90 protein-coding genes (2 of these 90 running past the window's edge) are annotated in these 115,343 nt (G+C 46.3%); 40 read left to right on the top strand and 50 right to left on the bottom strand.

Annotated features, from left to right (window positions below; genetic code table 11):
• The 5 genes from ACQ4M5_RS16560 to ACQ4M5_RS16540 form a co-directional block, all read right to left on the bottom strand.
• On the bottom strand, positions 1–1,338 hold the start of the coding sequence (locus ACQ4M5_RS16560) for an efflux RND transporter permease subunit (protein WP_430676748.1). It extends 1,809 nt beyond the left edge of the window; 1,338 of the gene's 3,147 nt are visible here — the first part of the coding sequence; it begins with the start codon at positions 1,336–1,338; its stop codon lies off the left edge, out of view.
• A 30-nt stretch (positions 1,339–1,368) separates the two neighbouring features.
• Positions 1,369–2,589 carry an efflux RND transporter periplasmic adaptor subunit gene (locus ACQ4M5_RS16555; RefSeq protein ID WP_430676747.1) on the bottom strand — a complete coding sequence of 407 codons (1,221 nt, stop codon included), beginning with the start codon at positions 2,587–2,589 and terminating at the stop codon, positions 1,369–1,371.
• 58 nt (positions 2,590–2,647) lie between these two features.
• The gene (locus ACQ4M5_RS16550; RefSeq protein WP_430676746.1) at positions 2,648–4,012 is read right to left on the bottom strand and encodes an MATE family efflux transporter; all 1,365 of its coding nucleotides are present in this window, start codon (positions 4,010–4,012) and stop codon (positions 2,648–2,650) included.
• A gap of 270 nt (positions 4,013–4,282) precedes the next feature.
• A complete protein-coding gene (locus tag ACQ4M5_RS16545) occupies positions 4,283–4,846 on the bottom strand; it encodes a TetR/AcrR family transcriptional regulator (protein ID WP_430676745.1) in 564 nt (187 codons plus the stop codon).
• A gap of 48 nt (positions 4,847–4,894) precedes the next feature.
• Positions 4,895–5,110, bottom strand: a complete 216-nt coding sequence (locus ACQ4M5_RS16540) for a hypothetical protein (protein WP_430676744.1) — start codon at positions 5,108–5,110, stop codon at positions 4,895–4,897.
• 580 nt (positions 5,111–5,690) lie between these two features.
• Between ACQ4M5_RS16540 and ACQ4M5_RS16535 the strand changes: the two genes are divergently transcribed.
• Genes ACQ4M5_RS16535 through ACQ4M5_RS16525 form a run of 3 tightly spaced genes read left to right on the top strand, consistent with a single transcriptional unit; the run spans position 5,691 to position 6,797 of the window.
• Positions 5,691–6,131, top strand: coding sequence for a hypothetical protein (locus ACQ4M5_RS16535; protein WP_430676753.1), 441 nt, complete (start codon positions 5,691–5,693; stop codon positions 6,129–6,131).
• A complete protein-coding gene (locus ACQ4M5_RS16530; RefSeq protein ID WP_430676743.1) occupies positions 6,055–6,384 on the top strand; it encodes a helix-turn-helix domain-containing protein in 330 nt (109 codons plus the stop codon). The genes ACQ4M5_RS16535 and ACQ4M5_RS16530 overlap by 77 nt, the downstream gene beginning before the upstream one ends.
• Positions 6,385–6,410: 26 nt before the next feature.
• Positions 6,411–6,797: an SDR family NAD(P)-dependent oxidoreductase gene (locus tag ACQ4M5_RS16525; protein WP_430676742.1), complete on the top strand. Its 387-nt coding sequence runs from the start codon at positions 6,411–6,413 to the stop codon at positions 6,795–6,797.
• 122 nt (positions 6,798–6,919) lie between these two features.
• On the opposite strand, the gene ACQ4M5_RS16520 is transcribed toward ACQ4M5_RS16525, so the two are convergent.
• Both ACQ4M5_RS16520 and ACQ4M5_RS16515 read right to left on the bottom strand, forming a co-directional pair.
• Positions 6,920–7,144, bottom strand: a complete 225-nt coding sequence (locus ACQ4M5_RS16520) for a hypothetical protein (RefSeq protein WP_430676741.1) — start codon at positions 7,142–7,144, stop codon at positions 6,920–6,922.
• Positions 7,145–7,180: 36 nt separating this feature from the next.
• Positions 7,181–7,330 (bottom strand): hypothetical protein, encoded by a 150-nt coding sequence (locus ACQ4M5_RS16515; protein WP_430676740.1) that lies wholly within the window; start codon positions 7,328–7,330, stop codon positions 7,181–7,183.
• Between the two features lie 475 nt (positions 7,331–7,805).
• Here ACQ4M5_RS16515 and ACQ4M5_RS16510 point away from each other — a divergent pair, with 475 nt between their 5' ends.
• Positions 7,806–9,095, top strand: coding sequence for a S1C family serine protease (locus ACQ4M5_RS16510; protein WP_430676739.1), 1,290 nt, complete (start codon positions 7,806–7,808; stop codon positions 9,093–9,095).
• Positions 9,096–9,424: 329 nt separating this feature from the next.
• On the opposite strand, the gene ACQ4M5_RS16505 is transcribed toward ACQ4M5_RS16510, so the two are convergent.
• From ACQ4M5_RS16505 to folK, 3 genes are read right to left on the bottom strand one after another with little or no spacing between them, the layout of a single operon-like run.
• A complete protein-coding gene (locus ACQ4M5_RS16505) occupies positions 9,425–10,858 on the bottom strand; it encodes an FAD-binding domain-containing protein (RefSeq protein WP_430676738.1) in 1,434 nt (477 codons plus the stop codon).
• Positions 10,859–10,861: 3 nt separating this feature from the next.
• Positions 10,862–11,416 (bottom strand): NUDIX hydrolase, encoded by a 555-nt coding sequence (locus ACQ4M5_RS16500; protein ID WP_430676737.1) that lies wholly within the window; start codon positions 11,414–11,416, stop codon positions 10,862–10,864.
• A gap of 32 nt (positions 11,417–11,448) precedes the next feature.
• Positions 11,449–11,919, bottom strand: a complete 471-nt coding sequence (gene folK, locus ACQ4M5_RS16495; protein WP_430676736.1) for a 2-amino-4-hydroxy-6-hydroxymethyldihydropteridine diphosphokinase — start codon at positions 11,917–11,919, stop codon at positions 11,449–11,451.
• 62 nt (positions 11,920–11,981) lie between these two features.
• Here folK and ACQ4M5_RS16490 point away from each other — a divergent pair, with 62 nt between their 5' ends.
• Entirely contained in the window at positions 11,982–12,542 is a 561-nt protein-coding gene (locus ACQ4M5_RS16490) for a Uma2 family endonuclease (RefSeq protein ID WP_430676735.1), read from the top strand.
• Here the strand turns inward: ACQ4M5_RS16490 and ACQ4M5_RS16485 are convergent.
• From ACQ4M5_RS16485 to ppk2, 3 genes are read right to left on the bottom strand one after another with little or no spacing between them, the layout of a single operon-like run.
• On the bottom strand, positions 12,519–13,142 hold the full coding sequence (locus tag ACQ4M5_RS16485) for a Uma2 family endonuclease (RefSeq protein ID WP_430676734.1): 624 nt from the start codon (positions 13,140–13,142) through the stop codon (positions 12,519–12,521). The two genes, ACQ4M5_RS16490 and ACQ4M5_RS16485, sit on opposite strands and share 24 nt — an antisense overlap.
• Before the next feature lie 58 nt (positions 13,143–13,200).
• Positions 13,201–15,372 (bottom strand): glutamine synthetase III, encoded by a 2,172-nt coding sequence (locus ACQ4M5_RS16480; RefSeq protein WP_430676733.1) that lies wholly within the window; start codon positions 15,370–15,372, stop codon positions 13,201–13,203.
• Between the two features lie 17 nt (positions 15,373–15,389).
• On the bottom strand, positions 15,390–16,322 hold the full coding sequence (gene ppk2, locus ACQ4M5_RS16475; protein WP_430676732.1) for a polyphosphate kinase 2: 933 nt from the start codon (positions 16,320–16,322) through the stop codon (positions 15,390–15,392).
• A 1,142-nt stretch (positions 16,323–17,464) separates the two neighbouring features.
• On the opposite strand from ppk2, the gene ACQ4M5_RS16470 reads away from it, so the two are divergent.
• A complete protein-coding gene (locus tag ACQ4M5_RS16470; protein WP_430676731.1) occupies positions 17,465–20,914 on the top strand; it encodes an AAA-like domain-containing protein in 3,450 nt (1,149 codons plus the stop codon).
• Here the strand turns inward: ACQ4M5_RS16470 and ACQ4M5_RS16465 are convergent.
• The 3 genes from ACQ4M5_RS16465 to ACQ4M5_RS16455 are packed head-to-tail and all read right to left on the bottom strand — an operon-like array spanning position 20,911 to position 24,304.
• Positions 20,911–21,081 carry a PCP reductase family protein gene (locus tag ACQ4M5_RS16465; RefSeq protein ID WP_430676730.1) on the bottom strand — a complete coding sequence of 57 codons (171 nt, stop codon included), beginning with the start codon at positions 21,079–21,081 and terminating at the stop codon, positions 20,911–20,913. The genes ACQ4M5_RS16470 and ACQ4M5_RS16465 overlap by 4 nt on opposite strands.
• A gap of 18 nt (positions 21,082–21,099) precedes the next feature.
• The gene (locus ACQ4M5_RS16460) at positions 21,100–22,758 is read right to left on the bottom strand and encodes a glycosyltransferase family 39 protein (RefSeq protein ID WP_430676729.1); all 1,659 of its coding nucleotides are present in this window, start codon (positions 22,756–22,758) and stop codon (positions 21,100–21,102) included.
• Positions 22,742–24,304, bottom strand: a complete 1,563-nt coding sequence (locus tag ACQ4M5_RS16455) for a glycosyltransferase (protein WP_430676728.1) — start codon at positions 24,302–24,304, stop codon at positions 22,742–22,744. The genes ACQ4M5_RS16460 and ACQ4M5_RS16455 overlap by 17 nt, the downstream gene beginning before the upstream one ends.
• Positions 24,305–24,648: 344 nt before the next feature.
• Between ACQ4M5_RS16455 and eno the strand changes: the two genes are divergently transcribed.
• The gene (gene eno, locus ACQ4M5_RS16450) at positions 24,649–25,944 is read left to right on the top strand and encodes a phosphopyruvate hydratase (RefSeq protein WP_430676727.1); all 1,296 of its coding nucleotides are present in this window, start codon (positions 24,649–24,651) and stop codon (positions 25,942–25,944) included.
• Positions 25,945–25,960: 16 nt separating this feature from the next.
• Here the strand turns inward: eno and ACQ4M5_RS16445 are convergent, their stop codons facing one another.
• The 4 genes from ACQ4M5_RS16445 to ACQ4M5_RS16430 form a co-directional block, all read right to left on the bottom strand.
• On the bottom strand, positions 25,961–26,281 hold the full coding sequence (locus tag ACQ4M5_RS16445) for a hypothetical protein (RefSeq protein ID WP_430676726.1): 321 nt from the start codon (positions 26,279–26,281) through the stop codon (positions 25,961–25,963).
• Positions 26,221–26,640, bottom strand: coding sequence for a Uma2 family endonuclease (locus ACQ4M5_RS16440; protein ID WP_430676725.1), 420 nt, complete (start codon positions 26,638–26,640; stop codon positions 26,221–26,223). The genes ACQ4M5_RS16445 and ACQ4M5_RS16440 overlap by 61 nt, the downstream gene beginning before the upstream one ends.
• A gap of 439 nt (positions 26,641–27,079) precedes the next feature.
• Positions 27,080–28,594, bottom strand: a complete 1,515-nt coding sequence (locus ACQ4M5_RS16435; RefSeq protein ID WP_430676724.1) for an LCP family protein — start codon at positions 28,592–28,594, stop codon at positions 27,080–27,082.
• A gap of 271 nt (positions 28,595–28,865) precedes the next feature.
• On the bottom strand, positions 28,866–31,025 hold the full coding sequence (locus ACQ4M5_RS16430) for a pentapeptide repeat-containing protein (protein ID WP_430676723.1): 2,160 nt from the start codon (positions 31,023–31,025) through the stop codon (positions 28,866–28,868).
• A 467-nt stretch (positions 31,026–31,492) separates the two neighbouring features.
• On the opposite strand from ACQ4M5_RS16430, the gene ACQ4M5_RS16425 reads away from it, so the two are divergent.
• From ACQ4M5_RS16425 to ACQ4M5_RS16415, 3 genes are all read left to right on the top strand, one after another.
• On the top strand, positions 31,493–32,719 hold the full coding sequence (locus tag ACQ4M5_RS16425; RefSeq protein ID WP_430676722.1) for a S8 family peptidase: 1,227 nt from the start codon (positions 31,493–31,495) through the stop codon (positions 32,717–32,719).
• A gap of 124 nt (positions 32,720–32,843) precedes the next feature.
• Positions 32,844–33,272: an aspartyl protease gene (locus tag ACQ4M5_RS16420; RefSeq protein ID WP_430676721.1), complete on the top strand. Its 429-nt coding sequence runs from the start codon at positions 32,844–32,846 to the stop codon at positions 33,270–33,272.
• Positions 33,273–33,354: 82 nt separating this feature from the next.
• On the top strand, positions 33,355–34,326 hold the full coding sequence (locus ACQ4M5_RS16415) for a hypothetical protein (RefSeq protein WP_430676720.1): 972 nt from the start codon (positions 33,355–33,357) through the stop codon (positions 34,324–34,326).
• Here ACQ4M5_RS16415 and ACQ4M5_RS16410 read toward each other — a convergent pair.
• Entirely contained in the window at positions 34,213–38,175 is a 3,963-nt protein-coding gene (locus ACQ4M5_RS16410) for an AAA-like domain-containing protein (RefSeq protein WP_430676719.1), read from the bottom strand. The genes ACQ4M5_RS16415 and ACQ4M5_RS16410 overlap by 114 nt on opposite strands.
• 331 nt (positions 38,176–38,506) lie before the next feature.
• On the opposite strand from ACQ4M5_RS16410, the gene ACQ4M5_RS16405 reads away from it, so the two are divergent.
• Together ACQ4M5_RS16405 and ACQ4M5_RS16400 are read left to right on the top strand one after the other, a co-directional pair.
• Positions 38,507–38,854, top strand: a complete 348-nt coding sequence (locus ACQ4M5_RS16405) for a hypothetical protein (RefSeq protein ID WP_430676718.1) — start codon at positions 38,507–38,509, stop codon at positions 38,852–38,854.
• Positions 38,855–38,861: 7 nt separating this feature from the next.
• Positions 38,862–40,295, top strand: a complete 1,434-nt coding sequence (locus ACQ4M5_RS16400; protein WP_430676717.1) for an AAA-like domain-containing protein — start codon at positions 38,862–38,864, stop codon at positions 40,293–40,295.
• Between the two features lie 193 nt (positions 40,296–40,488).
• Here the strand turns inward: ACQ4M5_RS16400 and ACQ4M5_RS16395 are convergent, their stop codons facing one another.
• Positions 40,489–42,543 carry a recombinase family protein gene (locus ACQ4M5_RS16395; RefSeq protein ID WP_430676716.1) on the bottom strand — a complete coding sequence of 685 codons (2,055 nt, stop codon included), beginning with the start codon at positions 42,541–42,543 and terminating at the stop codon, positions 40,489–40,491.
• Positions 42,544–42,721: 178 nt separating this feature from the next.
• On the opposite strand from ACQ4M5_RS16395, the gene ACQ4M5_RS16390 reads away from it, so the two are divergent.
• Positions 42,722–44,167 carry a proton extrusion protein PcxA gene (locus ACQ4M5_RS16390; RefSeq protein ID WP_430676715.1) on the top strand — a complete coding sequence of 482 codons (1,446 nt, stop codon included), beginning with the start codon at positions 42,722–42,724 and terminating at the stop codon, positions 44,165–44,167.
• Here the strand turns inward: ACQ4M5_RS16390 and ACQ4M5_RS16385 are convergent.
• The 3 genes from ACQ4M5_RS16385 to carB all read right to left on the bottom strand — a co-directional run bounded on the left by ACQ4M5_RS16385 (position 44,146) and on the right by carB (position 50,044).
• Positions 44,146–44,931: an alpha/beta fold hydrolase gene (locus tag ACQ4M5_RS16385; protein WP_430676714.1), complete on the bottom strand. Its 786-nt coding sequence runs from the start codon at positions 44,929–44,931 to the stop codon at positions 44,146–44,148. The two genes, ACQ4M5_RS16390 and ACQ4M5_RS16385, sit on opposite strands and share 22 nt — an antisense overlap.
• Positions 44,932–45,012: 81 nt before the next feature.
• A complete protein-coding gene (locus tag ACQ4M5_RS16380; protein ID WP_430676713.1) occupies positions 45,013–45,969 on the bottom strand; it encodes an RNA polymerase sigma factor, RpoD/SigA family in 957 nt (318 codons plus the stop codon).
• An 838-nt stretch (positions 45,970–46,807) separates the two neighbouring features.
• Entirely contained in the window at positions 46,808–50,044 is a 3,237-nt protein-coding gene (gene carB / locus ACQ4M5_RS16375) for a carbamoyl-phosphate synthase large subunit (RefSeq protein WP_430676712.1), read from the bottom strand.
• 499 nt (positions 50,045–50,543) lie between these two features.
• On the opposite strand from carB, the gene ACQ4M5_RS16370 reads away from it, so the two are divergent.
• From ACQ4M5_RS16370 to ACQ4M5_RS16335, 8 genes are all read left to right on the top strand, one after another.
• A complete protein-coding gene (locus tag ACQ4M5_RS16370; RefSeq protein ID WP_430676711.1) occupies positions 50,544–51,038 on the top strand; it encodes a hypothetical protein in 495 nt (164 codons plus the stop codon).
• A 160-nt stretch (positions 51,039–51,198) separates the two neighbouring features.
• Entirely contained in the window at positions 51,199–52,686 is a 1,488-nt protein-coding gene (locus tag ACQ4M5_RS16365; protein ID WP_430676710.1) for a response regulator, read from the top strand.
• Positions 52,687–52,945: 259 nt separating this feature from the next.
• The gene (locus tag ACQ4M5_RS16360) at positions 52,946–54,433 is read left to right on the top strand and encodes an ATP-binding protein (protein ID WP_430676709.1); all 1,488 of its coding nucleotides are present in this window, start codon (positions 52,946–52,948) and stop codon (positions 54,431–54,433) included.
• A gap of 5 nt (positions 54,434–54,438) precedes the next feature.
• Positions 54,439–54,810: a response regulator gene (locus ACQ4M5_RS16355; RefSeq protein WP_430676708.1), complete on the top strand. Its 372-nt coding sequence runs from the start codon at positions 54,439–54,441 to the stop codon at positions 54,808–54,810.
• A 183-nt stretch (positions 54,811–54,993) separates the two neighbouring features.
• On the top strand, positions 54,994–55,839 hold the full coding sequence (locus ACQ4M5_RS16350; RefSeq protein WP_430676707.1) for a FecR family protein: 846 nt from the start codon (positions 54,994–54,996) through the stop codon (positions 55,837–55,839).
• Positions 55,820–58,123 carry a CHASE2 domain-containing protein gene (locus tag ACQ4M5_RS16345; protein WP_430676706.1) on the top strand — a complete coding sequence of 768 codons (2,304 nt, stop codon included), beginning with the start codon at positions 55,820–55,822 and terminating at the stop codon, positions 58,121–58,123. The genes ACQ4M5_RS16350 and ACQ4M5_RS16345 overlap by 20 nt, the downstream gene beginning before the upstream one ends.
• A 19-nt stretch (positions 58,124–58,142) precedes the next feature.
• Positions 58,143–58,805: a restriction endonuclease gene (locus ACQ4M5_RS16340; RefSeq protein ID WP_430676705.1), complete on the top strand. Its 663-nt coding sequence runs from the start codon at positions 58,143–58,145 to the stop codon at positions 58,803–58,805.
• Entirely contained in the window at positions 58,802–60,244 is a 1,443-nt protein-coding gene (locus ACQ4M5_RS16335) for an SAM-dependent methyltransferase (protein ID WP_430676704.1), read from the top strand. The genes ACQ4M5_RS16340 and ACQ4M5_RS16335 overlap by 4 nt, the downstream gene beginning before the upstream one ends.
• On the opposite strand, the gene ACQ4M5_RS16330 is transcribed toward ACQ4M5_RS16335, so the two are convergent.
• The 5 genes from ACQ4M5_RS16330 to ACQ4M5_RS16310 all read right to left on the bottom strand — a co-directional run bounded on the left by ACQ4M5_RS16330 (position 60,237) and on the right by ACQ4M5_RS16310 (position 66,517).
• The gene (locus ACQ4M5_RS16330; RefSeq protein ID WP_430676703.1) at positions 60,237–60,509 is read right to left on the bottom strand and encodes a hypothetical protein; all 273 of its coding nucleotides are present in this window, start codon (positions 60,507–60,509) and stop codon (positions 60,237–60,239) included. The genes ACQ4M5_RS16335 and ACQ4M5_RS16330 overlap by 8 nt on opposite strands.
• A gap of 95 nt (positions 60,510–60,604) precedes the next feature.
• Positions 60,605–62,965 carry a response regulator gene (locus ACQ4M5_RS16325; RefSeq protein ID WP_430676702.1) on the bottom strand — a complete coding sequence of 787 codons (2,361 nt, stop codon included), beginning with the start codon at positions 62,963–62,965 and terminating at the stop codon, positions 60,605–60,607.
• 92 nt (positions 62,966–63,057) lie between these two features.
• Entirely contained in the window at positions 63,058–64,005 is a 948-nt protein-coding gene (locus tag ACQ4M5_RS16320; protein ID WP_430676701.1) for a M23 family metallopeptidase, read from the bottom strand.
• A 491-nt stretch (positions 64,006–64,496) separates the two neighbouring features.
• A complete protein-coding gene (locus tag ACQ4M5_RS16315; RefSeq protein WP_430676700.1) occupies positions 64,497–65,723 on the bottom strand; it encodes a DNA adenine methylase in 1,227 nt (408 codons plus the stop codon).
• Complete coding sequence (locus tag ACQ4M5_RS16310) at positions 65,723–66,517, bottom strand: hypothetical protein (RefSeq protein WP_430676699.1); 795 nt, start codon at positions 66,515–66,517, stop codon at positions 65,723–65,725. Before ACQ4M5_RS16310 ends, ACQ4M5_RS16315 begins: the two co-directional genes overlap by 1 nt.
• A 759-nt stretch (positions 66,518–67,276) precedes the next feature.
• On the opposite strand from ACQ4M5_RS16310, the gene ACQ4M5_RS16305 reads away from it, so the two are divergent.
• From ACQ4M5_RS16305 to ACQ4M5_RS16295, 3 genes are all read left to right on the top strand, one after another.
• Positions 67,277–67,741, top strand: coding sequence for a hypothetical protein (locus ACQ4M5_RS16305; RefSeq protein ID WP_430676698.1), 465 nt, complete (start codon positions 67,277–67,279; stop codon positions 67,739–67,741).
• 183 nt (positions 67,742–67,924) lie between these two features.
• Complete coding sequence (locus ACQ4M5_RS16300; protein ID WP_430676697.1) at positions 67,925–68,398, top strand: universal stress protein; 474 nt, start codon at positions 67,925–67,927, stop codon at positions 68,396–68,398.
• A 253-nt stretch (positions 68,399–68,651) separates the two neighbouring features.
• A complete protein-coding gene (locus tag ACQ4M5_RS16295) occupies positions 68,652–69,359 on the top strand; it encodes a GerMN domain-containing protein (protein WP_430676696.1) in 708 nt (235 codons plus the stop codon).
• 165 nt (positions 69,360–69,524) lie between these two features.
• Here ACQ4M5_RS16295 and ACQ4M5_RS16290 read toward each other — a convergent pair whose 3' ends face one another.
• Together ACQ4M5_RS16290 and ACQ4M5_RS16285 are read right to left on the bottom strand one after the other, a co-directional pair.
• Positions 69,525–69,905 carry a response regulator gene (locus ACQ4M5_RS16290; protein WP_430676695.1) on the bottom strand — a complete coding sequence of 127 codons (381 nt, stop codon included), beginning with the start codon at positions 69,903–69,905 and terminating at the stop codon, positions 69,525–69,527.
• A 94-nt stretch (positions 69,906–69,999) separates the two neighbouring features.
• Positions 70,000–71,997 carry an ATP-binding protein gene (locus tag ACQ4M5_RS16285; protein WP_430676694.1) on the bottom strand — a complete coding sequence of 666 codons (1,998 nt, stop codon included), beginning with the start codon at positions 71,995–71,997 and terminating at the stop codon, positions 70,000–70,002.
• 454 nt (positions 71,998–72,451) lie between these two features.
• Here ACQ4M5_RS16285 and ACQ4M5_RS16280 point away from each other — a divergent pair, with 454 nt between their 5' ends.
• Genes ACQ4M5_RS16280 through ACQ4M5_RS16270 form a run of 3 tightly spaced genes read left to right on the top strand, consistent with a single transcriptional unit; the run spans position 72,452 to position 75,365 of the window.
• Positions 72,452–72,829, top strand: coding sequence for a hypothetical protein (locus ACQ4M5_RS16280; protein ID WP_430676693.1), 378 nt, complete (start codon positions 72,452–72,454; stop codon positions 72,827–72,829).
• Between the two features lie 23 nt (positions 72,830–72,852).
• Complete coding sequence (locus ACQ4M5_RS16275; RefSeq protein ID WP_430676692.1) at positions 72,853–74,910, top strand: ATP-binding protein; 2,058 nt, start codon at positions 72,853–72,855, stop codon at positions 74,908–74,910.
• Entirely contained in the window at positions 74,880–75,365 is a 486-nt protein-coding gene (locus ACQ4M5_RS16270; protein WP_430676691.1) for a response regulator, read from the top strand. The genes ACQ4M5_RS16275 and ACQ4M5_RS16270 overlap by 31 nt, the downstream gene beginning before the upstream one ends.
• Before the next feature lie 287 nt (positions 75,366–75,652).
• Here ACQ4M5_RS16270 and ACQ4M5_RS16265 read toward each other — a convergent pair whose 3' ends face one another.
• On the bottom strand, positions 75,653–76,003 hold the full coding sequence (locus ACQ4M5_RS16265; protein WP_430676690.1) for a hypothetical protein: 351 nt from the start codon (positions 76,001–76,003) through the stop codon (positions 75,653–75,655).
• A gap of 589 nt (positions 76,004–76,592) precedes the next feature.
• On the opposite strand from ACQ4M5_RS16265, the gene ACQ4M5_RS16260 reads away from it, so the two are divergent.
• The 7 genes from ACQ4M5_RS16260 (at position 76,593) to ACQ4M5_RS16230 (ending at position 83,767) form a co-directional block, all read left to right on the top strand.
• Positions 76,593–76,799 carry a DUF2949 domain-containing protein gene (locus ACQ4M5_RS16260; protein WP_430676689.1) on the top strand — a complete coding sequence of 69 codons (207 nt, stop codon included), beginning with the start codon at positions 76,593–76,595 and terminating at the stop codon, positions 76,797–76,799.
• A 345-nt stretch (positions 76,800–77,144) separates the two neighbouring features.
• The gene (locus ACQ4M5_RS16255) at positions 77,145–79,025 is read left to right on the top strand and encodes a response regulator (protein WP_430676688.1); all 1,881 of its coding nucleotides are present in this window, start codon (positions 77,145–77,147) and stop codon (positions 79,023–79,025) included.
• Positions 79,019–81,811: a response regulator gene (locus ACQ4M5_RS16250; RefSeq protein WP_430676687.1), complete on the top strand. Its 2,793-nt coding sequence runs from the start codon at positions 79,019–79,021 to the stop codon at positions 81,809–81,811. Before ACQ4M5_RS16255 ends, ACQ4M5_RS16250 begins: the two co-directional genes overlap by 7 nt.
• The gene (locus ACQ4M5_RS16245) at positions 81,808–82,185 is read left to right on the top strand and encodes a response regulator (protein WP_430676686.1); all 378 of its coding nucleotides are present in this window, start codon (positions 81,808–81,810) and stop codon (positions 82,183–82,185) included. The genes ACQ4M5_RS16250 and ACQ4M5_RS16245 overlap by 4 nt, the downstream gene beginning before the upstream one ends.
• Before the next feature lie 161 nt (positions 82,186–82,346).
• Complete coding sequence (locus ACQ4M5_RS16240) at positions 82,347–82,610, top strand: Mo-dependent nitrogenase C-terminal domain-containing protein (protein ID WP_430676685.1); 264 nt, start codon at positions 82,347–82,349, stop codon at positions 82,608–82,610.
• A gap of 167 nt (positions 82,611–82,777) precedes the next feature.
• Positions 82,778–83,365: an NYN domain-containing protein gene (locus ACQ4M5_RS16235; protein ID WP_430676684.1), complete on the top strand. Its 588-nt coding sequence runs from the start codon at positions 82,778–82,780 to the stop codon at positions 83,363–83,365.
• 63 nt (positions 83,366–83,428) lie between these two features.
• Positions 83,429–83,767 carry an HNH endonuclease gene (locus ACQ4M5_RS16230; protein WP_430676683.1) on the top strand — a complete coding sequence of 113 codons (339 nt, stop codon included), beginning with the start codon at positions 83,429–83,431 and terminating at the stop codon, positions 83,765–83,767.
• Here the strand turns inward: ACQ4M5_RS16230 and ACQ4M5_RS16225 are convergent.
• Together ACQ4M5_RS16225 and ACQ4M5_RS16220 are read right to left on the bottom strand one after the other, a co-directional pair.
• Positions 83,724–85,331 (bottom strand): NAD(P)/FAD-dependent oxidoreductase, encoded by a 1,608-nt coding sequence (locus ACQ4M5_RS16225; protein WP_430676682.1) that lies wholly within the window; start codon positions 85,329–85,331, stop codon positions 83,724–83,726. The two genes, ACQ4M5_RS16230 and ACQ4M5_RS16225, sit on opposite strands and share 44 nt — an antisense overlap.
• A gap of 447 nt (positions 85,332–85,778) precedes the next feature.
• Positions 85,779–87,758 carry an ABC1 kinase family protein gene (locus ACQ4M5_RS16220; protein WP_430676681.1) on the bottom strand — a complete coding sequence of 660 codons (1,980 nt, stop codon included), beginning with the start codon at positions 87,756–87,758 and terminating at the stop codon, positions 85,779–85,781.
• 374 nt (positions 87,759–88,132) lie between these two features.
• Between ACQ4M5_RS16220 and recN the strand changes: the two genes are divergently transcribed.
• Complete coding sequence (gene recN / locus ACQ4M5_RS16215) at positions 88,133–89,965, top strand: DNA repair protein RecN (RefSeq protein WP_430676680.1); 1,833 nt, start codon at positions 88,133–88,135, stop codon at positions 89,963–89,965.
• 137 nt (positions 89,966–90,102) lie between these two features.
• Here recN and ACQ4M5_RS16210 read toward each other — a convergent pair whose 3' ends face one another.
• Together ACQ4M5_RS16210 and ACQ4M5_RS16205 are read right to left on the bottom strand one after the other, a co-directional pair.
• Complete coding sequence (locus ACQ4M5_RS16210; protein ID WP_430676679.1) at positions 90,103–90,837, bottom strand: anti-sigma factor; 735 nt, start codon at positions 90,835–90,837, stop codon at positions 90,103–90,105.
• 5 nt (positions 90,838–90,842) lie between these two features.
• Positions 90,843–91,406 carry a sigma-70 family RNA polymerase sigma factor gene (locus ACQ4M5_RS16205; protein ID WP_430676678.1) on the bottom strand — a complete coding sequence of 188 codons (564 nt, stop codon included), beginning with the start codon at positions 91,404–91,406 and terminating at the stop codon, positions 90,843–90,845.
• Positions 91,407–91,613: 207 nt separating this feature from the next.
• Between ACQ4M5_RS16205 and ACQ4M5_RS16200 the strand changes: the two genes are divergently transcribed.
• Positions 91,614–92,153 carry a thioredoxin family protein gene (locus ACQ4M5_RS16200; RefSeq protein ID WP_430676677.1) on the top strand — a complete coding sequence of 180 codons (540 nt, stop codon included), beginning with the start codon at positions 91,614–91,616 and terminating at the stop codon, positions 92,151–92,153.
• 295 nt (positions 92,154–92,448) lie between these two features.
• On the opposite strand, the gene ACQ4M5_RS16195 is transcribed toward ACQ4M5_RS16200, so the two are convergent.
• Complete coding sequence (locus ACQ4M5_RS16195; protein ID WP_430676676.1) at positions 92,449–93,009, bottom strand: thioredoxin family protein; 561 nt, start codon at positions 93,007–93,009, stop codon at positions 92,449–92,451.
• A 23-nt stretch (positions 93,010–93,032) separates the two neighbouring features.
• Complete coding sequence (locus tag ACQ4M5_RS16190; protein ID WP_430676675.1) at positions 93,033–93,770, bottom strand: HAD family hydrolase; 738 nt, start codon at positions 93,768–93,770, stop codon at positions 93,033–93,035.
• An 86-nt stretch (positions 93,771–93,856) separates the two neighbouring features.
• On the opposite strand from ACQ4M5_RS16190, the gene ACQ4M5_RS16185 reads away from it, so the two are divergent.
• Positions 93,857–94,627, top strand: coding sequence for a hypothetical protein (locus ACQ4M5_RS16185; RefSeq protein WP_430676674.1), 771 nt, complete (start codon positions 93,857–93,859; stop codon positions 94,625–94,627).
• 208 nt (positions 94,628–94,835) lie between these two features.
• Here the strand turns inward: ACQ4M5_RS16185 and ACQ4M5_RS16180 are convergent, their stop codons facing one another.
• Positions 94,836–95,870, bottom strand: coding sequence for a molybdopterin-dependent oxidoreductase (locus tag ACQ4M5_RS16180; protein WP_430676673.1), 1,035 nt, complete (start codon positions 95,868–95,870; stop codon positions 94,836–94,838).
• An 87-nt stretch (positions 95,871–95,957) separates the two neighbouring features.
• Here ACQ4M5_RS16180 and ACQ4M5_RS16175 point away from each other — a divergent pair, with 87 nt between their 5' ends.
• Complete coding sequence (locus ACQ4M5_RS16175) at positions 95,958–97,463, top strand: protein kinase domain-containing protein (protein WP_430676672.1); 1,506 nt, start codon at positions 95,958–95,960, stop codon at positions 97,461–97,463.
• A 204-nt stretch (positions 97,464–97,667) separates the two neighbouring features.
• Here the strand turns inward: ACQ4M5_RS16175 and ACQ4M5_RS16170 are convergent, their stop codons facing one another.
• The 3 genes from ACQ4M5_RS16170 to ACQ4M5_RS16160 form a co-directional block, all read right to left on the bottom strand.
• Positions 97,668–100,013 (bottom strand): HD family phosphohydrolase, encoded by a 2,346-nt coding sequence (locus ACQ4M5_RS16170; RefSeq protein ID WP_430676671.1) that lies wholly within the window; start codon positions 100,011–100,013, stop codon positions 97,668–97,670.
• A 94-nt stretch (positions 100,014–100,107) separates the two neighbouring features.
• Positions 100,108–100,914: an inositol monophosphatase family protein gene (locus tag ACQ4M5_RS16165; protein WP_430676670.1), complete on the bottom strand. Its 807-nt coding sequence runs from the start codon at positions 100,912–100,914 to the stop codon at positions 100,108–100,110.
• A gap of 52 nt (positions 100,915–100,966) precedes the next feature.
• Entirely contained in the window at positions 100,967–101,233 is a 267-nt protein-coding gene (locus ACQ4M5_RS16160; protein WP_430676669.1) for a type II toxin-antitoxin system Phd/YefM family antitoxin, read from the bottom strand.
• Positions 101,234–101,465: 232 nt separating this feature from the next.
• Between ACQ4M5_RS16160 and recQ the strand changes: the two genes are divergently transcribed.
• Positions 101,466–103,718, top strand: a complete 2,253-nt coding sequence (gene recQ, locus ACQ4M5_RS16155; protein ID WP_430676668.1) for a DNA helicase RecQ — start codon at positions 101,466–101,468, stop codon at positions 103,716–103,718.
• A gap of 196 nt (positions 103,719–103,914) precedes the next feature.
• Here recQ and ACQ4M5_RS16150 read toward each other — a convergent pair whose 3' ends face one another.
• The 4 genes from ACQ4M5_RS16150 to glpX all read right to left on the bottom strand — a co-directional run bounded on the left by ACQ4M5_RS16150 (position 103,915) and on the right by glpX (position 109,354).
• Entirely contained in the window at positions 103,915–104,457 is a 543-nt protein-coding gene (locus tag ACQ4M5_RS16150; protein ID WP_430676667.1) for a TM2 domain-containing protein, read from the bottom strand.
• The gene (gene ligA, locus ACQ4M5_RS16145; protein ID WP_430676666.1) at positions 104,454–106,487 is read right to left on the bottom strand and encodes an NAD-dependent DNA ligase LigA; all 2,034 of its coding nucleotides are present in this window, start codon (positions 106,485–106,487) and stop codon (positions 104,454–104,456) included. Before ligA ends, ACQ4M5_RS16150 begins: the two co-directional genes overlap by 4 nt.
• Positions 106,488–106,892: 405 nt before the next feature.
• Positions 106,893–108,179, bottom strand: a complete 1,287-nt coding sequence (locus ACQ4M5_RS16140; protein ID WP_430676665.1) for a glutamyl-tRNA reductase — start codon at positions 108,177–108,179, stop codon at positions 106,893–106,895.
• Between the two features lie 137 nt (positions 108,180–108,316).
• Positions 108,317–109,354, bottom strand: a complete 1,038-nt coding sequence (gene glpX, locus ACQ4M5_RS16135; RefSeq protein WP_430676664.1) for a class II fructose-bisphosphatase — start codon at positions 109,352–109,354, stop codon at positions 108,317–108,319.
• A 240-nt stretch (positions 109,355–109,594) separates the two neighbouring features.
• On the opposite strand from glpX, the gene ACQ4M5_RS16130 reads away from it, so the two are divergent.
• The gene (locus ACQ4M5_RS16130) at positions 109,595–114,058 is read left to right on the top strand and encodes a PAS domain S-box protein (RefSeq protein ID WP_430676663.1); all 4,464 of its coding nucleotides are present in this window, start codon (positions 109,595–109,597) and stop codon (positions 114,056–114,058) included.
• 7 nt (positions 114,059–114,065) lie between these two features.
• On the opposite strand, the gene ACQ4M5_RS16125 is transcribed toward ACQ4M5_RS16130, so the two are convergent.
• The 3 genes in view from ACQ4M5_RS16125 to ACQ4M5_RS16115 are tightly spaced (at most 4 nt apart) and all read right to left on the bottom strand, a layout consistent with a single transcriptional unit that may run on beyond the window.
• A complete protein-coding gene (locus ACQ4M5_RS16125; RefSeq protein WP_430676662.1) occupies positions 114,066–114,323 on the bottom strand; it encodes a TIGR03643 family protein in 258 nt (85 codons plus the stop codon).
• Entirely contained in the window at positions 114,320–114,904 is a 585-nt protein-coding gene (locus ACQ4M5_RS16120; protein ID WP_430676661.1) for a Uma2 family endonuclease, read from the bottom strand. The genes ACQ4M5_RS16125 and ACQ4M5_RS16120 overlap by 4 nt, the downstream gene beginning before the upstream one ends.
• Before the next feature lie 4 nt (positions 114,905–114,908).
• Positions 114,909–115,343, bottom strand: partial view of a Uma2 family endonuclease gene (locus tag ACQ4M5_RS16115; protein ID WP_430676660.1) — the 3' portion only. The gene runs 201 nt beyond the window's last position; the window shows 435 of its 636 coding nt (coding positions 202–636); the start codon falls outside the window, past its right edge — the gene reads right to left on this strand; the stop codon is at positions 114,909–114,911.

Here is a 115,343-nt window from a genome sequence, read left to right as displayed (position 1 = left end):
AAGTGAACCAGAAATCACTGAGCCAAATAGTTCTCGCATCGCTTTAACGGCTGCATCTAGCGGAGACAGTCCTTCATCTTGAATGGAATGTGTGATGCTTTCGACGACTACGATCGCATCATCCACGACGGTTCCGATCGCAAGCGTTAAACCAAACAGAGTCAGCGTGTTCAAAGAGAAGTTGAAGATTTTAACAAATGCGAATGTTCCAATCAGTGTAATTGGAATCGTTAAAGCTGGAATCAACATCGTTCGCCAATCTTGCAGAAAGATGAAGATGACCAAGATGACCAGCAAGATTGATTCAAATAGGGTTTGAATCACCTCATTACGAGATGCCACGATGAACAAGGTGGGGTCATAAGCGATCGAATAGTTCAATCCGGGCGGGAAGCTTTTGGACAGCCGTTTCATTTCAGCTTTGACTCGGTTCGCAACTTCCAGTGCATTACTTCCTGGAAATTGTTTGATATCGTAGCCCACCGCTTCTTTACCGCTGTAGCGGGCAAATGAATTGTAGCTTTCGGCTCCAAGTTCAGCGCGTCCCACATCTCGTAAACGAACGATCGTGCCGTTGGTTTCTGACTTGAGAATGATGTTCTCGAATTCAGACGCATCGCGCAATCGACCCACAGCTTGCAAGTCGATTTGAAATTGCTGATCGATTGCTGGTGCTTGTCCAATTCGCCCAACGCCGACTTGAATGTTTTGCTCTTGAATCGCTTGTGTGACATCTGCGGCGGTCAATCCACGATTTGCAAGTTGGATCGGGTCGAGCCAGATTCTCATTGCATATTTGCGTTCTCCATAAGGAGTCAAGGAACCCACACCTGGAATTTGCCTCAGTGTGTCCAAGACGTATAAATCTGCATAGTTACTTAGAAAAACATTATCATACTGATCGCTATATAATCCGATGCTAAGCGCGATCGCACTTGATTGTCGAGTTACGCTCACCCCAATTTGCCGGACTGCCTCTGGTAATTGAGGTTCCGCCAAAGCGACTCGGTTTTGTACATCAACCGCAGCAATGTCCTGGTTATAACCTTGCTGAAACGTGACAATGATTGTGCTAGTTCCATCATTGCTACTGGTAGAGTTCATATAGCGCATTCCTGGTGCGCCGTTAATTTGGCGTTCCAGAACGGCTGTAACAGTTTCTTCCACGACTTGAGCGGTTGCTCCGACGAAGCTAGAGGTAACAACGACTTGTGGAGGACTGATGTTGGGATACTGCTCCACGGGGAGAGTCGGAATACTGATTAGCCCAGCTAGTGTAATGACGATCGCGCAAACGATCGAGAAAACGGGACGTTTGATGAAGATTTGAGAGAACATAGTCGATTAAATTGCACTTCAAATTCTGGTTTATGATCCAGCAGTAATCGTTGCTCCATCTGATAGCTGTAACAAGCCTGTTGTGGCGATTTGGTCGCCTGGTTTTAATCCTTCTAAAATCTGATACTGGTTGCCTTCGATCGCGCCTAATTTCACGGGACGCTGACGCACCACCAAGCCTGTTTTGTCCTGTTCTGCAACAAAAACAAACGGTTGACCCGCAATCCGAGAAATCGCAACGGTCGGAACTTTCACACCCGATCGCTGTTTCCAAATGACTCTGGCACGAATTGATTTATCAGTCCGAAGTTCACGACTAGGATTGTTCAATCGCGCTTTGATCAAAATAGATTGAGTGTTAGCAGAAACATTCGGTGCAATAAAGAAGACTTCGCTCGTACCAATTTTCTGGCCTTGAGCATCCAGAAGCTCGATCGAGGTTCCAATTTGAACATCACGAGAACGATCCGCAGGAATAGAAATATTGACCTCTAGGTTGGCGTTTTGAGTGATGGTTGCCAATCGAGTACTTGTATCGACAACATCACCCGATTTAACTGGAATCTCCCCGATCGTGCCGTCAAACGGGGCAACAACGGTGAAATTGTCCAATTGAGCAGATTCTTGACGAGTGTTTGCTTGAGCTTGTTGAATGGTGCGTTGAGCGCGAGTAATTGCAGATTGTTGAGCTTCGATTTGAGCATCTACGGCAGCCAATCCCGCTCTAGCAACTTCCAGACGATTCGAGTATTCATCGAGCGTTTGTTGGCTAACGGCTCCAGATTGGCGCAAACTGGCAAAGCGATCGCGCTGTTGTTGGCTAAATCTCAGATTAGCCACTCGCTCTGACCGTTCAGCTTGAAAAGTCCTGAGTGTTGCCTGTGCCGCATCCAATTCTGCTTCTGCCGTTGATACCGCCGCAAGAGAGCCTTGCACGATCGCTTCTTGCTGCACTCTATCAATTTGCAGAATCGGTGTCCCTGCTTTTACCTGATCTCCTGATCGCACAAAAATACGAGCAACTTTACCCGGAACACGCGGCTGCAAATTCACCGATTCTCGCGATTGGAGTTGAGCGACAAACTCAGAGCTATCTCGCACCGTACTCTGTTCAACGGTTGCAAGTCGAACGGAAATTGCTTGAGGTGCGCCAGCTTGTACGGTAGGTTCACCCGAACGACAGGCGCTAAGAAGTGAAATTGCAACGATCGAGAGCAATACTTTATTCAATGGGCAGACGTAGAAAGTCATAGTTCATCTCCCTGATGAGAGAATGCTAATGATGACAGAAACAATCAACTAAACAGCCTTACCAGTTCTTAGACATTAATCTCCGAAATCGCCATGAATATGCGATCGATGCCGCAGCGAGTCCGACGTAGGTTCCAATCCAAATCCCCACACCCGACAAAGGCGTATGAAATCCTAATAGATAGCTTGTCGTCAGACCGACTCCCCAGTAGGCTCCCGTTCCTAGCAGCATTGGGATTCGAGTGTCCTGCAATCCTTGTAGAACGCCATTTGCCGTTCGTTGAATGCTATCGAAAATGAGTCCAAAAGCAGCAACTTTTATCAGCGAAACAGCAATATTCACAGCCTCTAGATTTGCTGGGTTATTCAGGTCAAGATAGAATCCGACAATTTGACGAGGAAAAGTAAACAACAGGATTCCAGTCATCAGCATAAATGTTACTGCCGATCCAAGACTCACGACTGCTGCTTGTTGAATTTGCTTTTTATCTCGTTGTCCGAACCATTGCCCGACTCGAACTGTTGCAGCAAAGGACATTCCTAATGGAACCATGAACAAAACAATTACAGTTTGCTGTGCCACCTGATTTGCTGCCAGGACAGGAGTTCCGAGTGCTCCCATAAAAAAGGTAACGACCGCGTACAATCCATACTCCAAGACAGCAGCAATCCCGATCGGTCCACCGACCCAAAGTAGTTGTTGAACTATCTTCGGCTCCAATCGATGGATTGTTTGAAATAGCGAGTACTGGCGCAGAGGTTTGTGCCAAAGCATATAAACGAGTAACGATACAAACATGATCCAATGAGCACCAATACTCGCGATCGCTAATCCTGTAATTCCCAGTGCTGGAAATCCCAGTTTCCCAAACGCGAGAATATAGTTGCCAACTGCATTAAACAGCGTTGCAGCCAGCACAATGAGCATTACCGGACGCGCCTGCGAAAGTGAAACAATACAGCCTCTCAATGTGGCAAATGCGATCGCGGGAAATAATCCCCAAGCCATTACATTTAAATAGTGATCTGCCAGTGTCACGGTTGTTTCCGCTTGTCCCATCTGACGCATCAATCCATCGAAATGAGCCAGAATTAGCATTCCTGGAATTGACAACACCAACGCGATCCATAAACCTTGACGAGTGAGTTGCCCAATACGTTGTGTTTGTCCAGATCCATAAGCTTCTGCCACCAATGGACTCACACCAGAAATTAATCCCACTCCCGTCATCATGAACGCCATAAACACGATCGTGCCTAATCCACCTGCTGCAAGGACATCTTGCCCTAACCATCCCATCATTACCGTATCGACCAATCCAGTCGCAGCCTGAGCCACCTGAGCGCTTACGAGCGGGATTGCGAGCTTAAGAAATTTTCGGACTTCCGTTTGAACACTGAGCCGACTTGAAATGCCTGTCATAATCTGAACCAAACACTAGGGTGAATAAATTGACCATCAAACTTGCGGAAAACAGAGACAGTGCAAAATGACAGCAATTCAAATCGTGCTGTTTAAAGGTTTAGATAGAGCTAAACAATGAAAACTAAGACTGTAATGTTGCTTGAGTCACGATCGCAGTCATGGCAAATTTAACTGAACTCACGATCGCAGTGCGATGAACTGTCCCTAGAGCTTTCCTCTAGAGCTACAAGAATTGATTCCATTGCCACAGAAGCTTGATTCAATGGGTCAAGGTTGAGCCAGCTTTAAGGCAGTTTCAATGACTTGCGATCGCAACGGATCTCGCAGCGGCGCAAAATCATGTAAATGTGTCAGCCATAAACCATCCATTGCCAACCGAATCATCGTCGCAACTGCTGGATCTAGCCCACTAGAAAGGATCTTCGTGTGGCACTCTTCCCAAAACTCCCGCATGGGCTTTAACAATTCAGGATTCGTAAAGTTTGCAGCCAGGAGATTAAAGTGAAGCTCGTAGTTTTCTTGATCATCGAGCGCTGTAGCTCGGATATAAGCTCTCGCCCAGTGTCCCGGAATTTGAGGATCTGGATCGCTTGCTAGTTCCTGGTTCAAAGCTTCAACAAACTTATCTAACGCTTGCTGAACCATTCCCGCAATTAAGGCTTCCTTGTTGGGAAAATGATGCAGGAGTCCGCCCTTGCTGACACCTGCTTCTGAAGCGACTGCATCTAACGTCAGCGCCTCAACTCCATGTGTAACGACTACTTTGTTCGCAGCCGCCAGCAAATCGCTCGGTTGGATAGACTTTGAGCGAGATCGTTTTGTCGAAACCATGAGCTTCAAACCTACAGATGATAGAACGCTTGCTGAATTTCATCAGGATCATACTTTTTCCCATGAAACAGCAAGACGGAACGCTTGATCGGTGTAACTGATCATCAATTGAATGATATTGCCATCTTTACCTCCCTGATGTTCATTAAATACATCCAAAACCGTCTGGTTGGTCGGAATATCTACAGGATACCGTCTGGTTGGTCGGAAGTCAAGAACAAGATTCTCCGATCGGTTCCAATCCAAACAACTTGCGGCTTTCATTCAAACCCAAGAACCTGCTATCAAAGGCTTTGAAAAGCGCATCCTCAACAGGATGCGCCAATTTTACGACATACCCTCATTCTAAAATTGTGTCATCTGGAGAAATCGGTTTCATCGATCGCAACCCTCATCTTTCTTCCCTATTTTCCTGCATTCAAGAAGAGTTGCTCAGATCAGGCAAAGCGTTATTAAGGAAACTAGGATAGAACAACAGCAATGGACGGGGAACAGTCTGATCCAGAACAACCTAACAAAATTGCTAGGTTAAAATCTACGGTTCTGAGGAGTTTACTCATTTCTCTTTTACAGGTCAATGTTTTTCTGAAGGCAACAGTTCATGGGAAGTCGGCAGTCACCCTGCGAACTGAACGAACAACTAGAATTGCTCCAGTCCTTCCTGAGCGGTCAATCGAGGTCGTGATTCATTTGTAGGAGAACTCTAATGGGAAATGCACGATCGTTGAATGGAACATCGTAACAGTTTGAATCAGGCTAGTTTGATCGAACCCATGACCGTCATTCATCCAACGCAATGGGTTGCTAACTTGTAGCTTCTAATCGATATCCGGGGAGAATGTCTATGCTTCATCATTCATCTCTGAACATTAATCCAATCAGAGAGCAGGAACTGTTGCGAATTCTCCCTTGTATTCCCCGAGCGAGCAGCTTTCAGCTTCACTGGAAACATCTCAACATCGCCTACTATCATCTTCCATCTGTTGATTGTCCTGAGCATACGCTATCGAAACACGTCATTAGTCTCAATCTGGGCAGGTCTGTTCGTCTAGAACGCACGATCGATCATCAAGTCGAAAGCGATCGCTTTTCTGAAGGTGATATCCTCTGCATCAATCCCGCAGGACTTTACCGCACCATTCGCGTGAGTGATCCCTCTCAAATTCTGCATCTGTATTTAGAACCTGAATTTGTCAGTCATTGGAAAGATGCAGCAGCAAGCGGATGGATTCAGTCAATCAAAGCTACAAGTTGCGATCGACTATATCCACGCTCATCTCGATGAAGACCTTTCGATTGGGACTTTAGCGCAACTGGTACAAATCAGTTCCTACTATTTTGTGCGTCTATTCAAACAATCGATGGGGTTAACGCCTCACGCCTACATTGTTCGACAACGGTTAGAACGCGCTAAACAGTTGGTGAAAACGACAAATTTATCGATCGCGGAAATTGCCTACCGTACAGGCTTTTGTCATCAAAGTCGATTCGCAACTGTATTCCGTCAATATCTGCGTATCTCTCCTAGTGCCTATTGAGAGCAGCAGTAACTTTCTATGGATGAGTGCAAGATTCAGCAAGATTCGGGCAAGAAACGGAAAGACATAGCGCGGCGAGTCACTTTAATATTTTCTTAAGCTTTTGCGCAGAACGGTTAGGACGTGAGGGAGCAACAGTTGCTCTAACTTATGCAGGCAATCGAGACAAAGCTGAAGCAGTGGTCGCAACGCTCAAAGGCTTTGGAGTTGATGCACTTGCTATTCAATCGGATATCAGCAACATTGCAGAAACGCGATCGCTGTTTGAAAAAGTAATTCAAGCTTTTGGTCAGGTCGGTATCGTAGTCAACAATGTTGGCGTTTCAGTCTACAAGCCTACTGTCGATATCACTGAGGCTGACTTCGACAAAGTATTCAACACGAATGCGAAAGGAACATTCTTTGCCCTGTAAGCGGCTGCACAGCACTCATCATCGTCTCGAATAATTACTTCAATACTTGCCATCATTCTGACTCCGACCGACTCTAAGATTGACTTGTTGTGATCTTAGCGACTTCTCACATCATCAACCGATTATTTAGAGGTGGACAAAATATAGAACAGCTTCGCTTCGATGCTTTGCAGCCTCGCTTTGCGTCCGCCTCCCCGTGCCCGGTTGCGTTCAGGCTTCGCCGCAATCCGACTGGCTTCATCCGCTTGTTCAAAGCTGGGTAACAAAGCATCAAAGGCTTTGCGATTCAGCCCGGTTAACGCTCGCAGCAATCGGTCTTGGTTCAAGGCGCGTTTAAGATTGAGCATGAGACTGAGTTGACTGATTCTTCAATACATTATCCTCTATTCCCCAGCAACTCTACTATCTACCCAGGCTTGGGCTTCGACTTGCTGAAACAGGCGGCGAAAAGTGGACGATGAAGGCAGCAGTTTGGTATCGGGTTCCAACTTCAGTAACGAGCCGATCTGTTTTAATTGTTCTATGAGGGTCATGGACTGATAGGTATTGTGATTTCAGTCCATCCTCATTTTCTTTCACTCACAATGAAACTACCCTGCCAGATCCCCCAGAATGGGGTAGGGCAGATTCTCTAAAGGAAGTGAAATCTCTGTAGTCCTATAAGTTCGTTGAGCATCAAAATATCAGCAACAGAACAATGCAGGTTCTAGAAATTTTCTTCTACTAGAGAATCAACCCTACTCAGAATGGGGGACTTAGGGGCTGAAGCCGATTCAACCGAAGCAAAAACGACTTGTGTATACACAGTAGAACTTGGGGGCTGGGGGCTTTCTAGAAGCGTCCTGACTGAAATAATTGCGCCTATATTTTCTCAAATTTCATCCTTCTATAGGCAGACTTGGAAATCTAGATGTATAATCAGCGAACCCTACCCGGTTGATGCTAGAACGCTCAAGACCCGGATGATTTGGACGTTCTAGCGAATTCGTCCTTCATGTTCTAAATTCTATGAATCAAACCCGCATTTGGAATGTTGTGTTGGTTGGTTTGTTTTGGTGGCTGACGCTGCAAGCTCCAAGTTTAAGCGAGCCGCAAGGTGCTTCTCATGAATCTGCAAAAATTGAAATTGCCCGAATTCGATCGGGTGTGTTGCCTGGAGTGATTATTGGTGGACATCACGAAGGCTGGCTAAATATTGTTCAACAGCGCTACACCGCATCGAGTGAACGGGACGATCGCTTTGAAGAATCGGCTCGGTATCTAATCGAAGATGAATTGGTGCAAGCGGGATTGAATGTTGCGCGATCGCAGCCGAGTTCTGTGTTTGAAGAAGCGGTGAATGATACGGAACCCGGACGATTTTTGATCGGTGGCACGATGACGAAGGCGCGATTGAATTCGTATCAATCCTGGTTTAAAGGCGATCGAACTCAGGATGAACGGACGATCCGATGGGAATTGTTCGATCGACATCGTGCAAAAGTAGTCTATCGCCAGGAAGTTGCTGGAAATGCTGAGGCAGAAGGGATTGATAATCCAGCCGCAACTTATGAAGCGATCCGAGCAAGCATTAAACAACTTTTGACAGAACCGACCTTTTTAGCGGCATTAAATTCACCAGGAGCGGAAACGGTGAGTCCTGCTCGATATGAAGTGGCAGCTTTGGCAGTCTCGGATCAGCCGATGTCGATCGCGCAATTAACCGGGCGCAGTGTTTCTTCGATCGTGCGAATTCGGACGAGCAGTGGTCGGGGTAGTGGATTTTTGATTGACTCTTCTGGGTTGGTGATTACCAATCATCATGTGGTGGGTTCTGCATTTACGGTGAATGTGGATTTGTATGATGGCAGTACACGAATTGGGCGAGTGTTACGGCGTGATCCAGAACTGGATGCGGCTTTGGTGCAATTGGAAGGAGGCACAATAGATATTTCTGGATTGCCAGTGTGTCAAACCAATGCAGTTCGAGTTGGGGAATCGGTGATTGCGATCGGCAATCCTTTATCACTGTCAAACAGTGTGACTCAGGGGATTGTGAGCGGATTTCGATTAGATGGCGATCGACGGTTGATTCAAACCGATACTGCGATCAATCCTGGAAATAGCGGCGGACCATTGATGAATCGACAAGGTGCAGTGATTGGAATTGTGACCGAGAAGATTGCAAGTAAAGGGATTGAAGGACTGGGATTTGCATTACCGATCGATCAGGTTCTACATCGCTTGAATGTTGAGGTAAAAGGTGATCAAACCAAAACGGATCATTGTGGAAATCCAATGATGGCGATCGCATCTTGAGCAGGTTTGAGAAGGATAAAAAGCGGCTTTGCTGCGGTGCGAGTCCGCCCGGAAATGAATCTCCGGGCTAATGGAGGAAACCCCGCTGAAGCGGGCTAAGAGAGCAACACGGAGTTCTTAGCCCAGTTTAGTGGGCTTCCCCCGATTAGCCCGGAGATTCATTTCCGGGCGGGTGAATGCGATGAATGATTGCTTTTCAAACATCCTCTTAACTGAACGGTAAAAGGTTAGATTAAGACAGCTTCGAGCGGTAAAGACGCGAACCACAAAGCACTTAATGTTTGCACCACGCTTCGCGTCTCTTTTAACTTTCGTTAGTTGAAATCGAATCAATCGCCGCCACCGTCTCCGGTCGCTGCTTTCTGTGCTGCAAATCGTTCCTTAAATTTCCGCTGTTGAACATTGTGATCAATGATCGGCTTTGGATAGCCTGCTCGATCGCGTTCCTCCGGTGAAATATTGCCCGAAATCAAATCTGCCGTTTCCACGTGCCGCAATTCAGGCAAAAACTCCCGAATATATTCCGCATCTGCATCAAACTTTTTCGCCTGACTGGTCGGATTAAAGATCCTCAACGGTTTCGGGTCCATTCCGCTCGATGTACTCCACTGCCAGCCACCATTGTTAGAAGACAAATCGCCATCATACAATCGCTGCATAAAGTACTTTTCACCCAAGCGATAATCTACGAACAAATCCTTGGTGAGAAAGCTTGCCGTAATCATCCGAGAGCGATTGTGCATCCAAGCCGTTTCATTCATCTGACGAATTGCAGCATCAATGATCGGGAATCCCGTTCGCCCTTCGCACCAAGCCTGAAAATATTGCTCGTTATTGTCCCAGGGAAAATCTTTCAAAACCTTGCGATAAGCACCATCCGCAAGTTCAGGAAAGTGATACATTGCGTGTTGATAAAATTCACGCCAAGCAATTTCCTGACGATAAACGCGAATATCATCCGTATCGCCTCGATGTGCCGCATCCTCGATCGCGCTCCAAACGGTTCGCACTCCGATCACGCCAAACTTTAGAGCCGCACTGAGCAACGAAGTTCCAGGATGAGCCGGAAAATTTCGCTCTCCCTGATAGGAATAGATTGCATTCGAGCAGAATTCCTCTAATCGTTCTTGTGCTGCTTTTTCACCCGGATCAAGCACCAAAGGATTGTCCCAAACATAGCCCAGTTCTTTTGCAGAGGGGAGCGGAATCAATCCTTCTGCCTGTTCTCGCTCGGAATCGGTCAATCCTTCTACACCTGCTAAATCTGGAGGAGGAGCGGTCTTTTTCTGAAGGCTCCAATTCTTCCAGAACGGTGAATAAACCGTATAAGGCGAACCTGATCCCGATTTGATTTCTTCAGGTGAGTGCATTAACTGAGACCAAAACGTTTGCGTTTCGATTCCCATTGCATTCAATGAAGCAGTCACAGTTTGATCGCGATCGCGTCCATACGGTTCCACATCTTCATTCAGGAAAACTGCTTTTGCATTCAGCGATCGAGCTAATTTCGGAATGCCTTCTTTCGGATCAGCCTGAATAATCAGTAACTCGCTTCCCGCTGCTTTATAGCGCTCTTGCAACGATTCGAGACTTCCGATCAAATATTTTACTCGTGCAGGTGCAACATCATCTCGATCGAGAATCAACGGATCAAGACAAAAGACCCCGACAATTTTATTCGATCGTTCTTTTGCCGCAGCCAAACCCAAATTGTCCGAAATCCGCAGATCTCGACGATGCCAAAACAAAATTAAATCAGCCATAACTTAAGAATCAACCAACAGTGGACGTGCCAATAAGAAGCTCGAAATCGACTTAGAATCTGCAATATCTCCAGCGTAGATCGCAGATTCAACTTCTTGCGGAGTCATTAACACTGTCTCAATATCTTCGTCTTCATCTTGAGCGGGCGGATTCTCAACAGGAGTCGCTTCTGTCGCCAAAAACGCATAGATCACCTCATCCGAATAGCCCGGAGCTAAAAAGAACTCTCCCAGCTTTTTCCAATTCTCTGAAGCGTAGCCCGTTTCTTCCTGAACTTCTCGTTGTACGGTTTCGAGCGGATCTTCGCCTTGCTCTAATGTTCCCGCCGGAAATTCATATAACCTCCGCTGTACCGCGAACCGATACTGTTTCACCAGCACTAACTTGCCATCGGTTGTTACGGGGATCACTAACGCGCCGCCCGGATGTCGAATACATTCCCAGTCGCCTTCTGATTTGTTCGGCAATCTAAGGTTATTGACTTCAAAGTTAAACTTCCGTCCTTTGTACAAAAGACGCTGTTTGAGCAGTTGGGGAGGTTCTGATCCGAGGCGCATGACTCTGACAACAGTGAAGGGTAAAAAGAGACTTAGAGCTTTCTCACATCCGAAGCATCAACGGTTTGAAGCAGTTCAGCGATCGAACAATTCAATACCGGATGTTTCCAGTCGGGGGCAATCTCCGCCAATGGCACGAGGACAAAAGCGCGATCGCTCATCCGAGGATGGGGAATCTCAAGCGTCTCGGTTTGGAATACTACATCATCGACGAGGAGGATATCTAAGTCAAGAGTACGAGCATCCCATCTTTGATATCGCACCCGCCCAAATTCGGCTTCAAGCTGCTGAAGTTTCGTCAATAGCTCTAAAGGCTCTAGTTCGGTCTCAAGAATTGCTGCACCATTGATGTAATCTGGCTGAGAAGAACTACCCGGAAGCGTCACAGCTTTGGTTTGATACCAGGACGATCGAGCAATAATATTCTCGAATCGATTGAGTGCAGATTCTAGAATTGTTCGAGAATCGCCTAAATTACTGCCAAGCGCGATCGCATATTTCATCAGATGATCCTGTAAAACTTCCCTGCTATAGTCAAGAGTATCGCCGCACTCTGGACAAGCTGATGGTACATCCTGCATTCACCGAGATTACCGATGAAGAACTGATGCAAATGAGTTCTAAAAATCCTGAACTGCGATTTGAGCGTAACGCAGACGGGAGTTTAGTCACAATGCCACCAACTGGGGGAATTTCAGGAAATCGAGAGATCAAAGCAGGTGCTTATCTTCTAATTCATGTTGAGAAAAATGATTTAGGCGATGTTTTCAGTGCTAGTACTGGATTTCGATTATCAAATACTGCGGTTCGATCGCCAGATGCTGCATTTGTTGCGAAAGGTCGCTTACCCGAAGATTGGGATCAACAAGAGGACGAATTCATTTCAGTTGTGCCGGATTTTGTGATCGAGATTCGCTCTAAATCTGATTCGCTTGAAGGCTTGAAAGAAAAGATGCAGGAATATATCGAGAATGGGGTGAAATTGGGATGGTTAATCGATCGACAAAATAAAACGGCTTATGTCTATCGTGCAGATGGTTCGATCACACAATATCCTGAGTCAGCAACTTTAAGCGGTGAAGATGTTGTTCCAGGATTTACTTTAGCGTTGAAAATCTTGCTGTAACGGAAAGACGATCGACAAATCTAACCACAATTCCTCAAACTCAGGCAGCTTTACCTGCTCATTTGGTAAAGCAATTCGTTTCACTCGATAACCGAATTCGGATGCCGATTTTTGATAGGGTTCGCTGTACATTTCTAAAACTCGATCGATCAAATTAAAGATCCAATAATCTTTGATTCCGTTTTCTGCATACAGTTCTAACTTTGTCTCCTGGTCATACGTCAAAGACGAGTCCGAAATCTCGATCACTAGCAAGATAGCTTCTGGGCGAGGATGTCCGGAGAGATAATCATCAGGACGATTCTGAACGATCGCTAAATCGGGTTCTGGTTCACTATTCTTTGTTAAAGTGATCGGTGATTGATTTTGTAGCGTTGCCTGATCATTCAGCAAAGTGATGAATTGACGAATCAACCGAGTATTGCAGACTGAATGCGCTTTGCTTTTAGCACTCTTGTGAAACAACAGTCCTCGAATCAGTTCAACGCGATCGTCTTCCTGGAAAAATCCCAACTCGGTTAAGCGGTGATATTCCTCGATCGTGAACCGTTTCGGCATCGGTACATTCATCGCACAGCAAGCCTCGCGTACTCCTTGCATTTTAATGCAAAAAACCCTCCAAGCAGAGTTGGAGGGCAAACACACACAATGTTTAGAACTATTTCACGAACAGCATTTCTTGATAGGTCGGCAAGAGCCACAGATCATCAGCAATCTCAGCTTCAAGTGCATCCGCATACTCGCGCACCTTATCCATCAAAGGACGAATCGTTTGAGCGCAGTACTGCATGTGCTCTTCAACCGTCTCAAAATCGTGCAGGGTCATTGCTCCACTGAGCTTACTGACGTTATCCATCATCGATTGAATCAGTGTTGCGACTTTCTCAGCCGTTTCTTTATCAAGCGAAAGTCCGATACTGCTCACCGTTGCGATCGCACTTCCCAAATCAGATAAGTAGCGCACTGCTGCGGGATAAATGATCGTCTTCGCCATGCTCACGACTAATTTCGCTTCAACCTCGATCGATTGAATATACTGCTCTGCATAGACATCGAAGCGGCTTTCGAGTTCAACTGGCGTGAGAATTCCCAGTCGATCGAACAATTCCTCGATTTCTGATTGCTTCAAGACAGGTAAAGCATCCGCAGTCGTTCGCAAATTCGGTAAGCCTCGCTCTTCGACCGCCATCTTGTGCCATTCTTCAGAGTAGCCATCACCACCGAAGATCACCGCACTGTGATTGTCCATCACCTCTTTGAGAACGATGAACACTGCAACACCTAATTCAGTGCCTTTTGCAAGTTCAGCCTCCAGTTTGTCTCCGACCCAAGTTAGCGAGTCTGCCAAAATCGTGTTCATCGCCACTAAGGGACCCGAAACCGATTGTCCAGAGCCAACTGCGCGGAATTCAAAACGGTTTCCGGTGAACGCAAATGGAGAAGTCCGATTACGATCGCCTGGATCTTTCACAAACACAGGCAAAGTATCAACGCCCAAATCCATCATTCCACCATGTGATGAATCCATCACTTCACCCTTAGCAATCTTCTCGAATACTTCCTCTAGCTGTGTTCCAAGGTAGACGGAAATGATTGCAGGTGGAGCTTCATTTGCGCCCAGACGATGATCATTACTTGCAGTTGCGACGACTGCTCGTAACAATGCACCATACTTGTGTACACCTCGAATCACTGCACCACAGAACAATAGAAACTGTAGATTCTTGTGAGGAGTATCACCGGGATCAAGTAAGTTGCCTTGGGTTGGATTTCCGACTGACCAGTTCACGTGCTTTCCAGAACCATTCACACCTGCAAACGGTTTCTCATGCAGCAAACACATAAAGCCATGTTTCTTGGCAGTGGTTTTCAGAATGGTCATGATCAACTGTTGGTGATCACTAGCAACGTTTGCTGCTTCAAAAAATGGTGCGATTTCAAACTGTCCCGGAGCGACTTCGTTGTGCCTCGTTTTTGCAGGAATACCAAGCCGATAAAGCCTTTCTTCCACGTCTTGCATGAACACTTGAACGCGCTCTGGAATTGCTCCAAAGTAATGATCATCAAATTGCTGACCTTTGGCGGGAGACTTCCCAAACAAAGTGCGACCTGTGAGCAATAAATCAGGGCGATTGTGAGCAAAATTAGCATCCACTAAGAAATACTCTTGTTCAGCACCACAGCTTGAATTGACAGGAGCAACATCGGTGTAGCCCAACTGTTTGAGAACACGAGTTGCCGCTTTGTTCATTGCGGAAATCGATCGTAATAATGGCGTTTTCTTATCAAGCGCTTCCCCTGTCCAAGAAACGAACACGGTTGGAATGCACAAAGTCACACCATTGTCCGTTTCCATCACATAAGCTGGACTGGTCACATCCCAAGCGGTGTAACCCCGCGCTGCATTCGTCGCTCTCAATCCACCATTCGGAAAAGATGAGCCATCCGGTTCCCCTTGTACAAGGACTTTTCCGGTGAACTCAGAAATCACAGAACCATCACTTTGAACTGAGATAAATCCATCGTGTTTTTCTGCCGTTGCATTGGTTAACGGGTAAAACACGTGAGCATAGTACAATGCACCTTTTGAAATTGCCCAGTCTTTCATTGAAGCCGCAACAATCCCTGCAACAGAGACATCAAGTTTACCGCCTGTTTTGATTGTCTGCTGCACTGATTTGAACACATCTTTGGGCAAGCAAGCCTGCATTTTACTCAGCGTAAAGACATCTGTTGCCCAGATCGCTTCAAGCCGTGAAGGAACTCTGGGCGGTAACGGAGTCCGATCGATCACTTGCTGGATTGCTTTCACTCTCAATTCATGGGTCATAAAAAACTTCCTCAAACTTAGTAAACAGATGGGACAAAAAACTGTTCATTCCGGGGCGGGCGAACATAGTCATCTGGAGCAATCCGACGGGGCGGTAACTCCATTGCTTCTGGAGTCATGTCGGTGTAGGGCACTTTACTCAAAAGATGGCTAATACAGTTCAATCGAGCACGCTTCTTATCATTCGCTTCCACTGTGAACCACGGAGCTTCAGGAATGTTAGTGGAGGCGAACATGGCATCTTTGGCTTTGGAGAATTCCACCCAGCGATCGCGGGATTCCAAGTCCATCGGACTGAGCTTCCATCGACGAGCGGGATCAATCGTACGAGACTGAAATCGCCGCTCTTGCTCATCGTCGCTGACTGAGAACCAGTATTTCAGCAGCAAAATTCCCGATCGTACTAACATTCGCTCGAATTCAGGACAGGACTGCATAAACTCTTTGTACTGCTCATCGGTACAGAATCCCATCACGTGTTCGACTCCGGCGCGGTTGTACCAACTGCGATCGAACAATACAATCTCACCCGCAGCAGGTAAATGCTCAACATAGCGTTGAAAGTACCACTGCGTTTTTTCTCGATCGGATGGAGTCCCAAGCGCTACGACTCGACAGCCACGAGGATTCAGCGGTTCGGCAATTCGCTTGATAGTGCCGCCTTTTCCAGCCGCATCGCGTCCCTCAAACAGAATCACCAGACGATATCCAGTGTGCTTGACCCAGTACTGCATTTTTACCAGTTCAGCTTGTATGCGTCCTAACTCAGCCTCGTAAGCTTTGGAATTTAGCTTTTTCTGTTCAGGCGGTTCAAGCTCAGTGTTTTGACTTTCGCTCAGTGGGGAAATGAGTTGTTTTTTATGTTTCTTGTGTTTTTTGTGATGTTTCTCCTCAAACGATCGAGCGTTTTCTTGATCTGAACTATTCCCATTGTGCGAGGAGCGTTCCATATACGAAACTCCGATTGAAAGTGAAAAGGTAGGGGGAGCAGAAAACATCGTCTCCCTTTCTACCGCCTTCCGTTTAGGAAAGGTCTGACAAGGGGATGCAAACGAGCAAGCTGATTCTGCTTACCCAGTAACGAAAGCTCTAGCGACCCCGATCGGGGAAACTTTCATCGATCGAGCAAGCTTCTTTCACTTGCCAGAGAGCGCTTCTCAGACACAGCTAGAGGCTACAGTCTGACACTAGATTCCACAGATGTAACGAGTAACAATCCTCAAAATCCTAGCCTTCAAAGTTTTGATACTGTCGAAGGTTTTTCCACTCGACTCATAGTAGGAATAGGAGACTGAGTTGTTTGTATCACAAATCACTATTCTTAAGAAAAACTGAAAATTTCTCATAAGTTTATGGTTTAAGTGGGGTTCGTAATCATTGACACTAAGAGGGTGTTTGAAAAGTATAAAAAGCGGCTTTGCTGCGTTGCCAGTCCGCCCGGAAATGAATCTCCGGGCTAATGGAAGAAACCCCGCTGAAGCGGGCTAGGAGCGCAATTCGGAGTTCTTAGCCCAGTTTAGTGGGCTTCCCCCGATTAGCCCGGAGATTCATTTCCGGGCGGGTGAATGCGATGAACGATTATTCCTCAAACACCCTCTTAGAGGGTGTTTGAAAAATATAGAAAGACTCTTCGCTGCAATTGCGTTCCGCCCGTGATTTCCAATCACGGTCTATCGGAGAAAGTCCACTAAAGGGGACTGAAAGCCAATCGTCATCTACTCTTCAGTCTGTTTCAACAGACTTTGTTCCGATAGCCCCGAATTCCATTCGAGGGGTGATTGAGGCGATGAACGATGACTTTTCAAACACCCTCTTAGACTTAGAGTAGTGCGGTTTGCGTAGTAGATTTCTGACACGTAGAGATCCGATCGTATTCAACAACATTTGAGGAAATTAATTGTTCAAAAAAGCAACTTAAGAAAGCAATCAGTCCCTTTAACTACTATTGTCACTATTTATTTATTCATTGATCGACTTTGCAAAATCCCAGAGTTTGGAAATATTGTACTGCACATCATTCAGCCAAATGATCCTGTTAGAGTCACTTCGGCATTTGATAGAGTGCTAGGGTGATGCTCCCTCTCAATCGATCGTGTTTACCTCTGACTATCCCAAGCCTGTCTATCAAGTTGGAGGCAGCCTACCGCCTCAATCAGCAAGTTACGTGTATCGGCAAGCCGATCTCTATCTCTTTCAAGCGCTACGACAGAGAGAATTTTGCTATGTTCTCAATGCCCGACAAATGGGAAAATCGAGCTTGCGGGTTCAAACCGCACTGCGATTGCAATCGGAAGGAATGAGCTGCGTCACGATCGATTTAACCGAAATTGGAACGCAACACATCACGATCGACCAATGGTATGCCACGATCGCAGCTTCTCTGGTCAAGCGCTTTCAACTCAGAGTTTCGCTTTCTCAGTGGTGGAATGCTCAGGCGCATCTCTCACAAGTGAATCGGTTGGGCGAATTTATCGAAACGGTTCTACTCGCGCAAGTTCACGAATCGATCGTCATTTTCATTGATGAAATCGATAGCGTTCTCAGTCTCAAATTCTCCACCGATGACTTCTTTGCATTGATTCGGACTTGTTTCAATAAGCGATCGGACAATCCGAGTTATCAGCGGCTTACATTTTGTCTCATTGGAGTGACAACACCGAGTGATCTGATTGCCGATCGAACTCGAACTCCGTTTAATATCGGACAAGCGATCGCGCTTCAGGGTTTTCAGTGGGCAGAAACTTCGCCACTCCTGCGAGGATTGCTCAATTTTCCGCATCCTGAAATCATCTTGCAGCGAATTCTCGATTGGACTGGGGGACAACCCTTTCTCACTCAAAAGCTCTGCAATCTTGTTCAAAATACATATCCGCCTGATAGTAAGGTTGATTTGCTGCAATGGATTGATCAACTGGTACAAACTCAGGTGTTACAGCATTGGGAAAGTCAAGATGAACCCGAACACTTAAGAACGATCCGCGATCGCTTATTGTTGCGAGAACAATGGGCAGGGCGATTACTCGGACTCTATCAGCGTCTTTTGCAGAATCAAGGACTCGAAAGCGATGACAGCTTAGAGCAGACTGAACTGACTCTTACAGGTTTAGTTGAAAAGAGACAGGGAACTTTGCAAGTTAAAAATCGGATTTATCAAGAGATTTTTACTTTGGACTGGGTGAACCAACAGTTAGGTAGATTGCGCCCCTATTCAGAGACGTTTAATGCTTGGATGAATTCTGAGCAAATGGATGAATCTCGATTGCTACGGGGACAAGCGCTGATCGATGCTCAACAATGGAGCCAGGGAAAGCATTTGAGCGATCTAGACTATTGGTTTCTTTCAGCCAGTGAACAATACGATCGACGAGAAGTTCAACACGCTTTAGAAGCTTCCAGAGCCACAGAAATTCAGGCTCGATTCGTGCAAGAACGTAGAATTGTGAAATTGCAGCGGATGTTGCTTGGAAGTTTAGGCGGACTTGCTGCGATCGCGCTTGCAATGAGTGGAGTTGCCTTTCAACAATATCGCGAAGCAAAACTGAGTGAAATTAGAGCCTTAGCTTCTTCGTCGATCGGTCTATTTGCATCCGATCGACAATTAGACGCGATGATTGATGCGATCAAAGCTCAACGGCAATTACAAACGCTCGATCGAGTTCCTGCTCAACTGGTGGCGCAAGTCGAATCTGCTCTGCGGCAAACTGTGTACGGCAACAATGAATTCAATCGCTTAATCGGGCATCAAGGTGCTGTTCTGAGTGTTGCAATTAGTTCAGATAGTTCGATTGTTGTCACAGGCAGCAATGATAAAACTGTAAAAATCTGGAACCGAGATGGCGCATTGCTAAGAACGCTTCAACATTCTGCGACTGTGCATCGAGTGGCAATTAGCTCTGATAGTTCTACGATCGTCACTGGTAGCTTAGATGGAACAGTCAATGTTTGGAAAACAGATGGCACTCGATTAAAAATAATTCAGGCACATCAAGCTCCGGTCTGGGGCATTGCGATTAGTCCTGATGGTCGCTCCATTGCTTCCGCGAGTGGTGACAAGACCGTGAAAGTTTGGGCATTGGATGGAAGCTTGAAAGCAACGTTACGCGGACATTCAAAGGCGGTTTGGAATGCTGCATTTAGCCCAGACGGTCAAACGATCGCGTCCGCAGGAGTAGATCAAACGATTAAACTCTGGACGGTGAGCGGGAAGTTACTCAAAACCCTGTCAGGGCATCAAGGCGCTGTCTGGGATGTCGCGTTTTGCCCACAGAAGAATCTGATTGTTTCTGTGAGTAGCGATCGTACTGCAAAAGTCTGGAATTCAGACGGGAACTTAGTGAGAACCCTACAAGGAGAACGCCCGATGATCGGTGTAACTTGTAGTTTGAATGGTCACTACATTGCCACCAGTGGAACAGATAATATGGTGAGTCTGTGGAAATCAGATGGAACCTTTGTTCGACATCTGAAACGACACAATGCTGTGATTCGAGATGTGGCTTTGAGCGCGGATGGTCTGATGTTAGCGTCTGCAAGTGATGACGGTACAGTGAAGCTCTGGCGGCAAAATCAATACCTGCTGAAACCGCTCCACGGTCATCAGGATGTGATCTGGGAAGTAGCAACGAGTCCGAACGGAAAATGGATTGCAACCGTAAGCGGAGATGGCACTCTGAAACTTTGGACTTCCAATGGCACATTGCTTCAAACAATCCAGGGACAAGACGCTGGATTTCGGACCGTTACTTTTAGCGCAGATAGCCGCATTCTCGTCACCGGAGATATGAATCGGACTGTCCAAGTTTGGCAGTTGAGTGAACCTTTTGCGATTCGGCAGATCCGAACGTTCAATGGGCATGAAGCGAGCGTGTACGGTGTGGCAGTCAGTCCCGATGGAAACACGATCGCGTCCGCAGGTGACGATCGCACAATCCGAATTTGGACGATCGAGGGAAAGCCAATTCGTAAATTCACCGCACACGATGAGCGAATCTGGAAGCTTGCGTTTAATTCAGCGGGAACGACGATCGCATCTGCGAGTGAGGATGGCTCGGTGAAACTTTGGACAACTGAGGGAAAAGCGATCGCAACTTTACCCGGACAAGGAGCGGTCTGGGGCACTGCGATTAGTCCCGATGGAACGATGATTGCGTCTGCCAGTCGAGATGACACGCTGAAATTATGGCGACCCGATGGAAGGTTGATCAAAACGATTCCAGCCCAGAGTCGGGGATTGACGCGAGTGGCATTTAGCCCGGATGGGAAAACGATCGCAACGGCGGGAATTGACAATACGGTAAAGCTCTGGAGTGCGACTGGAGCGCTATTAAGAACTCTACCGGGTCATCGGGGCATCGTCGTTAGTCTGGCGTTTAGTGCAGACGGTCTCCATCTGGCTTCAGGCGGCGACGATGGCATGGTGATTCTTTGGGATTTGCAGAAAATTCGATCGCTTGATCCGATCGTTTACGCCTGTGATTGGGTTGGAGATTATTTGCAAACCAATGTTGAAATGGAAGAACATCGCCATCTTTGTCAGTTTTAACTACCGAACCTCTGTTTCGCCTGATCATAAATTTCAGGTGTAATCTGCGTGGCTCCCATTTCTTGAGCGAATTTTTCAATCTTTTTCCGGGCTGCCGGACGCACAAAGAAAGGAATCTCTTTTAATTTTGCTTCTGCTTCAGAAGTCCATTCGATCGATTGACTCATCTTGTTCCCTCTGGTGAATCAGTTCTTTCTAAGAACATACAATTGTTCTTGCTTCCAAGGAAGCCATCGTCTGAAAAAATATTGCTGCTCGATTTCATATCCAGCTTGAGGCACAAAGCTTACAGTATAGGAATACTTTCTGCCAGTTTCTATCCAGGTTGCCCAGAGACAATCAAAATCTGCCCAAGCTGCAACTTTGGGTCGAGGCTGGATTCGATACTTAGAACTACAAGTTTCTAATCGATTGCCAAAGTGCCAACCATTAAACTCGAAACCGCCATTAATTTGTTCCGGTGAAATCCCTTTGTCTTGTACTAAGCCGTTGAGTGCTTGCCATCGCACTCGGTTCCAGGTCAGATAGTCGTGAGATCCAGCGATCGAGAACCCAGAAAAACCGATTAGAAAAATCAGCGAGATTGCAGTTAATCTTCTAGAAAGCGCTTGTTCTGAAACTAAGAGTATCAGCACTGGAATGAGAAAGATTAGATAGCGATCGAACCAGTAGTTGAGGTTTAATCCTGCGATCGCACCCCAGTAAAGCGCAATCACAGACAATGCAAAGACCAGAAGCCAATTCGCGGTTCTAACACTCCTCAACAGTGCTGCAAGCAAAACGCTGATCAACATACCCGCACTGACACAACCCGCGATCGTCATCAGCTTCCAGAAGTATCCGATCGCGCTCTGCGTCTGTACATTCAAAGAATCATAGCCCTTTAATGCCTGAGTTCCTAAGTTGTAAGTTTGTAGAATATTACCTGCAAGTGGCATCTGTTGATCATGGAGAACAAGCATGAACCCGATGCCTATCATGAGAAGAAGCACCAAGCGTCTTGAAGAGGATTTGAGCCAAACGGGAAAGTCAATCACCAAAAAAGGAGCGAGGAACAAGCCTAAGTAAACAGACATGATCCCAATATTCGTCACGTAAGTTTGAAGCGTGTTTCCTTGGACAAAGGTTTCTTGTAAGCTCTGAATTTGCAAACCATACAAAATTGGAGTGTTATCCGTTACTTTCAGCCAGTGAGAGTAAGCGAATTGTGCCGTGAATCCTAAAAAAGCAGGTAAGAAAGCAAATCGAACGGTGCGGAAGTTAAAGCCTTTTTTCGCGATCGCTGCAACTCCAAACCCAATCAGCACCACGATTCCAGACTGCCGATTCAGCACCGAAACTAAAGAGAGCAGCGTCCCTAAAACCAGTGCAAGCCTTGAATCAGTTCTCAGTGCGCGAATCAGAAAGTAGAGAGACGCGATCGCAAATGCAAACGAAGGCACATCGCTATTAAACGAATGAGCAGCAACAAAGTAGATTGGATTAAATGCAACGACGAGAGCACCAAACAAGGACAGTTCAGGAGTCGCTTTCGTTTCTCTCAACAATCCATAAGTCGAGAGCGCTCCAACCAGTCCTAAGACTAACGCTGAAATCCGCAGGGCTGTGAATGAAAAGCCGAAGGGCAGACAGAACAGCGTTCCCCAAATGACTTGAGACAAGAGATTGGTCGCGGTCCAGTCTGACAATTGGTAAGTTCCAGTTTCCAGAAGTTGCTGAACGGTCCAACCGTAAGCCCAGTCATCATTGAGAGGGAAGTTACCGATCGGATTGGCGACAGCGATCGCGCTAATCCAGAGACTACTGATGATAAGAAGATAGACCCAATCAGTTCGTGCGCTCATGTTTTGAAATCCGCTGGTATTTCCTTCTGAAGCGTGGATCAACGATCGTTTTCAGCCAAAGCCGAAACAAGACTTGCCAGTATCCCCCTCCTACTTTGACTAATCGAAATGAAGACACTCCCATGTCGGGTGTGCGATTAATCCAGGAAATCGGAACTTCTTTCACCGAATAGCCCATTAACAGCGGTTGAAGACCTGTTTCAGCATTGATCGCAAATCCGGGCTGTGTGAGTTGTAGCTGCTCGACGACTTCCCGCCGCATCAGCTTCAAATTATTAGTTAAATCCCGAATATCACTGCCCAGAAACAAAAACCGAGCGAGGAAATGAAAGCCCCGATTGGCAAGAATTTTCTGAATCGGATAGTTCAACAACACACTATGGCGAGAAAAGCGACTTCCCACGACGACATCATAGTTCTGTGCTGCTGCATCAAATAGATCTCGAAGCTCAGGTAACAGATGCTGAAAATCACAGTCCATTGAGAGAACATACTGACCTGTGGCAACTCGATACCCTTCTGCGATCGCTCGACCCACTCCATTCGGGGGTGTCCGATACACAGGTTTAATCGTTGAATCAGTTTCAGCAAGTTGCTGCAAAATCATCCCTGTGCGGTCTTTGCTGTTGTCATCGACTGGAATAATTTCATGAATATAGTCGCCGTAAAGCTCCTGAAGCAGCGTGATCAAGGGTTGAATGTTCATTTCCTCGTTGTGGCAAGGAATGACGATCGACACTGCTTTTCGCAGCGATTCATATTCACACAGGGATTGATTGGGGCGGGGAACGATTCGAGGCGGCTTTTGAGCATGAACGAGGATTGACCCTGCAAACGTTTGCAGAATGGGTGTATTCTCCAGCAGAATAGATAGATTTCGCAAAAACCAGATTAAAGGACGATTGAGCGGCGGATAAACGAAGTCATTGAAAATCGCAAAAACCCGAATAAAGCCCAATTCAGAAATTAACTCATACAGCTTCGGACGACTGATCAAGTGACGCGGATCTTTTTGTCCTGACCACTGAGAGAGCAAGCGTCTAAATCGCAGTACCGGATTCCAGGGATTGCTTTCGTAAAAGAGAATTTGTCCACCGGGTTTTAGAAGTTCGTGTACATTTTGCAGAAACCAGGCGCAGTTCTCCGCATCGAGCAAATCCATCGCCACAACGTAGTCAAATTGCTGTCCTTCGAGGGCTTCAGGTTCAAGCGTCGCATTGACAAATCGAACTGAACCTGGACGCGGTTCTGGCGCGTTCATCTCAGCGTTAAACGTCACTGCCGTAATCGGATTTTCTCCGCGAGACACTTGCGCTAAGGATTGAGTAAATAAACCGCACCCACAGCCCAACTCCAGAATTGTTTGTCCCGGCAGCAAGTGAACCATGTGTCGAAACGATTGCGCTCTCCACAATAGTCGATCGCGGTATATCGGATCGCGTTTGAGCCAATAGCGATCGCGGTACTGCTCTCGGATACCGAGCGTTCTGATTTCTGGTGCGATCGCGGATTGTGCCACCCTGAAAGGACTAAACAAACTCATCATGATTTTTTAACAGCGAGAGAGTTCTTGCGAGGAGAACGTCGATCGCAAGAATACGCAGACTTTATCATCTGTCGGGTTAACTTGTAGCGTGATTATACAGAACTCTGAAAGGTGAAACCCCGACAATTGTAAGAAACAGAACCTGCAAAAAACAGAACCGTGATTAGAATATTTTGCAACAGCTTGAATTCAGGTTTAATTCTTGATCCCGAAGACTTTTCCTTGACTTTGAGGGCGCGATCGTGAAGCTCGCTACAAGAATGGAACAGGAAGGTCGTATTCTAAGCAAAGGCAAAAATTGATTTGCTCAACAATACCATCTTGTTCACTACCGAGTTGACACTATGATTGATGCCCTAGACACCGCGATCGGATCGATTCGTGCCCGTGAAATTCTCGATTCCAGAGGTCGTCCGACGATCGAAGCTGAAGTGATGCTTGCCAATGGTGCGTATGGATTGGCTCAAGTTCCGAGTGGAGCTTCGACCGGAAGTTTTGAGGCGCACGAACTCCGCGATGATGATACCAGCCGCTACGGAGGCAAAGGAGTCCTCAAAGCGGTGGAAAATGTTGAGAAGATTCTCACGCCGAAGTTGCTTGGATTAGATGCGATTAATCAAGAGCTAATCGATCGCACGATGATCTCGATCGATGGGTCTCAGAATAAGTCGAATTTGGGCGCGAATGCGATTCTTGGTGTGTCACTAGCAACGGCGAAAGCAGGAGCGGATGCGCTCGGATTGCCGCTGTATCGCTATTTGGGTGGACCGTTATCGAATGTATTACCTGTGCCGTTGATGAATGTAATTAACGGGGGTGCTCATGCGGATAATAATGTCGATTTTCAAGAGTTCATGATCGTTCCGGTTGGAGCATCGACATTCCGAGAGGCTTTGAGATGGGGCGCAGAAGTGTTCGCTTCTCTGAGCAAGGTGCTGCATGATAAAGGACTGCTGACGGGTGTGGGCGATGAAGGCGGATTTGCTCCGAATTTAGAATCGAATCAGGCGGCGCTTGATCTGTTGATTATGGCGATCGAGAAAGCGGGTTACAAACCAGGTGAACAAGTTGCTCTTGCACTCGATGTGGCTGCGAGTGAGTTCTACAAAGACGGGCAGTACACCTATGATGGAACCGCTCATAAACCGACCGAAATGGTGGACTATCTGGCACAGTTAGTCGGCAGTTATCCGATCGTGTCGATCGAAGATGGATTACACGAAGATGATTGGCAACACTGGCAGTTATTGACCGAGAAGATTGGTAGCAAATGCCAATTAGTTGGAGATGATTTGTTTGTTACTAATATTACGCGACTGCAAAAAGGAATCGAACAGAAAGCAGGAAATTCGATCTTGATTAAATTGAATCAAATCGGATCACTCACGGAAACGCTACAAGCGATCGATTTAGGTGCGCGAAATGGATTCCGATCGATCATCAGCCATCGTTCCGGTGAAACTGAAGATACGACGATCGCAGATTTGGCAGTAGCCACTCGTGCAGGTCAAATTAAAACCGGATCGCTTTGTCGAAGTGAACGAGTCGCGAAATACAATCGTCTGCTTCGGATCGAAGACGAATTAGGCGATCGAGCGGTTTACGCGGGAACCGTTGGCATGGCTCCGAGTTATAAATAGGGGAATGGAGGGGCGGTCAATCGATTGCCCCTTCTTCAACTAAAACAGTGTTCTGACTTGGCTCAACGTTCGCAAAATTTACTTTTCGATAGATCTCATCCAAACTTATTGTGAATGGAATGCTTTCGAGTTTGAGTTCTCGATCGTCGGCATCTATGTCTTGAAGTGACCAACGTTTCGCAGCTTGTTTTGTATAATGCTCGATCTGAATGCGATTCTGATTGATGAGAACATACTCAACAAAGCTTGGAATCGTTCGGTAAGTCGCGAATTTGCCTAAACGCGCTGCTTCGCAGATACCGCAAGGGTCGTAATCCTCAGTCGATTTTGATAACACTTCTTTGATAACACTTCGATAATCACTTGAGGATTCAAAATAATATCTCGACGGTTGTTGTAATATTCCACCTCACCGACAACAACCATCACATCTGGATAATTGTAAAGCTGCTCCTGGGGAATCCACAGTTTTACATCTGCCATAAAGACATCGTAATTTTGTTCAGCGAATGTAGAATTCAATTTGCCTGCGACATTAAGCGAAATTCGGTTGTGATTGGTGGTTCCTCCAGCCATCGGAATGATTTCTCCTTGTCGGTATTCGCTGCGGAAGTCAGCTTGGTCTTCCAGCGCGAGATATTCCTCTGGCGTGTAGAGGCGCGATCGAATTGATCCGGATGGAGGGGAAACAGTCATTCAGGACTAATCCTAAAGCTTTCTGGTCTTAGAGGATGTTTGAAAAGGAATCGTTCATCGCCTGAATCGCCCCTCGAATGGAATTCGGGGCTATCGGAACAAAGTCTGTTGAAACAGACTGAAGAGTTTATCAAAACTGGCTTTCAGTCCACTGAAGGGGACTTTGTACCGATAGACCGTGATTTCCAATCACGGTCGGAACGCAATCGTAGTGAATAATCTTTCTATACTTTTCAAACATCCTCTTAGTTTAGCGCTGAATATCTTGTTTAATTTTGAGAAACCACTACATACAATCGATCGACTAAATCAGCAATCTCATCGCGAATCGTCAATTGTTGACAGGTGAAAATGAATCGACTTAAATTCAACGGTTGTTCCGACAGCATCCTTTCGCAAGTCCTAGTAATCATCCTCGAAATTGCGTATTCATAAAATGTTAATTTGAGGGTTTATTCGCGGGTTGCGGCGTGGCTGGAGTCGAATCTGAAGTCGATCGCTTAACGGGCTTTCTCGGTTGTAAGGCATCGCGACCGAGTTGGACGGTTACATCCGATCGCAGATCGCCCGTATTCTCGATTCGGACTTCTCCAAACCCTAAAGCACGTCGAATGGCTTCAGCACTGGCAACATCGCCCCATTCAGCTACAATCCGAGTCACACTCAGCGGTTCGCTCCATTCTTGACCTTCGTAAACGTTCCCATAGCCTGCCTTGGTTAATGCAGACATCGCGGTTTCGACACTCTTGGTTTGCTTGGTGCTGTCTTGAATTGCGATCTTGATTGATGCTGGCTCAGGAGATTCTAGGCTGGAAGTCCCGAAATTGAAGTACTGCGCCATCATGCCTTTAATGCGATCGGGATTCGGCAACCAGTAGCTCGCTTTATATTCACCGGGTGAGCTAAATTCGCCGGGAACCATCAGCATTTTAGTATTCGATCGATTCACCTGCGAGGCAAATCCTGTCAGTGCGACCAGTTCTTCGACGGTGAGATTTGTATCGATGTGGGATTGTACAACGCCTAACAAGCTTGGAAAACGGGCAACAGTGGAAGGATTCAACGTCTGTTCCATCAAAGCACGCATCACTATCTGTTGACGCTGAATTCGTCCAATGTCGCCATTTTCATCATGCCGATAGCGTAAGAGTTGTAGAACTTTATTGCCATCTAACTCTTGCCGTCCGGCTTTGAGATTGATGTAGAGACGTTGGCTATCGTCCTGGTACTTCATATCTTTGGGGACGTGAACGGTTACGCCACCGAGCGCATCGACGAGCGCTTGAACACCTTGGACGTTGATGGTGATATATCGATCGATACCGACTCCCCCAAGCAATTCACTCACCGATTTCGCACTGAGTGCAGGACCACCGTAATAGTTCGCTTCATTGATCTTGGTCATGCCGTGATCTGCGATGAAGGTGCGAGTATCACGCGGAATCGACATCACCACAACTTTCTTGTTCTCCGGATCAAATCGGAGCAATAACATCGTATCGGTTAAGCCCTCGAACGAATTGACTAACGCATGATAGGGGAGTTTCTTGAGGTGATCGGGTGCGTTATTTACATCAGTTGTTAGAACTTTTGTACCGAGAACGAGAATGTTAACGGGGCGGGTGAGGGCAGGGAGTTGCAAACTCATTCGGGTGGAAAAGCGATCGCCCTTTCCGAAAATCGAAGCCTCAGAGGGCGAGAGTTGTCGCTGCATCAATGGTGTACTGGCGAGGGAAACTGCCAAAAGAGCGCCAGCGGTGGCAGAAATCATCGCAATCCCACTGAGAGAAAGTGCCATAAACAGCAATCGCATTCCTTTCGATCGCTTTGCGGGTTTTTTCTTGCGGAGTTGTCCCGGTTTAGGGGATTGTCCCGCTTTTGTGGGTTGTGCCGCTTTGGGTTTATTGGGCTGGGCTTTCTTCTTAATTGGACGTTGTTGATTGACGCTTTTCACAGGTACCCTCATCACACCATTTTCTCGATTGAACTTCGGAACTTCGCAAATTTCGGACTTCAATTGTATGCAATGAGACCAGAAATTGCGAATTTTTTAGGGGTCATTCACAGGATGGGTGTTTGACCAAATGCAGTATGTTAACCATATTTCCCTGATTTTGCCGGGGCAAACTGGACAAAATCAAGAATTTGTTTTGTAACTGCATTGATTTTAGAAGCAAAGACGAAAATGAATCACTTTTTTGAAACCCTGTCTCTATATTGTTTTCCTATCTAAAGTAGATCAAGAGGTTCAATCCTGGGATCGTCCTTGAGAGAGTCCACAATAGTAGTGCAATATACAGGGTTCCTAATATCCATTGATACCAGACGATCGCAGAAACCAGTCCAGGTAAGTGTTCGTCGCGGAGTCGAATGTCGTTGAATCCAAATCGGAGGAAGTTATTGAAACTGAAGTCGAAATAGTTCAGCCAGTTCCATTTTCGATCCCACAGAATCGGTAAGTATCGCTCTCGAAATAAGGGATATCTCGGAATGGTGGGAAGTCTACCGACGAGAATTCGTAACTGTCGTAATGTGCCTTCTTCTGAGAAATAGCTGACTTCTAGAAGTGGATGATATCGACCTTGACGATAGAGTAATCCGATGAGAATTAGAGGGACAGGGATTACAACGATCGATAACCACAATAGAGTGATCAAAGGTCGATCTGCCGATTGAATCACTGCGGTTAAGCCAACTAAAAATAATACAGTTGCAAAACTAAGAGTCGAAATGAGTTCGGAAACGGTGGGCAAAATCGGTTTGGGTAAACGTCTGCGAACGCGATCGACAATCCAAAATAAAACGCTGAAATAAGAAACTGTAACCACTCCGATTCCGAAAATTAGCCAAAAACTTGTGCCGTTTCGACTGAGAAGTAAAAGCAAACTGAGACTGATCCATTGAAAGGCGATCGAGAGTTTTCGCCAAATGTTCAATGCAGTTGGTAACGGATCAGAGGCAATGACGCGATCGCGAACGTTAATATAAGTCGCAATGCCAATTTGATCGACGCTGAGTAATTCAGTTAAATTCCGAAAGGGTTGCTCTTTGCGACGTTGAATAATGGCATTGGCTTGAGAATCACTGAATCCGATTTGTTTTAATTTGGCTGAATTTGCAGTGTTCAGATCGGTTCCGAAAAGTAGGCGTTTGAGTTGACGCGATCGTAAAGTTTGAGTGAGATAGTCAATCTGATTCGCATCGGCAATCTGTTCTAATCGTCGGAAATTTCGGACTAATTCGCGCAGTAAATTCTCGTTTCCTTGCAAAGTTGGAACAGAAAGAAAGCGTCCAATTTGTCCTGGATCACCGAGAATTTTCGCTTTATCAGAATCGAATCTCAGTCCTGGAACATTGAGGTATGCGCCTTTGGTGAAACTGCAATAACTGAAATCGGCTCGATCGAGAATTGTTGCACCTCTCAAATTTGCCAACGCATTGAACTGAGATTCTCGGAATAGAGCAGATTTCTCGAATGTCGCATCCGTGAGAAATAGCGATCGACCAAATCGATTTTTACTAAAGTTCGCTTGATCGCGCCACCTTGTTTGAGCAAAATCAGCATTTCCTTGCCATTGAACTCTCGTAAAATTTGCAGGTTGATAGAACACGGATTGATTAAAGTTCGCGGTGTTCTGAAACTCTGCTCCTTGAAAATTCACCTCGCCTCGAAACTGAACCTGATTGAATTCTGCTTTGGCAAAAAAGATCGTGTTGCGAAACTGAACTTCTCGACCAAAATTTGCACTGGCGAAATTCATCGGCAAACTAAATCGCGATTGAGATAAGTCCGCTCCAGACGGGAATTGAATCCCTTGCGCTTCAAATCGATTGAGAAAAAATGTATTCGTTAAATCTGCAAATCCTGTGATTCGCGTTTGTGCTAACTTAATCGGCGCACGAAATACTGTTAACTGTAGCGGCGTTATTGTTTCTGTTGGTTTGATTAATAGTGATTGCGATAGTGTGCTTAATCGATATAGCCTTCTACGATCGCGTTTTAATTGTTCCTGTTCCGCAGGCGTAAACAATTTCGATAATGCTGCTCCGTCATAAATCGGTGCGCGTAAGCCCAATTTACTCGTGGTAAAGTCACCTTCGATCACCGAATTGCTCAAATCCAAACCCAGCGGCACTCCTGGTTTTTGCAATTGTGCCTGCACCAGACTGTAGAACTGATCACGGAATGCAGCATTTTCGGGACGCAGATCGATCGACATTCGCTTCAAATCGACCATGCGCGTTCCTTCACTTGGAATTGGCGATCGCAATCTTTCCTGTAACAATTCCAATGTCAAAGGCACTCGTTCCAAAGAAGCTGCGTGAACGGGAACCGCCCCACACCCAATCAGAATTGCAAATAGAACAGCGAAGAACCAGCGCACAACAGACCCAAACTCTCTGTCTGTTTATACCGAAGAACGATCGCACTGAGCAAAACTTTTTCGCATCCCATAGCAGTAGAAGTTTAGATTAGGACATCCTCAGAGTTGCCCCCAAACCCCCAATTCTGGGGGCTTAAGGAGATTTATCGAAAACAAATTACCCGCTGTCTTCGGCTTCGCTCAGTCAGCTAGAGATCGCGCCCTGAGCGAAGCCGAAGGGCAGTCTTTCAAGCGGTAAGCTCTTTCGTAGAAATCTCCTAAGACTCTTGCTCCCCCAAATTTGGGGGCTGGGGGGCTTTTTAGAAGTGTCCTAACCAAACTAGGTACGGCTATCAAAACTTTCTGCACCATTTCTGATGAGAGAAATATCATGCTAAAGGCTCGTCATCAAAATCTTACTTAAGGCAGAGTTCCGTAACTCAAGCCATTGTTCCTGAAGCGATCGTAGTTCTTTATTTTGAAGCCTCATGAAAACAAAACACATCGTTCTGAGAAACCTGAACGCGACAACTCGCGATTTTTTTGCAGGTCCCGCCAGTGCCGAATCCGCCCAATCCGCACCTCCTAGCCTTCAAGTCGCGATCGATGAGCTTGAGCGCAAAGATATTAGTTCCTTGAACCGCGATCCCGATGTCGTTGCGATCGCGCCCGTAATGCCGATGAATCTGATTCGTCCTGTGGAAGTTGAAAGCACAGACTTTGAACCGACCGTTGAAAACATCGCAAACTTAACCGCCCAAACAAAATCTACAGGCAAATTCGCCTGGGGCGTTCAAGCGGTGGGAGCCGATACTTCACCCTTTACCGGAGAAGGCGTTGTCGTTTCCGTCCTTGATTCAGGAATTGATGCGACTCATCCTGCTTTCGCGGGTATGGAAATTATTCAAAAAGACTTTACAGGCGAAGGAGATGGCGATAAAGACGGACACGGAACTCACTGTGCAGGAACGATCTTTGGTCGCGCTGTGGATGATACTCGGATTGGTGTTGCACCGGGTGTGAAAAAGGCTTTGATCGGTAAAGTGATCGGAGAGAAAGGCGGCTCTAGTGATCAGATTGCCGATGCAATTCTCTGGGCATTTGATAGTGGTGCAAACATCATTTCGATGTCGTTAGGCATTGATTTCCCAGGATTTGTGCAATTCTTTGTCGGACGCGGTTTACCGATCGAGCTTGCAACCTCTCGCGCTCTCGAAGGCTATCGTGCCAATATTCAACTGTTCCAGAGTTTATCGGGACTTGCTAAAGCGCGATCGTCTTTTGCTCAAGCGACGATTCTCGTGGCAGCAGCAGGAAATGAGAGCCGCCGTCAAACGAATAAAGATTGGGAAATTGCGGTCGCGCCCCCTGCGGTTTCAGAAGGAATTATTTCGGTGGCGGCATTGGGACGGGGAGATAAAGGATATACGATCGCGCCTTTCTCAAATACGGGTGCGAATCTGTCAGGACCCGGTGTACAAGTCTTGTCTGCGAAAGCTGGCGGCGGGTTGGTTGCCCTAAATGGGACGAGTATGGCGGCTCCTCATGTTTCCGGTGTTGCGGCACTTTGGGCACAGAAACTCACGCAGGGTGGACGATTGAATGCACTCGACTTAACCGCTCGTGTGATTGGAAATTCGACTCCAGAAGGCATCGCTGCGGGATTCGATCCGTTTGATGTCGGGGCAGGAATGGTTCGCGCACCTCAAAGTTAGGATGTCCTCACGCTGAAAAAGTTGGTGTTATTCAGGCACAGCTTTTTCAGCGCGATAATAGAAGAACATCGTCTTTTCCTGTTTAGAAGGTACTATGCATTTTGCAACGAATGAGCTTTCAAAAATGGGCAAAGTGTATACAACAATTACGGTTACAAATCGTGCGGATCAGATCTTGGCAAGAAATGGGGTAATTTCTTCGGATGCAGTTCGATCGGTAACAATCGAGAATGCTTCAATCGATACAAACGTAACTAAGTTGTGCTTACCCGCGAATGTTATTGAGCAACTAGGACTAGAGCTTGCGCGAGAAGTGACGATCCGAAAAGAAACAGGAATAGAAACTGCTCGAATCTTTCGGGATGTGAGTCTTGAGATTCACGATCGAGCAGGAACATTTGAATGCTTAGAGTTGCCGAATTCAAGTAGCGCCTTAGTTGGAAGAATTCCCCTGGATGCAATGGGCTTGAAGTCAGACAATCAAACGCTGAATATTCTGCCAGATAACTCAGCCGAAACTTATTTGACCATTCCTTACCTGGCAATTCTTTAAGCTGGCATAATTCCCAGAAAATACTGAGGTCAGATGTGAGACGCTGGAGAAATACCGTGTTTTCTCGCTTCTCGCAGTGTACATGTTGGCTGAAGTTCTGTTTGTTCTGGGGCTTGGAGTTTTAGCGATCGCATATCTTTTTCGCCATTCTGCATTCGGAATTTGGGCGATCGTACTCATTGGATTAAGTTACTGGAGCGGATGGACTCAGAGTTTAGTTAACCGAGATTTATCGCTGATCGATTCGGTTTCGCTACAAATGCCGATCGTGGCTGCGATTCTTTTTCTCCCGTTGGCTTATCGATGTCGATCGCAGAAATTATTTGTCATGAGCGCGATCGCAATTTGCTCATCGCTGCTCAGTAACTTAGGTGCAATTCTCACCAAAGGAAGTGTTTTACCGTTTCTCTTGTTGATGCTTCCGGCTGCGTTGCTTTGGTCTTATGACGACACGATTTGGACATTTGGACAACAGCGGAAATTATTTCAATCGATCGCTCGTCGTTTAGCGGTGATTTATCTGGGTGGATTGTTCTATTGGTTCTCGTTTTATGGAGCTTGGATGAGTTCCGGTTGGTATAGCCGACTGTTGGAATGGCGATCACTGCCGAGTGTAGGAATTTTGGCGGCGGTTGCGATCGCACAGTGGGTTTATCTGTTCGTTCAAGAACGGAATTGGAAGAGCGCAATGATCGGATCGATGATGGTTGTGAGTTCGATCGTGCAGTTCTGGCATTTAAGAATTGAATCGATTCCGATCTTTGCGCCGCTTGTCTTCAATGTGATGTTGGGATTATTGGCGATCGTCACTCTGCGCCAAAGTTTGCACACTAGAGAACGTCGCGCATTTTGGTTTGGTGCAATCGTTTTGAGCTTGCAGATTTTAAGTCGGTTACTTGAATATGAACCGAGTCCGATGCTGAGATTGATTATGTTCGGACTATTTGGAGGAAGCGCGATCGTTGCTGGTTTGTGGTTTGAGCGCCAACGTGGGCGCACTCGGCTTGAGGCGATTTTCGGGCGAGATAGAGAACGTTGCGATCGCTTGGCTTGAATTGCTGTTTGCCTGACAAACCTTGAGCTTTTCCAACGCCGCAGGATTAGTCTCGAAGTAATCTTGCAGCCAGTCACAACCTTGAGCAAGCAGTTGGTTGAGGTCTCGAATCGACCAAACGCCGACCTTACCATCGATTCCAGTAGTGACTAACTGTTTGCCATCGGAGCTAAACTGCATTTGCCGCAAGGGTCCTGAGGTATAAACGCCAGAATGCCCTTGATATTCAGCAATCTGCTGCCCTTGCAGATTCCAGAGTTGGATTGTACCATCGTAGGCTGCGATCGCAATCTTCTCACCATCCGGACTGAATTGCATTACCCAACCTGGCTTCGCACCTTGCAGTTGCGCCACTGGCTCTCCCCGGAAATTCCAGAGTTGAATACTCCTTTCTCCAATGGTAGCAATGTGCTGATTATCTGGGCTGACTTTAAACTGGTAACTACTACCGGACTGTGCCGCGAGGGAAGTGAGTTGTTGTCCTTGAGTCTGCCAGATCACAACAGTTCCATCCCTTCTGGCGATGATGAGATGCTGATTGTCCGGGCTAAATTCCAGCCGTCGCACCTCACCTTGGGATTGCTGTAGGGTTGCGATCGTTTTTCCTTGTAAATCTCTAACCTCGATTTTTCCTTCCCGCGTGGTCACTGCCCAGCGTGTTCCATCGGGACTAAAGTTGCCTGCATTTCCATCGATCGCGGTTTGAATTTTGACTTGAGTGAGTTGTTGTCCCTGAATGTTCCATAATCTAGCGATTAAATCATTGCTCGTGACAGCTTCTGCATCAGTTGTGACGAAATACTGGGCATCTGCATTAAAGTCAATTCCTCGTCGGAACGGTGAATGGGACTTGACTTCATGCAGCAATCGTCCTTGCAGATCCCAGGTGCGTATTGTGTTGTCATAACCACCCGGATCTGGAGTCGATGGCACCGTGTTGGGGGGTAGTAGCGGTCCAGTCCGGCGAGGCACTGACTCGAACGTAGCAATCTGTTTCCCTCCTGCGATAAAGCTGGCGCTGGGTAGATTGCGTACTTGATTGAAAGAAATCAACCGCTTGCCTTGACGATTCAAGAGCTGAGGGATGTTATTCTCCATCACTAGCAAATGTTCTCCATCTGGGCTAATTTCAGCAGGAATATGACGATCGCGGACTTCGATTGGGTGTAAAAAGCTCTGTTCCTGAAGCGTCCAGGTTTGGGACACTGCCTCCACTGAGTTAGTCGCAATCAGATGTTTGCCATCTGGACTGAATTCCAGTGATGCACTCACTGACCGAAAATCAGCGCTAAATTGTTCAAGCTGTTGTCCATTTCGGTTCCAAACTTTAACCGCTCCCTCTACACCAACAGTCGCTAATTGTTCTCCATTTGGGCTAAATGCTACTGCCCTGACAGCGCCTTGGTGTTGTTTCAGTTCACCCAAGGCTTGTCCCTGCAAATTCCAGATTCGAGTAATGCCATCACCGTTCGGTGTAGCGATCTGTTTCCCATCTGGACTAAATGCCACTCCTCCTAGTGAGTCAATGCTTTGTGGTATCTTGACTTCACCCAGTTGCTGCCCCTCCACCGTCCAAGTTTGTAGTGTAGTATCTAGCTTTCCTGACGGATCAGATTGGGTTGGAATGCCCCTAGATATAGTGGCTAAGTATTTGCCATTGGGACTGAATTGGATGTCGGGAAAACTCCGATCGTTTGGCTTCAGTTCAGTTTGCTTCTGCCCTTGCAGGTTCCAGATGCTCACAACGCCACTCCGATCTGAGGTTGCAAATGTTTGACTATCTGGACTGAAGAGTGCGCCAAATCGCACTCCTGTTATTTCAGTGATTTGCGCTCCCTGCAAATTCCATAGTTTCAACGTGTTGTCCTGTGCCCACGTTGCTAAAGTCTTACCATCAGGACTCGGTTGAGCGCTTATGGTCTTTGGATGGTTCACTTGCGTGATTTGCTGTCCGCGCAGATTCCAAAGGGTGACTGGACCATTCGGGTGATATACCACGATCGTTTGTCCATCTTGACCGAAGTAAGCCTGTCGGGAGTCGTCAAATGGAGTTGTGTCATCCGGCTTCAGAACAGCAATTTGTTTTCCTTGAGCGGTTTGCACACTGATTGTTCCATCTTCCTGCTGTTTCAGCACATGTTTACGATCGCGGCTAATCGAAACGTTCCGCCCTTCTCTGGGCACTTTGAGTCGATCGCGTTCCTGAATCCGATCCAGAATGGTTTGCAATGCCAGTAAAGGACTCACGGTTGGATAGTCTGCTAAGGAGCGACGATCTTTAACGAGTTCCGCTAATTCCTGTCCGCTTTCCATCGCAGTGAGGAGCGCAGTGAGTTCATCCGACTTAAATTGTTCAGTGGCTCTTGTGCCCGCACGTTCTAGTCGGGTAGCAGTCAGAGCAGTGCGCTGTTGTTGGATGGCGGAATGGGCAAATAGTCCCGCGATCGTAGCTCCTACTAACGAGAGTCCCAACACGAGCGAACCGATGCGAATTCGTTGTCTAGCCTTACGATTACCTGCTGCTAGGATTTGATTGGACTGCTCGATCGCGGTTTTCTGCGTCTGAGCAATCTCAAAGTTAACTTGAGCTTCTAGCTTTTCTAGCTCTAGTTGTTGCCGTTCAGCTTCTTGACTCGCTGCTAGAAACTGATAGTCTTCATTGCTCAGTTGTTTATTGATTGCCCAATCTTGAGCTTCCCGCAGAGCTTGACCTCGGAGCAAGCGAGAATGATCTTGTTGATCAGAAGCTAACCAAGCAACGATCGCTTCATTGTAGATCCTCAGCTTGCCAAGTTCCTGGCTCACCCAGGCTTGATCAAATACTTCCTGGTAAATGCGGTTGTAGACTTTCAACGTTCCCTGATGTTTCACTACCAATCCTGCCAGTCTCAGTTCTACTTGCTCTGGACTATCGTCTGCTGAAATTGCCCCGTGATTGAGGATCTGTTGGTAGATGCCGAGTAACCGTCCGGCTTGTTGTTCATTTTTCAGAAGACGATAACGAATCGTTTTGAGATGTTCAGGATGGTCATTTGCTTCCCAATTGCGGATTAAATGCGATCGCACTAATTCATCGACTGAGGCGGCTTTCTGTGTCATTAACCAACAGAGCTTCTGAGTCAGAAATGGTTGACCGCCCGTCCAATGTAAGATGTCTTTGAGTGTTCCTTCCGGGTCTGTCACGTGGTTTTCTAAGCCTGCTATTAGAGGGGGAACTTCGTAGAGTTGGAAGCCTTGAAGCGCGATCGCACTTCCAATATTAAAAGGAGTTCGATTTGGATCAGCAATCAAATCTGTCGGGGTTGCTACTCCTAACAGTGCAAAAGTGAGGCGATTGTAGTCTGGTTTACGAGCGCGGCGATTATAACAAGCGCGAATCAAGGCAAAAAAGTCATCCAGCGAATGCTGAAAACTAAGAACACTATCAATTTCATCAATGAAAATCACAATATTTTGAGTTACAGACCGAAGCAAGTGATGTTCTATCAGTTCATTGAGACGTTGTACGGGTGGCATCCAAGTGCGATCGCGCCACCATTGTGCAAATTCCGTCGTGCTCATCAACTCGAAACCAGTGGCGAGTTCGTAAGCGACTCCGGCATACCACAAGTCTGGAGACTGATACTGATTGCCAATGCTTGATAGGTCGATCGTTAAACAGGCAATTCCTTCTGTGCTCAGACGCTGCATGATGCGAATCTGAAGGCTGGATTTGCCCATCTGTCGTGAGTTGAGCACGTAACAAAACTCACCAGCTTTGAGCTTTTCATACAGTTCCGTATCCGCTTGCCGAATGACGTAGGTTTTTGCGTGTTCAGGCAAACTGCCACCGAATTGATAGGGATTCATAGGTGTATTGTCCTAGTGGGCTAGTTCGTTTTTCAGCGATTAGACTTCTTGCGTGAATCCGAGAGATGCCCGCCGAATGGAATTCGGGGCTACACAGACAAAGTGTACCTTCGTACACTAACAGCCATTTTTTCTGAGTCCGCGTTAGGCGGACTTCGTTTGTGTAGCCGCGAATTCTATTCGCTCAGGCATTCACGCAGGAAGCTATTGCTCTTTCATCTAATGCGATCGACATTTGAGTTATGGCGTGAGAAATTCGAGAATTGATTGACTTTTCATCGAGACTCATTAATTGAGTAAAGATAGGGAGGTGATTTTCTCAAGCTTGGTTATGCCGCGATCGCTTAGAATTCGTCCAACTCTGATTCCCGATGTGAAAGCATCTCTGCTGCGCCACGGATTTCCCAGTCAAAGGATTCTGGCGGAACAGCTTGGCGTTGCTCAATCTACCATTAGTCATTTCCTCAATGGTAAACCCGTCGATTTTGTGAATTTTGTAGAGATTTGTCAGGTGCTGGCTCAGGAATGGCGGGAGATTGCCGAATTAGAAACTCCGCTGCCTGTGGAAAGGAACTCAAACTGCGACAGTTCTACTCCAGGCGAATGGGATCGCGCCAGATATTGTGCAAGCCATCCAGCAAGCCCTGACAGCAAAGGGTCACGAGGTTCTGTGGGGTAATCCGAATTTGTCCGAACCACTAGCGCGATTACCCCAAAGGGGAAACGGCTTCGCAACGCACTATTTTCTTCTGCTTCTCAATGAACAATCTGCGATCGGTGAATTAGTATTAGATGAAATTCAACTCGTCAAACAATCTCAACAGATTGCGATTTTACCGATTTGCGTTGATCTCTCTCCGCAGTTTCAATTTTCGTTTGATTTGCTCAATTATCTGCGGGGTGTTCAACTTTGGCAGTGGCATTCGAGCGATCGCATGACCAAATTGACAGAAGCATTATTACAAGTGCTGGCAGAAAGACGGATCGCGCTACCGTCTGAGCATGAATTGGCAATTTCCTGGGATGCGATCGCACAACATCCTTCAGATAGCAAACCGCTCCCAGTTGCAGCACCCGAAATTCCAGGCGGACAGGTGGATCTAAACTCGCGTTTTTATATCGATCGACCGCCGATCGAATCTCTGTGTCATGGCGCGATCGAGCAACCGGGTTGCTTAATTCGGATTAGAGCGCCGCGTCAGATGGGCAAAACGTCACTCATGGCGCGAATTCTTCAGCGTGCAGAACAATTGGGCGATCGTACAGTGGTTCTTAGTTTTCAACTGGCAAATCAGCGCATCTTTCGCGATTCAGATACCTTTCTGCTCTGGTTTTGTTCGAGTATCAGTCTCGCGTTAGGAATGTTCGATCAAGAAAAACTAATGCAGTACTGGCAATTAGCTGATGTGATTGGTAGTAATCAGTGTTGTAAAGCATACCTGGAAGAACATCTATTAGCGCAACTAGAGACACCACTGACGCTGGGACTCGATGAAGTCGATCGTGTCTTTGAGTCTTTGGAGATTGCGGATGATTTCTTTGGACTGCTGCGAGTCCTGCACGAAGAAGCAAAGCGTCGAGCAATTTGGAAAAAATTACGGTTAGTCTTGGCGCATTCTACTGAAGTTTATATTCCCTTAGATGTCAACAAATCGCCGTTCAATGTCGGACTGGCGATCGAGCTACCGGAATTTAATGCTGTTCAAATACAAGAACTTATCGATCGACATGGATTAAATCTATCTGCGATCGAACAGCCCAGTTTTAGCGCCTTACTTGCATTGGTAAGTGGTCATCCCTACTTAGTGCGAGTATTGCTGTATTACGTTGCTCAACCCAACACTGACCTGAATCAGATATTGCAGCAGGCAGCGACAGAAGCTGGAATTTTCCGAGATCATTTGCAGCGGCATTTAAGAAACCTCGAAGCCTATCCAGAGTTACTCGATGGGATACGGCAACTCGTGCTCCGCCAACCGCTACAGTTACCCTCAAAACAACTCTTTAAGTTGAACAGTATGGGACTGGTGAACCTCCAAGAGAACCAAGTCACGCTTCGCTGCGAACTATACCACCAATACTTTCAACAGCAATTCTCTAAGCGGATGTTTGAGAAGTAATCGTTCATCGCATTAATCGCCCCTCGAATGGAATTCGGGGCTATCGGAACAAAGTCTGTTGAAACAGACTGAGGAGTATATGACGATTGGCTTTCAGTCCCCTTTAGTGGACTTTTTCCGATAGACCGTGATTGGAAATCACGGGCGGAATGCAATCGCAGCGAAGAGTCTTTCTATACTTTTCAAACATCCTCTAACTCACGGGAATCGCCGCATTAACCAGCGAAGTCAAGATTCCTGTTTGTTCCTGTCCGCTGGTCGAAAGATCGCTGTAACACAAGAACAATCGCTCTTCTGTGCGACCCAATAAATCGAGCAGAATTCGTCTTAGTCGCTGTTCGTTCATTTGCTGCGTATCTTCCACATCCCAAACTTGCCCCGACCAATCTTGGAGAAATAACGGAGCCGCAAACAGCGAATCGACTCCACTAAGCCAGCGAGACGAACCCGCATCTAGCCAAAATTGCCATCGATGCGATCGACGGACAGACCTGTACTGAAACACCGTCGCCAATGTGACCGAATTCGGCTGAACTAACCGCACCGGAAACGGATTCGCAGTCACAGTTCCATTTCTAAGCAAGTGAATAAAATTCCGCACCGTCAACGATTGAGGAGCATCGCTGAGATCACTGCGTCTAAGTCGATCGTCTACTTCCCAATAATGTTGAGCCGTTTCCATCAGTTCGCGTAGTCCCGCCAGTTGATCAAACGGAAGATGACTGCCACCCAGAAAGAATTTTTGAATTGCTCGATCGAGCATTACTACCGGAGATGCAATCATGCGCGTTGCTAACTGCGATCGCTGTAATTCAATCCATCGCACCAGATTTTCATACGCTTCAGAAGCTTGATAACCTAATCGATCCCAGCGGGGAAATGTATTTGCAGGCAGTAAACGGGGTTGCTCTGGATGCGGCTCGAAACAGTGATCCGCGAGTAATCCCGCTCGAACTGGATCGATCGCATAACTGACAGGAGATTCCGATTTTTGACTGAGAATCACGAGCATTTCTGCGATCGTATCTCGATTTGTCGATCGTCCGAGTCCGGGATAAATCAGCGTGAGAAGTGTGAGGAGCGATCGCACGATCGGACTACTCGCAAGCGGTCGTTGGTCATTCAGAAACTCGACTGGAATATTCTGGCGCATGAGAATTTCCCGAAACGCATATCGAGAAATTGGATCAATCCCAGGACCAATCAAGGCAACATCACGCGGCTCAACGGCTCCCGATTGCACCCCTTTGATAATAATTTCTGCGGTTTGGCGAATTAACTGCGCCTGAGTTGTGGTTTGAATCGTTTGAATTGAATCCGGCAAACTGGCAAAGAAAACCGGATCGGTGACTAAATCTAAAATTGACTCTCCAAGTTCATCCATTAAGCAAGAATTTGTTCGATCGCTTAATTTGATCACGGAACAGCGATCGCTTAATTCCATTAAATAATTCGGATCGGCTCCCAATCCTAATCTCACCGCTCCATCTGGATTAAATGCAAATGCACATCGAACTTGTCGATCGATCAAAAATTCAAACAGTTGACGCACGATCGCAGGATACTCATCAACATCATCTGCAATCACAATTTGATATCGTTCGATTAGATGCTGTTGATACGTTGGATCATGTAAGAGATAACGCCCGTACAAATCAGTAATCAAACTGTACGTTAATAATCCACGTCGCAAACACCACGATCGCCAACGCTGCATCATCTCCCCGATCGTTTCAGGCGACAAAGGCAATTCAGAAAATTCTTCCTCTAATCTGGGCAATCCCTGATTCAGCATTGCAGGAATTTCATCGATCGCAACGCCGCTCAGAGAGCCAAGCTGCATTAAATCCAGCACTCGACGAACCAATCGCGCTTCAGGAATTCCCGACTCTGCAATCGCGCTATCTAACTCCACGCGCCATAATTTCGTCGCTAATTCCTGCTCATTTTCAGGACGCAATCTCACCGGAAACTGAGCCTTCAGATCCAGATGTTGAACCAATAGCGACCAGAAAAGTGTGACTTCATCTTCAAAAAATCCTAGCGGCGTTGTAGCTCGGAACGGGAATTTTCCCTGAGTCGCATCAGTTAATCGATCGCTTAAATCCAGTCGATTATCTCCGATCGCTGCTAGGACTAAAATTCCGGATCTTTTCACCCGTAGCCACTCACACGCCTGAGCAATCAGACGCGCTGTTTTCCCAGTTCTCGACGCGCCTTGAATCCAAAGTGACCGAACTGTTTGCATTTGCACGAAATTCCCTTGATCGAATTTGCTAGGATACGATTCGCTTCCTTAAGATGCTCCTTCTATCCTAAACCTTCTGAAAAAAGCAGCTTTAGAATGGATCGATCGACGTTATTCATCCGCTACTCTGTAACATTAGACACCCCCTTCAATTCCGACTTTGCAGCCGTTCTAAGCTATGAACAACAATTCGCTACTGTCTCAACTGAGAGCTTATGTGCGTCGGGCTGAGCAATGGTATCTCGAAACCCCCGATCGTGCCCTTGACCAAGCCTACGATGCCGCGCTGAAAATTAAAGCGATCGAGAATGAGCATTTCAGCGGGAAAAAAATATCTCCTCAATCGACTCAACTTCGAGGCAGTGCTTACGATTATTTCGCGGCTGACTTGCAAAAATATCTCCGACTCATTCGGATGCGATTGACCGAGTTTCGTCAAAGTCGGGCAGCGCTGGCGATTACAAATCCGAATAAAAAAGTGCAAGAAATCCGGACGATCGAGACTGCTGAAATTGGATCGGCTCGATTTGTGCCAACGGTTCGAGATAAGCCAGCCATTACTTTAGAAAAGCTACGATTTATTGATGAAATTCTCGCTCGATATGCAGATGAACAATTAACACTCGAAGCCGTTTCGCCATCGTTGCTCAATACAGAAATGAATGGTGGACTTGAGAAAAAAAATACAAATCGAAGTTCAACCAATTCTGATACTGAAAAAGTTTCAATCACGACTACATCTTCTGAAGATTTTGAAAGTATTTCTGATAAAACGGGTTTACTTCCACGATCGATTCTCGCAACTTTAAAACGTTTAAGACGCGATCTTGATCCCAAATCAGAAGTCGAAGTCGTTCAAAGCTACCGAGTTTCTAAAGTGAAAACTTTGTTAGCGGTTCGCTTTGTTTTGATCTTGATTCTGATCCCGTTATTAGTTCAGCAAGTTACTCGAAATTTTGTGCTGACAAACGCTCTACCTCCGGGCGCTTGGATTTCAAATCAGTTCAAAATTGAAAATCCCGATCGCATTTTCTTAAACGGTGAAATGGCAGAAGAAGCACTGCGGGAAATGCAGGGATACGAGGAACGCCTGAAGTTTGAGAACTTTATTAAAGAAACGCTTGAGCGCAATGTTCTAACGCCCGAAGAAGTTGTAGAGCGAACGAAAGAACGAACTGAAGAAGTCGAAGTTCGAGTGCGTCGGAAGGCGACCGAAATCGCGGAAACGTTCTCGAATCAAAGCTCAAATGCGATTAAGAACTGGATTGCAGATATCTTAGGTACGATCGCATTTGTATTGGTTCTACTCAACGGTAAACGCGAGATTGAAATTCTCAAATCCTTCATGGATGAAACCGTTTATGGTCTAAGTGATAGTGCTAAAGCCTTTATTATTATTCTGTTTACGGATGTGTTCGTTGGATTCCACTCACCTCACGGTTGGGAAATCATTCTCGAAGGGATTTCTAGACATTTTGGTTTACCTGCGAATCGCGATTTTATCTTCTTGTTTATCGCGACTTTCCCAGTGATTCTCGATACGATTTTTAAGTATTGGATTTTCCGTTACTTGAATCGTGTTTCTCCGTCTGCGGTGGCAACTTACCGAGAAATGAACGAATAGCTTTCAACCTGCTGAGTGAATTCCAATACCATTGATGTGAATTTCTCTGGATACCAAAGCCCCCATTCATGAAACCCTTCAGGCACGATCGCTAATCTTGAATTGGGAAGCAAGGTTGCCATTTCATTCGCGATCGCTAACGGTTCAGTTAAATCTTTGTCTGACCACAACAACAATGCTGGAGCCTGAATATTCGGCAGTAAATGTCTTAAATCCGCATATAACGAAAGCAATAATGCCTGAAGCAAATTCGCAGTATTGAACAAAATATTGTGTGTAAACACTTTTGGAATCGTTAACAGTTTCAATTCCAGTTTCGGTAAAAACAACTGCGCGGTCATTTCTATCCCGCGTCTTGGAATAATCTCTGGCACTGAAACCGTTGGAATCCCAGTACTTCCAAGCAGTGCAAGACTCTTGACTCGATCGGGAAACAAAGCCGCGATCGTCAATGAAATTCCACCCCCAAACGAGTGCCCCACTAAATGCACCTGTTCCAAATTCATCGCGTCTAGAAACTCGATTAAGACCGCTGCATAACTCTTATAGTCTGGAATGAATTTGTCGTAGGTTGAACGCGCAAAACTCGGTAAATCAGGCGCATAAACCGGGTGTACTTTTCCAAGCTGTTCTAAAACTTCTCCATACGGTTCAGCCGAAATTCCCCAACCGTGAAGAAACAAAATGGGCAGCGATCGACACCCCTGCCCACACTGTTGATAATGAAGATTGCACTCGCTTAATTGAATCGTGCGATCGAGCATAACTTTCACCTTGTGCAGAAGATTTTTTGACTGTATCAAGGGGGAAAAGCTCGATCGAACTACCTTAAGAATTAAATCGCTCTAGCTTGCGAGATATTCGCCCATATCACCTTTGCGTTTCCGCAATTTCGTCAAGGCTTCGCGTTCGATTTGGCGCACTCGTTCGCGACTGATATTTAAGCGATCGCCAATTTTTGCCAAAGTCAAAGCCTTGCCATCATCCAGTCCGAATCTCAGAATCAGCACTTCTCGCTGTTGTTGAGTCAGATCCGCCATCAGCGCATCCAGATCCAATTTCAACGAAGTTTGAGTCGTGAACTCTTCTGGCGACACTCCTGGATCTTCGAGCAGTTCGCCTAATTCGGTATCTTGGTTATCACCCACGCGCAAATCTAACGACAATGGCACTCGTGCGCGTTCGAGATAGTCTCGTACTTGGGCGACAGGCAAATCTAATTCAGTCGCTAATTCAGACAGCGTTGCGGCTCGTCCTAATTGTTGCGATAAACTGCGCTGTGCTTTTTTAATTTTGTTCAGCTTCTCAGTGATGTGAATCGGGAGCCGAATCGTCCGACCTTTTTCCGCGATCGCTCTTGTGATCGCTTGCCGAATCCACCAATACGCATAAGTCGAGAATCGATAGCCTTTCGTCGGATCGAACTTTTCGACACCGCGCTGCATCCCGATCGTGCCTTCTTGGATCAGATCCATCAACTCGACGTTTCGCTTGGTGTACTTCTTCGCAACAGACACGACGAGACGCAGATTTGCCTCAACCATGCGACGTTTCGCGAGTTCGCCCTCTGCCAAAACTTGTCGCAGTTCGGTTTCAGACAGATCCGCTGCCTTTGCCCAGGTTGTATCGTCGGGAGCTTTTCCGAGCTTTTCGACTAGAGCCGCTTTCACGGAGTTCGCGATCGCAAGTCGCTGAACTTGTTTGCCATACACCACTTCTTGTTCGTGTGTCAATAGCGGCACACGACCAATCTCACGCAGGTAAGCCCGAACGGAATCTGTAGGAGTTTGAGCAGTTTTCATAGGAACGTTAGTCGGTGTGATGGAAGAAGATAAGTGAGAGTCAGAGCGATGATGAGAAAAAATCGATGAAGGGGATCAGGAGAACAGCGATCGTTCTCGAATTGGGCAGGTGCAACTTAACTTACTTATGGACTTACTTAGGGAATGAGGGAGAGACAGTGGTGCTGCTTCTAACATTCTCTTTCACCGCAGCGCCGAACAATTGTTTTAAGAATTATCCACTATTTGATTAATCTTTGTAAAGATTCTGAGTGAAAAAATTAATAACATTGCGTGTAAATGAGCGGCTTTTAGGATTGATTCTCAATATAGAGAATAGGCTATCAAGAATAATTTTTTCTGCTGTTTTCTGTGAGACAGAATAGCAGGTTTAAGCAAAATTCCTCTAGGTGAGTGACAATAAGCATGTTTATGAGAATTCTTTACAAAACTTTAATATTTAGATGAAGCGAGTGAGATGCCATAGAGATAAATCTGATGCCGACGCTTCCGTAAATTGTTTTCTACGAATACAAGGTTGTCTCCGGAATTGTCATCTATCAACTGGTAGAGGAGCGGCAATCGATCGAATATCGCTCCCAAAAGTTTTACTGAGATCTTGCACCACTCTCAGTTAGCGGATTTGCAAGTCTTTCGTTCAGTCCACTGCCCCACCCGGAGATCAATCTCCGGGCTAATGGAGGAAACTCCTCTAAAGAGGACTAAGAGCCAGAGTGCGGGGCTTGAGTCCACTTCAGTGGACTTTCCTTCATTAGCCCCGATTTCAATCGAGGGCGGGATGCAGCGGTGAACGAAACAGCTAAAAATGGTCTTGTTGAGAGTGGTGCAAGATTTGAGTCTACCGATCGAGATATTCTTGCAGCGAGGTCACGGTTAATTTCTCAGCCTGCAACGATCGAATTGCTGCTGCGGTCGCTTTCGCACCTGCGATCGTGGTAATCATTGGGATTTTGTACGTTAACGCGGTTCGACGAATTAAACGATCGTCTTCATGCGCTTCCTGTCCAGCGGGTGTGTTGATGATGAGCTGAATCTGCTCGTTTTTAATGGAATCCAATACGTGTGGTCTTCCTTCGTGCAGTTTTAGAACCAGTTCCACATCGAGACCGTGTTCTTTTAGCGCTTTGCGAGTTCCAGAAGTGGCGACCACTTTGAACCCAAGCTCTATCAGTTCTTTTACGGCAGGAACGACTGCGGCTTTTTCTCGATCGTTCATCGATACAAAAACGGTTCCTTGACGGGGGAGCCGCTGACTCGCTGCCAATTCCGCTTTCGCATAGGACTTTCCGAAATCAGAATCGATCCCCATTACTTCTCCGGTCGATCGCATTTCAGGACCGAGAATCGTGTCGGTTCCTGGGAATTTGTCAAACGGCAGAACCGCTTCTTTCACAGAGATATGCTTGGGGATCACTTCTTCGGTGAAGTTGAGATCCGCCAAGGTTTTACCCGACATGATTCGAGATGCCAGTTTTGCCAAGGGAATCCCGATCGCTTTGGAGACAAATGGAACCGTTCGGGAGGCGCGTGGATTGGCTTCGATGATGTAAACCTGATCGCCTTGAATTGCAAACTGAATGTTCATCAGACCGATGACTTTCAGCGCTTTTGCAAGTTGAATCGTCCAAGTGCGAATCTGATCGACAACTTCCTTACTTAAAGTCACCGTCGGAATCGAACAAGCCGAATCTCCGGAGTGAATTCCTGCTTGTTCAATGTGTTCCATAATGCCGCCGATCACGACCGTTCCAGTTTGATCCGCGATCGCATCGACATCGACTTCGATCGCGTTTTCGAGAAATCGATCGATCAAAATCGGATGATCTGGCTCAACCAGAACCGCGTACATCATATAGCGTTCGAGTTCTTGATCCGAGTAAACGATTTCCATTGCGCGTCCACCCAAAACGTAACTCGGACGAACAACAACCGGATAGCCGATTTCGCGGGCAACCTTTTTCGCATCCGAATAATCGCGGGCGATCCCGTTCGCAGGCTGTTGAATGTTCAACTCGCGCAGGATTTTCTCAAATCGTTCGCGATCTTCGGCAGTATCGATCGAGTCCGGTGAAGTTCCCCAAATTTTCGTTGGCACAGTTCCTTGTTTTAGAAACTCATCGAGTGGAACTGCCAGTTTGAGCGGCGTTTGTCCTCCGAATTGGATAATTACACCTTCGGGCTGTTCCGCTTCGATAATGTTGAGCACATCCTCTTTGGTTAACGGCTCAAAATAGAGTCGATCGCTGGTGTCGTAATCGGTCGAAACGGTTTCAGGATTCGAGTTCACCATGATCGTTTCAAAGCCATCTTCGCGCAGTGCAAACGACGCATGACAGCAACAATAATCGAACTCGATTCCTTGTCCAATTCGGTTTGGTCCACCACCGAGAATCATCACTTTCCGCTTCGTTGAAGGTAAAACTTCGTTCTCTTCTTCGTAGGTCGAATAGTAATAAGGTGTGAACGCTTCAAATTCTGCCGCACAAGTATCGACCGTTTTGTAAACCGGAATGATATTTAGAGATTTCCGATAGGCGCGAACTTCGTCCTCAGTAGTCTTCGTTGCGAATGCAATTTGCCGATCGCTAAATCCCTTTTTCTTGATTGCCAACAGTTTCTCGATCGTCAAATCTTTGAGGCTCGATCGCTTTAAAGCTTTTTCAGTTTCAAGCAAATCCGCTAATTTATCGAGGAACCAGGGATCAATATTCGTCAGTTCAAAAATCTCATCGACGGGCATTCCCATCAGCATCGCGTGTCGAACGGTGAAAATACGATCGGGGTTTGGCGTTCTCAATCCTGAGCGAATTTGTTCTAGGCTCGGCAACACTTCCTGCTTGTCACAGCCCCATCCTGCCCGCCCGGTTTCGAGCGATCGTAATGCTTTCTGAAACGATTCTTGAAAGGTTCGCCCGATCGCCATTGCTTCCCCAACCGATTTCATTTGAGTGGTGAGATACGGTTGTGAACCGGGGAATTTCTCGAATGCGAATCGAGGAATTTTGGTCACGACATAATCGATCGTGGGTTCAAAACTTGCGGGTGTTTTCTTCGTAATGTCGTTCGGAATCTCATCAAGCGAGTAGCCGACTGCGAGTTTGGCTGCCATTTTTGCGATCGGGAATCCAGTCGCTTTAGAAGCCAGTGCGGAACTCCGAGACACACGCGGATTCATTTCGATGACAACTACTTCACCTGTAACCGGATTCACCGCAAATTGAATATTCGATCCGCCTGTTTCTACTCCGATTTCGCGAATAATCTTGATCGACGCATCCCGAAGTCTTTGGTATTCCTTATCGGTTAACGTCTGCGCGGGTGCGACCGTGATCGAATCTCCGGTGTGAATTCCCATCGGATCTAGGTTCTCGATCGAACAAATGATCACGACATTATCCGCCAGATCGCGCATGACTTCGAGTTCATATTCCTTCCAACCGAGCAGCGACTTCTCGATTAGAATCTGCGAAACTGGGCTGGCATCTAGTCCAGACTGAGCAATTTCCTCAAATTCTTGTTGGTTGTACGCAATCCCACCTCCAGAACCGCCCATTGTAAATGCAGGACGAATAATCAACGGATACGAACCAATTTGTTGCCCGATCGCTTTTGCTTCTTCGGGTGTTTCTGCCAATCCAGACGGACAGACTCCGACCCCGATTCGCTCCATTGCTTCTTTGAACAACTTGCGATCTTCCGCCATCTCGATCGCAGGCAGCTTCGCCCCAATCAATTCAACGTTGTACTTTTCTAGAACACCACTTTTCGCCAGAGACACTGCTAAATTCAGTGCAGTCTGACCGCCCATCGTGGGCAGCAACGCATCTGGGCGCTCTTTGATAATAATTTGCTCAACCAGTTCAGGAGTTAGCGGCTCAATATAAGTACGATCGGCAGTCTCCGGATCAGTCATGATCGTTGCCGGATTTGAATTGACTAGAATCACTTCAAACCCTTCATCTCGGAGGGCTTTGCAGGCTTGAGTCCCAGAATAATCAAACTCACTGGCTTGCCCGATCACAATCGGACCGGAACCGATTAACAGAATCTTGTGTAGGTCTTGGCGACGGGGCATAGTCTCAATCTGCTCTCTTCTCTAAATCCAATACATTTTAGAGGGTTTCGTTTGGATTTCTGTTGTAGCTTTATCTATTTCGCAGAATTGAACCGGTTTAATTGGGGCTAACACAGATTACGCTTTATGGCGGAATTTCTGATGGTAGTATAAATTTTCTCCTTTTTTTCACAGGAAATGCAGATGAAGATGATCGCTTTAATTCTGTTCGGGAGAATGCAGAAGCTTCTCTACTAAAGCCTTGTTCGATTACAAACGTGTTGGAAATGATTGAGCAATATTTATCTTAGTTATTGTCATACATTGGCTCTCGGATTATTGCGATCGAGCTTGATGAATTTTGGCGTGTTCATTCATGCTCGATCGCGGCGATTCTGCAAGCCGCTGAGGTCGCGATCGACCTTTCCCATGTTTTTCACTTTCTTCTCCTATTGTTCTCTCATATAAAAATCAGCAAGTTCGATTGACTCAATCATGGATGGCAAACAGGACAATGACGATGCAGTTTATTTTTCTAGGGCTTGACCCTAAGACCGTCGATCGACAAGCGTTAGTCTTATCAGAACGGTTAGGAATTCCACAAATTTCGATGCAGCGATTATTTTCACAATTTATGCGCGATCGCTTAAGTGAAGAACTCCGAACCATTCAGCAACCTGGTGCACTTACTTCACAAGAAGCTGTCAAACTTGCGATGTTGGAAGTTCGACTGCGACAACCCGATGCCCGCCAAGGCTGGATTCTCACCGATTTTCCGATTTGTGTTCCCCAAGCAAAATCGCTCAATCTGTTCTTGGAATACATGGGCTATCCGCAAGTTCGAGCAATTTATCTCACGCGATCGCATTCACCAGAACTATCTGCGATCGTCGAATACTATCAAACCCTCAATTGCCTAATTCCAGTTGATGTAGAGACTACGGCTCAGATGACCCAGAGAAGCATTGTTGAACACTTGCAGATTGCAACTTACGTATCGTGTTGTCAACAATAGATTTGGATGGCTGATTTTAGGGTTCAAGATCTGGTATACCTAAGCAGAGATCCTGAAACTCGTACAGTACTGTTCCAAGATAGAACTGTTGCAAGATAGAACCGTTGCAAGACAGAACAATTGTGTCAACCGACTTGGCGTTGATAAGCCTTGTGAAGCGATGAGAATTTTATTAGTTGAAGATGATCTGCAAGTTTCGACTGTGCTGGCATCTACCCTCGTGAACCAAAGTCATGTGGTTGATGTTGCGATTGATGGACAACAAGGATGGGAACTGCTACAGGTTTGTCCGTATGATTTAATCCTGCTAGATGTAATGTTGCCGAAGTTAGATGGCATCAGCTTTTGTCGCAAGGTCAGAGCTTATAAGCAAGATATTTTGATCATGCTGTTAACGGCTCGGAGTGAGCAAGCAGACCGAGTATTGGGACTGGATGCTGGGGCAGATGACTATATGGTGAAGCCCTTTGATCCAGAGGAGTTGATCGCACGAGTCCGAGCACTCCAGCGACGTGGCATCAGTTCTGCTCCGATTTTGACCTGGGGCAAGTTGCGACTAGAACCCGATCGACGCAGAATCGCTTATGCAGATCAAACTTTGAATTTACGACCCAAAGAATATGCACTGTTAGAGTTATTTCTCCGCAATCCGCAGCGAATTTTTAGTCGGCGGGAAATCCTCGATCGACTTTGGTCACTTGAAGATGAGCCACCGGATGAATCAACGATCAAAGCCCATATCAAAGGGATTCGTCGCGCTCTAAGAACGTTTGGGGCAGAGCATCTGATTCAAACGCTGTATGGTCAGGGATATGGGCTGAGTCCGCAGGTTGAAGAGCCAACACCAAAAGCCGATCGAACTCAAGCGATCGTGGCGGAAATTTGGCAACAGGTGAAAGGATTGAGCTTCGATCGACTGAGTGTGCTGCAATCTGCCGTGAATGTACTCAAGCGAGGAGAATTTTCAGAGAAACTGCGATCGGATGCGGCTCAAAGCTCACATCGGTTAGCAGGTGCACTTGGAATGTTCGGCTTTTCGGAAGGGTCACAAGTCGCCTTGCAACTGGAACACTTGTTTGAATCTGGCGATTTAACAGACTGCCAAGAGATCGAGCGAACTGACGAATTGATTCAGTACCTCCAGCACTATCTAAAGGTTCAAGATCAAGTGAGAACAGTTGAACCAAAATTTCAGGCTGCTAGTGTTTCTGAGAGACCGATTCAAGCTAGAGTTTTAGCGATCGATGATGATGAATCTTTGATTGTTCTCTTACAGGAAGTTTTGCGTCCTTTGGGAGTCGAGATCATTCCGCTGCATTCACCGAGCCAACTCTGGCAGGCTCTAAACGAGATTCAGCCCGATCTCGTGCTGCTCGATGTTCAGATGCCCGAAGTGAATGGGCTTGAACTTTGTAAAGCGATTCGGGCAAGTGAACAATGGCGATGGCTGCCGATTATCTTTTTAACCGTGTGTCAGGACTTTCAGACTCAGAGCCAAGTGTTTGAAATTGGTGCGGATGATTACCTGATGAAACCCGTAGTACCCTCAGTTTTAGCCACTCGGATTTTTAATCGAATTTCCAGATTGCAAGTGATCCAGCAATCCGCGATCGCAGCCTCACAAGATGCTGTTCTGCCTTCTCTGTAATCATTCACTGGATTTTCTCTTTGTTTTTGTATTGTTCTAAATGTCTTGAGCAACTGTTTGAGACGGGGAGAGAGTTTGGCGATCGTAGTGTCGATCGCACTTCTGTTCTAATCTCAACCTTTCATCCTGTAAGAAAAACTCTTGCAGGATTTTTTTAAGCTGAAGATTCTCCAGTTTTTCACCGTGTTATTCCATACTGAATACAGACTGCCTATTCGTACTTTGTCTACAGCGCAGATTTTTCGATTTAACAAATATAATGAAAGGCTCCACGCAGATCTCGATCGATACCTTGCGCCTGCTTTTAATCGAAGACTCAGAAGACGATGCAATTCTGCTCCTGAGTGTCCTTCGCAAAGCAGGGTATCATCTCATGTCTGAACGTGTAGCAACCCTTGAAGCGCTTCATCTTGCTCTTACCAAACAGCCGTGGGATTTAATTATTGCGGACTATGTTTTGCCCAAGTTTACGGCTCAAGAAGCTTTAGAACTGTTAAAAACCACACAGTTAGATATCCCGTTCATTGTGATTTCGGGCGTGATGGGAGAAGAGACTGCCACTGCCATCATGAGATCTGGCGCACAGGACTATCTGCTAAAAGACCGTTTGAGCCGTTTAGTGCCTGCGATCGAGCGAGAACTACGAGATGCTGAAATCCGGCGTGCGAAACGGAAAGCAGAAGCCGATTTGCGGCAAGCGTATGAAGGATTAGAAGTCTTAGTTCAACAACGCACCGCAGAGTTGCAAATCGCAAATGAATCTTTGCAACAACTTGCTGCCATCGTGGAATCTTCCAATGATGCGATTATCAGTACAAGCTTAGATGGAATGGTACTGAGTTGGAATCGAGGAGCCGAAACAATGTATGGTTACTCCAGAGCAGAAGCAATTGGGCAATGGATCAAGTCCTTAGTTCGTCCGATCACAGAACAGCAAAGAACCATTCATCACCGCAAAGATGGACAAGCGATCGATGTATTTCTCACCATTTCGCCTGTGCGATCGTCGAATGGCATGATCACCGGACAGTCTTGGATTGTTCGGGACATTACCGAACTCCGCGCAGTTGAAAAGATGAAAGACGAATTTATCTCGATCGTGAGTCATGAGCTTCGGACTCCATTAACTTCGATTCGTGCTTCACTTGGATTATTGTTGATGGGAAAGCTCGGAGCACTACCAGACGCGAGTTTGCCCTTTCTCGAAGTTGCAGTGAAGAATACCGATCGATTGATGCGATTGATCAATAACATTCTCGATTTAGAGCGACTGAATGCAGGCGAAATTACTCTTTCTCGGCAGTCTTGCAATCTAGCAGATTTAATGCAACAAGCTGTTGAAGTGATGCAGGGCAGTGCAGATGAAGCGAACATTCAATTTGATTGCCAAGTGCTATCTGTAACTGTGATTGTGGATCACGATCGAATTTTACAAACGTTGACCAATCTTTTAAGCAATGCAATTAAGTTCTCTGTTACGAATGGAACAGTCGAACTCAGCGCAGAGCGAGCTTCTGGAGAGGTTCGGATTGCAGTGAAAGATCAAGGTCGTGGCATTCCGAGTGATAAGATCGAGCGAATCTTTGAGCGGTTTCAACAAGTCGATGCGTCTGATTCGAGACAACAAGGTGGAACGGGATTAGGGCTTGCAATCTGTCGAAGTATTGTTCAGCAACACGGTGGACGGATCTGGGTTGAGAGTGTGTTAGGAGTCGGAAGCACGTTTTATTTTACATTGCCCATCTAAGTACTATGCAGCACATTCTCCTGATTGATGACGAGATTGATATTCGGCTGGTCGTTAAAGCCACATTAGAACTGGTTGGCGGAATGCAGGTGAGTGTCGCAGTCTGCGGACTAGAAGGCTTACAGAAAGCAGAATCAGAGCAACCAGATGCCATTTTGCTGGATATGATGCTGCCTGATATGGATGGAGCAATGACTTTGAAGAAACTTCGAGAGAATCCAAAGACTGCTCAGATTCCAGTGATTTTTTTGACTGCTAAAACACAGATTGCCCAACAGCAAAAATTTATCGAATCTGGCGCGATCGCAGTAATCACTAAACCGTTTGATCCAGCGTTGTTATCGGATCAAGTTGCAACGGCTCTCGGTTGGTCTTAGAATTTCATCTAAACAACTATAAATGTTTCACCAGTTTTTCACCCTGCTTCTTTTAATCTGCTTAAGGAAGAAACATATTGTTTCTTGAGGCTGGGGTAGAAGCTGACTGTCTGGGCTTCTACCTTTCTATTTTCAGTGGTTCGCGATCGTCAAAAATAGCATTCTATGAAGGCTGTTAGAAATTTGGCTAATACTCCGAAAACAGTAAAAGTGGGTGGTCTACTGCTTTTATCGATCGTGGGAATGATCTCGATCGTAGAAGCACGAGAGATACGAGTCCGAATCAATCGCTGGCTAAGTTTACAGCAGTTGAATGGACAGGTCAGATTTTGGCAGGGCGGCAATTCAAGAGCGGCTCGATCGAGCGATCGATTGCAAGCGGTAGGAGATGGAGTCACTACGGGTAACAATTCGAGCGTTGTTTTAGCGATCGATTTAGGAATCGGACAAGTGAATGTTTCCGAACGCACCAGAGTTAATGTTCGCGCCTTGGAATCCACTGCAAATGGGGGACGAGTCACACGATTGGTTGTGCCGACGGGACGAGTTCAACTCAAAGTTCGTCCCTTGAGCAATCCTGATTCTCAGCTTGACATTGAAACCCCTGCGGGAGTTGCAGGAGTGCGAGGAACACAATTTGGCATCAATGTTCAGCGCAGTGGCAAGATGAGCATTGCGACCAAGCAAGGGAAAGTGGAATCGATCGCACAAGGACAAAACGTGATGGTTAATTCCGGGTTTCAGAACTTTACGATTCCGGGAGAGCCACCGTCTGAACCAGTGCCGATTACGAATGATACGAGCTTGAAATATGAATTTGTTCGGAGTATCGATCAAGGCGTGAGACGACTGCGCCTGAGTGCTCAAGTCGATCCGGTCAATAGTGTCTTGGTGAATGGAATCGAGCAGAACACCGATCGCAATGGTAGATTTAGTGTCGAACTGGATACGATCTCGTTTCCTACAATTCGGGTAACGGTCGTGACTCCGCTAGGACGACGACAAGGCTATGATCTGGCGTTTCAGTAATCTACGACGAAGGCTTTTACCTGGATTGATTTCGATTGTGACGATCGCGCTTTTATCCTGGATTGGCATCTTACAGCCTGTCGAGCAATTGGCGTATCAAACTTTGTTTTGGATGCGGGGCGAACAGACTTGGAATGATCGCGTTGTAGTAGTTCAAATTGACGATCGAAGTTTAGAAAAGATCGGACGTTTTCCGTGGAATCGCAAGCAGTATGTTCAATTATTGAATGTTCTAAGTGAGGCGGATGTGGTTGCATTTGATTTAATCTGGTCAGAACCCAGTTTAGAAGATGCGGATTTAGCAACTGCGATCGGGCAACACGGAAGAGTTGTACTAGCAGGTGCAAGAGATAGTATTGGAGTAAATTTAGAGCCTGTTAAGTCGCTGAAAGAAGTTGCAAGTGCGATCGGACATATTGAAAAGCAGATTGATGTGGATGGGATTTCTCGCAGTGTTCGAGCTTTTGTACATAACATTCCTGCTTTTGCGATCGCGACCTTACAAACCGATGCTTTAGTGCAAGAAGGAATCACTTTACCGACCTCTAATCGATCGCTTTTAATCAATTGGTTAAGATCCAGCAAACACATTCCTAGCTATTCTTTTATCGATGTTGTTCGCGGTCAAGTTCCAGGACAAAGCTTTCAAAACAAACTTGTTTTAGTTGGTGTAACTGCAACAGGGCTGGATGAATTGATCACTCCGTTCGATCGCACAGTACCCACAAGTGGCATCTATTTACATGCAACTTTGATCAACAATCTACTTCAAGGCAATCTACTTCGGAGAGTTCCGAATATTTGGATTGTTGAATTATTCGCTGCATTAAGTCTCAGTGTATGGCTCGATCGACTAAGAACATCAGCACAATTCTGGATTGGAATTAGTTTTGCGATCGCATGGTTCCTCTTTTCCCTACTTGCTCTAAAACTTGGTGCGATTTGGCTTCCTGTTGCGGCTCCGATTGTTTTGATTATTTTGATTGTCAGCATTCGCATTCTTCAAGAGCGACTGAGCTTAAATGCAGTGCTACAACATCAAGTTCAAGAACTATGGCAGCGTTATTATCCCGATCTCGTCAATCGTCCTGCTTCTGATGCTCTTGTAACCCAGAAGCTTGCACAACAACCTATTTCAATGCAGAGAGCGAAACAACTGGCAACTTTAGCAGAACAATTTGGGCGATCTCATGCGGCTCAAGCTGCGATCGCTCGAAATTTGTCGATCGGGTTACTGGCTTCTGATTTGGATGGCTTTATTTGGTTCTGTAACCCGATCGCCTCTACATGGCTCAATGTTCAAGTTGGAACGATTCTACAGTCCAAATTAGTACCAACTTGGATTGATCAATCCCAATGGAATCAGGAGCTTCAAACGATTCAAACCTCCGAAACAGCACCCTTTGAAGTGATTCAACTCGATCGCTGGTTTGAACTTAGATTTGAACCTTTGTTTTATCAATCTCAAGATTTGCGACCGAGTGGTTTATTGCTGATTCTTGAAGACATCACAGAGCGAAAACAATTTGCGATCGCGCTTCAAAACTACGCAGATACCCAAGCCGTTTTGAACCAACGCCTCACCGAGCGCACCACTCAACTCGAACTCGTCAATCAAGAATTAGAAGCGTTTAGCTATGCTGTTTCTCATGACCTTCGCGCACCTCTGAGACGGATCAAAGGCTTTAGTGAGTTGTTACTTGACGAGACTGAGCTAGGTCAAACTGGAAAAGACTATCTCGATCGCATTCAACTCTCTGTTCAACGCATGGGAGATTTGATCGAAGACCTGTTGAAGCTTTCGCGGATCATTCGGGCTGAAATGTATCCAGAAGCGGTTGATCTGAGTCAAATGGCGCTGTCGATCGTGCAAGAGTTCCAACAACAGTCCGATCGAGTTGCAAGGATCACAATTCACCCAGAACTATCTTGTCACGGAGATGCCCGCTTACTAAGAGTTGCACTAGAGAACTTACTCGGAAATGCTTGGAAATATACCCGTCAGAAAGCGATCGCAGAGATTGAATTTGGACAAATAGAACCGAATGTTTTCTTTGTTCAAGACAATGGAGCAGGGTTCGAGATGTCACAGGTCGATCGCTTGTTTGGAGCCTTCCAACGCCTCCACACTCAAGAAGAATTTCCCGGAAATGGCATTGGATTAATGACGGCTCGACGAATCATTCATCGGCATCAAGGGCAGATTTGGGCGAAAGGAATTGTCGATCGAGGAGCAACATTCTATTTCACGATCGCTTCCCAAGTTTCGGGCTATGATACTTAGCATTCATTTTTCTTAAGGTATGCCAGTTCTGACGATCGAAATGCTGTGTTCAGAAGCAACTGTGTTTTCAGCCGTTGAGTCTCAACATCCAGAACCTCTACTTTACGGTATTACTGATGGAAAAGCAGTTGGAACCTACTTAGAGCAAAAATTTAGGCTTTATCTAAAAGAGCGCTATGAATTTGTAGAAGGCAATTCTGCAAGTGGGATCGATTTTCCAGGATTGTTTGTTGACATTAAAGTGACCAGCATCAAACAGCCTCAATCATCTTGCCCTTTTAAGTCAGCAAGGCAAAAAATCTATGGATTGGGGTACTCATTACTTATTTTCGTTTACGATAAAGCAGACAATAGCGACAATCGAACTGCCACACTAAACATTTTGCATACAATTTTTGTTAGTGCTGAGAAGACAGCAGACTTCCAGATGACTCGTGGAATTCGTAATATCTTAGAAAATGAAGGCAACAGAGATGATCTAATTGCTTTTATGCTCGATCGTAATCTTCCAGTGGATGACATTGAAGCCTCTAACATTGCAGATGAGATTATGCGTAATCCTCCCGCTCAAGGCTTTCTAACGATTTCTAATGCGCTACAGTGGCGGCTTCAGTATGGAAGAGTCATCGATCGGGCAGGACAAGAAAAAGGAATTATCGCAGTTTATAGAACAAGTTCATGATTAGTAGTTCTCAGAAAACAAAAGTAGCGTATGGAGATTTTCAAACTCCACTAGGACTTGCAGAAAAAGTCTGTCAGCGACTAATCAAGTTAGATGTTTGTCCTGATATAGTGGTTGAGCCAACTTGTGGAGTAGGCAATTTTATCAATGCTGCATCTAGCTCATTCTGCTCAGCAAGTAGAATTATTGGAATCGAGATCAATCAGCAATACATTCATCAAATTCAGGAAAATAAACAACTGCTGCAAGATCAAAGAATTGATCTTCAACAGGCAGATTTCTTTCGATTTGATTGGTCATCCTGGATTAATCAATTGAAAGGGAACATCTTAGTGCTGGGCAACTTTCCCTGGGTAACAAATGCACAACAAGGCAGCATTGGAGGCGAAAACCTCCCCCTAAAAAGCAACTTCCAGAATCACAATGGCTTGGATGCCATCACAGGAAAAAGCAATTTTGATATCTCAGAATGGATGCTGATCCAGACTATTCTATGGCTACAGGGTCGCGATTCAACTCTGGCAATGCTCTGTAAGACATCAGTTTCCAGAAAGATATTAAGCTATCTTCATTCTCGGCAGCTTAGTCTTGCTGATTGTGCAACTTATAAAATTGATGCCAAGAAGCATTTTGATGCAGATGTAGAAGCTTGTTTACTGTATTGCAGATTTGATTCAACCTCAAGAAACTACTATTGCAATGTGTTTGATAGTCTTGAAAGCACAACATACTATCGAATTGGATATCGAAATCATCGGCTTGTTAGAGACATTGATGCTTTTGAGAAACTAAGACGGTTTTATGCGCCTGAGTCGGGAACTAAATGGCGATCGGGAATTAAGCACGATTGCTCAAAAGTGATGGAATTTCGAGAGTTTGGTGATACTTTTGTCAATGGACTTGGAGAAGCGATCGATCTCGAAGACGCTTATCTCTTTCCGTTATTAAAAGGCTCTGATATTGCTCAAGACCGAATAGCAACAACAGATAAATCTGTTCTCGTAACTCAAAAGTTTGTGGGTGAATCGACTGAGCCTATACGTTCACTAGCTCCTAAAACCTGGAAATATTTAGAATCTCATTCAGAGCAATTGGCGAGTAGAAAAAGTAAGATATATCACAATCATCCTAAATTCTCTATTTTCGGTGTTGGTGCATATACCTTTGCACCCTGGAAAATTGCAATTTGTGGACTTTATAAGAAGCTAGAGTTCAAGTTGATTGGTTCGATTCAAAACAAGCCAGTTGTTTTTGATGATACAGTTTATTTTCTTAGTTTTGAAGATAAAGAAACTGCTTTAAGAACCTTGGAGATTTTGACATCTTCACCCGTACTAGATTTTTATTCATCCTTGATATTTTGGGACGAAAAGCGCCCCATTAAATCTAGTATTCTGAGTAGTCTAAACCTAACAACTTTGCTCGAATCAGTTAAGTAGACTCAAGATGAGTGTCTGGCAGTTTCGATTGCATCTGCAAATTTGGCAATCGCAGATGAGCTTTTTCTCGCAATTGTTCTTCTGAGTGCCGTTCCTGCGTGACAGATTCTCGTGCGGCTTCGTCAAGATCATCAGCTTGCAGAGTGTCTAGGGCATCTTCAGCCCGACGATGAACGGTTTGATTACGATGCGCTTCATTAAGACGTTGTTGTGTCGTTGATTGCCGCAATTGTTCTTCCAAGGGTTGTCCGTCAGTCATCGACATCCTATGCTCTCCTGTCTTGTTTCGATTCGAGCAGAGCGAAATCGCTCTAGGTTTAACCTACGAAAAGACTGTGAGGAACTTGTGAGGAAACAGAATCAAACTTCCAAGGAAGTTTTTGGTTCAGCAGGAAGAATCGAACTAATTGAACTCTGGGGATAAGCTTTTTCTCGCAGTTGTTTTGCCTGACGTAGTGCGAGATCTGCCACTCGATACAAGGTTCTGAGATCTTTGCCATCTTCAGGATACTGGGCGACCCCTGCACTAAAGGTGACAGAGACTGTCTCTCCAGTATCAATCCGCATCGCGTGTTGGTCAATATGTTCGAGTACCCTAATGAGACGCTGTACTCCTGCTTCGCGAGTCATTCCATACATCCCGATCACAAATTCTTCGCCGCCCCAGCGAGCGACAACGTCCTCACTACAGAAGGATTGTCGCAGCAAATGACCCAACTGCCGCAACACTACATCCCCGGCGGCATGACCATACTCCGCATTCACATCGCGTAAGTGATCTACATCAATTACCGCGATCGCAATCGGTTGATGGGAGTGTTCGGACGATCGAAAGAATGCTTCTAGCTCTTGGGTCGATTTCCGTCGGTTTGTAACTCCGGTCAGCGGGTCAATTTCTAGCAATTGCCGCAGTAATTTCACTCGTTCCAATCGGTTGAGCAGTCGCGCTACTAGCTCTGCTTCTACAATCGGTTTACTAACAAAATCATCGGCTCCAGCCGCAAACACTTGAGCGATCGTTTCAGATTCTGAATGGGCAGTAAGAATGACGATCGGGAGTTGATTCCAGCGCAAATCACTGCGAACAACTTGGCAGAGTTCAATGCCGTTCACGTCAGGAAATTCAAGATCAAGCACCACTATATCTGGCTTTACGGTTTCTAAAGTGTTCCAGAAACGATGCGGATCGCTGAGGGTAAAGACTTGCAATCCCCAAGGTTGCAGCACAGCGGTTAATGCGTTTAACAGTGCCACATCATCATCGACAACAAGCACTTTCGCTTGAGTCGGTGAAACTCGCTGGATGATTTGAGCGATCGCATCTAGAATCTGTGATGTTGGAGTGGATCGATCCAGTAACAATCGTCCACCTCTACGGGCGACTTCCAGGCGTTCAGCAAGGTCATTTCGAGCCGTAAGCACGATCGTGGGAATCGCAGGGGAATAGTTTTGAAAGGTTGAGAGCAATTCGAGTCCAGCTTCTAGCGCATCAAAGCAGTCTAAATCAAGTAGAACTAGGCTAGGAGATTCGTTTTCACAGAGCTTAGTCGCATTTTTGAGTGTTGAAGCGATCGTACTTTGATAGCCCCAGAGCAGTATTTCTTTTTTAAGTAGCTCAATGAAAGTGCGATCGCGTGAAACAATTAAAATTAAAGGCTGATGCAATCTTGATTCGGTAAGCGTTCCTGTTGGTTCTGAACAGATTGATTCATTGGCGGAAGTAGGAAGATCAATTACTCGGCGCAAAGTTAAGACAAGCTCTCTAAGGTGACTCAAGGTTTTCGCTTTTAGAGATGGTTTCGTTAAGAGCAATTCAATCTCTTTGGCAATCTGTGAGCCTTCAGGAAAGCCAAATGTCCCTAATGATCCTGCCAATGTATGGGCTTGCTGTGCTGCTGCTGCTTGAAGTTCCAGATTCGCTTGGCAAACCACTTGCTCGATCACACCGATCTGTTGATTTGCGCGGTCTTTGTAGCTGTTCCAAATAGCGTTAAGCTTCGATCGAAGTTCTTGTGCGATCGGATTAGCAGAATCTGTCGAGGCTGAACTGAGCGGCTTCAAACGATATCCAATGCCATACACGGTTTCAATCAAATCGGCGGGTGCGCCTACGGACTTCAGTTTCTGCCGCAAGCCTTTAATGTGAGTCCTAACAGCTTCTTCACCGGGCATGTCTTCATACGTCCACAGATGCTCCAAGATACTGCTGCAACTAAACACACGTCGCCCATTTCGTAGAAACAGTTCAAGCAACGCATATTCTTTCGGAGTCAGGATGAGCGGGGTCGCGTGATATTGCACTTCGCAAGTGCTGGGGTTGAGTTGTAACTCTTCCCATTCGAGGATCGGAGAGGATGCCGCATTGGCGCGTCTGAACAAGGCGCGAATTCGAGCCACTAATTCTTCTTCGTCGAAGGGTTTAACCAGGTAATCATCGGCTCCGGCATCCAGCCCTAATACGCGATCGTGGTGGCTGTCGTGGGCGGTCAGAAGCAGAATCGGGAGTTGGATGGAGTTCGATCGGATCTGCTGACAGACTTCGATGCCGCTCAAGTCCGGGAGTCCGACATCTAAGATTAAAAGATCATATTCAAAACTATCTAAGAGTGCTAATCCCGCTTTTCCCGTTTCTGCGATTTCGACCACATAATGATGAGTGGTGAGAACGGTCGTGAGTGCCTGAGCGGTTAATTCATCGTCTTCAATGACTAGAATTTTCATAAGAACACTTCTAGACTGCTTAACTCTCTGCTTGCAAGTCTAGAAGGTCTAAATTTTCTTGTTGAATGATGATCACAAATCGTTAACAAGTTTTAGGGCAGGGTCACGCGATCGCCGCGAATGAGATAGCGTCCATTCAACCGGATTGGCAACGGGTCGCCGGAAAACGCTGCCGCAGATGATCCCGGTCGTTGGGCATGGATATGGAGATGCGGTTCATCACTTGCCCCAGAGTTACCCACTTCAGCAATGCGATCGCCAGTCTTAACCTCTACGCCTGTCTGAACCGAAAGACTGCGGGGACGAAAATGAGCAAGAGCGATATCTGCATCCCTACAGCGCAACATCACATAATTACCGCTGCGATTAACCTGATCGATTTCTGGGATGGTCATGTCTGGAAAACTGTCGATCGCTGTGACAATTGTTCCTGTGCAGGGAGCTAATACGGGTTCACCATAAATTTGGTAGACAGTCGGATCGCTAGGAGCTAAGCCTGGTGAGCGCAAGCCGAATCGATCGGTCTGGATAATATCAATTCCGTAACTCTGCCCCCGATAGGCGCGAAAACGCGGAACTGATTCGTCTAGTGTCTTCAAGTGAGCATTAATCCGAATATCATTACCTCCATTGAGAATCAGATAGTGACTGCCTCGTAGTGGAAAGGCTAAATCCACAGTCGGAATCATCGGGGGAAACTGACCGCTCCAGCTTCGAGCCGCTTCGTTACCTGCAAATATGCCAAACGCAACGAACCCAACGATCGCTGCCCAACCCAACTGACTAGAGGGCATCCGATACCGTGGCGGATGTCGCTTTAGCCCAGTGATCAAGACCACGATAAAGAGTAGACCGTAAGCATAAGGCATCCACCAGGGGGGAAACATCCAGAGTCCCGCACGAGCGATCGCGAATAAGAGAATCGCTGTGATCAGAGCTTGAAGCGAGAACCCTAATCCATTTCGGGGCGGCGCGATCGCGAACCAGGCGATCGCACCAAGCGGTAAAACAAGCTGTGCCAAAATTAGAAGAGTAATCATTGTAACGATCGCCTTGTCCGAATTGCAAAACCAGACAGAATCGCGATGACTGCTAGCCCTGCTAGCTCTGGGTTAGCACTTCCAAGAAATCCGAGAAAAACCAAGCCGCCAAGGAACCCAAGATAGACCTTTTTCTTGGCTCGATCGCGATTTTTACCTTGGAAGATGGGAGCGGTAGAAACACCAAAAGCGCCCCCAACGAAAGCAGCGATAGAAATGCTAGGTTTGCCAGATACGGGGATTGTTGACTGCCTCGGAACCCTAGAAAACCCAGAAAACCCAAGATACTAAGAAAGCGCCTGTCATTTGCCCGATTCATGTGCCTTACCTTCTGCTGTGGGTTGCTGTTTAGTAGAGAAAATAACGTTTTAACTGTCGTTGAAGAGATTCCTCCTACTCAACGGTAAGGCTTAAATGTGGGGAATTTGTGAGCAATGGTTATATCTAAAACTTTGGGGCTTCGGGGTGGTGCGATCGACATAATGACCAAGTCAGCTTGCTGACCAACTTGCGGAAATGCAGTACTCGTACAAGGCTTTATTACAATTCCGTTTTCTAACGATCTCAGAATGAACTTTTGAGTAGCCAAGAACTCTCATAGAATCAGAAAGCAAGTCTGCCGTATCAACCATATTACCGAAAAAGGTTGAATTACCGACAATATAGTGAAGTTCAGCCCCGTTTTTCAAGATAGATCTAATCGAACTCAGATGTAAGTGCATATCATGAAAGTACTTCAAAACGTAAATTGCTAAAAGGTGTGAATTTTTTCCCTCAGACATTTTTATTCTTTCTACAGTAGAGAAGATCTTTTCTGGTAAAGCTTTTTCCTCTATTACCCAAGAGTTGAGGCGGCTAGTTGCAATTCCCCAAGTTCCACCAATAGCCAACCAATCTAGTTCACCCGCCTCTTTTGCCGTATCTATAAATTTTGTCCAGTACATATATGGACGAAGTTCACGAATATAGCTGATTCGATTTGGATAAGGAGGCGAAGTTATCACCTTATTTACCTTAATGTTATCTAGATTGATTATATTTCGAGCATCTACTTCCAGTACTTTGGCACTACCAATAACATTTTTCTCAGCAGCTTTGAGAATAAATTCAAGAATACTTAAAAAAAGTTTTTCTATATATTCAATCTCATGATGAGCTACCGTATCACTGAATGACATGGAAATATGATTAAAAGCTGCTGATGAAGTCTCAATTATCAAGCGACAGAAGGCAATCCAAACAATACTGTATTTATCATTCTCTTTAGGTTCTCCAAATTGCCTCACTAGAGCAGTTCGCAGAGATGCAAGAACTTTGAGTGTATGACTAGACCACCACCGCTCGATGTTGAATATGTGCGGTATCCAGTTATCTTGGTCTACTTGATTTTTACACTCCTCCAAAGCCTCCCGCACTCTTTCACCAATATCTAATAGACAGTCTTCAGCATAATTTCGGTATTTAGCATTTCCAAGCCAAATAAGAAATGGGTTGATATCAAAAGCAAATGCTTGATTTCCTCGTTCAGCAGCAACAAGACCTGTCGTAGCCGTTCCAGAAAAAGGGTCAAGAATTATCGCTCCGGTATCGACCGAGGACAAAAGGCTTTCAACAAGCTTTACTCCATATGCTGGCGTAAGGCGAAGCCAGCCGTGTCGCCCAAGACTGCGATTAGCTTTGAAAGTGTAGTCTGATCGTTGTGGAACTGTAGATATCATCACTCTGCCCTGAGTAAAATTTCTAATGTGCTATATACTTCACTCTTGATCACCTCAGAGTTCCGATGGAAAAAATCTGCTAAGTCATAACCCAAAACTTCCCTGGAAAAAACAAACAGCGAAATTTGGCTACTACCAGACGTTGTGCCAATAATTATTCCTCCACGACTATTTCGATAACGCAGAACTAAATCTGCGTCAATTTGAGATGAAAAAATTGCAAAGACTGGTAGATAGCCGTTTGCCCAGGAAACAGCAATATTATCTATGTCAGCATTCTGTCTCTTGCTATCTTTGCTTTTGTATCCTTGCCGAACTTCAAACACTGCTCCGTTTAAGGGTGCAGGTACATTGAGAGAGCTACTGTAGTCTGCTATCCACCGCATGACTCTAGCTTTAACGTCAGCATTCCGAATTTCGCTCAGTTCTAACCGCGCATCCAACGACAAAGTTTTATTCTTGTCGTTTTTGGTCTTTGCAATGTAAGACCACAGGGCGTATCTTGGATCTTCGTATTGCGCTTGGTCGATTATTATCTGTCTAAATAGGTTTTCACAACCTTTCCCAATCTGCCTGTAAACCGAAGTCATGCCCCCTGCGGCTTTGTGAGCAGCATACATCAAGTCTGAGTCTAGACCAATCCACGAATAGAATGGGTCTGCTCCATAGATTGATAAGAACCGCGCCAGATCTAGCCCTTCCTCTCTATTACCTAGACCAAATTTAGGCTTGTATCGTCTGCACACCTTTATGGGATCTAAAAATCTCTTGAGGTAAAGGCTTTCATCAGTCACGGCAAATTTTACGCTTTGTTATCTGAACCAAGAAAGTATAGCGTGAACTTGGCGCTGTGGAGCTTGCGAATAATCTTGGAGCTACTGACCTAACCTGCAACCGAAGCAGGCTAACTCATAATTAGATGGATTTGCCATTCCTTAATCTGTTTAACACCCTTGAACTGGGGTTTTATCCGCACGAAAAGCCGCACAACATCCCAAATTGGCGTATTATCTGGAAAAGATGTGCATAATATCCTCATGTGAAATGTTATGTAGCTAAACTGCTCGAATGTTGGTCGCGTTTGTGAAGTGCATTTGAATTCCTTCAGTAATTTCTAAGTATCCAGTTCTAAACATGACCTAGAAACACGATCGCATTCAAGCCATCGCCCGCTAATTTCACAAACGGATACGATCGCATTCTCAATCACCTCGCCCTTTGAGTCCCTGCAATCTGCTAATTTCGAGAACCGTTCTCAAAAAAAGCACCTCTAGAGTGCTTTGCGATCGCATTTCTGATCGGCGCGACGAACATTGATCTGCTCTTCGATCGCATTCAACCCGCTAATTTCGAGAACCGTTGTCAAAAAAAGCACTTTGTATCTCGTCATCTGCACTTGCGTTTATCAAGAGAATGCAAACTTAAGTCGTTGCGATCGCATTCATTGTGAACCTTGAATAAACTCGTTCAGCAAAATCACTCGTTTCTCGATCAAATCCACTCGATCCGATGCTCAAACTGCTTGATCTCTACGAAGTCTTCCGCGATCGTCAATGGCTAGAGTGAGCGCATTCTTTACCAGTGGCAGCTTGCCTCTACTCACTATGCCTGAAGCCAGAAAATCGGCAACTCTCGTCAATCTGCAAGTTGACCTTGTGAATCTTAAATCGATTGATCCAAAACTAGATCTCGGTGATGGAGTCTCGATCGCAGCCCTCGTGAAGCTCATGGAATCCACCCAAGCAGAAATCAACACCCTCAACACAACCTTGAACACCGTTAGCCAAATGCGTCGATCGATCCAGGAAAAAGAACGCGCACTCAATCAACTGAGAGAACGTTTACAACTGGGAATTGCTTTCAAGTACGGCAAAGACAGCCGAGAGCATCGCATTGTCAAACCTCCTGCACCCAAAAAACGGAAGACGAATTCAACAGAATCTACAACGTCGAACCCAAATGAAAGCAGTCTTCCTGACGTGTCATCCCCATCTCGCAATACTGCTAATCTCAATTAGATTATCTAGGTCATTGCGATTCAAGCGGTGTTTCCAGCACCCTACACCACACGAATCTAACCTGCATTCACCCTCTTGCAAGCTCATGCAGGAGGGTTTTAACTGGCTTGATGTCCTGACTCACAAGTTCCTCAAATTTAGTCTCTATAACTGAAGACGTGACAACCCGTTAAGGACATCACTATGTTCCGCAAAATCTTAGTCGCGATCGACCATTCTGACTCGACTTCCATCATTTTTAACCAAGCCCTTGCTCTCGCAAAAGCAAATCAAGCCGAATTGATGATCTTGCACGTCTTTCTACCCTTTGATGAAACCTATCCGAGTGATCCTTATGTCGGAATTTCACAATTAACCACACAAACCTACTTGAAACGCTGGCAAGAACGAGAACAAGCAAGCATGGACAAACTGCGATCGCTCGAAGAACAAGCAACTGCCGCCGGAATTTCGGCTGAATTTTCCCAAAGCATTGGTGATCCAGGCAAAGCGATTTGCACCTTGGCAAAAACATGGAATGCTGACTTGATTGTGATTGGGCGGCGTGGTTTAAGTAGGTTCCAAGAATTTTGGCTAGGTAGTGTCAGTAACTATGTTTTGCATCATGCTCATTGTCATGTCTTGACGATGCAAGGCATTCGTCCGACACAAGACTAATCTGGAGCAGTTGCCAGTGTGTCTTAGAGAATCGATCAGTGCTTGAGTCCACTGAAGTGGACTTTCCTCTGTTAGCCCCGATTTCAATCGAGGGCGGGATGGAGCGGTGAACGAAACATCCAGAAATGGTCTTGTGGAGAGTAGTGCAAGATTTGAGTGAACCTCACAAGTTCCTCAACTTCTTCATCTAAGGTAAAAGTGATGAGAAGAAAAGACTTCTCTGGAACATCATTCTCGAAAGGAGAGTGTTCTCATGAAACTTCAGATCCCTCGCTCGGCGCATCCTGATGTCATTGCTGGACTATCACTGCTTTTAACTCTGACAGGAGGTGTTAGCTGGATTATCTGGCAAACCAGCAACCCTCACTTGAGCACGCAACCCAGCACGATCGCGCAACCTGAAAAGCTCGATCGTGTGACTCCAAAAACTGCACCCCAACCCGCTGTAAAAGCGCCCGCCGCACCCACGCTTCAACAGGCTCCGGCTCAAGAAACACCTGTAACACAGCCCACCTTTGAACCCCCTGCTTATGTTTACTGGCTACAAGCTAGTGGGCAACAGATTGAAATGGTTCCCGTCGCGATCGCAAGAACGCCCCATCGAACTGAAACTGCGGCACTCACCGAAGCACTGACTTATCTATTCACTCATCCGCAGGTCGATCGCTTAAACAGCACCATTCCCGAAGGAACAAAATTGTTGAGCTTGCAACACAAACCGGATGGAATTCATATCGATCTCTCGCAAGCGTTCACACAGGGTGGCGGTACGACCTCAATGACTTATCGAGTAGCACAAGTGCTTTACACTGCCACTAGCCTTGATCCACAAGCAAAAGTCTACTTATCTGTCGAAGGACAACTTTTGAGTGAGGACAATCCACTTGGGGGTGAAGGACTCATCTTGCAGCAACCGCTCACCCGTCAACAATTTGTCGAAGACCTCTTATCTCAGGAGTAAACCGCGTCTGGTTCGCCTATCGTGTACACACAATCGGATGATTCGTCATGGCTAATACCAGATTGAAAAATGTCTGCTACGAATGCCTTGGCGAATTCTATTCGCTTGGGCTTCATGTGTTGCAATCAAAGATTGATTTGGTATGAGATCCTTCTAGATCGATGTTCAAAGCTTCCACTCCAAAATTTGAGCAATTTCCTCAGCGAAGCGAAGCGGCTCGAATGGTTTTGCGATCGCACCTCTAAATCCAAGCGTCTGATAGTAGGGCACATCGCTCGGTTGCACTGTTGCAGTTAATAAAATCACTGGGATTGGTTGCGTAACAGAATTTGCTTGTAGCTTTTGTAGCGTACTGATGCCATCCATTCCCGGCATCATCAAATCGAGCAAAATTGCATTCGGTTTCTCTCGTTCTGCTTTGACTAATCCCTCTGCCCCAGAACTCGCCGTGATGACCTGCCATTTTGCCACCATCTCTAGAGAGATTTTTGCAGCTTCTTGAACTAATGGCTCGTTATCGATCACTAAAATCTGCCGATTTGTCACGCAACGATTCCTCCTGATGCGAGTCTGCTGAAGTCATTCTACGCTGCTTCATTGAACGAACTCGTGTTGCGACTGCGATCGATAAGGTTAATCATCATTGCTCTATTGATGTCAGGGCTATTTTTATCGATCGCAGTAGATCATTGAGCGTAAACGGTTTGGCTAGAAAGCTAGTCGCTCCTAACTGTTGTGCAGTTTGTTGGTTGGTGATCAGTCCGCTAATTGCCACGATCGGTAATTTAGGATTGAGGCTGTGTAACGCTCGGATCGTGGTCGCTCCATCTAAAGTTGGCATCATCATATCTAACAGCACCGCAGAGATCGCGGTTTGATGTTGACCATATAGCGCGATCGCTTCTACTCCATTCTGAGCGATGATTGTTCTGAACTGATGCGCTTCTAGGGCACATCTCGCAATCTCCTGCACTCCCACTTCATCCTCTACAACTAAAATCAGTTCTCCCTGACCTTGAATCTCTGTTAGGGGCAGCGAGTGTTCTGCTGCGGTTTGCTGTATTGCAGGCAGAAAGACTTTGAATTGAGTGCCTTCACCAATCTCGCTGTTCACTTGAACAAAGCCACCGTGATTTTTCACAATGCCGATCACGGTTGAAAGTCCTAATCCGGTTCCTTTTCCTGGCTCTTTGGTGGTGAAAAATGGGTCAAAAATGCGATCGATGAACTCTGGTGCAATTCCTTCACCTGTATCCGCAACTGTAATGACCACGTATGCACCAATTTGAGCCTCAAGGTGCATCTGGGCAAACACACCATCAATCCACAAGTTCTCAGCCGAAACCGTTAACGTTCCACCGTTAGGCATCGCATCTCGCGCATTCACAACTAGATTCATCAGCACTTGATGGAGTTGGGTTGCGTCCCCAGGAACTAACCAAAGATTCGTCGTCGCCAGATTGAGCGTGACGTTAATCAGCTTTGGAAACGTCTGCCGACCCATCTGAACGATCTCTGTGAGTAAATGAGCAACTTGCAAGGGCAGGCGACGGCTCTCTGTTCCTTTCGCAAATGAGAGAATTTGCTTGACTAACTCTGCACCTCGATGAGCATTTGTTTCTAGAAGCTTGAGCAATCTCCAGTGATAGTCATCTAGATCCTTTAGCTTTAAAGGCAACAGTTGAGACACTGTTAGAATCGGAGTCAAAATATTGTTGAGATCATGAGCGATACCACTCGCTAAAGTGCCTAGACTTTCTAGACGTTGGGTTCGCAAAAATTGAGCTTCAAGCTGTTTCTTCTCGGTAATATTTGTGTTTACAACTAAGATCGATTGCGGTTGTTCTGCTTCATCTCGCACTAATGTCCATCGACTGGAGACTATCACCGTTCGCTGAGTTTTGGTGATTTGTTGAAGTTCACCGCTCCATTCGCCTTGTTCGATCACCTGTTGCTGAACAGTCTCAAGATTGTTGCTTTGATCAAATAGCTGCGATGTCTTTTGCCCGATCGCGTCTGCGGCACTCCAACCATACAGAACTTCAGCCCCTCGATTCCAGTACAACACGGTGCTTTCTAGATCTTGCAGCACGATCGCATCAGTCGCGACATCTAACAATGCGGCTTGTCTATGAAGTTGTGCTGCTGTTGCTTTACGTTCGGCTTCAATGCGCTCACAACCGCTCTCAGGACAAGGTTGACCAAGTTTTTGTCTCACGGCTGCTAATACGATCGTACGATCGTGAGTCTGCTGGTAAAGCTTTTGAACCACAACATTCCACTGATCCTGCTGCAATTGCTCAAAGGGTGGATGTCGGGTTTGCGGAAACGGTTGTGAAAGCATGAACTTCGTCATCACATCCGCGATTCTCACCTCGAACAAATTGATAGCTTGAGTTGCAACAGCAATGATGTCTTTCTGAGTTACGATCCCGATGAGTCTGCTGGGTGCTGAATTTTGAGGCTCAACGACTAAAACGCTTATACTGCTGATCTGTTTATGACGAGAAGACGCTGAACGGTAATTCATCTCAGCAATAATCTCTGCGATCGACAGGGTGGCAGCAACAATCAACCGTGAGCGATTTAATACGGAACGTGCAATCAACAATCTGGAAGAACGGAGATCAATCTGCATTGATTTACCTCGATTTGCAATTGTTCCGATTCGGAGCGATTTAGGAATTGTGAAGTGCGCTTACTCAAGTGGGAAATTGAGTGGGAAATTGAGACAAGACATAACCCTAAACGTTCTGGGACTGACACTCTCGAACCTGAAAGCGACCTTTGCTGTGCCCAAAAACATGAATACAGGTTTTCGCCATGCTCTGTCTGATGTATCTCGGTGTACTCAATCAGCGAAATAACATTTGAGAGATTCTGTTAAGAACTTACTACTTCTCGATCGATTTCACAAAAAATATAAAATCTCGTAATAAACTACACAAGAAACGCAATACGCTGGACAATGACTTTATAGTGCAAATCGATTAGTGCTAATCCGTTGAATTTTAAATAGCACGATGCCGACTGCCTTTCATAAAAAAGCTTACTGTATCGGTTTATAAACATCTTGCAGGAAGTAATTGCTGATGACTAGAATTGCTGTTCTTGATGACGATAGCCAGTGGTGTTTTGCAATCAAACGTTACTTACGCGATCGCTTCGATGTCTTCACGTTCACAGATACGGATAGCTTCTTAATTTCGCCGCTAGATTCTTACGATCTAGTGCTGATGGATTTCTCGATTTTACCGATCGACGGTCTGGAACTCACGAATGGCTATCAAGTTCTCGAAAAATTGAAGCGATTACCTGATCCGCCTTTACTGGTCTTAGTTTCAGGCTTTTTCAGCCAAACAGACTCTCTGATGTACAACAAGCAGTTTCCGCAAGCAGATGCCATTCTGACTAAAGACTTGGGACTAGATACCTTTGTAGAGCGACTGCAAGCCCTCGTGATTCCTTAACTTCTACCAATCCTGTCAATGATATGGTTGATTTTCAGCAAAGCAATTCTGTTTCTGCCAGCACTTTACTGCATCGCATAACGGATCGAATTCGCCGATCGTTAGAGTTGCCGGACATCTTAAACGCAACTGTCACGGAACTACGATCGCTGCTCGAAACCGATCGCGTCAAGATTTACCGCTTTGAACCCGATGGAAGTGGCTGTGTAGTTGCAGAATCGCTGAATCCGCATCATTTGCCGTCGCTGCTTGGCTTGTATTTTCCCGCCGATGATATTCCTCTAGCGCATCGCGAACTGTTCGTCAAAGCACGACAGCGATCGATCGTCGATATAGAAGCCCAAAGCATTTTACTCAGTCGGCTCGATCAATCGCAGACCACTTCATTAACCTCGAATCAGGTGCAGCAACTTGCTGTAGAAGAGATTCTAGAACGTCCGGTAGATTCCTGTCATGTGGAATACCTGACAGCGATGGGCGTAAAGTCCTCGTTAGTCGTGCCGATTCTCCATCAAGGTCAGCTTTGGGGATTGCTGGTGTCTCATCATGCTCAATCAAAGCAGATTTCTCACCAAAACTTGCAACTGGTACAACTGTTAGCCGATCAAGTGTCGATCGCAATTACTCAGTCTGATCTATTAAACCAAACTCGTCAGAATGCGGCTCAACAAGCCTTAGTAAATCAAGTCAGTTCATTGCTACACGCTCCTCTGCAAATCGAAGAGATTTTGCAGCAAGTGTTAGAACACATCACCACAGCACTACAGGCAGCAGGAGGGCGACTATATTTAACTGCCGATCAACCGCCAGCCGTTTATACCTGCGGTGTTCAGCCCGTCTTCAATCTGAACTTTGCCCTAGAAGAAACTACGTTCTGGCAACAGTTAAATCATCGCCCCTCGACTGCATCGCCTGAAATAGATTGGGTAGCGCTGCAAACCAGTCAACCGCCAGCATTTGTACAACTTTGTACGATCGACGATCTCTATCAAGTTCCTGAACTAGAAAATTTACAGCAAACCTTTCAAACCGTCGCAATTCGCAGTTTGCTCGTGATGCCCTTGAACTATGGGGCGCAGCAACTTGGTTATCTCACTCTGTTTCGGACAGAGATTGATACCGACATTGCTTGGGCAGGTCGATTCGATTCCGATGCACGTCAGGATCGAGTGCGATCGTCGTTTGCAATGTGGCGCGAAATTAAGTCAGGACAAACGCATCCCTGGACACAGCAAGAACAAGACTGGCTAAAAGCATTAGGGGCGCATTTGATCATGGCAGTGATGCAGCATCGCCTATATCGCTGCGAACATGAGCAACGAGTTTTAGTAGAGATGCGAAATCATCAACTGAGTCAGGCGCGACGGGTTGCTGAAGAAGCGAATCGGCTTAAATCTGATTTTCTCTCTTCAACTAGCCATGAACTTCGCACACCTTTAGCTTCGATTCTCAACTATCTCAAACTACTGCAAGAAGGACTCTATGACACCGAAACCGAACATCAGGAATACATCAACATTGCTCATCAATCCGCAGAAATGTTGGTGGCTATCTTAAACGATGTGTTGGATTTAGCTCGCATCGAAGCGGGAAGAATGCCGATCGAGATGGAATTGTTATCGATCGCTGAAGTACTCACAGAAGCACAACGCTTGTTCGAGATTGACAGTCGAAAAACGGGCATTGCGTTAGAAACAATCTGTCAAGTGGAAACAGTTTGGGCGGATCGCGTCAAAGTTCGGCAAATTATCACCAACCTGATTGCAAATGCGTTTAAATTTACCGAGCAAGGCAAAATCACGGTTTACTGCTGCCAACGAGACGGAATTGCTGAAATTACGATCGCGGATACAGGAATTGGGATTGATCCGAGCCAACGGGATCATCTGTTTGAACCGTTTGTGCAGGCGGATGGCTCGATCAAACGTCGCTATGGTGGAACAGGACTCGGTTTAACAATCTGTAAACGATTGGTGGAACTGATGGGCGGACAAATTTGGATTGCAAGTCGGGGTGTTGGACACGGAACAACCGTCACGTTTACGTTAAGATGCTCAGAAATACCAACACTGGAGAGATAGAGTTCCGAGGAGATCGCTTGAATATTTTGTTGGTGGATGATGATGAGCGATTAGCAATCAGTACAGCTAAACTGCTTCAACGTTATGGACAATGCCAAGTTAAAGTCACAGATCGCCCAACTGAATTCTTTGAGCAATGCGAATCTAACGAAATTGATGTAGTGCTGCTAGATATCAATCTACCCGAAGCAAGATGGGAAGAACAGCCTGTCAGCGGTGCGGATCTTGCCCGGATGCTAAAGGAGAAATCGCACACGGCTCACATTCCGATTATTCTGCTGACGGCGTATGCGTTGGCATCTGAGCGCCAAACGTTGCTACAAATTTCGCAAGCAGACGATCTCTGTATCAAGCCAGTCTTGGACTATCAAGATTTGTTAGCTCGAATGCACCAATTAGTAACGCGATCGCGGATGGCACAATCTCAGGATCAGCATCACGATCGCGAAATTTGAGAAATGAATTACTCGCCTCTGCAAGCAGAATTAAAGGCTTAATTTTGTGCAGGCAAAAAGACGCTATTGCATCATCAAATATCGAACTCTGCCTGCTGTCCCTGCAAGTAACGCTCCCAGTCCAAATAGACCTACAACATAGACTCACAACGAACACCGTAAGGAGATTTCTACGAAAGAGCTTACTGCTTGAAAGACTGCCCTTCGGCTTCGCTCAGGGCGCGATCTCTAGCTGACTGAGCGAAGCCGAAGACAGCGGGCAATTTGTTTTCGATAAATCTCCTAAATTAGCCAAACCAATGAGAAGCGGATTGTTCAGAAGATCCTTTTTCTGGAATGTAATGGTTAATGTCTTGCTCATTCTGATTCAAGATTTCTTGAATACCGTGGCGAATGACATATTCCAGACAGGACTGTTGATCACTACAATGCGGTGCATAGTCGGGGTGGACAGTCTCGCTCTCCTCGATCGCCATAAACAGGCTTGGCACTCGATTTAAGACCCAAACTAGCAATTCTTGGTGCAAATCGGGATGAGCAAAAGCGTGTTGATAAGGATGATTAGGATATCGGTCTAAAATTCTTTCGATTTCTTGTTCGACTGAGTGCTGTGTGACGTTAATAATCGTTTTCGACATGATTGCTCACCTCGGTTAAAGGGTGAATAGTTTTTTTCAAAGCAATAGAAGTGCGTCGATCGAGCGTGTTGATTTAGGGCGATCGCAGATCTATGCTTCCCTATGAAGATATGACTTAATTATGAGGAAGTTGTGAAGAACGTCTCTGAGAAAGAAGCGGCTTCACAATTTTGACCTTTTCCTTGTTCCTCACAAGTTCCTCAAATTGTTCAATTAGGATTGCGAATTAAATAAGGTCGGTAATTGCAAAGGTGATTCGCCCTCACCCTAGCCCTCTCCCAAACTTATACCCTGTACACACAAGTCTTGGATCGCTTCGTTTCAGTCGGCTTCAGCCCCCTAAATCCCCCAAAATTGGGGGACTTTGACCTAGAAAAAGTTCTCCAATTCCAGAAAGGGTTCGTCCTTCAAAGTCCCCCAGAATTGGGGGATTTAGGGGGCGAAAGACTTCAGCAATGACCGATCTCAACTTGTGTGTACACGGTAGCTCCCAAACTTGGGAGAAGGGGTTAGGGGATGAGGGCGAAATTCTCGGCATTAATAAATTCACGTTCCTTATCCTCTTCGTGTTGTCGATCGAGAATTTTCAATGGATCACAAAAAACTGGCTCGATTCCTCCGCTTTCTGCGTCAAGAGGTCGCAATCCCTGAAGCGGATTTGCAGTTAGCATTACGACATTCTGAGCAAGTGCCCAACCTGCTGCCCATGATTCTTTGGCAATATGGACTCGTGACCTTGAACCAGTTAAATCAAATTTTCGATTGGATGGAGCAAAGTTTGTCGGGTGAAGTGTAATGAAATCAATTTATGAATAATGCAACACATTCATTCTACGTTTACCCGACGACGTAGAGACGCGATCGAACGATGATTCGATGTGTTGCACCAATAAATCGATTCAGTATTAGGGCGTGTTTTAAGGTTCTAAAACACACCCTACCTTGTCGTCGATCGATAGAAAACTTCAAGCACGAGGCAACAACCTAAATGCTACGATCGAATCGCTTTTGATTGACCGAAGTGCTAATCCTCACATTTCCTCAACTTCGATGTCTAAAGTGAGGATGGCTGACCCAGTTTTCGTTTGAGGAAGGGTGAGACGCTGATTCGGTCAGGTCTAGCATCGGGAGGAGATTGCTCGTGAAAATTCTACTCGCCGAGGATGACGAGCTTTTAGTGGATCTGCTGGTCAAGGCTCTGGCGGCTCAGCATTATGTTGTTGAAGTCGCAACAGATGGACAAATCGCCTGGGAGCTTGCAGAGCAATATCCGTATGATCTCATTGTGCTCGATGTTGGACTCCCGAATTTAGACGGAATTAGTATCTGTCGCACTTTGCGATCGCAAGGGAATCTCACTCCTGTTTTATTACTCACTGCCAAAGATACGCTCAATACAAAAGTTCTGGGATTAGACGCAGGAGCCGATGATTACGTCACAAAGCCCTTTGAATTACTGGAACTCTTAGCTCGAATTCGAGCCTTGTTAAGACGTGGAGGAGCGATCGCATCTCCTAGCTTGAAATGGCAAGACCTAGAACTCGATCCGAATCAATGTAAAGTAAGCTATCGATCGCAAACGATTCATTTGACCCCTAAAGAATATGGATTGCTGCAACTCTTCATGCACCAACCCAATCGGATTTTTAGCTGTGGTAGCTTAATTGATCATCTTTGGTCATTCGAGGAGCCACCTTCGGATGAAACAGTGCGATCGCATGTCAAGGGACTTCGACAAAAACTAAAATCGGCTGGCTTATCTGATGATCCGATCGAGACGATTTATGGAATTGGGTATCGTTTGAAACCTGAGCCAAAAAAAGATGTGAAATCAGAAGTACAAACCATTTGGCAACAGGTGAAAGTTACGTTATTTGAGCGTTTTGCGGTCATTCAAAAAGCAGCGATCGCGGCTCAGACAGGACAACTACTAGCCGCCCTCAAAGGTCAAGCTGAACAAGATGCACACAAACTAGCAGGATCTATGGGGATGTTTGGATCAGATCAAGGATCTCAGATTGCTCAGCAATTAGAGCAACTTTTTCAGATCAAAACGCGCCTACGCTCCAGCCAAATCAAAAAGCTCGCTCAACTGACTCAAGCTCTACATCAAGCTTTACAGCAGATGGATGGACGATCGAGTTTATTGGAAGATGAAGAACAAGAACCGTCTTCTCAGATCGAAGCTAGAGTCCTGGTCGTAGATGATGATGAAACGATTTTGACGAGCTTACAGAAGTTACTCACACCTTGGGGATTGCAGGTAATTGTACTAAACGAGCCAGCAAGATATTTAGATGTCTTTGAAGCAACCTCACCGGATATTGTCATTCTCGATGAAGAAATGCCTGTTTTCACGGGGACTGAGCTATGTCGAATGACTCGAAATCTGTCTCAAGGGCAAGACATTCCCATCCTATTTTTAACCGCACATAACGATCTGGAGACTATCGATCGAATTCTTTCAGCAGGTGCAACAGATTTTGTGATTAAGCCTTTAGTCAGTCCTGAACTGATCATTCGAGTCATTCATCGACTGGAACAATCCCGCTTACTTCGCGGCTCAAATCTTGATGCGCTGACTGGAGTTGCAAATCGGCAACAATCCAGCCAAGCGATTACGAAGTTGTTAAACAATCACGCTGCGATCGAGTTCTCTGTCGTTACGGTGCAAAACCTCAAGCAAATTAACCTCGACTGGGGCTATGAAATCGGAGATCAGATTTTGCGTCGGCTAGGACAAATTTTGCAGTCGAATTTGCCGGAATCTGCGATCGTCGGACGTTGGGGAGGAGCAGAATTCATTGTTGGGATGCCTGAACTCAACTTGAACCTTTTTCTACCGCAGATTGCAACAACATTGGAGCAGCTATCTTTCACTTCAGGAACAGGAGCAATCAGCGGAGTGAAGTGTTTATTTGGAATCGCTCAATCTCCTGAAAATGGACAAGACTTACAAGCTTTGTATCAAACTGCAATGAGAAATCTTACAACCACCCATCTACAGGAGTCTCAATGTTAGAGCAATTGCACTCATTCTTGAGTTCTAGCCCTTTTATTCCACATGGGCACTGCTATCTGTGGAACAGGGAATTGGTGTGGTTGCATTTGCTTTCAGATTTATTCATTGCCTTGGCTTACTATTCCATTCCATTCACATTGTTCTATTTCGTCAAAAAGCGAAAGGATGTCCCGTTTAATTGGATATTTTGGTCATTTGGCATTTTCATTGTGGCGTGTGGAACAAGCCATCTCATGAATGTTTGGACGCTTTGGTATCCAACGTATTGGGTTTCTGGAACCATTAAAGCGATAACCGCGATCGCATCTGTCTACACGGCTGCATCCATGTTCCCGCTCGTTCCCCAAGCTCTAGCCCTTCCGAGTCCAGCCGAATTGCAACTCCAAATTCGCGAACGCCATCAAGCAGAAATAGCATTGCGGCAAGCTTATGACGAGCTAGAGCAAGGTATTCAAGAACGCACAACCGATCTCGCCACGGCTAACCAGGCTCTACAAGCTGAGATCAATGAACGTCAACGAACAGAAGCGCTGTTGAGATCAATGACAAATGCCTCGCCGTTAGCTTTTTTAGTCGTTGATAACCGGACAGATAAAATTCTCTACTTTAACCATTGCTTCTGCGAGATTTGGGGAATTGAAGCGATCGAAGAACAGATGCAGCGGGATGAACTGAAGAATAATGACCTCATTCCTCATTGTTTGCCTGTTTTAGCCGATATTCCAGCCTTTGCAGAATCCTGTAAACCGCTTCAGAGTGAAGAAAATCGGATTGTGATTGAAGATGAAATTCCCTTTGCTGACGGGCGAACCATTCGGCGATTTTCTGGTCAGATTCGGGATGAAAGCGATCGCTATTTTGGGCGACTGTATTTGTTTGAAGATATTACACAGCGCAAACGGAACGAAACAGAGCTAAGAACGATGACTCAGGTGCTTGAGAGTGCGGTAGAAGGAATTTCTCAATTGGATACTCAAGGGCATTACGTTAAAGTCAATCCAGCTTATGCAAATATGGTCGGTTATCAAGCAGAAGAGATGATTGGGATGAATTGGGAGGGAACCGTTCATCCTGATGATCTCGAAAAGATGGTTAATGCCTATGAATATATGCTTGCTCAAGGGAAAGTCGAAGTCGAAGCGAAAGCTGTACGGAAAGATGGCTCAACCTTTGATAAGCAATTGACCATGATCTCAGCCTTCGATGCTCAGCAGCAATTGATCGGACATTACTGCTTTATGAAAGATGTCAGCGAACGGCGAGAAGTAGAACGGCTGAAGGATGAATTTATTTCGGTCGTGAGTCATGAACTGAGAACACCTTTGACTTCGATCTCTGCTGCACTCGATTTACTCGCAGGTGGAGTACTACAAACTCAACCGGATGAAGCTCAACGAATGCTAAATATTGCCGCCAATAACACCGATCGCTTAGTTCGATTGATCAATGACATTTTAGATATTGAACGGATTGAATCCGGCAAGATTACCATGACGAAGCAATCTTGTAATGTCGCTGATTTGATGACACAAGCGATCGAGGTGATTCAGGAAGTGGCAGACCAAGCTGAAGTTCAAGTCGAGGTGAGTCCGCTTACTGTTCAAGTTTGGGCAGATAGCGATCGGATTATCCAAGTGCTGACCAATCTCCTGAGCAATGCAATCAAATTCTCTCCTGCAAACTCGATCGTTTCTCTCACCGCAGAAATCAAAGAATACGAGCCTTCATTTTTTTCACTCCAACCTGCATCTTATGTTCTATTCAAAGTTCAAGATCAAGGGCGTGGGATTCCGGCAGACAAGCTAGAGTCTATCTTTGAGCGCTTCCAGCAAGTCGATGCTTCTGACTCACGACAACGAGGAGGAACCGGATTAGGATTAGCAATTTGTCGCAGCATCTTACAGCAGCATGGTGGACAGATTTGGGTTTCTAGTGCATTAGGAATGGGCAGCACATTTTGGTTTACTTTACCCATTACTCATGATCTAACAGCCGCTCCTGCTTGTGATGTGACTCAATTTGCTCCACCTCTGATTTTAGAGTGCGATGATGATCCTTCAGTTCGTGCGGTCATTCAGGCATTGCTAGAACGTCAGGGCTATCGAGTTCTGTCAGTCGGTTCTGGAGCAGAAGCAGTCAAACAAGCCAGCGAAGCTCATCCAGCAGTCATTTTGCTCAATCTCATGATGCCTGAGATGAATGGTTGGGAGACGCTTGCAGCATTAAAACAGCAGCGAGATACACAATCGATTCCGGTGATTATTTTAAGCGGGATGTTTCCCAATGCAGATGAACCGCATCCAGAAGTGAGTGATTGGATTGTTAAACCTCCTGATCCACATCGACTTTATCAGGCATTAGAACATGCACTCGCTAAACCTGATCAAACAATTCGGGTGCTGATTGTGGAAGACGATCGTGATTTAGCACAAATTTTAAGTACGCTCTTTACTCGACATGGCATTGCAACCTATTGCGCTCAAACTGGACGAGAAGCGATTCAACTGAGCCAACAAGTCACGCCGGATCTTCTGGTTCTAGATGTAGGGCTTCCAGAATGTGATGGATTTGTGGTTGTAGACTGGTTGCAGCAGCATAATCGGCTGTGTTCTGTCCCATTAGTCATTTACACGGCTTTGGATTTGACTGAGAAAGAGCGCGATCGCTTAAGACTGGGAGAAACTTTAATTTTGACGAAAGGACGCATTTCACCGCAAGAATTTGAACAACGAGTGATTCAACTCCTCGATCGGATTGTGCAAGCAAAACAAGGGGAAGTACAATGACAACCCATTCAATTTTAATTGTTGATGATGAATATGATATTCGAGCGGTTGCAGAACTGGCATTAAAGGCAGTTGGGGGATGGCAGGTGATAACGGCGGCATCTGGCAGTGAGGGATTAATCAAAGCCGAACAGAATTCTCCAGATGCTATTTTGCTTGATGTGATGATGCCAGAGATGGATGGGATTGCAGTATTACAAGCCTTGCAAGCAAATCCAATCACACGATCGATTCCTGTTATTTTTCTCACTGCGAAAGTTCAAGCTTCTGACCAAAAACGGTTTCAGGAATTGGGAGTGAAAGGAGTCATTACAAAGCCATTTAAAGCGATGAAGTTGCCGAATCAAATGAGCCAGATTTTAGGTTGGACTTAGGAAAACATCCTTCATCGGATAGATGATAGATTTTTGGAAGAACTTTTCAATCTGCACAAGTTCTGCACAATCTTCCTCTATTCTGAAATCAAGTCGGATCAGCACCCAAGTTGCTACTCTCCTCAGCCGTGCTGATCAATTATTCCTCAACTCCTCCCCTTATGATTACCGTCGTCCTGAATCCGCTTCGCAAATGGCTAGACTCGATCGAGATCGCTAACGCCAGAACGGCAAACCTCTTGTGCCAATTAATCCCTGCCCAATGCCCTTTCGCTTGTAAAGTCAAGCTTTTCAATCAAACCATTCTCACGATTCCGCCCTTGTGTAAGCTCAATCCCTTCTATGAGCAATTCATCATGATTCGATGGCGAGCATTGACCTATCTTGTCGAACAATGCGGTCAAGATGTGACTTCGTATTGCTAAAGTCTGCCGAAAATTCGCTCTGAAGTTTGTCCCTAGTATTGAATATTCCGCTCCTGTTAGCTCTCCTAAAGTTACACGTGATAGGTCGTTATTTGCAAGGCTCCTAACAATTGGGAGCCAAATAATGACCTATTTTTTATCTTTGCATTTCTAAAGAGGTAATCACAATGCTACAAACCATCTTCAAACAATCCGTCTCTGATGCAGTCTCCAACCCTAGCAGCCACAATGCCTTCACTCAAGAGACAGACGAGCGTTCTATTCAGAAACGGTCAACCCAAAGCTGGACAGCCGTTTTCATTGATGGAGCTAGCTTGTATCATGCTGCTCAAAAATTAGACATCGAAATTGACTACGCAAAACTACTCTACGAACTTACAAAAAACAATCGATTTCTTCGAGCTTTCTTTTATACTTGCGTCGATCGCACAAATGAAAAACAGCAAGGATTTGTACTTTGGATGCGTCGCAATGGATATCGCGTCATTACTAGAGATTTGGCTCAATTTGATGCGTCTAAGAAAGTCAATCTAGATGTTGAAATTGCAGTCGATATGATGCAACTTGTAGACTACTGTGAAAAGATGATTTTAGTGACTGGAGACGGAAGCTTATCTTATGCCGCAAACTGTGTTGCTTATAAAGGTATTCAGGTTGAAGTGGTTAGCTTGAAATCCATGCTCAGTGAAAGCTTACTCAATGTCTGCGATCGCTTTACAGATCTCGAAACTCTAAAACACTTGATTCAGAAGTAACTGTTGTCATACAGCAAAAATTCATCTTAGAACCGTTATGACCCCCATCGCATGAATTCAAAGATGCCCCTTCGAGAACTCGGACGGAAATCTCAAAAACACAAGCTCAAACCCCAACTCAAACAACGATTCAATGGAGCCTGTGCCTACTGTGGATGCATACCCAGAGTTCTCACGCTGGATCACATCGTCGCTCAATCCAAAGGCGGTAGGAATGTTAGATCGAATTTAGTCGCGGTCTGTCACCGCTGCAATTTGAGCAAAGGCAGTATGGCACTCTGGCAATGGTGGCAAGCCGCTCCCTGGTGGGACGAAGAAAGAGCGATCGCGGTTGCTGCAACAGTACTGGTCTGTCCACTTAAGTCGCCAACATCTTCAGTGCCACCGCTTCCGCTGTCTTGATGCCGTCAATTCCCGCAGACAGAATCCCGCCTGCATAGCCTGCGCCTTCTCCCGCTGGAAACAAGCCTTGAGTATTCACACTCTGCCCATCTTCGGTGCGCTTAATCCGAATCGGGGAAGAAGTTCGGGTTTCTACTCCCGTCAGGACTGCATCGGGCATCGCAAATCCTGCAATCTGTTTCTCAAAGGCAGGAAGGGCTTCGCGGATTGCCTCGATCGCATAATCAGGCAAGCTCGACCCTAAATCTCCGAGATGCACTCCTGGAGCATAGGAGGGCAACACACTGCCAAACTCACGCGACGGACGATCGGCAATAAAGTCGCCCACTAATTGCCCTGGAGCCTCATAGGTTCTGCCTCCTAGCTCAAATGCCCGCTTCTCCAACTGTCGCTGCAAGTCAATTCCGGCTAATGGTCCCCCCGGATAATCTTCGGGCGAAATGCCGACGACAATTCCACTATTAGCATTGCGTTCGTTGCGAGAATACTGGCTCATGCCATTGGTGACAACATGCCCTGGCTCTGAGGTCGCAGCCACGACTAATCCACCAGGACACATACAGAAGCTATAGACCGATCGCCCATTTTTCGCATGGTGGACTAACTTATAATCTGCCGCTCCCAATCGTCGATCGCCTGCATACTGTCCGTATCGTGCGCGATCAATCACGGGCTGCGGATGCTCAACCCGAAACCCGATCGAGAACGGTTTTGGCTCGATATAAACGCCTTGGTCGAACAACATCTGAAACGTATCGCGGGCGCTATGCCCAATTGCTAGAACCACGTACCGACTTTCGAGGATTTCGCCGCTGTCTAAGCGAACGCCCTGCACTTGGCGGTTCTCGATGAGAACTTCTTCGACTCGACTCTGGAATCGAATTTCACCACCGAGGGATTCGATCGTCGCTCTCATCTTCTCGACGATTCCCACTAACTTAAACGTTCCAATGTGCGGACGGTTCACATACAGGATCTCAGGCGAAGCGCCTGCGTTGACCAATTCGGTCAATACTTTTCGACCATAGTGCTGCGGATCGCGAACCTGGCTGTAGAGTTTGCCATCCGAGAAGGTTCCTGCTCCGCCTTCGCCAAACTGAGCATTCGATTCTGGATTGAAGTCCGCTCTCTTTTTCCAAAAGCCAAACGTATCTGCTGTACGATCGCGGACTCGTTTCCCTCGCTCCAATAGAATCGGGCGAAATCCCATCCGCGCCAGCATCAGCCCCGTAAACATGCCACAGGGACCCGTACCAATGACGATCGGTCGCTGTGTCAATCCTGCTGGGGCTTGAGCGACCGGACGATAGCTCATATCGGGTGTTTCTTTGACTCGTGGATCTTTCTTAAACCGTTGCAGCACCCGTTTTTCTTGCTTCGTTTCCACATCCAGAATGTAGACCGCAGTCATCTTTTCTCCTCGATTGCGAGCATCGTAGCTGCGCTTAAAGATGGAATACCCAACCAGGTCTTCCGCGCTCAAGTGCAGCATGGCAAGAATCGCGCTTTCAATTTCCGCTTCTGTGTGATCTAACGGGAGCTTTATTTCGCTGAGTCGCAGCATAATCCAGAGTTCAATCAACAAAGTTCAGGATAACGCGCTTCGCGATGCCAACCGTTGCCCTGCCTACAAAAATTGAAAAAACGCTGAAGAAGAATCGGTGTATAGTGATGATCTGCACGAATTACAAGTTCCATGATTGTTGCGATCGCACAATCATCAATCCCAAATTAAACTTATCCCTCTTCTGTCTTCTGTCACTTTGAATGAAAGTCATAGCAGCACGGGGAAAGCCCTCTAAGAGGGTGTTTGAGAAGTAATCGTTGATCGCATTCACCCGCCCGGAAATGAATCTCCGGGCTAATCGTGGGAAGCCCACTAAACTGGGCTAAGAACTCCGTATGCCTCTCTTAGCCCGCTTCAGCGGGGTTTCCTCCATTAGCCCGGAGATTGATCTCCGGGCGAACTCGCAACGAAGCAAAGCCGCTTTTTATACTTTTCAAACACCCTCTAAGAACCATACACCGTTAAAGCCGATCGAGGCTGCACCGTGGTTGCTTCCACCTCATCTTTCAATAGAACTTCTCGAATCAATCGTGCTGCTAATCGTTGCGAGAAATCACTAAAGATTTGCTGCCCCATTTTCTGCGTTTCCGGTTTCGCTAACAATCGCGGAATCAATGACAGAACCTTCGTTTGATTGAAGCCGCGTGTTTCTCTCAGAATATTCCACACTCGTTTGAGATGATCTAAAGTCGCTTGATTTTCTGGTGCTAATGGAGGACGTTCGACCGCTAATCCAACCCGTTCACGGAATCCGTAAGACAGGTTTCTCCAAGCAGATTGGCTGAGAGAATCTAAGGCTTTGACGATTTCGTTGACTAAGTTTGCCCGAATGAATTCACCTCGATCGCTAAATAAATAGTCCGCTGCTTGATCCAAAGCTTGATCCAAGTTGTAGTCCGAATTGTCTCTTGCATTCTTCAGCAAGTTTTCTAAGCGATTCCAGCGGAAGCTACCATCTTTGAACAATAGATCACGCAATGAAGCTCGAAGTTCTGGAGCCGGATCAGTTAAGAGCCGCTTAGAAACATACGGATAAGCTTTACTCAGCACTTTAAACTCTGGATCGACATTGATTGCAATTCCTTCCAAAGTTACAAGCGATCGAATAATCAAAGCAAAAAACGCAGGCACTTGGAACGGATATTCGTACATCAATGCCGACAACTTATCTGTGATGCTCTTGATATTGATTTCGGCAACAGAAGCGCCCAATGCCTCGTTAAACACTTCTGCAAACGCTGGAATGATCGGCGTGAGATCCATTGTGGGAGATAGGAAACCAAGATTTACATAATCTTGAGCCAACCCCTCGAAATCTCGGTTTACTAAATGGACGATCGCTTCGATCAATCCATACCGCTGATACGGTTCAACCTGGCTCATCATTCCGAAATCGAGATAAGCCAATCGTCCATCCGGCATCGCCAGCAAGTTTCCAGGATGCGGATCGGCGTGAAAGAAACCATGCTCTAGAAGCTGTCTGAGCGAACATTGCACCCCGACATCAATCAGATGAGTTGCATCAATGCCCTGAGCGCGAATTGCCTCCAATTGCGTCAGCTTCATCCCGGTGATCCATTCCATTGTCAGAACGCGCCGCCCAGTGTACTCCCAATAGATTTTTGGAACGTAAATTTCGGGCAGCTTGCCGTAGAGTTCTTCAAATCGTTCAGCGTTGCGACCTTCTTGGGTGTAGTCCATCTCTTCAAAAATGCGAGTCGCCAACTCATCCGCGATCGCAACCAGGTCACTTTTCACCCGCTTCACATTTTTCATCACCCATCCTGCCAATCGCCGCAGAATGAACATATCCAGAGCAATACTCTGAGCCAATCCGGGACGCTGAACTTTCACCGCAACCGTTTCGCCTGTTTTCAGCTTGCCTTTGTACACTTGACCCAAAGAAGCAGCCGCGATCGGCATCGGGCTTAGTTCGTCATAAATCTGATCCGGAGTTTTGCCTAACTCTTCCCGAATAAATTGAAACGCGACCTCATTCGGAAACGGCGGTAACTGGTCTTGAAGTTTGGTTAATTCTTCTAAATAAGTCGGCGGCACTAAGTCTGGTCGAGTCGAAAGAGCTTGCCCGATTTTGATAAACGCTGGACCTAAATTGGTCAGCATCTCGCGCAGATGAATCGCTTGTTTCTGCTGATTTTTAACGCTGTTTCCTGTGACGCGATCCCACCAGAGTCGCGCAGCAAAAAAGAGAAACGGCAGAAAAATTCCAAACGTGCGTCGCCAAACCGACAGCGATCGAGTCCGATAATACGCTGCGATCAAATCGGGGTCATAGCGCAGTGCCGTCATATCCGTCTGATTGGGAACCAGCGCTAACTCCGATGTGATCATTCCGTTTTCGGTGCGAATAAAGGGGATTGAATCAGCAGTCACAGAATGGGATGGAGTAGAAGTTGGGTTCATCGATCGACACCGGAGGCAATTATATGAAGTATTGTAACAAGAAGCCTAAGAGGACTGACTGTTTTCAGTTAATCATTTTGTCGAAGGCTTGAGGGAGTTCTCGATCGCCAGATTACCGAATCGGTCTTATCAGGAAATCCTCATAAAGAGTGGGGAGTGGGGAGTGGGGTTTAGAGGTTGGGGTTTAGAGGTTGGGTTATGAAACGCAAAGCGAAGTTTTCTTTCTACTCCCCACTCCCCACTCCCCACTCCCCACTCCCCACTTGACGCTTTCATAGAACGGATTTACTATAGTCAAAACCAAATCATACTTGTACTCCAGCCCGTCCTCGCTAACATGGAATGAAGTGCAGATCGTTGTTTTGTGAATCTTCATGCTATTGTCCCTGCGGATCGAAAATTTTGCCCTGATTGATCACCTCGACTTAACGTTTGGGGCAGGACTGCACGTTCTGACCGGAGAAACAGGTGCGGGAAAATCCATTATTCTAGATGCGATCGATGCGGCGCTCGGTGGCAAGGTCACGAGTCGCGCCGTCCGAACCGGAGAAGAACGCGCCACGATCGAAGCGACCTTCCGAGTGAATGATTTGCTGAAATCCTGGTTCGAGCAAGAACAGATTGATTTACTTGATGACGAGGTTGCCGTTTGTAGCCGCGAAATCGTGGCGCTTGGCTCTGGACGGAATCGATCGAGAATTAACGGCGTTCTGGTGAACAAGCAGCAGATGGAAGCCTTGCGCGATCGCTTAGTCGAAATTACCGCGCAAGGACAAACGGTTCAACTCGGACAGCCCGGACTGCAACGCGATTGGCTCGATAGCTATGGAGGTGTAGCACTTCTCAAGCAACGAGAAGTCGTGAGTCAGGCATATTCCAGCTATCAGCAAGCCGCACAAGCGCTAGAGAAACGGAAAACTTCTGAAAAACAACGATTACAACAGCTTGATTTGTTCGAGTATCAGTTACGAGAATTAAATGCGGCGAACTTGAATGATCCGGATGAGTTGGATCAATTAGAGCAAGAACGTAAGCGGCTGAGTCACAGTGTGGAATTGCAGCAGCAAAGTTATCAAGCCTATCAAGCCTTGTATCAAAACGAAAATGGCGACGATGCTTGTGCAGATCTCCTGGGCAAGGCAGAAAGCCTACTCACGGATATGGCACGATATGACGATCAAATTCAGCCGATTCTAGAAATCGTGACTTCTGCGCTTGCCCTTGTGGAAGAAGCGGGACAGCAAATCAATGCTTACGGAGACGACCTCGAAACTGATCCTCAGCGCTTACAGGAAGTTGAAGAACGGGTCGTTGAACTGAAACAAATTTGCCGCAAATATGGACCAGATTTGAGTGACGCGATCGCGCTTCAACAATCCCTCCAAGCCGAACTCGAAGAACTCACAGGTGCAGGACAATCGATCGAGGAATTGGAAAAACTTGCCGAAACTCGTCGATCGCAATTAACAGAAGCTTCAACGCTCTTAACTCAATTGCGCCAATCCACCGCGCAAGGCTTAGAGGCTCGACTGATTGCCGAACTTAAACCCTTGGCAATGGAAAAAGTGCAGTTTCAGGTGGGAATTACACCGATTTCACCAACCGCAGCAGGCAGCGATCGCATCACGTATCTATTCAGTCCAAACCCTGGTGAACCACTGCAACCGTTAACCGAAATTGCATCCGGTGGGGAAATGAGCCGATTTCTACTTGCTTTACAGGCGTGTTTCTCTCAAGTCGATTCGGCTGAAACCCTCGTATTTGATGAAATCGATGTCGGAGTATCCGGTCGAGTCGCACAAGCGATCGCAGAAAAACTCTATCAGCTTGGACGGCATCACCAAGTCTTGTGTGTGACTCACCAGCCGATCGTGGCAGCGATGGCAGATCATCATTTCAACGTCGCGAAACAAGTGATCGAACTGAGTCACGGATCGCAAAACGGAAATGGAGCGACTGCGGAACTGAGAACGATCGTGCGGGTAAATACGCTAGATCAAGAACAGCGTCGTCAAGAATTAGCGCAGTTGGCGAGTGGACAGGTGGGATCGAGCGAGAATGCAACGACCGAGGCAGCGGCGATCGCGTTTGCGGATTCGTTGTTAGCCCAAGCGACGAGTTTAAGAAGCGGGGCATCGATCGAGGAATTACCGGAGCCTGTGGAAGCGCCGCCTAAGAAAAAAGCTCGATCGAGCCGAAAACGTTAACACCCCAAATTGGATCGAGGCGCGATCGCACAATCCTAAGAGGGTGTGTTAAGAGTAGTCGTTGATTGCCACATCCGCCCATGATTTGCAATCACGGGCGGATGCAACCGCAGCGATGCGTCTCAATAAAGCATCCTCTAAATCTTTGAAGTCAAAACAGCTTTCCCTTCATGGCGCTGAGGAGCCGCTGCATCTTCCGCCGTGACCGCCACCCGCGTGACCAATTCCCCAGTGCGATACACTTTTGGCACTGGAATCGATTGGGTCGCATTTCCCTGAGCGTCCACAGTGAACGCTACCGTCAAAATCGCATTTTGACTATCCACTGTAAAGGGCGCTTCTGGCTTGAGAACCGTCCAGAGCGCATACACTTTTCCGGGTGGCAACGGAGGCAAATTCTGAACCGTTAACGTCGCCTCCAGTCGATTCGGGTCAACCTCAAATTTTGCTGAGGCGGTTTTTGCGCGTTCTGTGCCTTGAAGGGCAAAAACTATGTCCTTGAGTTCTCGATTCTCAGCCTGGTATTGAAGCAGCGATCGATGTAAGGAATAGTTGTTCATCCCCAAGGTGAGAATCAGTCCGGCAGCAATGACATTCAGGATTCCATTCCAGGGAATCGATCGACGAGTCCGAACACGACGGGGAGCAACGGACGCATTGAGAATCGCTGAACGTAAATAGGCAGGTGGGGTGACTTCGGGCGGGTCATACGTGACTTCGAGGGCTTGCTGCATTTCTTCGACCTCTTGAGCGATCGCTGGATTTTGTGCTAACAAACGCTCGAATTCCGCCGACTCAGCCGGATCAAGATCGCCGAGGACATACCCAGCGATCAAGAGTTCTAAGTGTTCTGAAGACATCGACGGAGGCATAGAGATTAAAGAAACTCAACGAGGAGTTGACGAAGTTTAAGCAGGCTACGGCGGGTACGGGTTTTAACGGTTCCAAGGGGAAGATTTAGCTGAGTGGCGATTTCGGATTGACTAAAGCCTTCGTAGTAGGCGAGTTGTAAGAGTTGCTGTTCAGATTCGGACAGTTGGGCGAGGGCAGATTGGACTTCTTCGGATTGTTCATTGCGGAAAATTTGCTCGAATGGGGTGTTTGGGGTGGCTTCGGGAGTATTGGGTTTTAGACGCGCTAAGAATGATACGGATGAGTTGCGCGATCGTATTCGATCAATCGATCGAGATCTTGTCAAAACTGCGAGATAAGTCTTGAGGGAACCGCGTTTCGGGTCAAAAGAATTTGTTCGAGTCAGGCTTAAAAATACGTCTTGCAAGAGATCCTCAGCTTCTTGAGGGCTGCCCAATGTCTTCAAAGCAATTCCATACACGAACGCGCTGTATCGATCGTACAAAATTCCCAGTGCAGATGACTGCCCCGCCTTCATCGCAGAATAAATTTCTGCATCAGTTCGATTGTCAGGAAGATCAGGGGGCATAACGATCGGATCACGCTCGACGAGAACGATTCAAGAGTGGAAATTAACTTAGCATTCGAGGGTTTTTTTAGCATTCGTACTGTGAAGGTTCAATTTTTGGGCAGTTGTATGCGATCGAACCTTGCTGATTTTTCGACCCGCAAAATGTTAGTTTTCCAAGCAAGCTGGTCTATAACTGGAAAGACAAAATTGTTTCAGTTGCTACGTATGGACAGTCCCCTTATTGGTCAATATGCACCTGATTTTGAGCTTCCCGGTACGGATGGAGCGATTCACCACTTAGCACGATATTTGGAACGTCATCGTGCGATCGTGGTTGTTTTCATTTGCAATCACTGTCCGTATGTGAAACTGTATCTCGATCGATTAAACCAACTCCACACTGAATTGCAATCTCAAGGAGTGGCAGTCATTGGCATTAATCCGAATGATGAGAAGCAATTCCCTGAAGATTCTTATGAAAAGATGCTGACCTTTGCAGCCGAGCATCACTTAAATTTTTTATACCTGCGTGACATGAATCAAGATGTAGCGCAATCGTTTAAGGCAGAGAAAACTCCTCATGCGTTTCTCTTGAATCAAGAAGGGATTGTGCAGTATGCAGGCGCGATCGATGATAATGCCCAAGATGCAACAGCAGTGAAAGTGCCGTATCTGAGAAATGCGATCGCGGCTCTGTTGGAGCAAGATGCGATCTCGCCTATTTCGACTGCTCCGGTAGGCTGTTCGATTAAATGGCGGGATTAGGGGGCTGTTCTGAAGGATAGTGATTCATCACACCATCTATTGAATGTTGAAAGCCGATCGTTTATCGACTGAGCCGCCTCACAAACGAAATTGAAGGGCGATCGTTCATCGCATCAATCGCCCCTCGAATGGAATTCGGGGCTATCGGAACAAAGTGGGTTAGAAACCCACTGAAGAGTTTGCTACAAAAGGCTTTCAGTCCACTGAAGGGGACTTTGTTCCGATAGACCGCGATTTCCAATCACGGGCGGAATGCAATCGAAGCAATGATAATTCTCATCCGGTTAAAGAGCTTTTATGATTTTTCAACCACTTGGCTACCATGACTACGCGGATCATCCGCTTTCGTGCCAACTGGACTTGAAAACGCTGAAGTTTGACCAATACTCTGAGCGTGAGGAAGTTCTAAACCCGTTGAAAGTGCGACTAGGTTCTCTTCTACGATCGATTTCGGTTGTTCTCCGATGGCTTGCGCGATCGCAGTTCCTTTTTGATCCATGTAAACAAAGTGAGGAATGCCATCGACACGATAATGCAGAATTTCAGGTAGCCACTTCTCGTTATCGACATTCAGCATGACGAAATTAATGCGATCGCCATAACTATTTTTGAGCGATTTCAATTCTGGAGCCATTGCCTGACAGCTTGTACACCAATTCGCGTAGAACTCCATCAGAGTCGGTTTGCCATTGGTCAGCGCAACTTCCAGCGGAGTGGAAGCGGCGGACATTTCATTCAGGGAAACGCCTGTAGTTTGGGTGCGGAGTCCGAGTGCCATCGCGATCGAAAGTGCGATCGCGGCGAGAACAATTAAAAAGTTGCGGACACGAGCCGCTGTGGGGGTTGAAGTTTCCATAATTCATTTCTGTCTTGCCTCTTCTAGAGTACCGCGTCCACGAATTCACAGAATCCTAGACCTTCGGGTTGAGTCGTGATGTAAGCGGGTAACTGCTGCAATTGAGTTTGATAGTGCTGGATATTTGCAACCCCGATCGACATCGGAAATTGAAATAGACTTTCATCGTTCGGGCTGTCTCCAACGGTTGCGATGTGCTCTAATTTGTATTGAGAAAAGTGCTTTTCTAGAACTTTTAATAATCCTTGTGCCTTGTCTTGATCTGCTAATTTAATGTGGCATTGAACATTGCTGTACGTGAACCCAAAACCGCTTCTTTGACAAAGCGAATTTAATCGTCTGAGATCCTCAAGACTTAATCTAGAAACGTCGAAAGTCCAATCTGTTAAACGAAACGCATTATCGTGTGACTCTTGAATTTGAGGGAAGTACGATCGCAGTTCTAAAAACAATTCCGCCAACTTCTGACGATGCAATTTCACATCAGGAATCGGAACTAATAACTCTTGCGTTTCACCTTGATAGAACAAACCGCCATTTTCCGCGATCGCACCGACGATCTGTAAATAATTCACGAGTCCGCTCACCCATCCTGCCGATCTTCCAGTCACAATCAGCACTGCAATTCCAGCTTGATTTAATCGATCGAATGCCTGCAATAACTGAGGCGTGAATTTTTGATCGATCGTCAATGTGCCATCCATATCCGTGGCGATCAATTGGATTGAATTCAAATTAGCAGCACAATTTAGCGGTTTCATTTTTTAACTTGCAAAAATCACTTAGTCATTCATTGTTTCATCTGGGCACTCTGAAAGCGAACGATCTTCGTCCTGAAATAAGTCCTATGTCGCTTCAGATAGTTTCCCCCCTGCTGGCTCAAGCTGCTAAACCTGTTAAAACTCAACCCGCTTCCAGACCTCCCCAGGCTGCACCCAATAACATCTGGATGATGGCTTCGGGTGGACTTTTCTTGCTGCTCGTGGTCTTGGGTATTTTTTCTACACTTCAAGCAAACAAGCTGAAAAAGCAAGTGAAATTTGAAATGCTGAAGAATCGGGAATATCAGAAAAAACTCAAGTACGCAGTCGAAACGATCGGGAAAATGGAGCGCAACCCCGATTTGATTCACTCCCGCGAGTTTAACTTGGACTATCTGCGGATGCGGATGGCGGAAGAAGTCTTTCACTTTGCGATCGTCAATCAAATCAAAATCAAAGTCAAAGATAAAATCACGATGGCATTGCGCCCGACTCAAGCAAATCAGGGCGAAATCGGGATTGCCAGTACAGGTCGCCAAGTCGATGAAATCTTTGATGTGTTGTACAAAACAGGCGAAACGGCACAATCAACGAGAGTTCTATTCCGCATTCAAATTAAGATTCTCAAGCTCCCGACTCAGCCCACTTCAGTGACGATCAATCAGATCATTGATTGTTTTGAAACCTTCCTGAGTCCAACGCACGAGAATGATACTTGGCAACCTGCGATTCAAGGCAGAATTGCCAATATGCGCTGGGATCAGACTGCGAAACCGACTCCGCTTTTGGTGTTAGAACAAACTCAGGAAGGCTCGAATGTGACCTTCAGAACCAATCGGATGGCGAATAAATCTTAGAGGGTGTTTGAGAGGTAGGCGTTCATCGCATGAACCGCCCGGAAATGAATCTCCGGGCTAATGGAAGAAACTCCGCTAAAGCGGACTCAGAGGGCGATACAGAGTTCTTAGCCCAGTTTAGTGGGCTTCCCCCGATTAGCCCGGAGATTCATTTCCGGGCGAACTCGCAACGCAGCAAAGCCGCTTTTTATATTTCTCAAACACCCTCTTAGGCTTGCAAAGTCGCCTGAATTCGTAAGATTCCAGAACTGCCATCTTTACCGTTGGAATCGTCGATCGCTTGTTGCTGCCGTTCCGAAGTCGATCGCGCGAGTAGCGTATATTTTCCAGCCTGATTCGGTTTCCAGAGATATCGCCAAAGTGTCCATTCATGCGGCGATTCTGGGCGATTTTGTTCTGCCGTTTGCCAGGTTGAACCGTTATCAGTGCTGATTTGAATCGTTTTGATCGGAGTTGATCGATCTAATGCGACTCCCGCTAATAAAACGCCTTGATCCCATTTATCGCGTGTCAAGGTGACTTGATGTTGCTTGTTCCACACTCGCGAATCTTGTACCTGTCGCATCAATGAATGAGTGGGAATTTCTGCTGTATTTGACCAGCCTTGATTTTCCCAGAATCCCGTTTTCCGTTTCGCGATCGCTTCAATTCCAACAATCCATTTCGGTTGTTTTTGCCCAAAATGCCCCGGAATCAAAATTCTCACGGGATATCCATGATCCGGCGTTAGTGGCTCTCCATTCATTCGGTGAACTAATCGCACTTCTGGGCGCAGCAATTCCGCCACAGGCAAAGTCGTTTCATACCAATCCGCGCCCTTCATCGCAAACTCGATCGCGCTTGGTTTCACGCCTGCTTTTTCCAAAAACGGTAAAACCGGAGTGCCTGTCCAACGCGCATTTCCGATCAAATTCCCGCCTGTTGGATTGCCGATACATTCCATTGTCAGGTAAAACTCTTCCTGCGGCGCGTTCAAAATGTCTTGCAGGGTTAGCTCGATCGATTGATTCACTTCGCCGCCAATTTTCAGTCGCCACTGGTCCGCATTTACCTGAGACGGCAGCGCATACGACTGCACATAAAATTCGCTCAACGGCGTGATCAAATGATCCGGCAGAGGCGCATTCGGATCAAGTGAGAATAAGAGATCCATCGGTTTCGATTGACAGCCGCCCAGAATGCTTGCCGCAATTAATCCGCCTGATGTTTGACCTAATAATTTTAGAAGTTCTCGACGGTTCACAGATTTGTGCGATCGCTACAGTGAACCTATTCTAAGCGGTTGACGCTAGAAAAAGCGTCTAAGTAATTCCGCCCAAATTAAAATCCAGTGATAGAGTTGATTAGCGTCATTACCGTTCACCGCGTTATGGGATTACCGCTTCCTGATGGCACGATCGTTCAAAACCGCTACCGGATTCTGAGAGTTCTGGGGCAGGGCGGTTTTGGGCGCACGTATTTGGCACAAGATACAAATCGGTTTAATGAGACTTGTGTTCTAAAAGAATTCGAGCCGCGATCGCAAGGTTCAAAACACGCTGACAAAGCCGAAGAACTCTTTACACGGGAAGCCAAAGTCCTCCATCAACTCCAGCACCCTCAGATTCCGCAGTTTCGCGAACTGTTTCAGGTCAAAACGCAGAATCGAGAACTCTTGTTCTTGGTGCAGGACTATGTAGAAGGCAAAACCTATGAGGAATTGCTGAACGATCGCATCAAGCAAAATCTCACGTTCAGCGAACAAGAAGCAGTTCAATTGCTGCAACAGCTTTTACCAGTTCTCGAATATATTCATCGATCGGGCATTGTTCACCGCGATATTTCCCCCGATAACATCATTCTCAGAGAATGGGATCAAAAGCCTGTTTTGATTGATTTTGGAGTGGTGAAAGCGGCGGCAACTCAAGCCGTTCATTCGGCTCAAACCTTAGTTGGCAAACCAGGATATGCACCTGTTGAACAACTCCACAAAGGGAAGGCGGAACCCAGTAGCGATCTCTATGCGTTAGCTGTCACGATCATTGTTCTGCTTACCGGACGAGAAGCACAATCACTGTTTGATCCGCGATCGCTCAACTGTGAATGGAAAAAGTACGCGAGAACTTCTCCATTGTTTGCTCAAGTGATCGATCGAATGTTGAACACTCGACCCAGCGATCGATATTCTTCTGCTCAATCGGTGTTAGATGCGCTGTCAATGGTGTCTCCGATCGTCACAGTTCAATCCTCGTCCTCGAAGCTTGCACCACAATCCACCACACAATCGGGAACAGTCGCATTAGCAGGAAGACGGCAGTATCGATCGACAATGGCAACGACTGGATCTTATCCGCGTCCTTGGTTTGAAGCTGCGTTTGATCTGCCGTTAGCTTTGATTAATGGAACTTACAAAGCGCTGAAATCTGCATTTCGTTTAATGTTTGGCATTGTTCGATTTACAGTATTTGGAATCTCTAAGCTAGTTCTTAAAATCCTGTTCTGGATTTTAGCGATCGTGAGTCTGATCTGGCTCGTACCGCAAGTTTTTCCCTATGTAGCGCGATCACTTCCGAGTCTTCCGAGTCTTCCGAGTCTTGATAAGGTCGTGCCAAGACCGCAGACCGCTCAAGCAATCGACTATGAGGAAGAATGTCGCAAACTTGGAATTGACTATGCTGCGTTTATTGCTGAAGTCAACGATCGATTTTACCGGAAATATCCCGATCGACGCGGCAAACCCTTGAGCCAGGGTCAAGCAGATGAAAGGTTACGAAGCGAGTGGCATCGAATGGCTCAGAGTTTGTTGGATCAAAAAGCAGCAGAACGTCGATCGCAGGGAAAAGTAGCTGAATTTTGATGCAGGTTCGTTCACCCGTGAACCCGCCCGGAAATGAATCTCCGGGCTAATCGAGGGAACCCCACTGAAGTGGACTGAAATTACGGTCTTAGGGGGCTTCAGCCTCCTTTCTCCCATTAGCCCGGAGCGTTTATCTCCGGGCGGACTCAATCGCAGCGACAGATCATCATCGACGCAAAATTTTGCACATACTCTTTGATGCAACTATTTCGCTTTCGGATAAACAATACGTTGATGGTTTGACTGTTGCCACACTTGGACAAAAACTTGCGCGATCGTACTCATCTGCGATCGCGTTAATCCTGATTCATCTAACTGTCCATCTTTCCATCTTGCTGCCAGAATCTTATTAATCATATTCAAAGCTTCTTCAGGTGTGGCATCTTTGAGCGATCGGAGTGCTGCTTCACAAGAGTCCGCTAACATCACAATTCCCGTTTCGCGTGATTGAGGAGCAGGTCCGTCATAGCAAAAAGCTGATTCATCGATCATTATAGATGAATCAGCTTTTGCACGTTGTTGAGCTTGATGATAGAAATACGCGATCGACATTGTACCTTGATGCTCTGGAATAAAAGCTTGAACAGCTTTTGGTAATCTCGCTCGACGTGCCATCACAATCCCTTCGGTGACGTGCTTTTTGATAATGGCAGCACTGATCCACGGATCATCGATCGCATCATGTTTGTTTGCGCCTCCCATTTGATTCTCAATAAAGCCCAATGGATCGTGCATCTTACCAATGTCGTGATAAAGCGTTCCGGTTCTGGTTAGCTCGACATTACAACCCAGTTCACGGGCTGCCGCTTCCGCAAGATTTGCTACAAACAACGTGTGTTGAAAAGTCCCAGGAGTCTCTGATGCTAAACGTTTGAGTAATGCACGATTGGGATTAGCAAGCTCTACTAAGCGTAAAGTAGTCACCACGTCGAATAGATGTTCTAGATAAGGACTAATGCCGATCGCAACAATACTCCAAGCAAGTCCCAACAATGCTTCTAAAACAGCACGACCGAGTAAGCTATACCAAACCACTCCAGACATTGCACCTAATAGCAGATAGAGTAAACCCTGAGTAATCCCAACTCCTAACCCAAGAAAAGCGAGTTCTTCACGCGATCGTACTCTGGCAGCGAGTACGGCTACAATCAATCCTGCGATCGCACTCGGAACCCATTGCATCAAGCTCAGTCCCATCCCGATCGGCAACATCACTGTAAGCAATCCCACACCTGTAATTGCAAGAACTGAGCCGTAAAACGTACCCATCAAAAAGCTAATTGCAGGGAGATTCGTTGAAGGTGCATTGATAATCACCATTAATGGCGTGCTCAAGCACATCAATCCAATTAACCAATAGTCTCGATTTCTTAGTCCTTTCGGGTGATAGCGCTGCTCTAAGACCCAGAACAAGGTCACTGTCCCGCCCACCAGTCCCCCAAACCCAATCAGCCCCAACCAACTTGTTTCACGCCGACTCAAACCAAAATAGTCCAGCACCATAAAATTGTGTGCTGAAATCTCTTGTCCATTTTTGACAATTACTTCTCCCTGCCGAACTTTAATCCGTACAGGTTCTACTTCTTGCGCGGCTTTTTCGGCTCTCAATCGTGTTTGTTCTTCATCTTTGATTAAATTCGGTTTAAGGGAAGCTAGAAGAACTTTTACTGCGATCGCTCTTGTTTCGGATGGAATTGCACTTTGAACATTTAAGCTAATCGCAGTCTCTAACTGGCTCTGACTCAATCCCGGTGAAATTCCTTGTGCCAACATGCGATCGGTAATTTGCATCACTTCAGCCTGCATTTTTTGCCAAGCTGCATCAGGAATTTCAAACAACGTTGAATCATACGGAGATTGGGTAAGCGCGATCGTGGCTGCATATTTTTGTCGCGCTTCAGCAATTCGATTCGTCAAACCAGACAATCCATCAAATGAAGTCTGATTTCGATAGCGCATTAACTCGATCGCGGCTTTGCGTTGTAGTGGATCATCGAGTTTATCGATCGGATTAACATTACGATCTTGAGTTGCAGTGACGATCGCTTTCCATTCCCATTCTTCTGCTTTGCGGAGATATAACTGAGTTGGTTCCGAAAGTATTTCTGTTTCGATGTAAGGAAATTTCCCAATCTGTTGCCGTAGCGTGACTCCTTTTGCTAACTGAGCTTGAACGGTTTGTCTCGCTTGATCAGATGCAATCACATCCAGCATGAACATCGGAACTGAAATATTTCGGGCAGCATTCCGTTTTTCTTCAGTCGCTTCTTTGTCTAAAATACTGGCATTACTCGGTGCTGTGATCGTATCAGTTGCAGTCTTACCCACACTGAGACGCGGTTGATTGTAGAACTGTCGCCCCAATGCACCTGTAAACACGATCGAGGTTGCAATAATAATGATCGGTGCGGGAATCGTCGGCTTGCGAGTAAGGTTCCGAAGCGCCTTGACTCGTTGAAGCGATCGCACTGATGCAGAATGCCGAAGATGACTTCCACCTTCGCTGCAAATTCGCTGGAGTTGTTGCGCCCAAGAGCGAAGGGAATTCATCACACTGCTCACCACTGATGTGTTGTGTTTGTTGTGTTGTGTTTGTGCTGCGATCTAACGATTTATTATAGGAGCCAAGCGACAAATCGAATTTTTACCTGTTCGATTGTACGTATAAAAGTTCACCACTTAGGCGATCGTGTATTCTGCCATTCGTCGCCAAGATTCTGCCAGAAGAAAGCTCGATCGGGGTTTGATCATAAGCGCTGACTTTCCCGCCTGCTTCTTCAACCAGCACAATTCCCGCTGCAATATCCCAAAGTGACAGTCCTCGCTCCCAATAGCCATCAAGTCTTCCGGCTGCAACATAAGCTAGATCTAACGCTGCGGCTCCATCGCGTCGAACTCCTTGAGTGAGATGTGTCAGATGGCAAAACTCCGGATAGTTCGTATCTGGAGTTTGTCGTCGATCGTAAGCAAATCCCGTAACTAATAAGCTTTTTTCTAGCTCAGTAGTCGATGAAACTCGAATCGATCGACGATTACAAGTCGCGCCCATTCCTTTCGCGGCTCGAAACAATTCTTGCTGAATCGGATTGAACACGACACCGACTTGCGGAATTCCTTCGATCAGAAGCGCGATCGACACTGCGACACAGGGATATTGATGCGCGTAATTGGTTGTACCGTCCAGCGGATCGATTGCCCAGAGAAATTCACTTTGTCGATCGCCCAGTTGCCCAGATTCTTCCGCCAAAATTGGATGCTCTGGCACGTGGCGCTTTAGAACTGCAAGAACGGCATCTTCCGCTGCTCGATCGGCTTCGGTGACTAAATCTCCAGGGCGACCTTTTTCGCGAATGTCTTCGAGTTTACCCCAATGCGTTTGGAGAACGGCTCCAGCACTCAGAGCAGCTTCAGTTGCGATGTCGAGAAAAATTTCTAATTGACGAGAATTCATAGAATCAGGGCAAAAGGCTCTCGTTATTCTATGATCCTGGGAAGAAATGCGATCAATCTTCTAGTAATCGCTTCTGTACTTCAGCCCAAGAAATTGTTTCTCCTCGTTCCGCCTCAAGAATGCTTTGTTGAAGCTTATTCGCAAATTCTCGATCAGAAAGAATATCAACTGTTTCCAGTAGAGAGATCAATCGCTCATAGCTCATTAATGTGATCACAGGTTGATCATTCTGAGTAATGATAATTGGCTCATCAGTTAACTCGTTTGGTAGATTTGGAAGTTGTTCCTGTGCTTCAACGATCGTTAAGCGTTTAGGCATAAAAATAGTGCAAGCTGTACGACTAATTTAGCCTAAATCGTAGGTCTAGTCTAGAATTTTAGTTAAATCTTCGCTCGAACTCGCGCCCGCATTTCTTCGGGAAGGTATTTCACTGACAAATCAAACTCCTGAAAATTTCTTGTTATCCTGGACTGGTACTGCTATTCTATTTCAGTCGCGCTGCTCCAGCAATTGGGGCATCCTAAGCAGTACCATTGCTGATGCCTGAATTATGTCCACTTCTTCCCCGACTGCACTCGAATCTTTATCGCTTGAAGAAGCACTCAAACATTATTTTGGGTATGACAGTTTTCGCCCAGGACAACGGGAAATTATTGAGCATACATTATCCAATCGTGATCAGTTGGTGATTATGCCAACCGGGGGCGGGAAATCGATTTGTTTCCAGCTTCCGGCATTGCTTAAACCCGGATTGATGATTGTGGTGTCGCCGCTGATTGCATTAATGCAGGATCAGGTGGAACTGTTGCGCGATAACGGAATTGCAGCCACGTTTTTGAATAGTAGTTTGTCGTCTGAAGAACGTCGATCGAGAGGTCGCGCTGTGATGGAAGGACGAATTAAATTACTCTATGTTGCACCAGAGCGATTGTTAAGCGAGGACTTTCTCCAAGGGGTCATGCCACATATTACAGAGCGGGTGGGAATTTCGGCATTTGCGATCGATGAAGCGCATTGTGTGTCTGAGTGGGGACACGATTTTCGACCGGAATATCGACAGTTAAGCGTATTACGATCGCGCTATCCGAACATTCCAATCATTGCGCTGACTGCAACGGCAACTGAACGAGTTCGAGAAGATATTGTTAATCAGTTGAACTTACATCAGCCTCGAATTCATGTTTCGAGCTTTAATCGGACTAATTTATACTACGAAGTTCGACCAAAGACTAAAACGGCTTATCAGGACGTTGTTAAACATATCAAGGAAACACCAGGTTCAGGCATTATCTATTGTTTGAGTCGGAAGCGAGTTGAAGAGATTGCAACAAGACTCAAGCAAGATGGAATTTCTGCTTTGCCGTATCATGCAGGACTAAATAACGAAACACGCAAAGAGAATCAGACGCGATTTATTCGGGATGATGTGCGGGTGATGGTGGCTACGATCGCTTTTGGCATGGGAATCAATAAGCCCGATGTTCGATTTGTAATTCACTATGACATTCCGAAGAACATTGAAGGGTACTACCAAGAATCGGGACGGGCGGGGCGAGATGGAGAACCTTCGACCTGTACTTTGTTTTATAGCTATGCCGATGTGAAAACGATCGAGTTTATCATTTCACAGAAAGTTGATCCGAGCACCGGCGATCCACTCGAAGATGAGCAGCGGATTGCAACTCAACAATTGCGTCGAGTGATCAACTTTGCAGAAGCTACAGAATGTCGGCGAACGATTCAGCTTTCTTACTTTGGTGAAAACTTTCCAGGCAATTGCGATAACTGCGATAACTGTAAGTTTCCGAAGCCTGTTGAAGACTGGACAGTTGAAGCGCAGAAATTTCTCTCGTGTGTAGCGCGATTTGCTCAACGGGGTCGGACGTTTGGAATGGTTCACACGATCGATGTTCTACGCGGTTCTAAAAGTAAGCGAGTCTTGGACAATCATCATGAGACTCTAAGCACTTATGGAATTGGCAAAGATATCAGTGCAGAAGATTGGAAAATGTTGGGTCGATCGCTCATTCATCAACGATTAGTAGATGAGTCGAGTGATGGTTATTCGGTTCTGAAACTGAATGATTTAAGTTGGGAAGTGCTGCGGGGAGAGCGGAAGGTTAGTATCGCAGTCGATAAACCGAAACCTGCACTCACCGTTCAGCAGATTGCACCTGTGGAGACACCGGAATCTGAGGAATTGTTCGATCGTCTGCAAAAACTTCGGAAACGTCTTGCTGACGAACAATCCGTTCCGCCGTATGTAGTGTTCTCGAATGCGAGTTTGCGATTGATGGCACAGCAACAACCTCAGACTAGACAACAGTTCTTGAATATCTCTGGAGTAGGAAGCCGCAAGCTGGCACAGTATGGAGATGTGTTCTTAGAAGAAATTCGATCGTTTAGACAAGAAATTGGTTTACCTGTTCAGACTGAGACTGCACCCGAACCGAAAGTGACTAAGCTCGATTCTACTCCTGTGCCACCCGGTGCAAATGAAGCGACTTATACGCAGCTTTATACGCTTGAATTGTTCCAGCGAGGCATGAAGCCATCAGACATTGCAGAGGAACGGAACCTGCGATTAAGCACTATCATGACGCATTTAGCAGAGTTGATTGAGATGAAATATCCGGTGGAACTCGATCGATTAGTTCCGAGCGATCGACAAGCGAAAATTCTTGAAGCGGTTCAGCAAGCGGACGAGTTTTCGTTGGCTAAAATTCGCGATCGCTTAGATGAAACTTATGGTTGGGATGAAATTCGACTTGTGCGATCGTGGTGGAATGCTCAGAACAATTAAAGAAGTGAATTTTGGTGAGTTCGTTTACCCGCTATTTCGCCCGGAAATGAATCTCCGGGCTAATTGAGGAAACCCCTCTGAAGAGGGCTGAAAATGCGCTCTTAGGGGGCTTCAGCCTCCTTGCTCCCATTAGCCCGGACGGTTTAGCGCCGGGCGGACTGTATTGCAGCGACAGACCCGAATACAAAAACTCCGATCAAAGCTCTCTAAATTCGTATAATACAATCCCAGTTTCAGGATCGTTTGCTAATTCAACATAGCCACTTTTCAACATTTCTGTAAGGAGTGCCTCAACCTGCTGAAAGCTCAATCCTGTTGCCATTACGCCTTGAGTCACTGAGAGTTTTCCACCATTTGAATCTGCGGCTTTGAGCAGTGCGATCGTCGCTTTCTGTTGAATGACAGACGGAACTACCTCAAACAATGTCGGAGATCTCGCGCCAAGAAATTTAGTAGGTTTAAGCGTCACTTGCTCGATTTTGAGCACGGTTGGATTGCTGTCTAATATGTACTTTTCAGCCAGTCGCGCATTGTGGACTTCAACCATCCTTGGAATCAAGATCAAATCTAATAATTGCCCAAAGCCAAACAGTCCGAATGTTCCGAGCCAGAGAACACCCGTCATTTTTTCGCCATTGTATAAACGGTGCAATCCTGACACACCGAACAATCCGCCTAACCACAGAATGTAAGCGACACCGACTTTGTTCATACCATTGACTCGATCGATTATCGTCATGATAGCGATTCGCCCTGAATCAATGCCAGCAGATCCGCCTCCGAAAGAATGGAAACCCCCAGAGATTCTGCCTTATCGAGCTTTGATCCTGCCTTCTCTCCAGCGACTAAGTAATCCGTTTTTTTGCTCACAGAATCGGAAACTTTGCCGCCTGCTTGTTGAATTAACGCCTGAGCTTCATCGCGTTTCAAGGTTGGCAAGGTTCCAGTAATCACAAACGTTTTACCTGAAATCGCCGTTTCAACTTGTGCGACCGAAGCGGCTTCACCTTCGAGTTGGACTCCTGATTGACGTAATCGATCGACAAGTTCCCGATTACTATGATTCTGAAACCATTCGTACACCGATTGTGCAATCTCAGACCCAAATCCCGGAACTGCTTCGATTTGTTCAGGTGTTGCCTGAGCAAGTAAATCTACTTTCGGAAAAGTTTGCGTCAGAGTTTGAGCGTTCACGCTGCCGATGTGTCGAATTCCTAAACCAAATAAGACTCGTGACCACGGTTGAGCTTTCGAGTGCTGAATTGCCGCAACAATCTTTTCAGCGGACTTTTTGCCCATTCTTTCCAGCGTTAGAAGTTGCTCGATCGATAACTCATAAAGATCTCCAACCGACTGCACTAAATTACTATCGACCAATTGTGCGACCAGTTTTTCACCGACTCCGTTAATATCTAACGCATCACGACTCGCCCAGTGTGTTAGTGCTCCGCGCAAAATTGCTGGACAGGAAGCGTTAATACATCGAGTCACAGCTTCGTCTTCAGGTTTGACAACAGGTTCGCCACACTCTGGACAATGAGAAGGCATCTCATACGGTTGTGCATCTGTCGGTCGTAGCTCTTTCAGAACGCGCAACACTTCGGGAATGATTTCGCCAGCTTTGCGAATGATTACTGTGTCGCCAATTCTGCAATCGAGTTCAGCAATACGATCGCGATTATGCAAAGTCGCACGAGAAACCGTTGTCCCTGCTAATTGCACAGGTTTCAATTCGGCAACGGGCGTAATTGCTCCAGTTCGTCCTACATTCACACTAATGTTTTCGAGAATCGTGGGAGCTTCTTCGGCTGGATACTTGAGCGCGATCGCCCAACGGGGAAATTTTTGCGTAAAGCCGATTCGTTCTTGTAGCGCGAGAGAATTAATTTTAATCACTACACCATCGGTCATGTAGCGCAATTGAGTTCGATCGAGAGACCAACGATCGCAGTATTCCTGAACTTCCTGAAGGTTCGCACACTGTTGCCGTTCTGGATTCACTCGAAAACCCATCTGTTTCAAAAGTTCTAGCGCTTCCCACTGGGTTTTGAGTTCGCCTGGAAAATGGAGCGTATAAGCAAAGAAATCGAGTTGGCGTTGAGCAACAATTTTGGAATCGAGTTGGCGTAAGGTTCCAGCGGTTGCATTCCGGGGATTGGCAAAAAGGGAGTCACCGGATTTTTCTCGATCGCGGTTAATCTGCTCAAACGTATCGAGGGAAAGAAACGCTTCGCCCCGAACCTCGATAATTTCTGGAGGATTCTCTAGATTGAGGCGTAAAGGAATCGATCGGATCGCTTTTACGTTTTGGGTGATTTCTTCGCCTGTAATGCCATCGCCACGAGTTGCACCCCGCACGAGAATGCCATTTTCGTAAGTTAGAGCTAACGCATTCCCGTCAATTTTTAATTCGCAAATGTAATCGTACTCAGTGACATCTGGAGCCGCTTTTTTCCAGCGCTGTTCCCAGGTTGCTAAGTCTTCGTTGCCGAACGCATTCTCTAAACTGTAGAGCGGAACATTGTGCTTAATTGAAGTGAACTGACTCGCAGGACGTTCACCCACGCGCTGAGTTGGACTATCGGGCGTGATTAGTTCTGGATATTGAGATTCGAGCGTTTGCAGTTCGCGATATAAGCGATCGTAAACTGCATCGTCCATTGTCGGTGCATCAAGCACGTAATATTCGTAACTCGCTTTTTGCAACAGGGTTTTGAGTTCTTGTACTCGCTGTTGAATTTCCGGAGTGAGTTGCGCGACTGAATCCATTTACGATTATCCCTTGCCCAGTAAACAGAGCTTAGTGTACTGCGGAAAATCACTCCTCTACCAAAAAAGTGATTTCACCGAGATTTTAGTACACTAGCACTATTTAAGGCAAGGGAAAAGAAATTGAGGACGCTGGCAAATAGAATTTGCCACGGCGCAAAATCGCAATTTCTGATCTCGAATTAAAAGGGTGTTTGAAAAGTATCGTTGATTGCACGAGCCGCCCCGGACTGGAAGTCGGGGCTAACAGAACGAAGTCCACTGAAGGGGACTGACAACTCAGCTACGTCGGCTCCTCAGTCCTTTTCAAAGGACTTCGCACCGATAGCCCCGACTTCCAGTCCGGGGCGAAATGGAACGGAGCGAGGAAGCTTTTTATTCCTTTCAAACATGCTCTAAGGCTAATCAAGCTTTTGCTTGTTCTCGATCGAGATTAAACAAGACTTCCAATGTTTCCATCGCTTGTCGTCGCGCCTCAATATCTTGTTGTGCCCGCAATTGCACCATTGGATCATGCAAAATCTTGTTTACAATCCCTTTGGTCAATGCTTCAATCACTTCGCGATGTCGATCGCCAAATTCAGTTCCCAATCGCGACAAGGCTTTCTCTAATTCCTGTGCCCGAATCGCTTCAACTTTATCGCGCAAACAGCTAATTGTCGAAACCGTTTCCAGCGATCGCCACCAAGCTTCAAAGGCTTCCACTTCTTCATCTAGGAGCGCTTCAGCTTCCATTGCCATTTGACGACGACTTTCTTGATTCTGAGCCACAACCGCTTTTAGATCATCGACGTTGAATGCTCGAACGGTGGGCAATTCATTCACATCGGATGCCACATTTCGCGGAACCGCAATATCAATCACCATCAAGGGTTGATTCGGATCAAGTACAGGTTCAAGATTTGCTTTATCTAGAATCGGTTCGGTGGAAGAAGTGCTGGTGAATACGATATCGGATTGTGCGATCGCATCCATCATATCGGCGATCGGTAATAGTCTCAGATGAGCATCGGGAAACAGATTCGCCAACTCACGAGCGCGATCCATCGATCGATTCAAAATCACAATGTTGGTCGCACCCTTCGACAATAGATGCTGCACCAATAAGCGCGACATTTTTCCTGCACCAATGATTGTCACTCGTTGAGCCGAAAGCTGATCAACCTTCATTTGCGCCAATTCAACCGCTGCGGAACTGATCGAAACAGCACCCGTTCCAATGCTCGTCTCGGTTCTGACTCGTTTTCCTGCGCTAATGCCTTGTTTAAATAACTGATTCAAAATCCGTCCGATGCCACGATGCTGTTGTCCCAGTTTGTGGCACTGTTTCACCTGCGCGAGAATTTGTCCTTCACCCAGAACTAAACTATCAAGACCCGATGCCACTCTCATCAAGTGCATCACCGCGTCTTGATGCAGCAACGTGAAGAGATACGGACGCAAGCGAGAACTCGGTAATTTACTGTGTTCTGCTAAAAATTGATTGACTTCGCGGATACCCTGTTCCGTGTCCGAAGTCACTAGATAAAGCTCCAAACGATTGCAGGTACTCAGAACCGCAACCTCTTCGATATGCGGATAGCTACAGAGTTCAGCGATCGCTTTATCACAAACGGGTTCCGGGATACTCAGTTTCTCACGAACTTCGACGGGTGCAGTTTTGTGAGTTAGCCCAACTACAGCAATGTTCATATTAAAAAGCGCTCTAATAAATCAATCAAGGTGAAGGACGAAGAGGTGGGGAGTGGGGAGGTGGGGAGTGGGGAGTAAGATGCTTTTACCATTATCGCTCTACTCCCCACTCCCTACACCCTACTCCCCACTCTTAATTAGTGCAATTGAACGATCTTCGGTTGATCAAACATGTGAATCGTGTCCACAAATCGCGCCGTCTTCGATTGGCTGGAGATGACTAAGGTCTGAGTTCTCGCGCCACCTTTGAAGAATCGTACCCCGTTCATAATGTTGCCCGGAGTGATGCCAGTTCCAGCAAACAGAACGGTTTCACCCGATGCCAGTTCTTCAGCCGAGTAGACTTTATCTGGATCGGTGATGCCCATGTCTTTGAGGCGAGCAATGTTCGCTTCTTTGCTTTCTCCAATCAGTCCAGTTTGAACGATTTCTGGATCGTAGATCAATTGTCCTTGGAAGTGTGCCCCTAAACAGCGCAGTGCTGCGGCAGAAATCACACCTTCAGGAGCCGCACCGATTCCCATCAGAGCGTGAATGTTGGTTCCAGCGAAACCACAATTGATTGCTGCGCCGACATCCCCATCACTAATCAGTTGAACTCGTGCGCCTGCTTCCCGGATTTCTTTGATCAGATCATCGTGACGGGCACGTTTCATCACGACCACAACCAATTCATCGATCGAGCGATCGAGACATTCCGATAAAATCTTCAGGTTCTCAGTCGCAGACTTGTTAATGTCTACTTTGCCTTTTGCAGCAGGAGGAGCCGCCAGTTTCTTCATATAGAAGTCAGGAGCCGCGAACAAGCCACCTTTTTCGGAGATTGCTAACACTGCCATCGATCCGGGCTGACCGTAAGCACAAAGGTTCGTACCTTCACAGGGGTCAACAGCGATGTCGATTTCGATCAATTCATCGACGTTACAGTAATTTGCGGCATCCGGTTGCGAACAAATTCCGACTTCTTCACCGATAAACAGCATCGGGGCATCGTCACGCTCTCCTTCTCCGATCACGATCCGACCGCGCATGTAAATTTTGTTCATGCGTTCGCGCATCGCTTCTACTGCCACTCGATCGGCTTCATTCTTATCGCCTTTTCCCATGAGACGCGCCGAGGCGATCGCCGCCTGTTCCACGACTTCAATAATTTCTAAACCAAGCGTGTTTTCCACGAAATAAGTCCTCCAACTGCTGATTTGTCGCCGTTTTCATGGGCAATCTCAGTTATCAATCCTACCAAAAGGCGGTTCTTCAATTCGCGATCGAACTTTTATTAAGTTTGGTCAAGCAATTCTGAGATAAAAATCCGGTTGCAGTACCTCCCTCATGAGACAGATGACGTTTTCTCTCATTCGATAGACAGTCATACTAGGGAGCGCATCTGCGTTCAATTCGTTTGTCTTCTCAGTCTCATGAATCACCAGGTCGAAGCCCCCCACCTTTCTCACTCAGCAACACTCCAAACTGGAACTTTTCTTCAATTTGCCGATGGTCGGGTGCAAGCCTGTGATGCTGGAGTCGAACCATTATTGGGATATCCAGCAGAAGACTTGATCGGAAGTACGCTGGAGGATTCGTTTTGGCGATCGATTCGACCGGATGGCAGTTCGATTCAGCCGGAACAGTTTCCGTCGATCGTGGCGCTTCGGACGGGACAACCGCAACAAGCCGTGATCGGGTTTTATTCGCAGAATCAGGATCTCATTTGGCTCCAAGTTGATGCGACTCCTTTATTTCAAGGTGAAACTCCTTATGCTGCGGTGGTAACTTTGCGACCTGCGGTGACTCAACGCCCAGAACGATCGCAGTTAATGTTAATCGAGCAGAATCGCCTGTTGGAATTGATCGCGACGGGTCGATCACTGGATGACTGTCTGACAGCGGTGTGTGATGCGATCGCTCGACTCAATCCGGGGACTCGTGCAAGTTTTCTGCTGGCAGATAGCAATTGTAAAAGTTTTTCGCGATCGATTACTCCGAGTTTGCCGCCTTCGTTTGGACAAGCGCTCAAAGATGCCCCGATCAATGATCTCTGTATCGGAACTTGTGGCGAAGCGGTGTATCGAGGAATATCAATTTCTTGTCCAGATATCGAGCACGATGAACGCTGGTCAAAACCTTGGCGGGATCTCTGTGTCGCACATGGAATTTTAGGGTGTCACTCTGAACCTGTGATAGCTATTGATCAAGTGCCGCTCGGATCATTGATGCTGTGTTTCGATCGACCGCGCACCCCAACCGAATGGGAATATCAATTGGCGGCTTTTGGAACTCAGGTTGCCAGTATTGTGTTTGAGCGTGACCGTGTTTTTGCTGAAAATACTCAAGCTCAAGAAGACCTCCAACGCACGAATCAAACGCTAAGGACTTTAATTTCAGCCTCTCCATTACCGATCATCGCGATGGAACCGGATAGCCGAGTGAAGCTTTGGAACCCAGCCGCAGAGCAGCTATTTGGTTGGACAGAAGCAGAAGTGTTAGGGGAATATATCCCGGTTGTGCCGCCGGAAAAGTTAGAGGAATGTCAGCAACTCAGAGCCGATGTCGTTCGGGGAGAAACATTTTTTGGCATTGAAACATATCGATCGAAGCGGGATGGAGTCAATATCAGCGTGAGTGTCTCGGCTGCACCGCTTTTTGATGATCAAGGCAATGTCCAAGACATTATGGTGATTCTTCAGGATGTTACCGAGCGGCAACAAGCAGAAGCCAGGATTCGTCAGAGTGAAGCGCGATATCGGGCATTGATCGAACTCTCTCCACAGATTGTGTATGTGAGCGATCCGAACGGCATGATCGAATACTGCAATCAGTGGGGACTTGATTTTACAGGTCGATCGCTCGAAGAACTGCGCGGCTACGGTTGGTCGAACTTAGTGCATCCGGATTACCGCGATCGAACTTACACCGCTTGGCTGGATTCGATACAGAGCAACCATAAATATGAACTCGAAGTGCCGTATCTCCGTGCAGATGGAGAATACCGCTGGTTGTACACGTGCGCTTCTCCAGTTCGGAATGAGAACGGTACGATCGACTATTGGATTGGAATCGCGCTGGATGTTCACGATCGTAAGCAGGCAGAACTCGCGGTTCGTCGTCGAGAAGCCGAGTTCCGATTGCTCGCAGAGTCGCTTCCTCAAATCGTTTGGGTGACGGATGCGGAGGGTAAAACCAGCTATGTGAATGAGCGATGGAGCGAATTTTCTGGGCTAACGCTAGAAGAAACTGCCACACCAGAAATTCAGCAAACGATCTTTCATCCTGACGACCTCGATCGTGTACATGGCGAATGGACGATCGCACATCAGACTCGATCGATTTATCGCGTCGAAGCTCGAATGCGGAATCACAAAACTGGAGAATTTCATTGGTTTTTGATCCGCTGTGAGCCTTTTATGGATGAAGCTGGGAATTTGCTGCGCTGGTTTGGGACTTCGACGGATATCACCGAAACCAAGCACCGCGAACTGTACACAGCATTTTTGGCAGAGATTAGTCAGGAATTGGTGATCGATCGTACTGAAACCGAAATGATGCAGGTTTTAGGCGAAAAGATTGGTCAGTTCTTCAATGTTTCTAATTGTGCCTTTGCTCAGTTTGATTCAAGGATCGATGTTGCAGTTATTCATCACAATTGGCGCAAAGATAAAACAGCAGTAAGTCTCGTTGGAGAATATCCGATCACAGAATTCGCTGTACTGGAACTTTGGGAACGTATGGTGAACAATCAGCCTATTGTAATCAATGATGTCGAGGCTGATCCTCAAACTGCTCCTTTTGCCGATCGATATCATGCGATCGATGTTCGGGCGTTCATCAATGCTCCCTTTGTCAGTGATGATGGCGTTCAATTTGCGATCATTCTTCATCAATCACATCCTTACCAGTGGCAAGCTGATGAAATTGAACTATTACAGCAGTTAACCACGCGGATTTGGGCATATCTGGAACGCGATCGCGCTTTACAACAACTCAAGATCGTAGAAGCTCGATTGCAAGATATCTTATCTAGCATTCACGAGAATTTCTTAGTGTGGGATCATGATTGGAACATTGCTTATCTGAATGCGAAAGCTGCGGAGACGATCGGTTCATCTCGTGAAGAACTGGTCGGCAGGAACTTCTGGGAGCTTTACCCTGATGTGGTAGGAACTGAGTTTTGGGAAGTTCTGCACCAAGTGAAACGCGATCGTACTCCTGTGCTTCATGAGTTTTACTATCCCACTTGGAATCGCTGGTACGAGAACCGGATTTATCCTACCTCTGAAGGGATTGTGAATGTTAGTTCTGATATTACCGATCGCAAACAAATCGAGGAAGATCTGCGGCAAAAAACAGCGATCTTAAACACGATCAATGAAGCAACTGCGGCACTGGTCTACGTCAAAGATCGCCAAGGACGGTATGTCTATGCGAATCCTGCGGCGCTTGAACTATTGGGCAGACCTGCGCCTGAGATCATTGGTTTTTGCGATCGCGAATTATTTTCACAGTCCATTGATCCCATCATCGCAACAGATCAGCGCATTATGGCTTCCGGGCAGATGGAAGCGATCGAGGAAACGGTTGGAGGTCGTACCTTTCTTAGCATTAAAGTTCCTCAACGGAATACAGCAGGCGAAGTGATTGGATTGATCGGCGTTTCAACCGATATCAGCGATCGAGTTGAAATCGAGCGCGATCGTGAACGGATTCTAGAACAAGCACAAGCCGCACGAGAAGCCGCCGAACAAGCTAACCGCATCAAAGACGAATTCTTAGCGGTACTGTCCCACGAACTACGATCGCCACTTAATCCAATTCTCGGCTGGACAAAGATCCTTAGAACAGGCAACCTCAATCCAGAGCGGACGGCTCAAGCGCTGGAAACGATCGAGCGCAATGCTCAACTGCAATCCGAACTAATCGAGGATCTCTTAGATGTTGCCCGAATCTTACAAGGCAAACTGAGCTTGAATGCTCGTCCGGTGAATGTGGTCATGATGATTCATTCTGCGATCGAGACGGTTCGACTTGCAGCAGAGAGTAAAGGAATTGCGATCGAGACTTGCTTATCCGAAGTGGGAGAAGTGTCAGGAGATGCGACTCGCCTCCAGCAAATTGTTTGGAATCTGCTCTCGAATGCAGTGAAATTCACGCCATCAGGAGGAAGAGTCACGGTTCAACTCGACTCGATCGATCACCAAGCTCAAATCAAAATAACCGATACAGGCAAAGGAATTTCCCCAGAGTTTCTCCCCCACGTTTTCGATTATTTCCGCCAAGAAGACGGCACAACGACTCGAAAATTTGGCGGTTTAGGATTGGGATTAGCGATCGTTCGTCACTTAGTCGAACTTCACGGCGGAACTGTGAATGCAACCAGTGAAGGCGAAGGATTTGGAGCAACGTTTACTGTTACTTTCCCTTTGATTAATGTTGAAGCAACACCTAGTAAAACGATCGAGCAATCGAAGCTGAACAATCTGCGTGGAATGCGCTTACTGGTTGTCGATGATGATCCAGATTCGCGTGAATTTATTGCTTTTGTTCTCGATCAAGCGGGTGCACAAGTTACGATCGCACATTCAGGCGCAGAAGCATTTTCGCAATTAACGCGCTTTGTGCAAAGCACAACTCCGAAGGAACCGCGCTTTGATGTACTCGTTAGTGATATCGGAATGCCAGGGATGGATGGATATATGCTGCTCAAACAAGTGCGACAACTACCTGCTGAACAAGGGGGGAGAGTGAATGCGATCGCGCTAACCGCTTATGCGGGTGAGTTCAATCAGCAACAAGCGCTCCAAGCTGGATTCCAAGCGCATTTAGCCAAACCGATTGACCCAGAGCGATTGGTTCAAGAAGTGGCAAAATTGCGCGATCGACAATAATTTTTAACTATGAGCCTTTTTGATTCTGCGATCGAAACCGTCCTTCAACAAAATCTCGCTGCTTGAGATGCTTTGTTTTGCGTCCTGTGACTCGTTCGCGCCACATTCTGAAGCTTGATTCTTTCATTTCCCGCCGCATTAATGCGATCGTCTGTTTCTCATCTAATCCAAATTGCAGTTCAATGGCTTCAAAGGGCGTTCGATCTTCCCAAGCCATTTCGAGAATTCTATCGATCGTTTCATTATCTAACTCTGGTAATTTCATTGCTGAATTGCTTGTTGAAAAGTTTTGATTGCATCAACATGATTCACCATGTTGATACAGCGTAAGAGCAATTCGAGATCGAGTCCTGGAACTGCTTCACTGTTCGATATCTTCTCGTATCGAAATTGATCACCTTCTAAACGTAAGTGGTAGACCTCTAAAACGCCATCTTCCCAGAACCATACTTCTGAGATTTTGAGCCGTTTGTAAGCTTCGAGTTTGTTAATGCCGCCGCTGGTGAATACAATCTCGATCGCTAAATCCGGACGCGATCGACCTGGTGCAAGTTTATAGGATTGATCCGCTTCTCGCTTAACACATCCAACGCTTTCCAATGTCATTGAGCCTGTCGGAGTAAAGTCAAATCCCGCTTCCAATAGATAGACCCCCAAAAGCGCGTTAATTCTTGCTTTGAGCATTTCATGAGATTCACCAGGCATTTGTCGAATCTCCAACGTTCCATCTAGGAAAGAAAGGCGATAACCAGGTCGATCGAGCAATTGCTCAACCGCTTTAAACTCTCGCCAAGTGAGGGCTTCAAAGAGCATTGGGGTTGGTTTTTGAGAAAGCGCGATCGTCATAGCACTACTCCTGGTTTAGCTTCTGTCTCAAACTACGAATGGCTGCACCGGTCGATCGCTCTGAAGCAATTTGCTCACATTCAGCAACAATGTCCAGAATCGAAATATCTGGGAAAAAGCGACTTCGCTCCCGAATCACATAAGCATCATTCTCGAAACCATAAATCCGAAGTTGCTTTTTCTTGTACATCCATACTTCTGGCACTTTGAACGGTAGATAGTCATCGACCTTACTGTAGCTAGTAACATCCATTTCAATCACCAAATCAAATGGTGGTTCAACTTGCCAGTCAATTCGATCTCTACCAGTTGAAAACTGCCAATTGTCAATGTAAAAGCAAATATCTGGCTCAATTCCATAAGCCTCTGGTAAGGTCATTGTGACAGGAGTGTAAGCATTGTATTCCTGCTCTAAATGATCCAGAATCGTTTTTACGAT

It is taken from the genome of Leptolyngbya sp. AN10, from assembly GCF_050565645.1.
GTDB lineage: Bacteria > Cyanobacteriota > Cyanobacteriia > Leptolyngbyales > Leptolyngbyaceae > Leptolyngbya.
The sequence above is the reverse complement of the archived record's forward strand: the minus strand, read 5'-3'. Positions and strand labels throughout refer to the sequence as shown.

What these genes read in the sequence shown, in the direction of transcription:
- ACQ4M5_RS16335 (WP_430676704.1), top strand. Translation starts at nt 58,802, where the DNA reads ATGATTAGTAGTTCTCAGAAAACAAAAGTAGCGTATGGAGATTTTCAA.
- ACQ4M5_RS16385 (WP_430676714.1), bottom strand. Translation starts at nt 44,931, where the DNA reads ATGCTCGATCGCACGATTCAATTAAGCGAGTGCAATCTTCATTATCAA.
- ACQ4M5_RS16280 (WP_430676693.1), top strand. Translation starts at nt 72,452, where the DNA reads ATGACTAGAATTGCTGTTCTTGATGACGATAGCCAGTGGTGTTTTGCA.
- ACQ4M5_RS16200 (WP_430676677.1), top strand. Translation starts at nt 91,614, where the DNA reads ATGGACAGTCCCCTTATTGGTCAATATGCACCTGATTTTGAGCTTCCC.
- ACQ4M5_RS16270 (WP_430676691.1), top strand. Translation starts at nt 74,880, where the DNA reads ATGCTCAGAAATACCAACACTGGAGAGATAGAGTTCCGAGGAGATCGC.
- ACQ4M5_RS16455 (WP_430676728.1), bottom strand. Translation starts at nt 24,304, where the DNA reads ATGATGAGTTTGTTTAGTCCTTTCAGGGTGGCACAATCCGCGATCGCA.
- ACQ4M5_RS16540 (WP_430676744.1), bottom strand. Translation starts at nt 5,110, where the DNA reads ATGAAAGCCGCAAGTTGTTTGGATTGGAACCGATCGGAGAATCTTGTT.
- ACQ4M5_RS16490 (WP_430676735.1), top strand. Translation starts at nt 11,982, where the DNA reads ATGGTACATCCTGCATTCACCGAGATTACCGATGAAGAACTGATGCAA.
- ACQ4M5_RS16480 (WP_430676733.1), bottom strand. Translation starts at nt 15,372, where the DNA reads ATGACCCATGAATTGAGAGTGAAAGCAATCCAGCAAGTGATCGATCGG.
- ACQ4M5_RS16165 (WP_430676670.1), bottom strand. Translation starts at nt 100,914, where the DNA reads ATGAATTCTCGTCAATTAGAAATTTTTCTCGACATCGCAACTGAAGCT.
- folK (WP_430676736.1), bottom strand. Translation starts at nt 11,919, where the DNA reads ATGAAATATGCGATCGCGCTTGGCAGTAATTTAGGCGATTCTCGAACA.
- ACQ4M5_RS16425 (WP_430676722.1), top strand. Translation starts at nt 31,493, where the DNA reads ATGAAAACAAAACACATCGTTCTGAGAAACCTGAACGCGACAACTCGC.
- ACQ4M5_RS16505 (WP_430676738.1), bottom strand. Translation starts at nt 10,858, where the DNA reads ATGGCTGATTTAATTTTGTTTTGGCATCGTCGAGATCTGCGGATTTCG.
- ACQ4M5_RS16235 (WP_430676684.1), top strand. Translation starts at nt 82,778, where the DNA reads ATGCTACAAACCATCTTCAAACAATCCGTCTCTGATGCAGTCTCCAAC.
- ACQ4M5_RS16405 (WP_430676718.1), top strand. Translation starts at nt 38,507, where the DNA reads ATGCCGCGATCGCTTAGAATTCGTCCAACTCTGATTCCCGATGTGAAA.
- ACQ4M5_RS16510 (WP_430676739.1), top strand. Translation starts at nt 7,806, where the DNA reads ATGAATCAAACCCGCATTTGGAATGTTGTGTTGGTTGGTTTGTTTTGG.
- ACQ4M5_RS16240 (WP_430676685.1), top strand. Translation starts at nt 82,347, where the DNA reads ATGATTACCGTCGTCCTGAATCCGCTTCGCAAATGGCTAGACTCGATC.
- ACQ4M5_RS16210 (WP_430676679.1), bottom strand. Translation starts at nt 90,837, where the DNA reads ATGCCTCCGTCGATGTCTTCAGAACACTTAGAACTCTTGATCGCTGGG.
- ACQ4M5_RS16250 (WP_430676687.1), top strand. Translation starts at nt 79,019, where the DNA reads ATGTTAGAGCAATTGCACTCATTCTTGAGTTCTAGCCCTTTTATTCCA.
- ACQ4M5_RS16440 (WP_430676725.1), bottom strand. Translation starts at nt 26,640, where the DNA reads ATGACTGTTTCCCCTCCATCCGGATCAATTCGATCGCGCCTCTACACG.
- ACQ4M5_RS16415 (WP_430676720.1), top strand. Translation starts at nt 33,355, where the DNA reads ATGTTGGCTGAAGTTCTGTTTGTTCTGGGGCTTGGAGTTTTAGCGATC.
- ACQ4M5_RS16345 (WP_430676706.1), top strand. Translation starts at nt 55,820, where the DNA reads ATGATCTGGCGTTTCAGTAATCTACGACGAAGGCTTTTACCTGGATTG.
- ACQ4M5_RS16205 (WP_430676678.1), bottom strand. Translation starts at nt 91,406, where the DNA reads ATGCCCCCTGATCTTCCTGACAATCGAACTGATGCAGAAATTTATTCT.
- ACQ4M5_RS16245 (WP_430676686.1), top strand. Translation starts at nt 81,808, where the DNA reads ATGACAACCCATTCAATTTTAATTGTTGATGATGAATATGATATTCGA.
- ACQ4M5_RS16390 (WP_430676715.1), top strand. Translation starts at nt 42,722, where the DNA reads ATGAACAACAATTCGCTACTGTCTCAACTGAGAGCTTATGTGCGTCGG.
- ACQ4M5_RS16515 (WP_430676740.1), bottom strand. Translation starts at nt 7,330, where the DNA reads ATGACCCTCATAGAACAATTAAAACAGATCGGCTCGTTACTGAAGTTG.
- ligA (WP_430676666.1), bottom strand. Translation starts at nt 106,487, where the DNA reads ATGGATTCAGTCGCGCAACTCACTCCGGAAATTCAACAGCGAGTACAA.
- ACQ4M5_RS16355 (WP_430676708.1), top strand. Translation starts at nt 54,439, where the DNA reads ATGCAGCACATTCTCCTGATTGATGACGAGATTGATATTCGGCTGGTC.
- ACQ4M5_RS16140 (WP_430676665.1), bottom strand. Translation starts at nt 108,179, where the DNA reads ATGAACATTGCTGTAGTTGGGCTAACTCACAAAACTGCACCCGTCGAA.
- ACQ4M5_RS16520 (WP_430676741.1), bottom strand. Translation starts at nt 7,144, where the DNA reads ATGCTCAATCTTAAACGCGCCTTGAACCAAGACCGATTGCTGCGAGCG.
- ACQ4M5_RS16460 (WP_430676729.1), bottom strand. Translation starts at nt 22,758, where the DNA reads ATGAGCGCACGAACTGATTGGGTCTATCTTCTTATCATCAGTAGTCTC.
- ACQ4M5_RS16285 (WP_430676694.1), bottom strand. Translation starts at nt 71,997, where the DNA reads ATGCAGATTGATCTCCGTTCTTCCAGATTGTTGATTGCACGTTCCGTA.
- ACQ4M5_RS16225 (WP_430676682.1), bottom strand. Translation starts at nt 85,331, where the DNA reads ATGCTGCGACTCAGCGAAATAAAGCTCCCGTTAGATCACACAGAAGCG.
- ACQ4M5_RS16190 (WP_430676675.1), bottom strand. Translation starts at nt 93,770, where the DNA reads ATGAAACCGCTAAATTGTGCTGCTAATTTGAATTCAATCCAATTGATC.
- ACQ4M5_RS16315 (WP_430676700.1), bottom strand. Translation starts at nt 65,723, where the DNA reads ATGATATCTACAGTTCCACAACGATCAGACTACACTTTCAAAGCTAAT.
- ACQ4M5_RS16120 (WP_430676661.1), bottom strand. Translation starts at nt 114,904, where the DNA reads ATGACGATCGCGCTTTCTCAAAAACCAACCCCAATGCTCTTTGAAGCC.
- ACQ4M5_RS16185 (WP_430676674.1), top strand. Translation starts at nt 93,857, where the DNA reads ATGTCGCTTCAGATAGTTTCCCCCCTGCTGGCTCAAGCTGCTAAACCT.
- ACQ4M5_RS16330 (WP_430676703.1), bottom strand. Translation starts at nt 60,509, where the DNA reads ATGTCGATGACTGACGGACAACCCTTGGAAGAACAATTGCGGCAATCA.
- ACQ4M5_RS16320 (WP_430676701.1), bottom strand. Translation starts at nt 64,005, where the DNA reads ATGATTACTCTTCTAATTTTGGCACAGCTTGTTTTACCGCTTGGTGCG.
- ACQ4M5_RS16535 (WP_430676753.1), top strand. Translation starts at nt 5,691, where the DNA reads ATGCTTCATCATTCATCTCTGAACATTAATCCAATCAGAGAGCAGGAA.
- ACQ4M5_RS16485 (WP_430676734.1), bottom strand. Translation starts at nt 13,142, where the DNA reads ATGCAAGGAGTACGCGAGGCTTGCTGTGCGATGAATGTACCGATGCCG.
- ACQ4M5_RS16195 (WP_430676676.1), bottom strand. Translation starts at nt 93,009, where the DNA reads ATGGAAACTTCAACCCCCACAGCGGCTCGTGTCCGCAACTTTTTAATT.
- ACQ4M5_RS16420 (WP_430676721.1), top strand. Translation starts at nt 32,844, where the DNA reads ATGGGCAAAGTGTATACAACAATTACGGTTACAAATCGTGCGGATCAG.
- ACQ4M5_RS16545 (WP_430676745.1), bottom strand. Translation starts at nt 4,846, where the DNA reads ATGGTTTCGACAAAACGATCTCGCTCAAAGTCTATCCAACCGAGCGAT.
- ACQ4M5_RS16300 (WP_430676697.1), top strand. Translation starts at nt 67,925, where the DNA reads ATGTTCCGCAAAATCTTAGTCGCGATCGACCATTCTGACTCGACTTCC.
- ppk2 (WP_430676732.1), bottom strand. Translation starts at nt 16,322, where the DNA reads ATGGAACGCTCCTCGCACAATGGGAATAGTTCAGATCAAGAAAACGCT.
- ACQ4M5_RS16550 (WP_430676746.1), bottom strand. Translation starts at nt 4,012, where the DNA reads ATGACAGGCATTTCAAGTCGGCTCAGTGTTCAAACGGAAGTCCGAAAA.
- ACQ4M5_RS16530 (WP_430676743.1), top strand. Translation starts at nt 6,055, where the DNA reads ATGCAGCAGCAAGCGGATGGATTCAGTCAATCAAAGCTACAAGTTGCG.
- ACQ4M5_RS16160 (WP_430676669.1), bottom strand. Translation starts at nt 101,233, where the DNA reads ATGCCTAAACGCTTAACGATCGTTGAAGCACAGGAACAACTTCCAAAT.
- ACQ4M5_RS16130 (WP_430676663.1), top strand. Translation starts at nt 109,595, where the DNA reads ATGAATCACCAGGTCGAAGCCCCCCACCTTTCTCACTCAGCAACACTC.
- ACQ4M5_RS16395 (WP_430676716.1), bottom strand. Translation starts at nt 42,543, where the DNA reads ATGCAAACAGTTCGGTCACTTTGGATTCAAGGCGCGTCGAGAACTGGG.
- ACQ4M5_RS16230 (WP_430676683.1), top strand. Translation starts at nt 83,429, where the DNA reads ATGCCCCTTCGAGAACTCGGACGGAAATCTCAAAAACACAAGCTCAAA.
- ACQ4M5_RS16170 (WP_430676671.1), bottom strand. Translation starts at nt 100,013, where the DNA reads ATGAATTCCCTTCGCTCTTGGGCGCAACAACTCCAGCGAATTTGCAGC.
- ACQ4M5_RS16150 (WP_430676667.1), bottom strand. Translation starts at nt 104,457, where the DNA reads ATGACGATAATCGATCGAGTCAATGGTATGAACAAAGTCGGTGTCGCT.
- ACQ4M5_RS16295 (WP_430676696.1), top strand. Translation starts at nt 68,652, where the DNA reads ATGAAACTTCAGATCCCTCGCTCGGCGCATCCTGATGTCATTGCTGGA.
- recQ (WP_430676668.1), top strand. Translation starts at nt 101,466, where the DNA reads ATGTCCACTTCTTCCCCGACTGCACTCGAATCTTTATCGCTTGAAGAA.
- ACQ4M5_RS16410 (WP_430676719.1), bottom strand. Translation starts at nt 38,175, where the DNA reads ATGAATCCCTATCAATTCGGTGGCAGTTTGCCTGAACACGCAAAAACC.
- recN (WP_430676680.1), top strand. Translation starts at nt 88,133, where the DNA reads ATGCTATTGTCCCTGCGGATCGAAAATTTTGCCCTGATTGATCACCTC.
- ACQ4M5_RS16340 (WP_430676705.1), top strand. Translation starts at nt 58,143, where the DNA reads ATGCCAGTTCTGACGATCGAAATGCTGTGTTCAGAAGCAACTGTGTTT.
- carB (WP_430676712.1), bottom strand. Translation starts at nt 50,044, where the DNA reads ATGCCCCGTCGCCAAGACCTACACAAGATTCTGTTAATCGGTTCCGGT.
- ACQ4M5_RS16360 (WP_430676709.1), top strand. Translation starts at nt 52,946, where the DNA reads ATGAAAGGCTCCACGCAGATCTCGATCGATACCTTGCGCCTGCTTTTA.
- ACQ4M5_RS16125 (WP_430676662.1), bottom strand. Translation starts at nt 114,323, where the DNA reads ATGAAATTACCAGAGTTAGATAATGAAACGATCGATAGAATTCTCGAA.
- ACQ4M5_RS16555 (WP_430676747.1), bottom strand. Translation starts at nt 2,589, where the DNA reads ATGACTTTCTACGTCTGCCCATTGAATAAAGTATTGCTCTCGATCGTT.
- ACQ4M5_RS16260 (WP_430676689.1), top strand. Translation starts at nt 76,593, where the DNA reads ATGGATCACAAAAAACTGGCTCGATTCCTCCGCTTTCTGCGTCAAGAG.
- ACQ4M5_RS16305 (WP_430676698.1), top strand. Translation starts at nt 67,277, where the DNA reads ATGGCTAGAGTGAGCGCATTCTTTACCAGTGGCAGCTTGCCTCTACTC.
- ACQ4M5_RS16370 (WP_430676711.1), top strand. Translation starts at nt 50,544, where the DNA reads ATGCAGTTTATTTTTCTAGGGCTTGACCCTAAGACCGTCGATCGACAA.
- ACQ4M5_RS16380 (WP_430676713.1), bottom strand. Translation starts at nt 45,969, where the DNA reads ATGAAAACTGCTCAAACTCCTACAGATTCCGTTCGGGCTTACCTGCGT.
- ACQ4M5_RS16275 (WP_430676692.1), top strand. Translation starts at nt 72,853, where the DNA reads ATGGTTGATTTTCAGCAAAGCAATTCTGTTTCTGCCAGCACTTTACTG.
- ACQ4M5_RS16265 (WP_430676690.1), bottom strand. Translation starts at nt 76,003, where the DNA reads ATGTCGAAAACGATTATTAACGTCACACAGCACTCAGTCGAACAAGAA.
- ACQ4M5_RS16365 (WP_430676710.1), top strand. Translation starts at nt 51,199, where the DNA reads ATGAGAATTTTATTAGTTGAAGATGATCTGCAAGTTTCGACTGTGCTG.
- ACQ4M5_RS16500 (WP_430676737.1), bottom strand. Translation starts at nt 11,416, where the DNA reads ATGCGCCTCGGATCAGAACCTCCCCAACTGCTCAAACAGCGTCTTTTG.
- ACQ4M5_RS16220 (WP_430676681.1), bottom strand. Translation starts at nt 87,758, where the DNA reads ATGAACCCAACTTCTACTCCATCCCATTCTGTGACTGCTGATTCAATC.
- ACQ4M5_RS16325 (WP_430676702.1), bottom strand. Translation starts at nt 62,965, where the DNA reads ATGAAAATTCTAGTCATTGAAGACGATGAATTAACCGCTCAGGCACTC.
- ACQ4M5_RS16465 (WP_430676730.1), bottom strand. Translation starts at nt 21,081, where the DNA reads ATGAGTCAATCGATCGAATGGACTTCTGAAGCAGAAGCAAAATTAAAA.
- eno (WP_430676727.1), top strand. Translation starts at nt 24,649, where the DNA reads ATGATTGATGCCCTAGACACCGCGATCGGATCGATTCGTGCCCGTGAA.